This window comes from Micromonospora sp. NPDC049891 (assembly GCF_040660295.1).
Taxonomy (GTDB): Bacteria; Actinomycetota; Actinomycetes; order Mycobacteriales; family Micromonosporaceae; genus Micromonospora.
Genome location: NZ_JBFAML010000001.1, coordinates 281,137 through 392,412, shown reverse-complemented (window position 1 = coordinate 392,412; position 111,276 = coordinate 281,137). Strand labels below are relative to the sequence as shown.

The 111,276-nt window shown below is 71.5% G+C and carries 114 protein-coding genes, 1 tRNA gene, 2 pseudogenes and 1 riboswitch (1 of these 118 only partly in view); of the genes and pseudogenes, 55 read left to right on the top strand and 62 right to left on the bottom strand.

Annotated elements, in window-relative coordinates; translation table 11 throughout:
• On the bottom strand, positions 1–377 hold the beginning of the coding sequence (locus AB0I71_RS02005; RefSeq protein ID WP_357581361.1) for a diguanylate cyclase. 1,921 nt of this gene lie to the left of the window's left edge; 377 of the gene's 2,298 nt are visible here — the first part of the coding sequence; it begins with the start codon at positions 375–377; its stop codon lies beyond the left edge, outside the window.
• Between the two features lie 91 nt (positions 378–468).
• On the opposite strand from AB0I71_RS02005, the gene AB0I71_RS02000 reads away from it, so the two are divergent.
• Both AB0I71_RS02000 and AB0I71_RS01995 read left to right on the top strand, forming a co-directional pair.
• Entirely contained in the window at positions 469–1,125 is a 657-nt protein-coding gene (locus AB0I71_RS02000) for a 5-formyltetrahydrofolate cyclo-ligase (protein WP_357581360.1), read from the top strand.
• Positions 1,082–1,327 (top strand): annotated as a pseudogene (locus AB0I71_RS01995) (FmdB family zinc ribbon protein); the annotation flags it as partial. The gene AB0I71_RS02000 and the pseudogene AB0I71_RS01995, both read left to right, overlap by 44 nt.
• 14 nt (positions 1,328–1,341) lie before the next feature.
• Here the strand turns inward: AB0I71_RS01995 and AB0I71_RS01990 are convergent.
• Together AB0I71_RS01990 and AB0I71_RS01985 are read right to left on the bottom strand one after the other, a co-directional pair.
• Positions 1,342–1,554 (bottom strand): hypothetical protein, encoded by a 213-nt coding sequence (locus tag AB0I71_RS01990; RefSeq protein ID WP_357581627.1) that lies wholly within the window; start codon positions 1,552–1,554, stop codon positions 1,342–1,344.
• Positions 1,555–1,721: 167 nt separating this feature from the next.
• Complete coding sequence (locus AB0I71_RS01985; protein ID WP_357581359.1) at positions 1,722–1,895, bottom strand: hypothetical protein; 174 nt, start codon at positions 1,893–1,895, stop codon at positions 1,722–1,724.
• 638 nt (positions 1,896–2,533) lie between these two features.
• Between AB0I71_RS01985 and AB0I71_RS01980 the strand changes: the two genes are divergently transcribed.
• Complete coding sequence (locus AB0I71_RS01980; RefSeq protein WP_357581358.1) at positions 2,534–2,698, top strand: hypothetical protein; 165 nt, start codon at positions 2,534–2,536, stop codon at positions 2,696–2,698.
• A 63-nt stretch (positions 2,699–2,761) separates the two neighbouring features.
• Here AB0I71_RS01980 and AB0I71_RS01975 read toward each other — a convergent pair whose 3' ends face one another.
• On the bottom strand, positions 2,762–3,247 hold the full coding sequence (locus tag AB0I71_RS01975) for a DUF2231 domain-containing protein (protein ID WP_357581615.1): 486 nt from the start codon (positions 3,245–3,247) through the stop codon (positions 2,762–2,764).
• 126 nt (positions 3,248–3,373) lie between these two features.
• On the opposite strand from AB0I71_RS01975, the gene AB0I71_RS01970 reads away from it, so the two are divergent.
• Positions 3,374–4,249 carry an oxygenase MpaB family protein gene (locus tag AB0I71_RS01970; RefSeq protein ID WP_357581357.1) on the top strand — a complete coding sequence of 292 codons (876 nt, stop codon included), beginning with the start codon at positions 3,374–3,376 and terminating at the stop codon, positions 4,247–4,249.
• 62 nt (positions 4,250–4,311) lie between these two features.
• On the opposite strand, the gene AB0I71_RS01965 is transcribed toward AB0I71_RS01970, so the two are convergent.
• The 11 genes from AB0I71_RS01965 to AB0I71_RS01915 form a co-directional block, all read right to left on the bottom strand.
• Positions 4,312–5,247: a PD-(D/E)XK nuclease family protein gene (locus tag AB0I71_RS01965; protein WP_357581356.1), complete on the bottom strand. Its 936-nt coding sequence runs from the start codon at positions 5,245–5,247 to the stop codon at positions 4,312–4,314.
• Positions 5,248–5,290: 43 nt separating this feature from the next.
• Positions 5,291–5,905 (bottom strand): MarC family protein, encoded by a 615-nt coding sequence (locus AB0I71_RS01960; protein ID WP_357581355.1) that lies wholly within the window; start codon positions 5,903–5,905, stop codon positions 5,291–5,293.
• 40 nt (positions 5,906–5,945) lie between these two features.
• Positions 5,946–6,806 carry a PHP domain-containing protein gene (locus AB0I71_RS01955; protein WP_357581354.1) on the bottom strand — a complete coding sequence of 287 codons (861 nt, stop codon included), beginning with the start codon at positions 6,804–6,806 and terminating at the stop codon, positions 5,946–5,948.
• Positions 6,807–6,830: 24 nt separating this feature from the next.
• Positions 6,831–8,030 carry a hypothetical protein gene (locus tag AB0I71_RS01950; RefSeq protein WP_357581353.1) on the bottom strand — a complete coding sequence of 400 codons (1,200 nt, stop codon included), beginning with the start codon at positions 8,028–8,030 and terminating at the stop codon, positions 6,831–6,833.
• Between the two features lie 56 nt (positions 8,031–8,086).
• On the bottom strand, positions 8,087–8,950 hold the full coding sequence (locus AB0I71_RS01945; protein WP_357581352.1) for a SigE family RNA polymerase sigma factor: 864 nt from the start codon (positions 8,948–8,950) through the stop codon (positions 8,087–8,089).
• Between the two features lie 100 nt (positions 8,951–9,050).
• Positions 9,051–9,926, bottom strand: coding sequence for a PH domain-containing protein (locus tag AB0I71_RS01940; RefSeq protein WP_357581351.1), 876 nt, complete (start codon positions 9,924–9,926; stop codon positions 9,051–9,053).
• A gap of 6 nt (positions 9,927–9,932) precedes the next feature.
• Positions 9,933–10,091 carry a hypothetical protein gene (locus AB0I71_RS01935; protein ID WP_007455302.1) on the bottom strand — a complete coding sequence of 53 codons (159 nt, stop codon included), beginning with the start codon at positions 10,089–10,091 and terminating at the stop codon, positions 9,933–9,935.
• Between the two features lie 116 nt (positions 10,092–10,207).
• Positions 10,208–10,891, bottom strand: a complete 684-nt coding sequence (locus tag AB0I71_RS01930; RefSeq protein WP_357581350.1) for a TFIIB-type zinc ribbon-containing protein — start codon at positions 10,889–10,891, stop codon at positions 10,208–10,210.
• 215 nt (positions 10,892–11,106) lie between these two features.
• A complete protein-coding gene (locus AB0I71_RS01925) occupies positions 11,107–11,730 on the bottom strand; it encodes an RNA methyltransferase (RefSeq protein WP_357581349.1) in 624 nt (207 codons plus the stop codon).
• 80 nt (positions 11,731–11,810) lie between these two features.
• Positions 11,811–12,278, bottom strand: a complete 468-nt coding sequence (locus tag AB0I71_RS01920; RefSeq protein ID WP_357581348.1) for a hypothetical protein — start codon at positions 12,276–12,278, stop codon at positions 11,811–11,813.
• A 149-nt stretch (positions 12,279–12,427) separates the two neighbouring features.
• On the bottom strand, positions 12,428–12,943 hold the full coding sequence (locus AB0I71_RS01915) for a MaoC family dehydratase (protein ID WP_357581347.1): 516 nt from the start codon (positions 12,941–12,943) through the stop codon (positions 12,428–12,430).
• A 609-nt stretch (positions 12,944–13,552) separates the two neighbouring features.
• On the opposite strand from AB0I71_RS01915, the gene trxA reads away from it, so the two are divergent.
• From trxA to AB0I71_RS01900, 3 genes are all read left to right on the top strand, one after another.
• Positions 13,553–13,915: a thioredoxin gene (gene trxA / locus AB0I71_RS01910; protein ID WP_357581346.1), complete on the top strand. Its 363-nt coding sequence runs from the start codon at positions 13,553–13,555 to the stop codon at positions 13,913–13,915.
• A 146-nt stretch (positions 13,916–14,061) separates the two neighbouring features.
• Complete coding sequence (locus tag AB0I71_RS01905) at positions 14,062–14,502, top strand: hypothetical protein (RefSeq protein WP_357581345.1); 441 nt, start codon at positions 14,062–14,064, stop codon at positions 14,500–14,502.
• Positions 14,499–15,404, top strand: a complete 906-nt coding sequence (locus AB0I71_RS01900) for an MFS transporter permease (RefSeq protein WP_357581344.1) — start codon at positions 14,499–14,501, stop codon at positions 15,402–15,404. The genes AB0I71_RS01905 and AB0I71_RS01900 overlap by 4 nt, the downstream gene beginning before the upstream one ends.
• Before the next feature lie 58 nt (positions 15,405–15,462).
• Here AB0I71_RS01900 and AB0I71_RS01895 read toward each other — a convergent pair whose 3' ends face one another.
• Positions 15,463–15,861, bottom strand: coding sequence for a DUF393 domain-containing protein (locus tag AB0I71_RS01895; protein ID WP_357581343.1), 399 nt, complete (start codon positions 15,859–15,861; stop codon positions 15,463–15,465).
• Here AB0I71_RS01895 and AB0I71_RS01890 point away from each other — a divergent pair.
• From AB0I71_RS01890 to AB0I71_RS01880, 3 genes are all read left to right on the top strand, one after another.
• Positions 15,860–18,013 carry an intein-containing Rv2578c family radical SAM protein gene (locus AB0I71_RS01890; RefSeq protein ID WP_357581342.1) on the top strand — a complete coding sequence of 718 codons (2,154 nt, stop codon included), beginning with the start codon at positions 15,860–15,862 and terminating at the stop codon, positions 18,011–18,013. The genes AB0I71_RS01895 and AB0I71_RS01890 overlap by 2 nt on opposite strands.
• Positions 18,014–18,113: 100 nt before the next feature.
• The gene (locus AB0I71_RS01885) at positions 18,114–18,521 is read left to right on the top strand and encodes a CoA-binding protein (protein WP_357581341.1); all 408 of its coding nucleotides are present in this window, start codon (positions 18,114–18,116) and stop codon (positions 18,519–18,521) included.
• 42 nt (positions 18,522–18,563) lie between these two features.
• Positions 18,564–19,097 carry a DinB family protein gene (locus AB0I71_RS01880; RefSeq protein ID WP_357581340.1) on the top strand — a complete coding sequence of 178 codons (534 nt, stop codon included), beginning with the start codon at positions 18,564–18,566 and terminating at the stop codon, positions 19,095–19,097.
• A 48-nt stretch (positions 19,098–19,145) separates the two neighbouring features.
• Here AB0I71_RS01880 and AB0I71_RS01875 read toward each other — a convergent pair whose 3' ends face one another.
• Positions 19,146–20,342, bottom strand: coding sequence for an acyl-CoA dehydrogenase family protein (locus AB0I71_RS01875; protein ID WP_357581339.1), 1,197 nt, complete (start codon positions 20,340–20,342; stop codon positions 19,146–19,148).
• Positions 20,343–20,548: 206 nt separating this feature from the next.
• On the opposite strand from AB0I71_RS01875, the gene AB0I71_RS01870 reads away from it, so the two are divergent.
• Positions 20,549–21,037: a DUF4190 domain-containing protein gene (locus AB0I71_RS01870; RefSeq protein WP_357581338.1), complete on the top strand. Its 489-nt coding sequence runs from the start codon at positions 20,549–20,551 to the stop codon at positions 21,035–21,037.
• A gap of 34 nt (positions 21,038–21,071) precedes the next feature.
• On the opposite strand, the gene AB0I71_RS01865 is transcribed toward AB0I71_RS01870, so the two are convergent.
• Complete coding sequence (locus AB0I71_RS01865) at positions 21,072–21,977, bottom strand: SDR family NAD(P)-dependent oxidoreductase (protein ID WP_357581337.1); 906 nt, start codon at positions 21,975–21,977, stop codon at positions 21,072–21,074.
• Between the two features lie 122 nt (positions 21,978–22,099).
• On the opposite strand from AB0I71_RS01865, the gene AB0I71_RS01860 reads away from it, so the two are divergent.
• The gene (locus AB0I71_RS01860) at positions 22,100–22,645 is read left to right on the top strand and encodes a DUF4190 domain-containing protein (RefSeq protein WP_357581336.1); all 546 of its coding nucleotides are present in this window, start codon (positions 22,100–22,102) and stop codon (positions 22,643–22,645) included.
• 51 nt (positions 22,646–22,696) lie between these two features.
• On the opposite strand, the gene AB0I71_RS01855 is transcribed toward AB0I71_RS01860, so the two are convergent.
• Positions 22,697–23,653 (bottom strand): CoA ester lyase, encoded by a 957-nt coding sequence (locus AB0I71_RS01855; protein ID WP_357581335.1) that lies wholly within the window; start codon positions 23,651–23,653, stop codon positions 22,697–22,699.
• A gap of 110 nt (positions 23,654–23,763) precedes the next feature.
• On the opposite strand from AB0I71_RS01855, the gene AB0I71_RS01850 reads away from it, so the two are divergent.
• Both AB0I71_RS01850 and AB0I71_RS01845 read left to right on the top strand, forming a co-directional pair.
• On the top strand, positions 23,764–24,588 hold the full coding sequence (locus AB0I71_RS01850; RefSeq protein ID WP_357581614.1) for an SDR family NAD(P)-dependent oxidoreductase: 825 nt from the start codon (positions 23,764–23,766) through the stop codon (positions 24,586–24,588).
• A gap of 62 nt (positions 24,589–24,650) precedes the next feature.
• The gene (locus AB0I71_RS01845) at positions 24,651–25,370 is read left to right on the top strand and encodes a GNAT family N-acetyltransferase (protein WP_357581334.1); all 720 of its coding nucleotides are present in this window, start codon (positions 24,651–24,653) and stop codon (positions 25,368–25,370) included.
• 15 nt (positions 25,371–25,385) lie between these two features.
• Here the strand turns inward: AB0I71_RS01845 and AB0I71_RS01840 are convergent, their stop codons facing one another.
• The gene (locus tag AB0I71_RS01840) at positions 25,386–26,312 is read right to left on the bottom strand and encodes a DMT family transporter (RefSeq protein WP_357581613.1); all 927 of its coding nucleotides are present in this window, start codon (positions 26,310–26,312) and stop codon (positions 25,386–25,388) included.
• 142 nt (positions 26,313–26,454) lie between these two features.
• On the opposite strand from AB0I71_RS01840, the gene AB0I71_RS01835 reads away from it, so the two are divergent.
• Complete coding sequence (locus AB0I71_RS01835; RefSeq protein ID WP_357581333.1) at positions 26,455–27,165, top strand: HAD family hydrolase; 711 nt, start codon at positions 26,455–26,457, stop codon at positions 27,163–27,165.
• 48 nt (positions 27,166–27,213) lie between these two features.
• On the opposite strand, the gene AB0I71_RS01830 is transcribed toward AB0I71_RS01835, so the two are convergent.
• Both AB0I71_RS01830 and AB0I71_RS01825 read right to left on the bottom strand, forming a co-directional pair.
• Positions 27,214–27,738 (bottom strand): hypothetical protein, encoded by a 525-nt coding sequence (locus AB0I71_RS01830; protein WP_357581332.1) that lies wholly within the window; start codon positions 27,736–27,738, stop codon positions 27,214–27,216.
• Positions 27,739–27,760: 22 nt separating this feature from the next.
• On the bottom strand, positions 27,761–28,630 hold the full coding sequence (locus AB0I71_RS01825) for a PhzF family phenazine biosynthesis protein (protein WP_357581331.1): 870 nt from the start codon (positions 28,628–28,630) through the stop codon (positions 27,761–27,763).
• A 108-nt stretch (positions 28,631–28,738) separates the two neighbouring features.
• Between AB0I71_RS01825 and AB0I71_RS01820 the strand changes: the two genes are divergently transcribed.
• The 3 genes from AB0I71_RS01820 (at position 28,739) to AB0I71_RS01810 (ending at position 31,873) form a co-directional block, all read left to right on the top strand.
• On the top strand, positions 28,739–30,037 hold the full coding sequence (locus AB0I71_RS01820) for a CBS domain-containing protein (protein WP_357581330.1): 1,299 nt from the start codon (positions 28,739–28,741) through the stop codon (positions 30,035–30,037).
• Positions 30,030–30,659 (top strand): DUF1003 domain-containing protein, encoded by a 630-nt coding sequence (locus tag AB0I71_RS01815; RefSeq protein ID WP_357581329.1) that lies wholly within the window; start codon positions 30,030–30,032, stop codon positions 30,657–30,659. The genes AB0I71_RS01820 and AB0I71_RS01815 overlap by 8 nt, the downstream gene beginning before the upstream one ends.
• A gap of 65 nt (positions 30,660–30,724) precedes the next feature.
• The gene (locus AB0I71_RS01810; RefSeq protein ID WP_357581328.1) at positions 30,725–31,873 is read left to right on the top strand and encodes an Mrp/NBP35 family ATP-binding protein; all 1,149 of its coding nucleotides are present in this window, start codon (positions 30,725–30,727) and stop codon (positions 31,871–31,873) included.
• A 127-nt stretch (positions 31,874–32,000) separates the two neighbouring features.
• Here the strand turns inward: AB0I71_RS01810 and AB0I71_RS01805 are convergent, their stop codons facing one another.
• Both AB0I71_RS01805 and AB0I71_RS01800 read right to left on the bottom strand, forming a co-directional pair.
• On the bottom strand, positions 32,001–32,420 hold the full coding sequence (locus AB0I71_RS01805) for a preprotein translocase subunit TatB (RefSeq protein ID WP_357581327.1): 420 nt from the start codon (positions 32,418–32,420) through the stop codon (positions 32,001–32,003).
• A 75-nt stretch (positions 32,421–32,495) separates the two neighbouring features.
• Complete coding sequence (locus AB0I71_RS01800) at positions 32,496–33,815, bottom strand: trypsin-like peptidase domain-containing protein (RefSeq protein ID WP_357581326.1); 1,320 nt, start codon at positions 33,813–33,815, stop codon at positions 32,496–32,498.
• 194 nt (positions 33,816–34,009) lie between these two features.
• Here AB0I71_RS01800 and AB0I71_RS01795 point away from each other — a divergent pair, with 194 nt between their 5' ends.
• Positions 34,010–34,684, top strand: coding sequence for an O-methyltransferase (locus tag AB0I71_RS01795; protein ID WP_357581325.1), 675 nt, complete (start codon positions 34,010–34,012; stop codon positions 34,682–34,684).
• Between the two features lie 106 nt (positions 34,685–34,790).
• Here AB0I71_RS01795 and AB0I71_RS01790 read toward each other — a convergent pair whose 3' ends face one another.
• On the bottom strand, positions 34,791–36,257 hold the full coding sequence (locus tag AB0I71_RS01790) for a leucyl aminopeptidase family protein (RefSeq protein ID WP_357581324.1): 1,467 nt from the start codon (positions 36,255–36,257) through the stop codon (positions 34,791–34,793).
• Positions 36,258–36,405: 148 nt separating this feature from the next.
• A complete protein-coding gene (locus AB0I71_RS01785) occupies positions 36,406–36,573 on the bottom strand; it encodes a DUF3117 domain-containing protein (protein WP_203990634.1) in 168 nt (55 codons plus the stop codon).
• A gap of 190 nt (positions 36,574–36,763) precedes the next feature.
• Here AB0I71_RS01785 and AB0I71_RS01780 point away from each other — a divergent pair, with 190 nt between their 5' ends.
• Together AB0I71_RS01780 and AB0I71_RS01775 are read left to right on the top strand one after the other, a co-directional pair.
• Complete coding sequence (locus AB0I71_RS01780) at positions 36,764–37,588, top strand: PaaX family transcriptional regulator C-terminal domain-containing protein (RefSeq protein ID WP_357581323.1); 825 nt, start codon at positions 36,764–36,766, stop codon at positions 37,586–37,588.
• Positions 37,585–38,376: an enoyl-CoA hydratase-related protein gene (locus AB0I71_RS01775; RefSeq protein ID WP_357581322.1), complete on the top strand. Its 792-nt coding sequence runs from the start codon at positions 37,585–37,587 to the stop codon at positions 38,374–38,376. The genes AB0I71_RS01780 and AB0I71_RS01775 overlap by 4 nt, the downstream gene beginning before the upstream one ends.
• 60 nt (positions 38,377–38,436) lie before the next feature.
• Here the strand turns inward: AB0I71_RS01775 and AB0I71_RS01770 are convergent, their stop codons facing one another.
• Genes AB0I71_RS01770 through AB0I71_RS01755 form a run of 4 tightly spaced genes read right to left on the bottom strand, consistent with a single transcriptional unit; the run spans position 38,437 to position 40,906 of the window.
• Positions 38,437–39,060, bottom strand: coding sequence for a hypothetical protein (locus AB0I71_RS01770; protein ID WP_357581321.1), 624 nt, complete (start codon positions 39,058–39,060; stop codon positions 38,437–38,439).
• 4 nt (positions 39,061–39,064) lie between these two features.
• Positions 39,065–39,655, bottom strand: a complete 591-nt coding sequence (locus AB0I71_RS01765; RefSeq protein WP_357581320.1) for a DNA-3-methyladenine glycosylase I — start codon at positions 39,653–39,655, stop codon at positions 39,065–39,067.
• Positions 39,656–39,707: 52 nt separating this feature from the next.
• On the bottom strand, positions 39,708–40,205 hold the full coding sequence (locus AB0I71_RS01760) for an SRPBCC family protein (RefSeq protein WP_357581319.1): 498 nt from the start codon (positions 40,203–40,205) through the stop codon (positions 39,708–39,710).
• Positions 40,202–40,906, bottom strand: coding sequence for a DivIVA domain-containing protein (locus AB0I71_RS01755; RefSeq protein ID WP_357581318.1), 705 nt, complete (start codon positions 40,904–40,906; stop codon positions 40,202–40,204). The genes AB0I71_RS01760 and AB0I71_RS01755 overlap by 4 nt, the downstream gene beginning before the upstream one ends.
• Before the next feature lie 220 nt (positions 40,907–41,126).
• On the opposite strand from AB0I71_RS01755, the gene folP reads away from it, so the two are divergent.
• A complete protein-coding gene (gene folP / locus AB0I71_RS01750) occupies positions 41,127–41,996 on the top strand; it encodes a dihydropteroate synthase (RefSeq protein WP_357581612.1) in 870 nt (289 codons plus the stop codon).
• Positions 41,997–42,018: 22 nt separating this feature from the next.
• Here the strand turns inward: folP and AB0I71_RS01745 are convergent, their stop codons facing one another.
• A complete protein-coding gene (locus AB0I71_RS01745; RefSeq protein ID WP_093408387.1) occupies positions 42,019–42,396 on the bottom strand; it encodes an NADH-quinone oxidoreductase subunit A in 378 nt (125 codons plus the stop codon).
• A 123-nt stretch (positions 42,397–42,519) separates the two neighbouring features.
• Here AB0I71_RS01745 and AB0I71_RS01740 point away from each other — a divergent pair, with 123 nt between their 5' ends.
• The 3 genes from AB0I71_RS01740 to AB0I71_RS01730 all read left to right on the top strand — a co-directional run bounded on the left by AB0I71_RS01740 (position 42,520) and on the right by AB0I71_RS01730 (position 47,132).
• On the top strand, positions 42,520–43,998 hold the full coding sequence (locus tag AB0I71_RS01740) for a hypothetical protein (RefSeq protein WP_357581317.1): 1,479 nt from the start codon (positions 42,520–42,522) through the stop codon (positions 43,996–43,998).
• 256 nt (positions 43,999–44,254) lie between these two features.
• The gene (locus AB0I71_RS01735) at positions 44,255–46,102 is read left to right on the top strand and encodes a 2-oxoacid:acceptor oxidoreductase subunit alpha (RefSeq protein ID WP_357581316.1); all 1,848 of its coding nucleotides are present in this window, start codon (positions 44,255–44,257) and stop codon (positions 46,100–46,102) included.
• Positions 46,095–47,132: a 2-oxoacid:ferredoxin oxidoreductase subunit beta gene (locus tag AB0I71_RS01730; protein ID WP_357581315.1), complete on the top strand. Its 1,038-nt coding sequence runs from the start codon at positions 46,095–46,097 to the stop codon at positions 47,130–47,132. Before AB0I71_RS01735 ends, AB0I71_RS01730 begins: the two co-directional genes overlap by 8 nt.
• Positions 47,133–47,220: 88 nt before the next feature.
• Here the strand turns inward: AB0I71_RS01730 and AB0I71_RS01725 are convergent, their stop codons facing one another.
• Positions 47,221–48,234, bottom strand: a complete 1,014-nt coding sequence (locus tag AB0I71_RS01725) for a potassium channel family protein (RefSeq protein ID WP_357581314.1) — start codon at positions 48,232–48,234, stop codon at positions 47,221–47,223.
• Between the two features lie 161 nt (positions 48,235–48,395).
• Here AB0I71_RS01725 and AB0I71_RS01720 point away from each other — a divergent pair, with 161 nt between their 5' ends.
• Complete coding sequence (locus AB0I71_RS01720) at positions 48,396–49,091, top strand: helix-turn-helix transcriptional regulator (protein ID WP_357581313.1); 696 nt, start codon at positions 48,396–48,398, stop codon at positions 49,089–49,091.
• Positions 49,092–49,214: 123 nt separating this feature from the next.
• Positions 49,215–49,802 carry an ATP-dependent Clp protease proteolytic subunit gene (locus AB0I71_RS01715; protein ID WP_357581312.1) on the top strand — a complete coding sequence of 196 codons (588 nt, stop codon included), beginning with the start codon at positions 49,215–49,217 and terminating at the stop codon, positions 49,800–49,802.
• Between the two features lie 35 nt (positions 49,803–49,837).
• Here AB0I71_RS01715 and AB0I71_RS01710 read toward each other — a convergent pair whose 3' ends face one another.
• Positions 49,838–50,200, bottom strand: coding sequence for a helix-turn-helix domain-containing protein (locus AB0I71_RS01710; protein WP_357581311.1), 363 nt, complete (start codon positions 50,198–50,200; stop codon positions 49,838–49,840).
• Positions 50,201–50,322: 122 nt separating this feature from the next.
• Between AB0I71_RS01710 and AB0I71_RS01705 the strand changes: the two genes are divergently transcribed.
• Positions 50,323–51,171 carry an SDR family oxidoreductase gene (locus AB0I71_RS01705; RefSeq protein ID WP_357581310.1) on the top strand — a complete coding sequence of 283 codons (849 nt, stop codon included), beginning with the start codon at positions 50,323–50,325 and terminating at the stop codon, positions 51,169–51,171.
• A 66-nt stretch (positions 51,172–51,237) separates the two neighbouring features.
• On the opposite strand, the gene AB0I71_RS01700 is transcribed toward AB0I71_RS01705, so the two are convergent.
• The 7 genes from AB0I71_RS01700 to AB0I71_RS01670 all read right to left on the bottom strand — a co-directional run bounded on the left by AB0I71_RS01700 (position 51,238) and on the right by AB0I71_RS01670 (position 56,069).
• Positions 51,238–51,828, bottom strand: a complete 591-nt coding sequence (locus AB0I71_RS01700) for a hypothetical protein (protein WP_357581309.1) — start codon at positions 51,826–51,828, stop codon at positions 51,238–51,240.
• Complete coding sequence (locus AB0I71_RS01695; RefSeq protein WP_357581308.1) at positions 51,825–53,159, bottom strand: hypothetical protein; 1,335 nt, start codon at positions 53,157–53,159, stop codon at positions 51,825–51,827. Before AB0I71_RS01695 ends, AB0I71_RS01700 begins: the two co-directional genes overlap by 4 nt.
• Positions 53,156–53,956 (bottom strand): ABC transporter ATP-binding protein, encoded by an 801-nt coding sequence (locus tag AB0I71_RS01690; RefSeq protein WP_357581611.1) that lies wholly within the window; start codon positions 53,954–53,956, stop codon positions 53,156–53,158. Before AB0I71_RS01690 ends, AB0I71_RS01695 begins: the two co-directional genes overlap by 4 nt.
• Before the next feature lie 142 nt (positions 53,957–54,098).
• Positions 54,099–54,905 (bottom strand): hypothetical protein, encoded by an 807-nt coding sequence (locus tag AB0I71_RS01685; protein WP_357581307.1) that lies wholly within the window; start codon positions 54,903–54,905, stop codon positions 54,099–54,101.
• On the bottom strand, positions 54,902–55,459 hold the full coding sequence (locus AB0I71_RS01680; RefSeq protein WP_357581306.1) for a sigma-70 family RNA polymerase sigma factor: 558 nt from the start codon (positions 55,457–55,459) through the stop codon (positions 54,902–54,904). Before AB0I71_RS01680 ends, AB0I71_RS01685 begins: the two co-directional genes overlap by 4 nt.
• Before the next feature lie 91 nt (positions 55,460–55,550).
• Positions 55,551–55,949 carry an NUDIX domain-containing protein gene (locus AB0I71_RS01675; RefSeq protein WP_357581305.1) on the bottom strand — a complete coding sequence of 133 codons (399 nt, stop codon included), beginning with the start codon at positions 55,947–55,949 and terminating at the stop codon, positions 55,551–55,553.
• 47 nt (positions 55,950–55,996) lie between these two features.
• A tRNA-Arg gene (locus AB0I71_RS01670) sits at positions 55,997–56,069 on the bottom strand.
• 264 nt (positions 56,070–56,333) lie between these two features.
• Here AB0I71_RS01670 and AB0I71_RS01665 point away from each other — a divergent pair.
• A complete protein-coding gene (locus AB0I71_RS01665) occupies positions 56,334–57,950 on the top strand; it encodes a GDSL-type esterase/lipase family protein (RefSeq protein ID WP_357581304.1) in 1,617 nt (538 codons plus the stop codon).
• A 336-nt stretch (positions 57,951–58,286) separates the two neighbouring features.
• Positions 58,287–59,576: a GAF domain-containing protein gene (locus AB0I71_RS01660; protein ID WP_357581303.1), complete on the top strand. Its 1,290-nt coding sequence runs from the start codon at positions 58,287–58,289 to the stop codon at positions 59,574–59,576.
• Here the strand turns inward: AB0I71_RS01660 and AB0I71_RS01655 are convergent.
• Positions 59,564–59,944, bottom strand: a pseudogene (locus tag AB0I71_RS01655) (hypothetical protein); the annotation flags it as partial. The gene AB0I71_RS01660 and the pseudogene AB0I71_RS01655 sit on opposite strands and share 13 nt — an antisense overlap.
• 166 nt (positions 59,945–60,110) lie before the next feature.
• Here AB0I71_RS01655 and AB0I71_RS01650 point away from each other — a divergent pair.
• Positions 60,111–60,527: a hypothetical protein gene (locus tag AB0I71_RS01650; protein ID WP_357581302.1), complete on the top strand. Its 417-nt coding sequence runs from the start codon at positions 60,111–60,113 to the stop codon at positions 60,525–60,527.
• 9 nt (positions 60,528–60,536) lie between these two features.
• Positions 60,537–61,580: a polyprenyl synthetase family protein gene (locus AB0I71_RS01645; RefSeq protein ID WP_357581301.1), complete on the top strand. Its 1,044-nt coding sequence runs from the start codon at positions 60,537–60,539 to the stop codon at positions 61,578–61,580.
• Between the two features lie 69 nt (positions 61,581–61,649).
• On the opposite strand, the gene AB0I71_RS01640 is transcribed toward AB0I71_RS01645, so the two are convergent.
• Positions 61,650–62,705, bottom strand: a complete 1,056-nt coding sequence (locus AB0I71_RS01640) for a LacI family DNA-binding transcriptional regulator (protein WP_357581300.1) — start codon at positions 62,703–62,705, stop codon at positions 61,650–61,652.
• Between the two features lie 519 nt (positions 62,706–63,224).
• Between AB0I71_RS01640 and AB0I71_RS01635 the strand changes: the two genes are divergently transcribed.
• The gene (locus AB0I71_RS01635; RefSeq protein ID WP_357581299.1) at positions 63,225–65,330 is read left to right on the top strand and encodes a cellulase family glycosylhydrolase; all 2,106 of its coding nucleotides are present in this window, start codon (positions 63,225–63,227) and stop codon (positions 65,328–65,330) included.
• A 111-nt stretch (positions 65,331–65,441) separates the two neighbouring features.
• Here AB0I71_RS01635 and AB0I71_RS01630 read toward each other — a convergent pair whose 3' ends face one another.
• From AB0I71_RS01630 to AB0I71_RS01620, 3 genes are read right to left on the bottom strand one after another with little or no spacing between them, the layout of a single operon-like run.
• Positions 65,442–66,647 (bottom strand): ABC transporter substrate-binding protein, encoded by a 1,206-nt coding sequence (locus tag AB0I71_RS01630; RefSeq protein WP_357581298.1) that lies wholly within the window; start codon positions 66,645–66,647, stop codon positions 65,442–65,444.
• Positions 66,644–67,048: a roadblock/LC7 domain-containing protein gene (locus AB0I71_RS01625; protein ID WP_357581297.1), complete on the bottom strand. Its 405-nt coding sequence runs from the start codon at positions 67,046–67,048 to the stop codon at positions 66,644–66,646. The genes AB0I71_RS01630 and AB0I71_RS01625 overlap by 4 nt, the downstream gene beginning before the upstream one ends.
• Before the next feature lie 39 nt (positions 67,049–67,087).
• On the bottom strand, positions 67,088–69,592 hold the full coding sequence (locus AB0I71_RS01620) for a nitrate- and nitrite sensing domain-containing protein (RefSeq protein ID WP_357581296.1): 2,505 nt from the start codon (positions 69,590–69,592) through the stop codon (positions 67,088–67,090).
• A 331-nt stretch (positions 69,593–69,923) separates the two neighbouring features.
• On the opposite strand from AB0I71_RS01620, the gene AB0I71_RS01615 reads away from it, so the two are divergent.
• Both AB0I71_RS01615 and AB0I71_RS01610 read left to right on the top strand, forming a co-directional pair.
• Entirely contained in the window at positions 69,924–71,975 is a 2,052-nt protein-coding gene (locus AB0I71_RS01615) for a copper-translocating P-type ATPase (protein WP_357581295.1), read from the top strand.
• Between the two features lie 63 nt (positions 71,976–72,038).
• Entirely contained in the window at positions 72,039–72,470 is a 432-nt protein-coding gene (locus AB0I71_RS01610) for a DUF2000 domain-containing protein (protein ID WP_357581294.1), read from the top strand.
• Here the strand turns inward: AB0I71_RS01610 and AB0I71_RS01605 are convergent.
• The gene (locus tag AB0I71_RS01605; RefSeq protein WP_357581293.1) at positions 72,445–73,266 is read right to left on the bottom strand and encodes an AraC family transcriptional regulator; all 822 of its coding nucleotides are present in this window, start codon (positions 73,264–73,266) and stop codon (positions 72,445–72,447) included. The two genes, AB0I71_RS01610 and AB0I71_RS01605, sit on opposite strands and share 26 nt — an antisense overlap.
• A 116-nt stretch (positions 73,267–73,382) precedes the next feature.
• Entirely contained in the window at positions 73,383–73,766 is a 384-nt protein-coding gene (locus AB0I71_RS01600) for a hypothetical protein (protein WP_357581292.1), read from the bottom strand.
• A 135-nt stretch (positions 73,767–73,901) separates the two neighbouring features.
• Between AB0I71_RS01600 and AB0I71_RS01595 the strand changes: the two genes are divergently transcribed.
• The 3 genes from AB0I71_RS01595 to AB0I71_RS01585 are packed head-to-tail and all read left to right on the top strand — an operon-like array spanning position 73,902 to position 76,377.
• Entirely contained in the window at positions 73,902–74,492 is a 591-nt protein-coding gene (locus AB0I71_RS01595; protein WP_357581291.1) for a copper chaperone PCu(A)C, read from the top strand.
• A 17-nt stretch (positions 74,493–74,509) separates the two neighbouring features.
• Entirely contained in the window at positions 74,510–75,709 is a 1,200-nt protein-coding gene (locus AB0I71_RS01590; RefSeq protein WP_357581610.1) for a Dyp-type peroxidase, read from the top strand.
• A gap of 17 nt (positions 75,710–75,726) precedes the next feature.
• Complete coding sequence (locus AB0I71_RS01585; protein ID WP_357581290.1) at positions 75,727–76,377, top strand: copper resistance CopC family protein; 651 nt, start codon at positions 75,727–75,729, stop codon at positions 76,375–76,377.
• 97 nt (positions 76,378–76,474) lie between these two features.
• On the opposite strand, the gene AB0I71_RS01580 is transcribed toward AB0I71_RS01585, so the two are convergent.
• The 4 genes from AB0I71_RS01580 to AB0I71_RS01565 form a co-directional block, all read right to left on the bottom strand.
• A complete protein-coding gene (locus AB0I71_RS01580) occupies positions 76,475–77,575 on the bottom strand; it encodes an L-dopachrome tautomerase-related protein (RefSeq protein WP_357581289.1) in 1,101 nt (366 codons plus the stop codon).
• Between the two features lie 95 nt (positions 77,576–77,670).
• Complete coding sequence (locus tag AB0I71_RS01575; RefSeq protein ID WP_357581609.1) at positions 77,671–79,551, bottom strand: ABC transporter ATP-binding protein; 1,881 nt, start codon at positions 79,549–79,551, stop codon at positions 77,671–77,673.
• 270 nt (positions 79,552–79,821) lie between these two features.
• A complete protein-coding gene (locus AB0I71_RS01570) occupies positions 79,822–80,826 on the bottom strand; it encodes a glycosyltransferase (RefSeq protein ID WP_357581288.1) in 1,005 nt (334 codons plus the stop codon).
• A 23-nt stretch (positions 80,827–80,849) separates the two neighbouring features.
• Positions 80,850–81,185 carry a YnfA family protein gene (locus AB0I71_RS01565; protein ID WP_357581287.1) on the bottom strand — a complete coding sequence of 112 codons (336 nt, stop codon included), beginning with the start codon at positions 81,183–81,185 and terminating at the stop codon, positions 80,850–80,852.
• 190 nt (positions 81,186–81,375) lie between these two features.
• Between AB0I71_RS01565 and crcB (AB0I71_RS01560) the strand changes: the two genes are divergently transcribed.
• The 3 genes from crcB (AB0I71_RS01560) to mgtE all read left to right on the top strand — a co-directional run bounded on the left by crcB (AB0I71_RS01560) (position 81,376) and on the right by mgtE (position 83,655).
• The gene (crcB, locus tag AB0I71_RS01560) at positions 81,376–81,852 is read left to right on the top strand and encodes a fluoride efflux transporter CrcB (RefSeq protein WP_357581286.1); all 477 of its coding nucleotides are present in this window, start codon (positions 81,376–81,378) and stop codon (positions 81,850–81,852) included.
• The gene (gene crcB, locus AB0I71_RS01555; RefSeq protein ID WP_099847781.1) at positions 81,849–82,223 is read left to right on the top strand and encodes a fluoride efflux transporter CrcB; all 375 of its coding nucleotides are present in this window, start codon (positions 81,849–81,851) and stop codon (positions 82,221–82,223) included. The genes crcB (AB0I71_RS01560) and crcB (AB0I71_RS01555) overlap by 4 nt, the downstream gene beginning before the upstream one ends.
• A gap of 103 nt (positions 82,224–82,326) precedes the next feature.
• On the top strand, positions 82,327–83,655 hold the full coding sequence (gene mgtE, locus AB0I71_RS01550; protein ID WP_357581285.1) for a magnesium transporter: 1,329 nt from the start codon (positions 82,327–82,329) through the stop codon (positions 83,653–83,655).
• A 33-nt stretch (positions 83,656–83,688) separates the two neighbouring features.
• On the opposite strand, the gene AB0I71_RS01545 is transcribed toward mgtE, so the two are convergent.
• The gene (locus AB0I71_RS01545) at positions 83,689–86,340 is read right to left on the bottom strand and encodes an HAD-IC family P-type ATPase (protein WP_357581608.1); all 2,652 of its coding nucleotides are present in this window, start codon (positions 86,338–86,340) and stop codon (positions 83,689–83,691) included.
• Between the two features lie 247 nt (positions 86,341–86,587).
• Positions 86,588–87,343, bottom strand: a complete 756-nt coding sequence (locus AB0I71_RS01540; protein WP_357581284.1) for an ion channel — start codon at positions 87,341–87,343, stop codon at positions 86,588–86,590.
• A 309-nt stretch (positions 87,344–87,652) separates the two neighbouring features.
• On the opposite strand from AB0I71_RS01540, the gene AB0I71_RS01535 reads away from it, so the two are divergent.
• From AB0I71_RS01535 to AB0I71_RS01520, 4 genes are all read left to right on the top strand, one after another.
• Positions 87,653–89,263, top strand: a complete 1,611-nt coding sequence (locus AB0I71_RS01535; RefSeq protein ID WP_357581283.1) for a potassium/proton antiporter — start codon at positions 87,653–87,655, stop codon at positions 89,261–89,263.
• Positions 89,264–89,379: 116 nt separating this feature from the next.
• On the top strand, positions 89,380–90,420 hold the full coding sequence (locus AB0I71_RS01530) for a cation transporter (protein ID WP_357581282.1): 1,041 nt from the start codon (positions 89,380–89,382) through the stop codon (positions 90,418–90,420).
• 64 nt (positions 90,421–90,484) lie between these two features.
• Positions 90,485–91,420, top strand: coding sequence for an ABC transporter ATP-binding protein (locus tag AB0I71_RS01525; RefSeq protein ID WP_357581281.1), 936 nt, complete (start codon positions 90,485–90,487; stop codon positions 91,418–91,420).
• On the top strand, positions 91,417–93,030 hold the full coding sequence (locus AB0I71_RS01520; RefSeq protein WP_357581280.1) for a hypothetical protein: 1,614 nt from the start codon (positions 91,417–91,419) through the stop codon (positions 93,028–93,030). The genes AB0I71_RS01525 and AB0I71_RS01520 overlap by 4 nt, the downstream gene beginning before the upstream one ends.
• Before the next feature lies 1 nt (position 93,031).
• Here the strand turns inward: AB0I71_RS01520 and AB0I71_RS01515 are convergent, their stop codons facing one another.
• The 3 genes from AB0I71_RS01515 to AB0I71_RS01505 are packed head-to-tail and all read right to left on the bottom strand — an operon-like array spanning position 93,032 to position 95,775.
• Positions 93,032–94,144, bottom strand: coding sequence for an FUSC family protein (locus AB0I71_RS01515; protein ID WP_357581279.1), 1,113 nt, complete (start codon positions 94,142–94,144; stop codon positions 93,032–93,034).
• A 51-nt stretch (positions 94,145–94,195) separates the two neighbouring features.
• Complete coding sequence (locus AB0I71_RS01510; RefSeq protein ID WP_357581278.1) at positions 94,196–94,561, bottom strand: sensory rhodopsin transducer; 366 nt, start codon at positions 94,559–94,561, stop codon at positions 94,196–94,198.
• Entirely contained in the window at positions 94,561–95,775 is a 1,215-nt protein-coding gene (locus AB0I71_RS01505; RefSeq protein WP_357581277.1) for a D-arabinono-1,4-lactone oxidase, read from the bottom strand. The genes AB0I71_RS01510 and AB0I71_RS01505 overlap by 1 nt, the downstream gene beginning before the upstream one ends.
• Before the next feature lie 120 nt (positions 95,776–95,895).
• Here AB0I71_RS01505 and AB0I71_RS01500 point away from each other — a divergent pair, with 120 nt between their 5' ends.
• The 4 genes from AB0I71_RS01500 to AB0I71_RS01485 all read left to right on the top strand — a co-directional run bounded on the left by AB0I71_RS01500 (position 95,896) and on the right by AB0I71_RS01485 (position 100,194).
• Complete coding sequence (locus tag AB0I71_RS01500) at positions 95,896–96,522, top strand: universal stress protein (RefSeq protein ID WP_357581276.1); 627 nt, start codon at positions 95,896–95,898, stop codon at positions 96,520–96,522.
• Position 96,523: 1 nt separating this feature from the next.
• Entirely contained in the window at positions 96,524–97,480 is a 957-nt protein-coding gene (locus tag AB0I71_RS01495; protein WP_357581275.1) for a TIGR03885 family FMN-dependent LLM class oxidoreductase, read from the top strand.
• Entirely contained in the window at positions 97,477–99,276 is a 1,800-nt protein-coding gene (locus tag AB0I71_RS01490) for a glycoside hydrolase family 15 protein (protein WP_357581274.1), read from the top strand. Before AB0I71_RS01495 ends, AB0I71_RS01490 begins: the two co-directional genes overlap by 4 nt.
• Before the next feature lie 69 nt (positions 99,277–99,345).
• A complete protein-coding gene (locus AB0I71_RS01485; RefSeq protein ID WP_357581273.1) occupies positions 99,346–100,194 on the top strand; it encodes a zf-HC2 domain-containing protein in 849 nt (282 codons plus the stop codon).
• 17 nt (positions 100,195–100,211) lie between these two features.
• On the opposite strand, the gene AB0I71_RS01480 is transcribed toward AB0I71_RS01485, so the two are convergent.
• Positions 100,212–100,787 (bottom strand): sigma-70 family RNA polymerase sigma factor, encoded by a 576-nt coding sequence (locus tag AB0I71_RS01480; RefSeq protein ID WP_357581272.1) that lies wholly within the window; start codon positions 100,785–100,787, stop codon positions 100,212–100,214.
• 138 nt (positions 100,788–100,925) lie between these two features.
• Here AB0I71_RS01480 and AB0I71_RS01475 point away from each other — a divergent pair, with 138 nt between their 5' ends.
• Both AB0I71_RS01475 and AB0I71_RS01470 read left to right on the top strand, forming a co-directional pair.
• Positions 100,926–101,750: an MEDS domain-containing protein gene (locus AB0I71_RS01475; RefSeq protein WP_357581271.1), complete on the top strand. Its 825-nt coding sequence runs from the start codon at positions 100,926–100,928 to the stop codon at positions 101,748–101,750.
• Positions 101,747–102,706: an anti-sigma factor RsbA family regulatory protein gene (locus tag AB0I71_RS01470; RefSeq protein ID WP_357581270.1), complete on the top strand. Its 960-nt coding sequence runs from the start codon at positions 101,747–101,749 to the stop codon at positions 102,704–102,706. Before AB0I71_RS01475 ends, AB0I71_RS01470 begins: the two co-directional genes overlap by 4 nt.
• A gap of 62 nt (positions 102,707–102,768) precedes the next feature.
• Here the strand turns inward: AB0I71_RS01470 and AB0I71_RS01465 are convergent, their stop codons facing one another.
• The 4 genes from AB0I71_RS01465 to AB0I71_RS01450 all read right to left on the bottom strand — a co-directional run bounded on the left by AB0I71_RS01465 (position 102,769) and on the right by AB0I71_RS01450 (position 106,495).
• Positions 102,769–102,942, bottom strand: a complete 174-nt coding sequence (locus tag AB0I71_RS01465; protein WP_357581269.1) for a CsbD family protein — start codon at positions 102,940–102,942, stop codon at positions 102,769–102,771.
• A gap of 71 nt (positions 102,943–103,013) precedes the next feature.
• Positions 103,014–105,266 carry a heavy metal translocating P-type ATPase gene (locus AB0I71_RS01460; protein WP_357581268.1) on the bottom strand — a complete coding sequence of 751 codons (2,253 nt, stop codon included), beginning with the start codon at positions 105,264–105,266 and terminating at the stop codon, positions 103,014–103,016.
• Between the two features lie 11 nt (positions 105,267–105,277).
• Entirely contained in the window at positions 105,278–106,252 is a 975-nt protein-coding gene (locus tag AB0I71_RS01455; protein ID WP_357581267.1) for a hypothetical protein, read from the bottom strand.
• 33 nt (positions 106,253–106,285) lie between these two features.
• The gene (locus AB0I71_RS01450; RefSeq protein ID WP_357581266.1) at positions 106,286–106,495 is read right to left on the bottom strand and encodes a copper ion binding protein; all 210 of its coding nucleotides are present in this window, start codon (positions 106,493–106,495) and stop codon (positions 106,286–106,288) included.
• A 114-nt stretch (positions 106,496–106,609) separates the two neighbouring features.
• Here AB0I71_RS01450 and AB0I71_RS01445 point away from each other — a divergent pair, with 114 nt between their 5' ends.
• The 3 genes from AB0I71_RS01445 (at position 106,610) to AB0I71_RS01435 (ending at position 109,846) form a co-directional block, all read left to right on the top strand.
• Entirely contained in the window at positions 106,610–106,906 is a 297-nt protein-coding gene (locus AB0I71_RS01445; protein ID WP_093408543.1) for a metal-sensitive transcriptional regulator, read from the top strand.
• Between the two features lie 275 nt (positions 106,907–107,181).
• Positions 107,182–108,528 carry a YibE/F family protein gene (locus tag AB0I71_RS01440; protein ID WP_357581265.1) on the top strand — a complete coding sequence of 449 codons (1,347 nt, stop codon included), beginning with the start codon at positions 107,182–107,184 and terminating at the stop codon, positions 108,526–108,528.
• A 166-nt stretch (positions 108,529–108,694) separates the two neighbouring features.
• Positions 108,695–108,826, top strand: a riboswitch (cyclic di-AMP (ydaO/yuaA leader).
• A 3-nt stretch (positions 108,827–108,829) separates the two neighbouring features.
• Positions 108,830–109,846, top strand: coding sequence for a hypothetical protein (locus tag AB0I71_RS01435; protein ID WP_357581264.1), 1,017 nt, complete (start codon positions 108,830–108,832; stop codon positions 109,844–109,846).
• A gap of 124 nt (positions 109,847–109,970) precedes the next feature.
• On the opposite strand, the gene AB0I71_RS01430 is transcribed toward AB0I71_RS01435, so the two are convergent.
• Positions 109,971–110,669, bottom strand: coding sequence for a carbonic anhydrase (locus tag AB0I71_RS01430; protein WP_357581263.1), 699 nt, complete (start codon positions 110,667–110,669; stop codon positions 109,971–109,973).
• A 199-nt stretch (positions 110,670–110,868) separates the two neighbouring features.
• On the opposite strand from AB0I71_RS01430, the gene AB0I71_RS01425 reads away from it, so the two are divergent.
• Positions 110,869–111,204 (top strand): MarR family winged helix-turn-helix transcriptional regulator, encoded by a 336-nt coding sequence (locus AB0I71_RS01425; RefSeq protein ID WP_357581262.1) that lies wholly within the window; start codon positions 110,869–110,871, stop codon positions 111,202–111,204.
• Positions 111,205–111,276: the final 72 nt, after the last annotated feature.

Here is a 111,276-nt window from a genome sequence, read left to right as displayed (position 1 = left end):
AGGGCGCTCACCGGTCCGCCGGGCGGCTCCGGCGTCGCGCAGTCCCGCCAGGGCGCCGGTGGCGGGTCCGGCGTGGCGTAGCTGACCCGACCGGTCACGTCGGTGACGAGCACCGCGGTGGCCAGGCCCCGGCTGACCACCTGCGCGGCGGTGCCGGCATGGTCAGCGGTGACGGCCACCGCGTCGGCGGCGGCGCGCAGTTGCTGGCAGAGGGCGTCGATCGAGGTACGTACGGCCGTGGCGGCCACCGCCAACCGCTCGGTGGCGCGGCTGCGGTCGACCGCCGCCACGGTGGCGGCGACGAAGACGGCACCGAGCAGGACCGGGCCGAACGCCACCGCCAGGAAGGCTGCGGTCAACCGCCCGCGTAGCGTCAACGCTTCCCCTTCCCCCCGGAAGTTGCGTGACCGTTGCCTGCGATGCTGACACAGAGCGACGGCGAGGCAAGCGTTGCGTGAGGAGTGTTGCGTGCCGGAATTTGCTGAAGGAGCGGAAGTGGCGCATGGCGCGAAGCAGGCCACCCGGGTCGGGCTGCTCGCCCGCCGCCGCGCCCGCACCGAAGCTGAGCGCGCGGCCGCCGCGGCACGCGTCCAGGCCGAGTTGACCTCCCTGGTACGCCGGCTGCGGCCCGCCCGGGTCGCGGCGTACGCCCCGGTCGGCGGGGAGCCGGGTGGCCCGGACCTGCCGGCGGTGCTCGCCGACGCGCTGCCTCCCGGCGCGGACCTGCTGCTGCCGGTGCTCCGCGACGACCTCGACCTGGACTGGGCCGCCTGGGACGGGCCGCAGGCGATGATCGCCGCCGGGCGGGGCATCCGCCAGCCGGCCGGGCCCCGGCTGGGCGTCACCGCGGTCGCCGCCGCCGACCTGGTGGTGGTGCCGGCCCTGGCGGTGGACCATCGGGGCGTCCGCCTGGGTCGCGGCGGCGGGTCGTACGATCGGGCCCTGGCGCGGGTGCCGGCGACGGTCCTCACGGTGGTGCCGCTGTACGACGGTGAGCTGCTGGACGAGTTGCCCGCCGAGCCGCACGACCAGCCGGTACGCGCGGTGGTCACCCCGGCCCTCGGCCTGGTGACCCTCTCGGGTGTCGTGCCCCACACTTCCGCTGGACGAACCGGGGGGCGATGACGCACCATTGGCACTCGAATACGTCGAGTGCCAACCGGCCGTGTCAGATCCGGAGGAGAACGTGCCCACGTACCAGTACGCCTGCACCGCGTGCGGTCACCAGCTCGAGGCGGTGCAGTCCTTCTCTGACGAGCCGCTGACCGACTGCCCGGCGTGCGAGGGACGACTGCGAAAGCTGTTCAACTCGGTAGGCATCGTCTTCAAGGGCTCGGGCTTCTACCGCACCGACTCCCGCTCCTCCGGCTCGGACACCACGTCGAACGGCGCCAGCGGCAAGTCGGAGTCCTCGTCCTCCAGCTCAACCGGGTCGAACTCCTCGTCGACCAGTTCCACCTCGTCCGGTGGTTCCGCCTCGGCCGGCTCCGGCAACGGGTCGTCCGGGGGATCGTCGGGCGGGTCCTCCGGCGGCACGAGCAAGGCACCGGCCACGGCCAGCCCCTCCTGACCGATCGCCCGTGCTGGGGCCACCGGGCCCCGGCACGGCGGGCGCCCAGTCCCGGCGGGGTGGGCGCTCAGTCCCGGCACGGCGGGCGCTCGGTCCCCGTGGGATGGGCGTTCAGTCCGGTGCGGCGGGCGTTCGGCGATGGGGTGGGCGTTCAGTCCCAGTGCGGCGGGCGTTCGGCGAGCAGCCAGTCGTCGTTGCCGCCGGCCCGCTCGCCCCACCCGTTGTCGGTGTCGTCGGCGGTCTGCTCCGGCAGCACCACGAAGTCGTCGGTCAGCTCGACCGCGCGATCGTCATCGCCCCGGCCATCGGGTTCGCGAGTGCTCACGACCGGCAAGACTAACGCAGCTGCGGCGCACTCAATCTCCGAGCAACTTCGGGGACAGTGCTGGGTCTTGTTCGCGAAAGGCAGCACTGTCCCCGAAGTTGTCCGGATCATGACCGGTCCGGGCGCGGCCTGACGGTGCGGTGGTGGGGTGGTTGGTAGCGTCGGACGGCGTGACGATCCCCCGACCCGGTCCGGACCCAGACGATCCGTGGCGCCGGCCCGACTCCGGCGACGGGTCCCCCTCCGGCCCTCCGGCGGAGCGCACCTCGGCACCGGTCGACGCCAGTCAGCCCGCGTCCCCAGACCCGTCCGTATCCAGCACGGCCACCGACACCACCGGGTCCACCGACGCCCCCGACCCTGCCAACCCCACAGGCACCACCGACCCGCTCCACACCCCGGCCCCGAGCGCAGCCTCAGGCCCAAGCGGCGGCCCAGACCCCAGCAGCGGACCAGGCCCGACCGGCGGCCCGGGTCCAAGCAGCCACCCAGGCGCAGGCAGCGGCCCAGGCCCAAGCGGCGGCTTTGGCCCGACCGGCGGACCTGGCTGGATCGCCGGGAACGTCGCGTCAGGCGGGGCGGGCAGCTACAGCGGGCCGCCACCCACCACCGCTCCGCCGCCCGGTTGGCGGCCTCCGGTGCACCTGCAACCGGCACCGCCCCGTCAACTGCCGGCCCAGGACATGATCGCCTTGGACGCGCAGGAACAGCGAGCACAGCGGATCACCTGGGCCGTCGGCGCGATCGCCGGAGCCGTCCTGGTGGTGCTTACCTGTCTGCTCTGCACTCGGCTGCTGTTCTGAGACGGCACCCGAGCCCAGCCGGGCAGCGGCCGTGCACGGACTGACGCAGCGGCCGTGGCCGGCTCACTCGTAAGTGTTGCCCCAGACCATCTCGGCACCTGAGTGACCGCTGAGCCAGACGTAGACGAGGGCGGCGACGCCCAGCCCCAGCACCACGACCGACAACACCGGAGGTACCCAGCCGGGCAGCTTCGGCACCCGGGGGTGGTTGCTGGTGGCGACCAGCAGCAGGATCACCACCAGGCCGAGCGCCAACGTGACGCGGAACAGCACCTCGCCGTGCGCCGCGTGCTCGCTGATCTTGTCAAGGATCTCGCCGGAGAACCCCCGAGCGATCTGCCGGGCCTCCAGCGCCTCGCCGGACCTCGTAGCGACCCATGCGGTGATCGGCGCGACCACCGCCAGGCCGGCCACCGCCCAGTCCAGCCGGGCGCGGAACCGGGGCAGCACGATGTACGCGAGGGCGAGCAGCACCAGCAGCGGCACGAGGACGACGACCGCGTGCACGACCAACACGTGTAGGGGCAGGCCCAGCGCCTTCTCGAACATCGGCACCTCCGAAGGTGATCGTGGATGTCAGCGTACGGGCCCATGCTTGATCCGCCCAACGCCCTGCTGCTCCACACGCATCCCTGACTGCCCGGGTTCAGTCGGCGGGCGTGGCACCCTTGACTTGTGGATACCGTCGACGTCGGCCTGTTCGGTCCCGGTTCGGTCACCTGGAAGCTGCACCAGGAGCCCATCCTGTTCGTCGCCGGCCTGCGTTCGCTCTACCTGCAGGCGCTGCATCCGCGGGCGATGGCCGGAGTGGCGCAGAACAGCAACTACCGTCAGGACGCCTGGGGGCGTCTGATCCGCACCGCCGACTACGTGGGCACCACCGTCTACGGCACCACCGAGGAGGCGGAGCGGGCCGGGCGGCGGCTACGTCGGCTGCACGCCCGGATGACTGCTGTCGACCCGGCCACCGGCGAGCGGTTCCGGATCGACGAGCCGGACCTGCTTCGCTGGGTGCACGTCACCGAGGTGGAATCGTTCCTCGACACCGCACGGCGGGCCGGCGTACCGCTGGATGCCGACGAGGTGGACAGCTACTACACCGAGCAGCGGCGTACCGCCGCCCTCGTCGGACTGGCTCCGGAGACAGTTCCCGGCACCGCCGCCGAGGTGGCCGACTACTACCAGCGGATCCGACCTGAGCTGCGGATGACCCGCGAGGCCGCCGAGACCGCCCTGTTCCTGACCGCCCCACCCCTGCCGTGGAAACTCAGCCTGCCGGCCCGGATCGGGCTGAACCTCGGCCCGCCCCGGTGGGCGTACCTGGGCATCGCCGGTACCGCGTTGGCCCTGCTGCCGCCGTGGGCGCGGCGGCTCTACGGCGGACTCGGCCTGCCGACCACCGCGCTGTCGGCCGATGTGACGGTACGCGCGCTGCGGCTCGCCCTCACCGCCCTGCCCCGTGAGTGGCGGGAAAGCCCCATGCAGCGCGCCGCCAAGGAACGCGCGGCCCAGCTCACCGCCGCCTCCGGCACCGCCGCCGGTGATCGGTGACGCACCACTGGCGCACCGGCGGGGGCAGCACCGACTGACGGCCTGAGGCCGACCCGTCCGGGTCAGTCCTGCTCTGCGGATGGCTCGGCGAAGCGTTCCACGGCAGCCCACGGCTCCTTGCCCGGTGTCGCGGAGCCCGCCGGGCAGCCGCGTCGGTAGTCGCACCAGGCGCAGCGCGGGCCGGGGGCGGTCGGGAAGGCGTCGTCCGGATCAGCACCCTCGGCGACCGACCGTTCGGCGGCCATGATGTCGCGGGCGGTCTCCTCCGCGCGGGTCACCTGCCGCGCCAGCGACTCGACACTGTGCTCGTGCGCGGCGACGGTGCCGCTCGGCAGGTGGTGCAGCTCGACCCGGCGGCACGGCCGGCGGAACACCCGCTCGGCCGCGTACGCGTAGAGCGCCAACGCCTGCGAACCGCGCGCGTCGTCGCCGTCGAGCCCGCTGCGGCCGGTCTTGTAGTCGACGATGACCAGCTCGGGGCCTTGCGGGCCGGGCCGCGCGTCGATCCGGTCGGCACGGCCGTTGAAGGCCAGCACCCCGGTCTTCACCGCGACCACCCGTTCGACCCCGACCGGCTCGTCGGCCGGATCCAGCCCGCCCACGTACGCCTCCAGCCAGCCGAGCGCCCGCCGGTAGGCCTCGCGTTCCTGCTCGTCGTCGCGGTAGCCCTCACGGACCCAGGTGCCCTTGAGCAGGGTGGGCAGCACCTCCGGGCGACGTCGGTCGGCGGGCAGCGCATACCAGTTCTTCAGAGCGGTGTGCACGCTGGCACCGAGCGAGTTGTGCGCCCAGGGTGGGCCCTTCGGCGGCGCCGGACGGTCGACGTAGGAGTAGCGGTAGCGCCGTGGACAGTCGGCGTACGTGCCGAGTCGGCTCGGTGTGCAGACGAACAGCCGCTCCGGCATGCCCTCGAAGCCGAGCTGCTCGGGCTGCGCGTCACGGGGCCGGGGCGGGCGGCCTCCGGCGGCGGGTCGTCCGGCTGGGGAGGCTCGTCGCACCACCTGATCCTGCCATCCACCCCCGACAGAACGGGCAGGCCGGTCAGCCGGCGCCGTTGTACTGGGCCACGAACGCCGCGATCGCATCCGCGATGAGCTGTACGGCGATCGCCGCCAACAGCAGGCCGGCGATCCGGGTGAGCACCTCGATCCCGCCCGGACGCAGGACCTTCACGATGCCGCCGGAGAACCGCAGCACGATCCAGACGGTGAGCATCACCGCGACGATGGCGGCGGCTATCGCGGAGAAGTCGGCCGGCCCGTCGGCCCGCTGCACGAAGAGCATGGTCGCCACGATCGCGCCGGGCCCAGCCAGCAGCGGCGTGCCCAGCGGCACCAGGGCGATGTTGGCGGTGGCCTGTTTGGTCGGGTCGTCGGTCTTGCCGGTGAGCAGTTCCAGTGCGACCAGGATCAGCAGCAGCCCACCGGCCGCCTGCAACGCCGGCAGGTCTACGTGCAGGTAGGCGAGCAGGGTCTGACCCGCCACCGCGAAGATCACGATGACGCCCAGCGCCAGCGCGACGGCCTGCCAGGCGGCCCGGTTACGCTCCCGCGCGGACAGCGGGCCGGTCAACGCCAGGAAGATCGGCATCATGCCGGGCGGGTCGACGATCACCAGGAGGGTCACGAAGACCTCGCCGAAGAGCTTGAGATCCACCCGGTCACCGTAGTCGTGGCCAGCGGCGTCGAAACCCAGGTCAGCCCGAAGCGACAGCGGTCACCCCGGAGGCGGCGGCGACGATCCCTTCGTACGCGTCGACGCTTGTGGTGAAGGCACCCAGCTGCACCGTCTTGTGGCTGCCGTGGAAGTCCGACGAGCCGGTCACCAGCAGGCCCAGCTCGGCGGCGAGACCGCGTACGTGGGCCCGCTCGGCGGGCGAATGGTCCTCGTGGTCGGCCTCCAGGCCGACCAGCCCCGCCGCGGCCAGCTCGGCGATCAGCTCGTCCGGCACGATCCGGCCGCGTCGACTGGCCCGGGGATGAGCGAACACCGCCACGCCGCCGGCCGCCCGGATCAGCCGTACGGCCCGAAACACGTCGATGTCCTCCTTGGGCAGCCGGTACCGCTCCCCCAGCCAGTCCGGCCCGAAGGCCTCGCTGGTGGTGGCGACCAGACCGGCGCGGATGAGCGCCTGGGCGATGTGCGGCCGGCCCACCGTCCCGCCGCCGGCCTGGGCCAGGATCTGTGGCCAGTTCACGTCGATGCCGTCGGCCCGGAGCAGGTCCACAATCCGTTCTCCCCGAGCCAACCGCGCTGCCCGCACCCGGGTCAGCTCGGCGACCAGTGCCGGGTGCTCCGGATCGAAGAGGTACGCCAGCAGGTGCAGCGGCACCGGGGGCTGCTCGCCGTCCCAGCGGCAGGAGAGTTCCGCGCCACGGACCAGTCGCAGCCCGGGCGGCAGGGCACGCAGCGCCGGCCCCCAACCGTCGGTGGTGTCGTGGTCCGTGATCGCCACGACGTCCAGTCCCGCCGCTGCGGCGGCGCGGACCAGCTCGGCCGGGTCGAGAGTGCCGTCGCTGGCCGTGGAATGCGTGTGCAGGTCGATCCGGACGGTCATCGCCCGTCGTCACCGGGTGCCGGGTCAGCCACCGCTCACCACCACCGGCTGCTCACCGGCGGGGAGGCCGGGCAGGGCGGTAGGGGCGGCGGGACGGCCCGCGGCCACCTGGTCGACGGCCACCCGCACCAGGCCGCCGGTGGCATCGGCGTAGTAGGCCGTGTCGGGCGAATTCCAGACCACCGTGCCGGTCATCGCCGGTCCGGCCGGGAGCCCGGTGAACGTGTCGAGCTTCGCCAGGTCCACCAGCAGCGCCGAGTCCTCACCCGCCGCCCGCCCGTTGACCAGCAGCCAGCGCCCGTCCGGTGACACCGCGCCCCGGCCGTCGCCGGGCAACTCCGGCCCGCATTCCGGCCCGGTTGGTGCGAGATCCCGGGCCGGGTCGAGCAACGTCAGGCAGGCGGGGAGCCCGGTACCCGGGGTGATCCCACCGACCAGGCGTCCGTCGGGCAGCGCACCGAAGATGTGCGTACTGGCCCGGTCAGCACCCCGGTCCACCGGGCCGGGCCGCAGCGACCACAGCACATGCCCGGGGCGGCCGGGCGCCAGTCTGACCAGTACGGCACCGTTGACGAACCGCAGCGGCACCGCCTCGGCCGGTGCCTCGGCCCGCACGGTGGAGGCGAGTTCACCGTTGACGATCCCGGCGGCGGCCAGCACGGTGCCCTGTTTCCAGGCGACCTGCCGGCCGTCTCCGTCCAGAACGATCTCGTCGGCACCGGCCAGCAGCACCTGCGCGGTGCCGTCCGCGGCGACCGCCCACAGGAAGCGCCCGGCCAGGGTCGGTTCCCCGACGGCCAACCAGCCACGGCCGTCGGTGAGTCGGTGTGCCCGCTCCACGTCGCCGGTGCCGAGCAGCGGCACCCGTCGGCCCTGCGCGGTGGCGATCGCGCCGTCCATCAGCAGGTCGACCTCGGCGAGCGGGGTCGCGGTGTCCGGCCCGGGTGGCGGGATGGTGCGCTCGACCAGCGGCGGCCGATCCGGGTCGCCGATCACCACGGTGCCGCCCGTCGGTGGCCGGTCGTCGCGCAGGTGCAGACTGCCCGCACTGACCGCCACGATCAACACCACGGCCAGGCCCATCCCCGCCGCCGCGCGGCGGCGTTGAATTCGGTTGGCTCGGCGGATCGCCGCACCGGCCGGGTCAGCGGCGACCGCACGCGGTACGGCCGCCCGCCGGGACAACATCTCCCGTAGGGCACCTTCCAGCTCGTTGGGTGGCACGTCCAATGAACGATCCGGGAACCGGCTCTGGTTGTCATGAGCTGGTGGTTTCCGGTTCACCGTCGCTCTCCGACCAGCGCGGCGCCCGGCTGCGCCGCCGACCCGGGCGCCGTCGCCGGGTCGTCACGTCCGCCGGTCCCCGCCGGGGTGGGCGCGCCGAGCGAGGAGACCGCGTCGCGGGAGGCCGTCGCACCGCCGGGACCGGCTCCACGGGCCGGGACGATCCCGCCGGTGGGAGTTGCCTCCTGCCGGCGCTGGGCTGCCCTGCCCGACCGGTCGCTGCCCTCCGGTTGAGAACGTCCGCTCCCGCTCCGGCTCGCCGACTGATCGACCCGCTCCACCTGCCCGGTCGGTTGTGCGGCCGGCGCCGACCTTCCGGTCGTCTGCTCGGCCGGCTCCGACCTACCGACGCGCAGGCCGAAGGTGTCCTCCGCGCCGATCCGTCGGCGCAGCGTGGCCAGAGCCCGGGAGGTCTGACTCTTCACGGTGCCGGGCGAGATCTCGAGCACGGCGGCGGTCTGCGCCTCCGACATGTCCTCGTAGAAGCGCAGCACCAGCACCGCGCGCTGCCGGGCGGGCAGTGCGCGCAGGTGTCGCCAGAGCACGTCCCGGTCCAACTGGCGTTCGATCTCGTCGACAGCTGCATGTTCGGGCAGCACCTCGGTCGGACGCTCGCCGTGCCAGCGACGCCGCCACCAGCTCGTCGAAGTGTTGACCATGACGCGTCGCGCGTAGGGCTCGATCGCCTCGATCCCGCCCAGCCGCTTCCACGCCAGGTACGTCTTGGTCAGCGCGGTCTGGAGAAGATCCTCCGCCGTGCCCCAGTCCCCGGTGAGCAGGTACGCGGTCCGCAGCAGCGCGCCGGAGCGGGCCGCGACGAAGTCGCGGAACTCCTCTTCCAGCGGATTGCTGCTGGCCACACGCCACCTCCGTGCCTGCTCCTGCCGCAGCCTGCCACAGCGTGAGTAGCGGGTCGAGGACGAAAGGTGCGCAACATCTCCGATGTTCGGTCAAAAAGTTTCAGGCCCCGTCGTCGGCCTTGGCCTCGTCCTGCTCCTTGCCCAACCGCGCCTCGACCGCCTGCGGCTCGTACATCTCCTCAACGACGCGTAGATAGAGCTCGTTGGGGTTGGGCAGGTTCTTGACCTCGCGTAGCGCCTGCTCCTGGCCGGCGGACTCCAGCACGAAGGTGCCGTAGTTGAGCGCCCGGCCCGCCGGCGTCTGTTCGTACTTCATATCGGTCACCCGGACCAGGGGCATCATCGCCACCCGCCGGGTGATGATCCCGTTGACCACCATGACCCGCTTGTTGGTCAGGATGAACCGGTCGTACCACCAGTCGGCGACCCGCCACGCCACCCAGCCCATCACCGCGAACCAGAGCAGCACCGCGATCGTGGTGAGCGCGCCGACGTCCTGACCGGCGAGGAAGCCGGAGAGGTAGCCGAGCACGAAGGTGGCGGCGACGCCGACGATGATCGGGGTGACGAGGTGGACCCAGTGCCGCTTCCACTCGCCCCGGTACCGCTCGGTCGGGAACAGATACCGGGCGACCAGCGAGCTGGGTTCGTCCTCCAGCGGCAGCACCCGGCGAGGGGTGGCACCGCTGGCATCTGCCCGCAGGCCGGCCAGCTCCTCCTCGGAGATCTCCGGGGGCAGGTAACCGGCCTCCGGATCACGCACCCAGGCCCGACCCGACCGGCCTTCGCCGGCGTACCCCGGACCGTCGCCGTAGCCGGCGTCGTCGGAGAAGGACGGACCGTCGGAGAGGCGAGCGCCGGAGCCGTAGCCCGGCCCATCGTCGGGATCGATTCGAGGGATCGGCTCTGTGTCGCGTTCCCGGCGGGCCCGGTCGGGATCGTCGGGATCGAAGGGTGGGCCGGAGGGGCTTCCCATCGGAGGCTAGGCGACCAGTGAGGTGAAGAAGTCGCCGAAGCCCTGGGCGATGTCCATGATGCCGCCACCCAACGACTTGAACACATCCGCCGCAGAATTTGGCCGGTAGGCGACGAAGAAGATCAAGAATGCGATTCCGGCCCAGGTGAGGACCTTCTTGACCATGGCGGGCCATCCTCTCGCGCGGCGCCGGGTCCCATTACCGCAGCGGCACCCAGAGTATCAGCGTGGTGTCTTACCGTGAATATCTGCGTCCGTTCTCCGACATTCCGGGAGACTTGTCAAGCCTTCCCGTGCAGATACGGAGATGGGGCGCCGTACACGAGCTCGGGTGGCGTCCACTCGACCAGGTCGTGCAGCAGCACGTCCTCCGCGAGCAGATGCCCCGCACTCGCCGGCCAGGCTATCGCATAGAGCCACATTCCCCGAGCCTCGCCGGCGTACGCGCTTCGATCCGGTAGCGAGTTCACCAGCCACAGTGGAGTAGGGTGACCGGCCACCCTGATCCCGGCGCGTCCGACATGGCCGGGATGCCCCGGACCCGGGTCGGTCAGCGCCTCGGCCAGCTCCGGTCCGGCGTCCGGGCCAGGCACCCCGGCGTATCGCGTCCCCAGGCCCACGCCGGGCTCCTCGGCCACGAAGACCAGGTCCGCCGGCCCACCGCCCAACGGCGCGGGGCCTGCGCAGGCGACCGCCGTGGCGCGTACCCCGAGCCGATCGTCACCGGCCCACGCCACGCCGGTCGTGGTCCAACCCGGAGGCAGCGGCCACGGGCACCACAGCGGAACCGCAGGTTGCTGCGGCTGTGCGGTGGCCTGGATGTGACCGACCACGCTTGCCACGATCTCTGCGCCGATGTGCTCGGGCACGTGCAGGGGGGCGACCGGGCCGCAGTCGGGGCAGCGGGATTCCGCGTGCATGAGGTCCGGCGGCCGGACCGACCCACCGCATCTGGGACAACTCACCGCAACCGTCACCACTCCACCGTCACCCCGTGGCCGTCCCCCGTCAAGCCGAGCCGCCTCATTCACCCACCCGTCTTCCCGCAACCCCCGACCAGCCCCGGGCCGATCATGAGGTTGCCGCACGTCCGCCCGGGCGTGTCGCGGCGACAACTTCATGATCAACGGAGGTCCGTCGAGGTGGGGCGCGGGGCCGGGTGGGGCGGGGCGGGGTGGGTTCAGGTGGGGGGTGGGGCGGCGTGGGTGCGGATCCATGCGTGCATGGCGATTCCGCTCGCCACCCCCGCGTTGATCGAGCGGGTCGAGCCGTACTGGGCGATGGAGAAGATCTGGTCGCACGCGGAATGCGCCGCCTCGGACAGCCCTGGACCCTCCTGACCGAACAGCAGGACACACCGCTGCGGCAGCGTGGCGGTCTCCAGCGGCCGACAGCCGGGCAGGTTGTCGATTCCGACAAGCGGCAGGTCGTTCTCCGCCGCCCAGGCGACCAACTGGTCGATCGTCTCGTGATGGCGTACGTGCTGGTAGCGGTCGGTCACCATGGCGCCACGCCGGTTCCAGCGCCGCCGGCCCACGATGTGCACCTCGGCCGCGAGGAACGCGTTGGCGTTGCGGACCACCGTGCCGATGTTGAGATCGTGCTGCCAGTTCTCGATCGCCACGTGGAAGCCGTGCCGCCGCCGGTCCAGGTCGGCGACGATCTCCTCGCGCCGCCAGTAGCGATAGCGGTCGACCACGTTGCGCCGATCCCCGGCAGTGAGCAGCTCCGGGTCGTAGCGGGGATCATCCGGCAGGTCCCCGGGCCAGGGCCCCACGCCGACTTCGAGCTGCTCACCGGTCACGGTCACGCAGGTTACGCTCCGCCGCCCGTCACCCGGCTACCCGCCACCACGTCCGGCGACGACGGGGGAGAGCGCGGCGGTCAGCACAGGGCGAGCGCGTCACCGAGCCGGTCGAGGAGACGGCGGTCGACGGGCGCCAGCACGCCGCCGGGCACTGTCGAGGAGGCGGTACGACAGACACGGGCGGCCACCGACTGCACCCACTGCCGGTAGGCCGCCGAGTCGGCGGGGTCGGCATGGCGATCGAGTACCCGCACCACGGCCCGGCAGGCGGCGAGCACGTCCACCAGGTCGGTGAGCTGGGCAGCGGGCGGGGATGCGCCGTCGTGCCGGGCGTAGATCGCGGCCACCACCGCCCGGACCAGATCACTGTCGAAGGCTCGCCCGGCCGCCACCGCGTCCAACCCGGCCAGGCCCGCCGCCACGCTGCGGTGCGGACGCCCCGGACCGGGCTGGGCAGCCGCCACGATCACCCGCCCGGGCAGACTCGTGAGCAGGTCCCACTCCGTGGCGGAATAGGCGGTGGCGGTGGTGATTCGCTCGCTCATGGCGGGACCTCCGGCGCCAGCATATGCGCCCGGACCCGGGACCGAACCCCTCCGGTGGGAACCCGCCACGGCGCGCCGCCGTGACCCCGCCGGCTGCGGCCGACCGGGGCGCGGCGAGCCCGCCCGGTGGCGGGGAAGGGCGTACGCGGTCAGCGGGGTTCGGGGAAGCTGGGCCGTTCAGGGTCGACGCCGTCGGGTACCGCTGCCGCCGCGTACTCCCGCTTGGGGACCATCACCTTGCGCCGGAATACGCAGACCAGCGTGCCGTCCTGGTTGTAGCCGCGGGTCTCCACCGCGACCACCCCCCGATCCGGCTTGGAGCCGGACTCCCGCTTGTCCAGCACCGTGGTTTCGCCGTAGATCGTGTCCCCGTGGAAGGTGGGTGCGACGTGCCGCAGCGACTCGATCTCCAGGTTCGCGATGGCCTTGCCGCTGACGTCCGGCACCGACATGCCGAGCAGGAGCGAGTAGATGTAGTTGCCGACCACGACGTTGCGCTTGAACTGACTTGCCGTCTCGGCGTAGTGCGCGTCCATGTGCAGCGGATGGTGGTTCATGGTGAGCAGGCAGAACAGGTGGTCGTCGTACTCGGTGACCGTCTTGCCCGGCCAGTGCCGGTAGACCGCGCCGACCTCGAACTCCTCGTAGTAGCGGCCGAACTGCATCCTGGTCCCCTTCGACGGAGGCGACGGAGTTCGGCACAGCATGCCTTATCGAGGGTTAAGGCGAGTCGCGGGGCGCGGCGGGCGTCGAAATGTCACACCACCCAGCGCCGCGAGGTCTGTCGATCAGCAGGTGAGCGGCGATCGGGTGCGGTGCCGGCGGCTGTCGACCGAGGCCGGACGCAATGAGCGGCGGGGCCCTCCCCGGCACCCGCCGCCCACGCTCTGATGCTTCAAGATTCTGCCGTACACCCGTCCGGTCGCACAGAGACCGAGGTCACATTTATCTTTTTGTTACATTACTCTAAGTGACTGATCATCGGTCAAAAGGCGATCTCTGCAGGTCGAGTCACTGCTAGTCAGAGCCAAAGTTACTGTGTCGTACCCGGTCAGGGCGTTGATCTCGCTGGAAACGCTCCCATCACGGGCCGTCACGCAAATGCGACATGCATGTGCGATCTGCGGACACCCCCAAAGACCGACCGCGATCGATGCGGACAAAGGCCCCACCCGGACTGCGACCAGGGTTACGGTGGCACCACGGCGGGAATGCGATGGGGTACGCCCGAGTTCCACCAGACGTAGCTGTTCCGCGTGATCGGAGAAACTCACATGGCAACCGTCGAGCTGACCACGGCTAACTTCGACCAGGTGACCGAGGCAAGCGGCATCGTGTTGGTTGACTTCTGGGCCGACTGGTGCGGTCCCTGCAAGCGGTTCGCTCCGGTCTACGAGCGATCGTCCGAGAAGCATGCGGACATCACCTTCGGCAAGGTGGACACGGAGGCGCAGCAGGAACTCGCCGCCAAGTTCGACATCCGGTCCATCCCGACCATCATGGCGATCCGCGACGGCGTGATCGTCTTCGCTCAGCCGGGTGCGCTGCCGGAGTCGGCCCTGGAGAACCTCATCGAGCAGGTTCAGGCGCTCGACATGGAAGACGTGCGTAAGAAGCTCGCCGAACACAAGCACTGACCTCACCCAGACACGATGGCCGGGCCCGATGCGGGCCCGGCCATCGACGTCCGCACTGCCACCGGGGCGCCGGCCCGTCACAGCTGGGACACGGCAGGCCGAGCCGGCCACTCCGACGAGCGCCGGTGCCGTATCTTCGGCACGCGATGGATGCGTTGACGAGCCGCGGCCGCACGGTCCGGGTGGCGGTGACGGCACTCGGCCTCGCCGTCCTGCTCACCGGCACGATCTGGGGCGCGGACGACCACTTCCCGTTCGGTCCCTTCCGGATGTACTCCACCTCCGATCCGGCCGACGCGGACGCCCCGGACACCCGGGTGGAAGGGGTCGATCTCAGCGGCAACCTCGTCGACCTGGGCGAGGCTGCGACAGGCATCCGCCGGGCCGAGATCGAAGGCCAGCAGAGCCGGTACGTCGACGACCCCAGCCGGCTACGCGAGGTCGCCGAAGCGTACGGCCGACGCCATCCCGACGCACCCGAGCTGGCCGAGGTCCGGATCGTGATCCGGTGGCACGACATCACCGACCGTCGGCCGACCGGCCGCTGGGTCGACGAGACAGTGGTCAGCTGGCAGGTCACCCGATGAGTCGCTGGCTCACCGAAGCGGTCCCCCGCGGTCGCGTCGCCGCGTTCCGCACGCTCGTCTACCTCTTCGTCGCCGCCGACCTGGTCGTCTTCACCCCGTGGGTACGCGACCGCGTCGACGTACCCGGCAACCTCTACCAACCGCTGTTCATCGGGCGCGTGCTGCCGCTGCCCACCCCCACCGCGACGCTGGTGAGCGTTATCTTCTGGGCCCTGCTGGTGCTGGCCCTGCTCGCCGCGACCGGACGGGCTCCCCGGCTGCTCGGCTGGACGGTCTTCGCGCTCTACCTGGAGTGGATGATCATCGCGATGAGCTACGGCAAGGTGGACCACGACCGGTTCGCCCTGCTCGTCGCGCTGGCCGTGCTGCCTACCGCGGGCCGGGCCCGGCACGGTGACCTGACCCGGACGGAAGCCGGCGGCTGGGCGCTGCGGGTCACCCAGATCTCGGTGATCTGCACATACTTTCTGGCCGCCTGGGCGAAGTTCCGCTTCGGCGGCCTGGACTGGGCGACCGGCTCGGTGCTCGCCAAAGCGATCATCCGACGCGGCACCGACCTGGCCGACCTGATCGCGCAGGTGCCCCATCTGCTGCTCGTCGCCCAGTTCGGCATCCTCGCCTTCGAACTGCTCAGCCCCCTGGTCTTCGTGCTGCCCGAACGCTGGCGGCTTGCCATGGTCGGCTTCTTCTACTCGTTCCACCTGGTGACGATCTCGACCATCACCATCTCGTTCGCACCGCACCTGGTCGCCATGACCAGCTTCCTGCCGCTGGAGAAGGTCCGCCCGGTGATCGCGCTGCGGCGGCTACTGGCCCGCAGGTCCACGATCGACAAGCGAAGGCTCAACCCGGACCCACTGCCGGCCGACACCCCGCCGGTGCCGGACCCGGCAGCGCCCTGACCGGCCCACGATCCCGTACGCCGTACGACCCGGAGCGGGCAGGCGTCCGGGCGAGGTGTCAGCCGGCGGAGGGGCCGTAGAGGCGGTCCCGGGTCTCCTGGGGCAGCGAGCAGGCGGCCGTACCGCCCGGCATCCGATGCCGGTTGCGGGCCACCCAGCGGTACGCGGGCCAGGCGACGGCGCGTACCGGCGGGATCCGTAGCCCGGCTCCGGCGATCCGCCACCCACGGCCGCTGCTGGCGAGCAGCGCGGCGATGGCGTCCGGGCCCGCGGCCCGGCTGCCGTCGGCGCCGACCCACTGCACCGCCTCCTCGCACTCCGCCTCGGTCAGGCCGAGCTGGTCGAGGTCGGCGAACTGCCAGGGAATCACGCGGGCACCGGTCGGGATGCGACGCTCGATGAACTCCGCGCAGCTCGTGCAGAAGGCGCAGTCCCCGTCGTAGACGAAGGTCGACATGCCTTCATCCTCCCCCTACGCCGGTCGGCCCACACGCGGGTGTCCGGCGAGTCACTTGCACGCCACTAGGACATGTGTTCGAATACTGGCCATGCGCTGGGAGAACCTGACCGCTCCCCCGGTCGAGGGAATTCCCGGACGGGCAGCGCCAGCGACGCCACCCCTGCCGCTGGCGCTGCCCGAGGCGGTCGTCCGCACCTTCGACACCCCCGACTTCGCCGGCATGACCTTCTACGAGATACACGCCAAGTCGATCCTCAACAAGGTCCCGGGCACCTCTCGCGTCCCGTTCGAGTGGACCGTCAACCCGTACCGGGGATGCAGTCACGCATGTTCGTACTGCCTGTCTGGGGACACTCCGGTCCTGATGGCCGACGGAGGCGTCAGGGCGTTACGCGATCTGGAGGTGGGCGACCGCATCTACGGGACAGAACGGCGGGGTGCTTACCGCCGCTACGTGGTAACCACCGTTCTGGCCAAGTGGTCGACGATGAAGCCGGCCTACCGGCTCACGCTCGAAGACGGCACGACATTTGTCGCGAGCGGTGACCATCGCTTCCTCACCGAACGGGGTTGGAAGCACGTCACGGCCGCCATGCACGGCGACGGCCAGCGCCCCTACCTGACCACGAACAACCGCCTGATCGGCACAGGGCGATTCGCAACCGGACCGAAGGAGAACGACGCCTACCGAAAGGGCTATCTCAGCGGCATGATTCGCGGCGACGGCAACCTCGGCACCTACGTCTACCCGTACGGCGTCGTGCACAGGTTCCGGCTCGCGCTGGCCGACGAGGAGGCGCTGCACCGCACCCAGCACTATCTGCGGGCGTTCGGAGTGGAGACGACACGGTTCTCCTCCACACCGGCCAGTTCGAATCGCCGGCCGATGGAAGCCATCCGCTCCTCCAGGAAGGCCGACGTCAACGCCGTCCGGACGCTCATCACGTGGCCCACGCAACCCGACGACGACTGGTACCGAGGTTTCCTCGCTGGCATTTTCGACGCTGAAGGAAGTTGCAGCCAGGGAGTCCTGCGGATCTCCAGTGCCGACGATGCCGTCCTGACCCGGACAGCGGACGCGTTACGTCACTTCGGCCTCTCCGCCACCCGCGAGGATCTTGGGCGGGCCAACCGGGTCCGCACCCTGCGGGTGACAGGTGGCCTCGCGGAACGGCTGCGCTTCTTCCACCTGACCGACCCCGCCATCACCCGCAAACGTTCGATCGAGGGGGCTGCGGTGAAGTGCCGGGCCAGACTGCGGGTCACCGAGATCGAATCTCTCGGGTTGGAGCTTCCGCTGTGGGACATCACCACGGGCACCGGTGACTTCATCGCCGACGGGGTGGTGAGCCACAACTGCTTCGCCCGCAACACCCACACCTACCTCGACTTCGACGCGGGGGCGGACTTCGACAGCCGGGTGGTCGTCAAGGTCAACGCGGGTGAGCTGCTGCGCCGTGAGCTGGCCGCGCCGCGCTGGCGCGGTGCGCACGTGGCGATGGGCACCAACGTCGACTGCTACCAGCGGGCCGAAGGGCGTTACCGGCTCATGCCGCCGATCATCGAGGCGCTACGCGACTTCGCCAACCCGTTCTCGATTCTGACCAAGGGCACGCTGATCCAGCGTGACCTGCCGCTGCTGCGGCAGGCGGCCGAGGTCGCCCGGGTGGGCGTCTCCTTCTCGGTCGGCTTCCTCGACGAGCAACTGTGGCGCTCGGTCGAGGCGGGCACACCGAGCCCGCGCCGCAGGCTCGACGCGGTACGCCGGTTCGCAGACGCCGGCTTCGAGGTGGGCGTACTGATGGCGCCGATCCTGCCCGGCCTCTCCGACTCGGACGAGTCCATCGAGGCCACCGTGGCGGCGATCGCCGCCGCGGGTGCCGCCAGCGTGACGCCGCTTGCGCTGCACCTGCGCCCCGGCGCCCGCGAGTGGTACGCCCGGTGGCTCGGGCGGGAACACCCGCAGCTGGTTCCGCGCTACCGGGAGCTGTTCCGGGCGGGCGCGTACGCGCCGCAGTCCTACCAGCGGGAGCTGACCGCCCGGGTCCGCATCGCCGCCCGCCGTCACGGCCTGGTCCGGTCCGAGGCCGGCGAGCACCGCAACGCGCCACAGCCCGCACCCGCACCGGAGCAGCTGAGCCTGCTCTGAACGGCGGCGGGTGAGGCTGAGCCCACCGCAGCAGCCACCGGCGAGTCCTACGGAAGGTCGATCAGGGGCGGCCTGACGGCGACCCGGCTACAGTCGTCGGATGCGTTCCGCCAAGCAGATCCTCGCCGACGCCGGCGTGATCGCCGTCGTGGGCGCGTCCCGCGATCCGTTCAAGGCTGCCCACCGGGTACCGCTGGAGATGCAGCGGCACGGCTGGCGCATCATCCCGGTCAACCCGACCGCCGACGAACTCTTCGGCGAGCCGGTGTACCGGTCCCTGGCAGACATCCCGCACCCGGTCGACCTGGTCGACGTGTTCCGGCCGGCCGACGACGCCGTGGAGGTGGTCCGGCAGGCGGTGGCGATCGGTGCCCCGGCGGTGTGGTTGCAGCTCGGCATCGTCTCGCCGCAGGCCCGGCGGATCGCCGAGGAAGCCGGCATCGACTACGTGGAGGACCGCTGCCTGATCGTGGAGCGAGCCGCCGCCGGGCTGACCCGCCGGAGCTGAATACCGGTCGACCCGGGCGGCGGTCAGCGGCATCCTGTGCGGATGCCCACGTCGTGCCAGAGCCTCCTCCGGTGGCAGTTCGACCTCACCTGGTCGCTGTTCGAGTACCACCTCGATCGCCTGGAGCCGGCGGATTTCCGGTGGCAGCCGGCCGAGCACCGGTGGACCATGCACCGCGATCCCGAGGGCCTGTGGAAACCGGACTGGGCGGACGCCGAACCCGATCCGGTCCCGGTGCCCACGATCGCCTGGCTGACCTGGCATCTCGGCTGGTGGTGGACTTCGGCGACCGACCACCTGAGCGGACGCCCGGTGCCGGCGCGGGAGGATGTCGACTGGCCCGGGCCGGGCGCGGAGACCGTGTCGTGGCTGCGGGACCTGCGTACCCGGTGGCTGGTGGTGCTCGACGACCTCACCGACGGCGATCTTGAGGCCGCTGCCACGTTCCCGTGGCCGGCGGAGAGCGGGCACACCGTCCGGCACCTGGTGGCGTGGGTCAACGCCGAGCTGATGAAGAACGTGGCCGAGATCGGCCAACTCCGGCTGTTGCGGGCGGCGCAGGCCGCCTCGGCGTGACCCACGTCAGCAGGGACCCTGATCGCGCGAGGCCGCCTTCCGTACCGCTCAGAGCTTGTACTCGCGGAGCAGACCCCGGGAGATGATCGTCTTCTGGATCTCGGAGGTGCCCTCGCCGATGAGCAGGAACGGGGCCTCCCGCATCAGCCGCTCGATCTCGTACTCCTTCGAGTAGCCGTAGCCTCCGTGGATGCGGAACGCCTCCTGGACGACCTCGGCGCAGTACTCCGAGGCGAGCAGTTTCGCCATCCCCGCCTCGACGTCGTTGCGCTGGCCGGCGTCCTTGAGTCGGGCCGCGTTGACCATCAGGGCGTGCGCCGCCTCGATCTTCGTACCCATCTCGGCCAGCTTGAAGGCGATGGCCTGGTGCTTCGCGAGCGGCTGGCCGAAGGTCCGGCGCTGCTGGGCGTACCCGACGGCCAGCTCGAAGGCCCGGATGGAGATGCCGCAGGCACGGGCGGCCACATTGACCCGGCCGACCTCGATGCCGTCCATCATCTGGTAGAAGCCCCGGCCGACCTGGTCGGCTCCGCCGAGGACGGCGCTGTCGGGGACGGTGACACCGTCGAGCACCATCTCGGTGGTCTCGACGCCCTTGTAGCCCATCTTGTCGATCTTGCCGGGGATGGTCAGGCCCGGGGCGGTCTCGCCGAAGCCGGGTTCCTTCTCCAGCAGGAAGGTGCTCATGTTGCCGTAGACCGAGTCGGCACCGGTCTCGGTCCGGACCAGGGTGGCCACCACCGACGAGTACGCGCCGTTCGTCAGCCACATCTTCTGGCCGTTGATGACGAAGCGGTCGCCGTCACGGACGGCCTTCGACTTGATCGCCGAGACGTCGGAGCCGCACTCCGGTTCCGACATCGAGAAGGCACCGCGCACCTCGCCGGTGGCCATCCTCGGCAGCAGCCGGGCCTGCTGTTCGGCGGAGCCGTGCTGGGAGATCAGATACGCCACGATGAAGTGCGTGTTGACGATGCCGGAGATCGACATCCAGCCCCGGGAGAGTTCCTCCACCACCAGCGCGTAGGTCAGCAGGGACTCGCCGAGACCGCCGTGCTCCTCGGCGATGGTGAGCCCGAACAGGCCCATCTCCTTCATCCCGTCGAGGATGTCGGCCGGGTACTCGTCGGCGTGCTCCAGGCGCTGCGCGTGCGGGATGATCTCCTTGTCCGCGAACTCCCGGACGGTCTCCAGGATCGACCGCTGCTCGTCGGTCAGGCCGGGCGTCTGGGCGAGTCGAGCCATCTCAGCCTCCGGGGAATCGGCGCCTTACTCATTGGTAACTAAACGCTCGATCAGTATCGGTCGCCCGGGCCGGAGCGGCCAAGGTGACCAGTCCACACAACCGCTGTGAAAAGGTTCACCGCTGCGGGTAGCGTCCCGCAATGAGGGCCTCCCCACCAGGGCGGACGCCCGAACGGGGACCGTACGGCGGGACGGAGGAGGAGAGCGTGGGCCACCCACCGGAGCCGGACCAGCCACCGTCGCCCTACGAGCCACCACCGGGCAGCCAGCAGCCGCAGTACGGCCAACCGTACGGACAGCAGCCGGGCGAACAGCAGCACGGACAGCCGGCGTACGGGCAGCCGTCGTACGAGCATCCGGGCCAGCCGCCGCACGGCCAGCAGTGGGGCCAGCAACCGCCGTACGCCCCCCAGGTGCCCTACGGGCAGTACGGACCGCCGGGCGGCCAGGGCGGCGGACGCGGTACGAACGTACTGGCCATCCTGTCGCTGGTCTTCGCCTTCGTCTTCGCCCCCGCCGGCATCGCCCTCGGACACCTGGCCAAGCGGCAGCTGCGCACCAGCGGCGAGGACGGTGAGCAGCTCGCCAACTGGGGCCTGATCCTCAGCTACATCTTCACCGGCCTGTTCCTGCTGGCCTGCTGCGGCTGGCTGGCGCTGGCGATCTGGGCCGGCTCCGACGGCACCAGAACCTAGAGCCGCCGGCCGGCCGGGGACCTCGAAAGGCCACTCAGCGGAACTGGGCCTCCCGGACGCTGTTGCCGCCGTCGACCACGAGCATCTGCCCGGTGATGTACGACGCGGCGGGCGAGCAGAGGAACGTGATCGCCGCGGCGACCTCGTCCGGCGTGCCGGGGCGCCCCACCGGCGTACCCAGCCCCTGCTTGATCTCGGCCATTGTCGACGCCGCGGTGTAGATGGTGCCCGGGGCCACCGCGTTGACCGTCACCCCGTCGGCGATCATCTCCATGGCCAGCGCCCTGGTCAGGCCCACCACGCCAGCCTTGGCCGCCGCGTACGCCGCCTCGGTGGGCAGGGCGTTGACCGGACCGGCGGTGGCGGAGAGGTTGACGATCCGGCCCCAACCGCGTTCGGCCATGCCGCCGATGAAGGCTCGGCTGCACAGGAAGGCGGTGGTCAGGTTCCGGTCGATCTCACCCCGCCACTCGTCGTAGCTGAGCTGCGCGACCGGGCGCAGCACCTCCGGGCTGGCCCGGCTGGCCAGACCGGCGTTGTTGACCAGCACCTCGACGTCGCCGAGCTGCTCGGCGACGGCATCGGCAAGCGCGCCCACCTCCGACTCGTCGGTGAGGTCGGCGACGAAACCAATCACCCCGAGTTCGCCGGCCCGTTCGTGGATGCGCCGGGTGGTCGACACGATCGCCACCCGGGCTCCCAGGTCGGAGAGTCGGCGCGCGGTGGCGTACCCGATGCCGTCCGGGCTGCCCGCCCCCGTCACCAGCGCCACCTTGCCGTCCAACCGCATCGTCACCGGCTCCGGCAGCGGCGCCGGCGCGTCCTGTTCGCCGGACTCCGATGCCGCGGCGGAACGTGGGCGTCGAGCCATGCCCGGCCGGCTCACGTCCCGTCTCGGTCTGTTGCCGGAACGGTCCGCCGCACGCGCGTCAATCCCCATGCGGAGATCCTGCCCTTTACCGCCGCTGTCGGGCAACGCGCGCCCGGTGCCGGGCGCGTCGCGGGCTGCGCGGCGGTGACTACCCTGACTGCGCCACAACATCGCGACGGAAGAGAAGCCCGATGACGCAACCCCCGCCGGCGGGCGGCTGGCCCGATCCCGCATCGACCGGCCAGCCGTCCGGCCCGCCCGCCGACCCGACCATGTCACTCAACCCGCAACCACCGATCCCACCGCAGCCGGCCGGTTACGACCCGTACCAGCCGTCTGCCGACCCGTACGCCGGCATGAAGTCGGACCCGGCCGCCGCGCCGTACCCGCCCGTCGGTTATCCGCCGGCCCAGCCTTCCGGCTACCCGCCGGCCCCACCCGGCTACGGCTATCCCCCGCCCGGGTACGGCTACCCGCAGCAGAAGACGAACTCCATGGCGATCGTCGCCCTGGTCCTCTCCCTGATCGGGGTCGGCTCGTGCATCACCGCCCCGATCGGCGCCATCATGGGTCACGTGGCCATGGGCCAGATCCGGGAGACCGGCGAGAGCGGCGAGGGGATGGCCAAGGCCGCCATCATCGTCGGCTGGATCCTCACCGGCCTGCTCGCGTTGGTGATCATCGGTTACGCCGTAGCGATCGTCTTCGCCGTCGCGAACTCGTCGTCCAGCAACTGACCTGCGCCGCCCGCCCCGGTCGAGGTCGGGGCGGGCGCGCGAAGGCGGTAGCTACCCGGCCGGCGGGGTGAACGTCGAGGTACGCGTCATCCCGGCCGCCCGGCCCTTTGCGGCGATCACCAGCGCCATCTTGCGGGACGCCTCGTCGATCATCTCGTCGCCGAGCATGACCGCGCCCAGCCGGCCACCCGCCTCCGAGGTGTAGTGCTCATACGCGTCGAGGATCAGTTCGGCGTGGTCGTAGTCGGCCTGGGCCGGCGAATAGACCTCGTTCGCGGCATCGATCTGCCCCGGGTGCAGTACCCACTTGCCGTCGAAACCGAGCGCCGCCGACCGCTTCGCCACCTCACGGAACGCGTCGGTGTCCCGGATCTGCAGGAACGGGCCGTCGATGGCCTGTTTGTCGTGCGTCCGGGCGGCCATCAGGATGCGCATCAGGATGTAGTGGTACGGGTCGCCCGGGTAGTCGGGGATGAGCGCGCCGACCACAAGTGATTTCATGTTGATCGAGGCCATGAAGTCGGCCGGGCCGAAGATGATCGTCTCGACGCGTGGCGAGGCGGCGGCGATGGCGTCGACGTTCACCAGGCCGGCGGCGTTCTCGATCTGCGCCTCGATGCCGATCCGGCCCACCTCCAGGCCGAGGGTCTTCTCCAGCTGGGTGAGGGTCAGGTCCAGCCACTGCACCTGCGCCGCGTTCTGCACCTTCGGCAGCATCACACAGTCGAGGTTGGCCCCGGCGCCCTCCACCACGTCGATGACGTCCCGGTAGGTCCACGGGGTGGTGAGGTCGTTGACCCGGACCACCCGGGTCTTGCCGGCCCAGTCGCCCTCGTTGAGCGCGGCCACGATGTTCTTGCGGGCGTCCGGCTTGGCCAGTGGGGCGACCGCGTCCTCCAGGTCGAGGAAGACCTGGTCGGCCGGGAGGCCCTGGGCCTTGCCGAGCATCTTGACGCTCGATCCGGGCACGGCCAGGCAGGACCGGCGGGGACGCCCAACAACGGCCATGGACGGCGCTCCTTCCGGGGTACGGCCGGTCCGCCGCCCCTGACTTAACGATCCCAAAGGTGTTTGTGACGTCACGGTAACCTCGTCCCGTGACCGGGGTGAATGGACCTGTGGAAGATGTCACTGACCGCCGACTGGTCGTGATCACCGGAGCGAGTTCGGGCATCGGGTTGGCCGCCGCCACCAACCTGGCCTGCCGGGGAGACCGGGTCGTCCTGGTCGGCCGGGATCCGGCTCGACTGCGGGCCGCCGCCGAAGAGGTACGCGAGGCATCCGGGGAGCGACCCGAGGTGTTCCGCGCCGACTTCGCCGTCCTCGACGACGTCCGGCAGATGGCCGAGCGGCTGCGCGCCGCGTACGACCGGATCGACGTGCTGGCCAACAACGCCGGTGCGATCGTGCTCCAGCCGGTCACCACCGTCGACGGTTTCGAGCTGTCCATCCAGGCCAACCACCTGGCGCCCTTCCTGCTCGCCAACCTGCTGGCCGACCGGGTGAGTCGAATGGTGGTGACCGCCTCCGGCGCGCACCGCAGCGGCAGGCTCGATCCGGACGACCTCAACGCGCCACTGCGCCGCTACCGTCCGCTGTCCGCGTACGGCACCAGCAAGCAGGCGAACATCCTGTTCACCGCCGAGGCGGCTCGGAGGTGGCCGCAGGTCGAGTCGTACTGCTTCCATCCCGGGGTGGTGCGGACCCGCTTCGGCAACGACAGCCGGATCGTCGCCCTGGGCATGCGTCTGTTGCCGTTCCGCAGTCCGGTCAAGGGGGCGCAGACGCTCGTGTGGCTCGCCAACCAGGACCGGTCCCGGTTGCGGGACGGTGGTTACTACTTCGACTGCCGGCCACGCCGCCCGTGGCCGAAGGCGGCCGACCCGCGACTCGCGGCACGACTCTGGGCGGCCAGCGCCGCCGCTGTCGGCGTCCCGGGCTGACGGCTCGTCCGGCGGTACAACCGGGTCGCCGCCGTCGGGAAAACCTTGCGATACTCCGCGCCATGACGGTCACGGACGGCACCAGCCTGCGGGTGCTCGGCAAGGACGAGGAACTGGCCACCCGGCTGGACGCGGAGTTGACCGCCTTCAACCAGCAGGCCACCGGCGCCGCCGACGAGGCGGAGCTGTCCGTCCGGGTCACCGACGCGGACGGTGAGCTCGTGGCCGGGTTGACCGGGTGGAGCTGGGACACCTGCGCCGGGATCAACATGGTCTGGGTGCGTGCGGACCGCCGCGGCGAAGGCTGGGGTGGCCGGTTGCTGGCGGCGGCCGAGCACGAGGCCCGACGACGCGGCTGCACCGAGATCTCGGTCGCCTCGTTCTCGTTCCAGGCCCCGGGCTTCTACCGCCGGCACGGCTACCTCGACACCGGCCGGCGGGAGGGCATCCCGGGCGGCCACGTCGACCACCAGTTCTGGAAGTCCCTTGTCACCGACCCGGAGGCAGCGGTGCGCCTGGTCGCGCTCGTGGAGCTGCCCGACGACGCGGTCGAGGCCGGGCAACGGTACGAGGACACGGTGCTCGCCCTGCTGCCACGGCACGGTGGCCGGCTGGAACGGCGGCTGCGTACCGGTGACGGGTGCTCCGAGGTGCACGTCATCAGGTTCGACACGCGGGCCGGTTACGAGGCGTTCCTGGCCGATCCGGAGCGGACCGCGCTGCGCGCGAGGCTGGGTGAGGCCGCACCCCGGACCCGGGTGCTCGAGGCGCACGAGGTGTGACCGGCCGGGCCGGCGTCAGTCGCGGACCGGTGCCGCGTCCGCCGGCACCGCGGTGCTGACCCGTGCCGTACGCCGGGCCGTGCGGGCGCTGGACAACACCACCACGGCGACGCCGACCAGCAGCAACGACAGGCCGGGCAGGGTCACCGGGTCGGGTAGCTGACCCAACCACGCCCAGCCGATGAGCGCCGCACCGGGTGCCTCCAGCAGGATCAGCACGCTCACAGTGGTGGCGGAGACCCGCCGCAGGGCGTAACTGAACATCGAGTGGCCGAGCAGTTGCGCCCCGCCGACCAGGGCGAGCACGGCCAACCAGGTACCGGTGTCGAAGCCGCTCAGCGGCACCCCGCCGACCAGGCAGACCACCAGCAGGATCAGCCCGCAGACGCCGTAGCAGATGGTGGTGTAGGTGGCGTTGCTGACGGTGACCCGGGCACGCTCCCCCAGCGCCGTGTACACCGCCGCGAACAGGCCACCGGCCAGCGCCAGCAGGTCCCCGGTGAAGGCCTCGCCGGAGACCGTGAAGTCGGCCCCGGTCGCCAGCACCGCCCCGGCCACCGCCACCCCGATGCCGGCCCAGACGCCCGCTGGTAGCCGGCGGCCCTGGGCCCGGGCGATCAGCCCCTGCCAGACCGGCTGGGTGGCCACCAGCGCCGTCGCCGCGGCCACCGAGGTGAGCTTCGCGCTCGGCATCCAGGTGGCGAAGTGCGCCGCCAGCGCCACCCCGGACAGGACGCAGAACATGCCCTCGCGGCGGCCGACGCCGGTGGTCAGGGAGCGGAACTCGGACCGTCGGCGGGTCAGCGCGAACGGACTCAGCACGGCGACCGCCAGCACGTTGCGCCAGAACGCCACCGCCAGGGCCGGCGCGGCGGCGAAGGCGATAAGCGGCGCGGACGACGAGACGGCGAAGACGGCCACGGCCAGGGCCGCGCCGGTCATCAGGTCGAGCGGCGGACGGTGCGGTTCGGGTGCCACGGGGTGCAATCTTCACACGCCGCACGGGCGCCACTTTCCGTCAGCGTTCGGTTACGATCATGCGCGTCCTCACCGGGGCTACTCCCATCCGCCCGGAGGCATTCCCATGCCCAGGTTCCGAGCGGTGCTGTTCGACTTCTTCGGCACGTTGACCCGTCCGGTCCAGCGTGGCAAGGGTCACCTCGACACCGCCGAACTGCTCGGCTGCCCGCCGGACACCTTCCTGGAGGTGCTCGACCGCAGCTTCTACGAACGTGCCAGCGGACGCTTCGGCAGCGTCGAGGCCACCCTGCGCTGGGTGTGCGAACAGGCCGGCGTACACCCTCCGGCGGAGGCGCTGCGAGCGGCCGCCGCTGCCCGGCACCAGGCCGTACGCGCGGACACCCGGTTGCGGGACGAGGCCGTGCCGACCCTGCGGGCGCTGCGGCGACGGGGGGTACGGACCGGGGTGATCAGTGACTGCACCCACGAGCTGCCGACGTTCCTGCCGGAGCTGGCGATCGCCCCACTGCTCGACGTCCGGGTGTTCTCCGTCCAGGTGGGGCGGTGCAAGCCGGACGCGACCCTCTACCTGGCCGCCTGCGAACGGCTGGGCCTGTCACCCCGGGACTGTCTCTACGTGGGTGACGGCGGCAGCCAGGAACTGACGGGTGCGCATCGCGCCGGCCTGAGCGCGGCCCGGCTGGCCTCACCCGACCTCGCCGACCATCTGGTGTTCAACCTCGACGCCGACTGGGCCGGCCGGACACTGGGTTCTCTCGGTGAGGTGATCGACCTGGTCGACGAGGCCCCCAGCCCGGTCGGCGCGCCGTCGTGACCACGCCCGCACCCCCACCGGCCGACGTCACCCCCGGACGGCGGCGGGTCAGCGGCGTCGGACGCGGTGCAGCCGGAACGGCCGGCGGGTGGCCCGGACGGCCGGCGTCGGCCGGGGCGTCTCGGCCAACGAGCCGGTCGGCAGTTCGGCACCGTGCGCCGGCTCGCCGGCCGGCGCGAGCCGCACCAGGGCACAACCGTCGGCGGCCCAGCGGGCGACGAGTTCGGTGGTCGCTCCGGGCGCGTTCAGTCGCTTCGCCCCCACCAACGGGGCGAGCGTGTCCCACTGCTCGGTGCCGGGTGCCACCCGGCTGACCCGCGCCGGCCAGGTGACGATCCGGCCACCGTGGTCGCCGCGCAGCGTCACCTGGGCCTCGTCGGCCTCGGCCAACCCCGGCGCGGACTGCTCGCCGGGGCCGCTGACCACGAACAGCGCCGCTTCCAGGGGCACGCACCACAGGGCCAGCGGCGGACCGCCGGCCACCGCGACCCAGGCCACCGAGGCCTTCTTCATCGCCTCGTCCACCAGGGGGTGGTTCTCGCGCTCGTCGGTCACCGCGGCATCCTCTCGCATCCGGGCCGGTCCGCGTCGGCGGTCAGCCGACGAACGGCGGGACGAGGATCTCCCCCCGCGCCACCGGCATCACCTGACCTGCGACGCTCGTGCCCACGGCCACGCCACCGGCTGCGGTCACGGTGCAGGCCAGCGAGGACGGTCGTCCCATCTCGACGCCCTGCTGGACGGTGTACGACGATCGTCCCTCGCCGGGCAGCAGGCCGCTGGCGACCAGCCACACCCCGAGACCGAGCGCGGCCGACCCGGTCGCCGGATCCTCGGGTACACCGAGACCGGGGACGAAGACCCGGGCGCGCGCGGTTTGCGTGGCGGCGTTCCAGGAGAAGACGCTGACATGCTCGATGCCGTACCGCCCGGCCGCCACCGGGTTCACCTGGGCTCGGGCGAGAGCGTCGGGGCGTACCGGCAGGAATGGGAACTCCAGGCCGCAGCCGGCGACCCGGGGCGCCGGACCCAGATGGTCATCCGCGCCGAGCCCGACCATCTCCAGCAGCGGCTCCGGCTCCAGCTCGGGTCCGAGGGTGGGACTGCCGCCGGTCAGGGTGGCGGCACCGTCGCTCACCTCGATCGGCAGCACGCCGGCACCGCACTCCTGGGTGACCTGCCCCACCCGGAACAGGCCCCGACGCGCGGCGGTGACCGCAGCGCCGACGCTGGGATGACCGGCGAACGGCAGTTCGTCGACCGGCGTGAAGATCCGCGCCCGGTAGGTGGCACCGGCCTGGGTGGCGGGCAGCACGAAGACCGTCTCCGAGAGGTTGAACTCGCGCGCCAGAGCCTGCATCTGGTCGGTCGCCAGCCCTTCGGCGCCGAAGACCACCGCGAGCGGATTCCCGGCGTACGGACGGTCGGTGAAGACGTCCACGATCTCGTAGGCCAAGGTCGACATGTTGATAGACACTAGGCCCTCAGGGCGGGTGTCGGGGTCACTGCCCGGCCGTGCCGGCCCTGGGCCATGGCGGACCGGGGCACCGACCTACCCCCTAGGCTGGTGCCCGTGAGCACGCCGACCCGGGTCTACATCGCCCGCCTCGCCGGAGTCGCCGTCTTCGACCCCAACGGCGACCAGGTGGGCCGGGTACGCGACGCGGTGGCCCGGCTGCGGGTGAGCCAACGGCCGCCCGAGGTCGTGGGCCTGGTCGCCGAGATGCCGATGCGCCGACGGATCTTCCTCTCCATCAACCGGATCACCTCGATCGACGCCGACGCCATCGTGCTGGGCAGCGGCACGTTGAACCTGCGCCGGTTCGAGAAGCGCCCGAACGAGCTGCTCGTCCTCCAGGAACTGCTGGACCGGCGGGTGCAGGTCGCCCCGGAGGGCCGGGCCGCGTCGGTGGTCGACGTGGCGATGGAGTGCAGTCGTGGTGGCGAGTGGTCGCTGGCCCGGGTGGCGGTCCGCGAACAGACCGGCCGGCTGGCTCGCCGGGGCCATCTGCACCAGGTCGAGTGGAATCAGGTACGCGGGCTCAGTGGCGTGGCGGAAACCCGGGGCACCGCCAACCTGCTGGCCGTGCTTGAGGACATGCGACCGGCCGACCTGGCCAACGCGCTACAGGACCTGCCCGACGCCCGGCGCAACGAGGTGGCGGCGGCCCTGGACGACGAGCGGCTCGCCGACGTGCTCAGCGAGCTGCCCGAGCACGACCAGGTGGAGATCCTCGCGGCGCTGGACCGCGAGCGGGCCGCCGACATCCTGGAGGAGATGGACCCGGACGACGCCGCCGACCTGCTCGGCGAGCTGTCACCGCCCGAACAGGACGTGCTGCTCGACCTGATGGAGCCGGACGAGGCGGATTCGGTGCGGCAGCTGCTGAAGTACACGCCGGGTACGGCGGGCAGCGTGATGACCTCCGAACCGGTCATCCTGCCCCCGGACGCGACAGTGGCGGAGGCCCTCGCGCGAATCCGGGAGCCCCAGCTCTCCCCGGCAGTGGCCGCGCAGGTGTTCGTCGTCCGGGCGCCGATGGCCACGCCCACCGGCCGCTACCTGGGCATGGTGCACTTTCAGCGGCTGCTCCGCGAACCCCCGGCCGATCTGCTCGGCGGCGTGGTGGTCAACGACATCGATCCACTGCGCCCGACCACCCCGCTGCCGGAGATCACCCGTCGGATGGCCACCTACGACCTGGTGGCCATGCCGGTGATCGACCGGAACAACCGGCTGGTGGGCGCCGTGACCGTCGACGACGTGCTGGATCACTCACTGCCCCGGGACTGGCGGGACCGGGACGCGCTGACGAGCGGCCACCAGAACGGGGCGCCCCCGGCCTCGACGACGGACGGTGACCATGACTGAGCAACGACGCGCGGAGCGGCTGGACCTGCCGCGGGAACCCCGGGGGTTGAAGCTGCCCCGGGTGGACCAGGAGACGTTCGGACGCTGGGCCGAGGGCATCGCGCGCGGCATGGGCACGGCGAACTTCATCGTCTACATGACGCTTGTCATCACCGCCTGGTTCCTCTGGAACACCATCGCCCCGGCGGGGCTGCGCTTCGACCCGTACACCTTCACGTTCCTCACCCTGATGCTCTCCATCCAGGCGTCGTACGCGGCGCCGCTGATCCTGCTGGCGCAGAACCGGCAGGCCGACCGCGACCGGGTGGGGATGGAGGAGGACCGACGCCGGGCGACCATGCAGAAGGCCGACACGGAGTACCTGGCCCGGGAGATCGCCGCGCTGCGGATCGCGCTGGGCGAGGTGGCCACCCGGGACTTCGTCCGCTCCGAGCTGACCCGGCTCGCCGAGGAGCTGGACGAGGCGGCGCAGCGGCGACAGCGGCTGGAGCGCCGGCACCGGGACGGCCCGGCCGGCCGGGCCGGTGGTGACGGGCTGGACGAGCCCCGCGACGAGGTGGACGGCGACCAGCCGGGTGACGGTCATCACGACACCGCGGGCTCCCGCCGCCCGGAGAGCTGATCGACTCGCTCACACCGCTGTGACCGACACCGGTGGCGGCACCTCGCCGACGTAGCATTGCGGGCATGTCAGCTCCCGTCAGCACCGTCAACGACGCCGTCATGGCCGCCCTGGCCACCGTCAACGACCCGGAGATCCGCCGGCCGATCACCGAACTCGGCATGGTGCGCTCCGCCGAGGTCGGCGAGGACGGTGTGGTCCGGGTCGAGTTGCTGCTGACCGTGGCCGGTTGCCCGCTGAAGGACAAGCTGCGCTCGGACATCACCGCGGCCGTGGGCGCGGTGAGCGGGGTCAGCCGCGTCGAGATCGAGTTCGGTGTGATGAGCACCGAGCAGCGCCAGGAGCTCCAGGCGAAGCTGCGCGGTGGCGGGGCGACCCAGGAGCCGGTGATCCCGTTCGCCCAGCCCGGCTCCCGCACCCGGGTGTACGCGGTGGCCAGCGGCAAGGGCGGCGTCGGCAAGTCCAGCGTGACAGTCAACCTGGCCGCGGCGCTGGCCGCCCGGGGCCTGTCCGTCGGCGTGGTGGACGCGGACATCTACGGGCACTCGGTGCCTCGGATGCTCGGTGCGGACGGCCTACCCACCCGGGTCGAAGACATGATCATGCCGCCCCAGTCGCACGGGGTGAAGGTCATCTCGATCGGGATGTTCACCGCCGGCAACGCGGCAGTGGTCTGGCGCGGCCCGATGCTGCACCGCGCGTTGCAGCAGTTCCTCGCCGACGTCTACTGGGGCGATCTCGACGTCCTCCTGCTCGACCTGCCCCCGGGCACCGGCGACGTGGCGATCTCTCTCGCCCAGCTGCTGCCGAACGCCGAGATCCTGGTGGTCACCACCCCCCAGGCCGCCGCGGCCGAGGTGGCCGAGCGGGCCGGTGCGATCGCCCTGCAGACCCACCAGCGGGTGGTCGGCGTGATCGAGAACATGTCGTGGCTGGAACTGCCCGACGGCTCCCGGATGGAGATCTTCGGAGCCGGCGGTGGTCAGACGGTGGCGGACTCGCTGACGCAGACCATCGGCGCGCAGGTGCCGCTGCTGGGCCAGGTGCCGCTGGACACCCGGGTCCGGGAGGCGGGCGACGAGGGCAACCCGATCGTGCTCGCCGAGCCGGACTCCCCGGCGGCGAAGGCGCTGGGCCAGGTGGCCGACCGGCTGGCGCTGCGCCGCGAGTCACTGCTCGGCAAGCCGCTGGGCCTCAAGCCGTCCGGGCGCTGACACCGCGCGGTAGACCTCGTCCGGCCCGAACCGGCCCTTCGCTGGGAGGATGCCGTTCGGGTCGGCCCCGGTTGAGACGGCGGCTCGCGGCCCGACCCGGTCGTTCGCTTCCAGGGCCGGTGGGGTGTCAGGTGACGTCGTCGTAGCTGACCGCGCGGGGGGCCGGGGCCGGGCCTGAGGTGCTCGCCGGGGCCGGGTTCGACCGGCGCGGGTCCGCCGCGTTCGCGACGTCCTTGAGTTCGTCGTGCACGCCTGTGACGTCCGCTCGGAGGCCGTCGTAGACGCCCTGAAGCGGTTTCCGGATCGCCTGCTCGTCCTCCTCGCTGAGCAGGTGCTTGCGGATGAACGCCTTGGGGTGCAGGTCCTCCAACTGGATGTCGGTGCCCAACTCCTTGCTCAGGTCGGTGGTGGCGCTGCGGGCCATGTTGCGGAGGTTGCGCACCATCCGCAGCCCGTCACTGATCACCACCGGCAGCCGGTCGCCGAAGATCAGCAGCGCCAGCAGCAGCAGCGCGCCAACCTCCCACACGTTCAGGTTCTCGAACACCCTCGGTCCCCCTTTCCCCCGGCTACCGCAGCCAGAGTACGCACGTCGGTGCCGCTGCCAGAAGAGGGTGCGAGGTCACTTCGCGTCCGCGGCGAGGGTGACCGAGGCGTTCTGCCGGCTCGAACCCCGGCGGTACTCGACGGTCACCACCGATCCGGGCGCGTACTTGCGGACCAGGGCGATCAGGTCGGTCGGCTCGGTCATCGGGCGGCCGTTGAGCTTCAGGATCACGTCACCGGCGCGCAGTCCCGCACCGGCGGCCGGCCCGGACGGCTCGACCGTGGCGAGGCGTACCCCGGCGCCGTTGGTCCCCGAGCCGGGCCCGCCGACCTGGGCGCCGATCACCGTACGGCGGGCCTTCCCGGTGCCGATGATGTCCTGGGTGATCCGCTTCGCCTGGTTGATCGGGATGGCGAAGGCGAGGCCGATGTTGCCGGCCTCCTGCCCCTCGGCGACCAGAGACTTGATCGTGGAGTTGACCCCGATGACCCGGCCCGCCGCATCGACAAGCGGGCCACCCGAGTTGCCGTGGTTGACCGCGGCGTCGGTCTGGATCGCGGCGTAGTAACGCGTCGGACCGCCCGGCTCGCCGGCGTGCATCGTCCGGTCCAAGGCGCTGACGATGCCCGCGGTCACCGTGTTCGCCAGCGACAGCGGGGAACCGATCGCCAGCACCGGGTCGCCCACGGCCAGGGCGTCGGAGTCACCGAACTCGACCGGACGCAGCCCGGTGCGGGAGACCTTGATCACGGCGATGTCGGACTCCGCGTCCTGCCCCACCACCGTCGCGGAGGCCGAACTGCCGTCGTTGAAGATGACCGAGGCCTTTCCGGTGCCGCCGGCCACCACGTGATCGTTGGTGATCACATGCCCGTCGGCGCTGGCGATGAAGCCCGAACCCTCGCTGGTGCCACCCAGGCCGGCGACCCGGACGGTGACCACGCTGGGCAGTACGCGTTCGGCGACACCGGCCAGCGACTCCGGCGGCCGTTGGGCGAGGGTGGGCGCCGCATTGGGGACCGCACCGAGCACCGCACCGCCGGCACCACCACGGATCGCGAACGCGTAGCCGAGCGCACCACCGAGCGCGCCGGCGAGCAGGGCGGTCACCAGCGGAATGAGCAGGAGCTGCTGGAGTCTCGGCCGGCCGGCCGCGTCGGGGTCGGTGACCGGTTCCGGCTCGCTGCCGGCCACCGGGGCGGCGGGCAGCACCACAGCCGCCGGTGCGTACGGATCCCGCCACGGATCGGCGAGCGCGTCGGACCACCACGGCGACGCCGGATGGCCGCCGTCCTGTGGTGTCGCGGGCACACCGGCTGGCGGATGCCCGGCCGCCGGCTGCCCGGCCGGTGCTCCGCCCACGCCGGGCTGGCGCCAGTCCCAGCCGTCGGTCACTCGGTGCCTCCCACTCCCGTCCCCCGGTATCCACGCGTCCACGTCCGGCGCGCCGGGCGCGGTCGACGGGATACCGCTTCCAGGATTGCACGGATGCGCCGCGCGGGGTCAGCGGTTGTCACTGCGGGTGGATGCCCCGCTGCGCTCGGAGCGGGCCGCCTTTAGAGTCACAGTGCCCAACCGCCCTGCGCATCATGCTCGTCGCCCGGAGGTGCCCCATCGCCACGGTCGCCGGTTCCGGCAGTTCGACGAACCCGGCCCTGCAGTTCGCCGAGTCGTACGTCACCGAGGACCTCGTCCTGCGGACCGCGCGCAGCCTCGCCCACGAGGTCGGCCTCGCCGCGGTCACCCCGGGCGCGGGTGCCGCGTTGCGCCTGCTCGCCGCCGCCGGCAATGCCCGCGCGGTGGTCGAGATCGGCACCGGCACCGGCGTCAGCGGCGTGTGGCTGCTGCGCGGCATGCGGGCCGACGGGGTACTCACCACCATCGACGTCGAGGTGGAGCATCAGCGGATCGCCCGGCGCATCTTCGTCGAAGCCGGCTTCGTGTCCGGCCGGACCCGGATCATCACCGGCCGGGCGCTGGACGTGCTGCCCCGGCTCGCCGACGGCGCGTACGACCTGGTCTTCGTCGACGCCGAGGTGACCGGCTTCACCGCCTGCGTGGACGCCGCGCTGCGGCTGCTGCGGCCGGGCGGCGTGCTGGTGCTCAACGGTGCGCTGGCCGGCGGCCGGATCGGCGACCCGGCCGCCCGCGACCCGGAGACGGTGACGGTTCGCGAGACGGTGAAGGCCATCCGCGAGTCGGAGCACTGGATCCCGGCACTGCTGCCGGTCGGCCACGGGCTGCTGGCCGCGGTGCGCTGCTGAGCCGACCCACCCGCGGTCCGGCCGGCTGACAGCCGTACCGGCGGGCGGGCCGGCCGAGGACCGTACCGGCGGGCCGGCCGACCAGGGTCCGCACGACCCGGGACGCTCAGTCCAGCGCCGCCAACCAGCGGAGCAGCCCGCGTACGCCCCAGCCGGTCGCGCCCCGGGTCAGCTCGGCGTCGTCGCGTTCGCACCACGAGGGTGCGGACATGTCGATGTGCAGCCAACGGTCCCGCAGTTCGCCGGTGAACTCCCGCAGGTAGAGAGCGGCCAGCACGGAGCCGCCGCCCTGCGTCGGCGCGCTGTGCAGGTCGGCCAGGTCGCTACCGAGGTGCTCGACGTAGTCGCTGGGCAGCGGCATCCGCCAGGCCGACTCGCCGGCCGCCCTGATCGCCGCCAGCAGATCCTCGGCGAGCTGGTCGTTGTCGCTGTAGAGGGCGCCGGTTCGGGTGCCCAGCGCCACCGCGTTGGCGCCGGTCAGGGTGGCCAGGTCGACAAGCAGGTCGGGCTTGAGTTCCTGCACCGCGTACGCCAGCGCGTCGGCGAGCACCAGCCGGCCCTCGGCGTCGGAGTTCGTCGTCTCGCTGGTCAGCCCGCCGTAGTGCCGGACGATGTCGCCGGGACGGAACGCGGCCCCGCTGACCATGTTCTCGGCCAGCGGCGCGAGCGTGGTCACCCGCACCGGCAGCCGCAGCGCCGCGGCTCCGAGGGTGGCCGCCACGACGGCGGCGGCACCGGCCATGTCCTTGCGCATCAGCTTCATCGCCGGCACGGGCTTGATCGAGATGCCGCCGGTGTCGAAGGTGATGCCCTTGCCCACCAGGACCACGTGGGTGCGGGCGTCCGAGGGATGCCAGTCCAGTTCCACCAGGCGCGGGCCGCTTGCCGATCCCCCGCCGACGGCGAGGATGCCGCCGAAACCCTCGGCGGTCAGTTGCTCCGGCTCGCGGACCCGCAACGTCAGCCCGGGCAGGTCGGCCACGGCCTCGGCGACCTGCCCGGCGAACCACTGCGGGTTCTTGACCGAGGAGGGCATGTTCGTGAGGTCCCGGGCCAGTCGGGTCATCCGGGCGGTGGTTCGCGCCACCGTGACGGCCTGCTCGTACGCCTCAGGGTCGGTGACCGCCAGGTCCACGGCGGTGAGCGCGGGGGCGTCGGCGTCCGCACCCAGCCGGAACCGGTACGACCCGAGCAGCAGCCCTTCGACCAGACCTCGCACCGCCTCCGGTGCCGCTCCTGCCGACAGGGCGAGTGTGACATGAGTCTCATCTTTGACCGCGCGGACCAGCGCCGCGCCAGCCGCCCGCCAGGCCGCCTCGTCCGCCGCACCGACCCCGAGCAGCAGCAGTCGCCGGGGAGTTCCGCCGGGCCGCAGCTGCGTGTGCACGTCGCCGGCCCGGCCCTTGAACCGCGCCACCGGGATCAGGGCGGCCACCTCGTCGGCGACCCCGTCGGGCGGGGTCACTCCGGTCGGGACCGGCTCGGCCGGTGCGTTGTCGGCGGCACCGGGCCGCACGGGCAGGACCAGGGTGTCGAGCCGCTCCGGCTCGGCGGTCAGACGGATGGCGAGCACGCGGAGCCGTACCTCCTGGAGACGGACGCGCGGTGGATCGGCCGCGCGAGGGTGTGACGGCTCTGAGCCACCGGTGATACCGGTGGCTCAGAGCCAGGGACCAGACGACCGTCCGCGGCGGCGAGCGTCGCCGACGAACCGGCCTCACTCAGCCGACGGCCGCCTTCAGCGCGTCACCGAGAGCAGTCGCCTCGTCGGGAGTCATCTCGACGACGAGCCGGCCACCGCCCTCCAGCGGGACCCGCATGACGATGCCCCGGCCCTCCTTGGTGACTTCCAGCGGACCGTCGCCCGTCCGCGGCTTCATCGCCGCCATGTTGTCTCCCCTCAGACCTACACCAGGGTCGGTGGGTTGCCCCACAGCCACTTCGCCATGACCACCCGCAACTTGCACGTGGGTGTCGACCGACGATTTTCCCTGATGAACACCGCCGGACCCAAACCGAAGCAGCATTGATGTAACAGCATCTAGCTTATCCTTAGATGGCCTGTCACAATGTGCGGTCATGCAGGCACGGTCGGCACTCTTCGACCTGTACGGCGACCACCTCCGACCGCGGGGTGGGCGCGCACCCGTTGCCGCGCTGGTCAAGCTGCTGGCACCGCTCGGGATCGCGCCACCCGCCGTACGTACGGCGGTTTCCCGCATGGTCCGCCAGGGCTGGCTGGAACCGATCAGATTGACGTCCGGCCCGGGATATTCGATCACACCGAAGGCGGCCCGCCGACTGGACGAGGCCGCCTCCCGGATCTACCGCACCGGTCGGGTCACCTGGGACGGCCGCTTCGACCTGCTGGTGCTGGACGCGCCAAGCGCGCGGCGGGACCGCCAGCGACTCGCCGCCAACCTGCGCTACCTCGGCTACGGCACGCTTGACGAGCAGACCTGGGTGGCCACCCGGCCGGCCGAGGACGTCGACCTGCTGCTCAGCGAGGCGGGCGTACGCTTCGAGCGGTTCAGCGCCGCGCACGCCGCCGGCACGCCGGGCTCGATGGGCCTGGTCCGCCGGGCCTGGGACCTGGCCGAGATCGGCCGGGCGTACGAGCAGTTCGTCGCCGAGCAGCGGACGCTGCTGACCGGCGTCACGGCCCGCAGCGGTGACGAGGAGGCGTACGCGGCCCGGTTCCGGTTGGTGCACGCGTGGCGTACGTTCCTCTTCCGGGACCCGCAGCTGCCACCGGCGCTGCTGCCCGAACGCTGGCCCGGCATCGCCGCGGCCAGCTTCTTCGACCGCCACGCGGCCCGGCTCCGGCCGGCCGCCGACCGGTACGTCGAGCAGTGCCTCGACGGTGGACACCGGATAGCCCGACAGAAGGGTCGCCAGACGTGACCGAGCCGCTGCTCGTCGACCGCACCGACGCGGTCGTCACCCTCACCCTGAACCGCCCGAAGGCGATGAACTCGCTCGACGTGGCGCTCAAGGAGGCGCTGCGGGACACCCTCGCCGAGCTGGAGACCGACCGTGGCTGCCGGGCGGTGGTGCTGGCCGGAGCCGGCGGGTCGTTCTGTGCCGGTCAGGATCTGCGCGAGCACGTGAACACCCTCCAGGCGGGCGACGGCAAGCCGCTGGACACGGTCCGGGCGCACTACAACCCGATCGCCGCCCGGCTGGCCAGCCTGCCGAAGCCGGTGGTGGCCGCGGTCCGGGGCATGGCCGCCGGGGCGGGCGCCTCGCTGGCCTTCCTGGCCGACATCCGCATCGGTGGCCCGTCCACCAGCTTCCTGATGGCGTTCGCCAAGGTCGGGCTGGCCGCCGACACCGGCGCCTCGTGGACGCTGCCCCGGCTCGTCGGCCACGCCAAGGCCGTCGAGCTGCTGATGCTGGCCGAGCCGGTACGCGCCGAGGAGGCCTGCCGGTTGGGCCTGCTCAACCGGATGATGGACGACGACGAGCAGGTGCTGCCCACCGCGCAGGAACTGGCCGCCCGGCTCGCCGCCGGACCGACAGTGGCCTACGGGGCGATCAAGCGTCAGCTCTCCGTCGCCGACGCCGGCACCCTGGCCGACGCGCTGGCCGCCGAGGCGCAGGCGCAGGCCATCTGCGGCGCGACAGCGGACCACAGCGCCGCCACCATGGCCTTCGTCAACAAGCAGCAGCCGGTCTTCGAGGGCCGCTGAGTCGTCGCGGGAGGATCAGGGGTCTACCGTCGCCGGCCCGCCGCCGGCCGCCCGGGTCGGTCAGTCGTCCTCTTCCGGGTCCTGGTTCGCCTCCGCGCCCAGCACGAACGCCTGCATGGCCAGTTCGTCGCCGGAGGGTGAGACGAAGGCGGGCAGCTCCCGGGGGCCGAGTTCCTGCACGTACGCCCAGAACAGCCGGACCGCCTCGGCCGGCGAGTCGGCCTCGATCGGCAGGTCCAGGCTGACCAGCCAGGTGCGGCGCTGCGGTGCCGGGCCGAGCCGGTCGACCAGCTCACGGAACGTCGCCGCGTCGAGCGCGGTGACCGGCCCGCTGAGGACCAGCGCGTCGGCCGGCACCGGCTCGTCGAAGGCTCGCCGGGTGTACGTGACGACAAGCGCGTCGGGTGCCTGGTCGGACTGCGGGTCGTCCGGATCCTCCGGACGTCGGGTGGCCGGGCCGGCGACCCGGCCCACCGCCACCAGCCGCGGCGGCTCGTCGGTGAGCACCGCGACCTGGTCACCGAGGCGGGGCAGGGTGGTCTCGTCCAGCCCGGTCAGTTCGAGTGTGTCGTGGTGGACGAGCCGCTCGGCGTCGTACCGTCCGGCGGGCAGGAGCACGGCCCAGGTGCCCGTGCCGTCCGCCTGGCTCGCCCCGTTCACCCGGTGTGCGGTGTCGGTCGTCATGCCCTCATCCCATCACGCCCGTCGTGGATGTCACGACGTGGCAGCCCGCAAGGTGGTCGTCGACCATCCCGGTCGCCTGCATCAGCGCGTACGCCGTGGTCGGCCCGACGAACCGGAAGCCGCGCTTCTTGAGCGCCTTGGCCATCGCCGTGGAGGCGTCGGTGAGGGCGGGCACGGCGGCCGCGGCGCCCGGTCGGTCCCGACCGGGCGGCGGGGCGAAGGACCAGAGCAGCGCCGACAGTCCCTCGGGCAGTTGCTGCGCGGCGCGGGCGTTCGCGATCGCAGCTTCGATCTTGGCTCGGTTACGGACGATGCCGGCGTCGCCGAGCAACCTGGCCACGTCCGCTTCGCCGTAGCCGGCCACCGTGTCGATCCGGAACCCGGCGAAGGCCGCCCGGAAGGCCTCCCGCTTGCGCAGAATGGTCAGCCAGGACAACCCGGACTGGAACGCCTCAAGCGTCATCCGCTCGTAGAGCGCGTCGTCACCGTGCAGCGGTCGGCCCCACTCCGTGTCGTGGTAGACCGCATAGTCGGGGGTGCTGGCTCCCCACCCGCACCGGGCCAGCCCGTCGGCCCCGATCACCAGTTCAGTCACGGCGTCAAGGCTAGTGCGGTGCCCGACAGCCCGGTGCCGCCCCGCGCGCCGGTCAGGGCAGGCGGCCCTGCTCGACCTGGCGGGCGAAGCGTCGCAGTGCCTGGGTGAGGCTGAACTTGGAGCCGGGCCAGAGCACCGGCCAGGCCACCCGTCCGGCCGGGCCGCCCGGCAGGTGGAACCACTCGTGCCAGACCACCTGGCTGCGCCCGCTCTCCAGCGGGGTGCAGCGCAGCACCCCGGGGCCGCGCAGCAGCGTGCCGCAGTGCACCACGCCGATCTCGTACGGCGCGTCCACCCGGACCACCCGCATCTTGTCCCGCAGCACCGCCGGCCCGAGCGAGGTGACCGCCTCGACGAGGCTCCCCTCGCCGCCGTCGCCCTCCACCACCCGGACGGTGGTGAACGGAATCCACTCGGACTGCCGCTCCCAGGCCAGCAGAGCGGCGAAGACCTTCTCAGCCGGCGCGTTGACGATCACCGTGGCGGTGACCTCGCCGGCACCGGGTTGGGCCGCCTCGCGAAGATCGTCAGCGCCGTCCGAGCCGCTCACGCCGACTCCGACCGGACCACCGAACCGCGCGACCCGGATCCCGGTGCCGCACTGTCGGTCGACTCCTCGCCGGTGACGGGGTCGGCGGCGGTGGGGGTTGCGGCCGCGTCGGTCGGCTCACCGCCAGGCACCGGCTGCTCGGCGGCCGGCCGGACATCGCGGTCGGCCGGCTCCGTCGCCGCTGCCGCCGCGGACTCCGACTCCGCCGCTGGTGCCGCGTCGGCTTCCGGCCCCGGACCGGGCACACCGTCGGCCCCGACCGCCGCCGGGGTCACCGAAAGCTCGATCGTCGATCCTTCGACCACCGGGGCGTCCCAGGGGGAGGTCCCCGCCTCGATCGGGTTGGCCGCCTGCTCACGGGCCCGTCGGAGCGCGTCGGCGTCGGCAGTTCGTCCGTCCCGCAGCGCCGTCACCTCTGCCTCCAGCACACCGATCAGCTCGGCCTTGTAGCCGATGTCGTACGCCGCCCGGCGCATCGCCTGATCAACCTGGGTCATCCGGTACCCACGCAGCGCGGTGTCGAAGCGCACCTCACCCACGTCCGACTCGCGCAGCGGACGATCGCCGGGCAGCGGCACCGCCCGTCCGTCCGCCTCGACCGGGGCCAGGCCGGGATCCCGACCGGTGACCAGCACCGTCACGCCGAACACGACCGCCGCGACGGTGACCGCCACGACCAGCAGGAGCAGAAGCTGACCCATGCACTGATCGTGGCACGCCGAGAGGAACGGGGCGACCCCACCCGGCGCGGCGTACCGGACAAGGCGCTGGTGCGGCGGCCGGAAACGTTCACCGGGCCGCGCCGGGCCCAGGCGACGGTCCGGCGACGTTCCCGGCCACCGCACCGGACCGGTGACCGGATAGCGTCAGCGTGGCGGCGGCGTGATCGCCCCGACGGCGTACGGCGATGTGGGAGGTGGCGTGGCCGGGGTGCTGCGGCTCGGGGCTCGGCGGTTCGGTCCCGACGACCTGGTGGTGATGGCGATCGTCAACCGCACCCCGGACTCGTTCTTCGACCGGGGTGCGACCTTCCAGGCCGACAGTGCGCTGCGGGCGGTGGAACGGGCGGTGGACGAGGGTGCGGACATCGTCGACATCGGCGGGGTCAAGGCCGGGCCGGGCGCCGAGGTCGACGTCGCCGAGGAGATCCGTCGCACGGTGGGCACCATCGCCGCCGTACGGGCCGCCTTCCCGGAGGTCGTCATCTCGATCGACACCTGGCGCGCCGAGGTCGCGGTGGAGGCCGTGGCGGCCGGCGCGGATCTGCTCAACGACACCTGGTCAGGGGCGGACCCGGCGCTGGCCAGGGTGGCGGCGCGGACCGGGGTCGGGCTGGTCTGCTCGCACGCGGGCGGCCTCAGCCCGCGCACCAGGCCGCACCGCGCGGCCTTCGCCGACGTGGTGGCGGACGTGGTCACGACGGTGACCGGGCTCGCCGAGCGCGCGGTGTCCCTGGGCGTACGTCCCGACGGGATCCTCATCGACCCGGCACACGACTTCGGCAAGAACACCCGCCATTCCCTGGAGATCACCCGCCGGCTGGGCGAACTGGCCGCGACCGGCTGGCCGGTGCTGGTGGCCCTGTCGAACAAGGACTTCATCGGCGAGACGCTGGACCTGCCGGTCGCCGAGCGGCTGGAGGGAACGCTCGCCGCGACGGCGGTCTCCGCCTGGTTGGGTGCCCGGGTCTTCCGCGCCCATCAGGTCCGCCCCACCCGCCGGCTGCTGGACATGGTCGCGGCCGTCCGGGGAGATCGCCCACCCACGCTCAGCCGTCGCGGCCTCGCCTGAGCCGTGGGCGGTCCAGTGAAGGTCAGGTCCAGCGGAGGATGTTGCGCCGCCAGGCGTAGAGCAGGCCGAGCGCGAGGACACCCACGAAGATCGCCATCTCCACCACGGTGACCATCCCGAACCCGGGCCGATCGAAGACCACCGCCCAGGGGAACAGGAACACCGCCTCGACCGCGAACAGCACGTAGAGGTAGGCGTAGACGTAGTAGCGGATCTGCATCTGCGCCCAGTCGCCACCCACCGGGTCGAGGCCGCACTCGTAGCTGGCGCGCTTGCCGGGCGGATCGGCCGGGCGGGCGGGGCGCAGCACCCGGTTGGCGGTGAACGCGACGACGAGGAAGAGCACGCCAGCGAGCAGCAGCAGCCCGAGCGTCGCGTACGAGCCCAGGTAACCGGTCACGGTCGGTCAGCCTACCGTCCCGGGCCGGACCCCCGCCGGGTCGCGAAGTTCTTTTCACCTGGGACTAGTGTCCCAGGGCAACTTATGCCCACCATGGGGACCACCACCAGCACCGGAGGATCAATGGGCCGCCTGCCCGGACGACGCGCCTGGCGTCGTACCTTCGCGTCCGCCTGCGCCCTCGGCCTGCTGGTGGCTGCCGGAGCCGCCGTTGCGCCGGGGGCGGTGGCGGCCGCACCGACGGCGAATCGGGCCGCCGAGCCGGGGCCGTACAGTCCGCCGGCCGAGCCGACCGGTGAGCCCGAGCCCACGTCGCCCCCGCCCACGGTGGAGCCGCCGGTCGAGCCGAGTGCACCGGCGTCACCGTCGACGACGCCCACCCCGGGTGCCACCACCGGCGGACCGGTCCCGAGCAGCGGTCCGCCGGCCGCGACAGTCGCACCGCCCCGGCCCACGTACTCGCCGCCCTCCCGGCCGCCCGCGCCCACGATCGCGCCGCCCGTCGCAGCCGGAGTGAAGGTCACCACCGGCGACGTCACCCTGCCGGTCGGTTACTGGAACGCCGCCAGCACCGTGGCGTCCCTGAGCGTGACCGTCACCAACACCGGCACCGCGAGCGCCGGTGTCCGGCTCGCCTACACCCTGCCGGCCGGGCTCACCGACGCCGGCACGGACGGCTGCGCCACCGCCGGGAACCGGGAGTACCGCTGCGGGCAGTGGACCACGGCGCCCGGCGCGCAGTTCAGCACCCGGCTGCGGATCCGGGTCGACGGCGACGCCTGGCGCAGGATGCCGCTGGCCGGCTCGGTACGGGTGACGGCCAGCGGCGCGACCGGCACCGCCGAGGACGACGAGGGCTTCGCCGTGCTCTTCCCGCCGGGCCCACCGGCACCCGGGATCACCATGTCGGCCGACGAGGTCGCCTTCGACGCCGAGGGTGCCAGCGAGGGCCTTCTCGTCCGGCTCGGCAACACCGGTCGGGCCGACGCCACCGGCCGGGTCGACGTGCTGCTGCCCGCCGGGGTCACGGTGGCCGCGCCGCCGTCCGGCTGCGTCGCCGTGGCGGCGACGCGGACCCGCTGCGACCTCGGGACGGTCCGGCCGGGGCGTACCGAGGAAGTGAGGTTGCCGGTGACGGCGACCCCACCGGCGCTGCGCACCGCGCCGCTGTCCGGGGCGGTGATCGGCCGGCTCGACCCGCGCCACGGTGCCGACCGGCGCATGCAGCTCAGCTTCCGGATCACCGCGGCGTCACCGGAGCTGCCCGTGGTGGCGCCGCCCGCGCCGGTGACGTCGCCGAGCCTGCGCCCGGCCGGGGCGGCGCCCGGTGACACCGAGGGGCTGACGTCGCGCCAGCGCACGGCGGTGTTGCTGATCACGGTGTCGGTGCTGTTGCTGCTCCTCACCGTCGGGCTGGTCGTGGCGAGGATGCGTCGCCGGGCAACCGCGCCGGGGACCGGGGGCGGGAAGCTGACAGCTACGGCACTCGGGACCGGCGCGGAGGGCCCGGCCGGCGGTGCGCCGGGATCCGACAGTGGGATCTGGTTCAAAGCCCGACGGCCGGCCCGGACCAATGACCGACCTGGCTGGGACGTGCGGTGATATGGATTACGGCGGCCCCGGCGAAACACCGCAAGTGACCACATAAACCCTCACGTTTCGATCCCAGTCGGCGGACCTCCGGGCAGGGCAGGCCCCCGATCCGACGTAGGCTCTCGGTGAGGGAAGACAGGCGGGCCGGACGTTCACGGACGGCCGGTGCAGCGGCGCGTCAAGGAGGTCTCGTGGCCGGGCAAGGCGAGGTCACCATCCAGTTCAGCCGGCCGCGCCACGGCGCGCGACGAAGCGAGGTGCGGCCGTGAGCAAGCAGATCCGCCAGCTGGAACGGGTGGTCATCCGGTTCGCCGGCGACTCCGGCGACGGCATGCAGCTGACCGGGGACCGGTTCACCTCCGAGACCGCGCAACTGGGCAACGACATCTCCACGCTGCCCAACTTCCCCGCCGAGATCCGGGCTCCCGCCGGCACCCTGCCGGGCGTGTCGAGCTTCCAGGTGCACTTCGCCGACTACGACATCCTCACCCCGGGCGACGCGCCGAACGTGCTCGTCGCGATGAACCCGGCGGCGCTCAAGGCGAACCTCGCCGACCTGCCCCGGGGCGCTGACATCATCGTCAACACCGACGAGTTCACCAGGCGCAACCTGGCCAAGGTCGGCTACGCGAGCAGCCCGCTCGACGACGACACGCTCGCCGGGTACGCGGTGCACCCGGTCGCGCTGACCTCGATGACGATCGGCGCGCTCGCCGAGCTGGACGTGTCCAAGAAGGACGCCGAGCGGGCCAAGAACATGTTCGCCCTCGGCCTGCTCAGCTGGATGTACTCCCGGCCGTACGAGTCGACGCTGCGGTTCCTGGAGCGCAAGTTCGCCAAGCGGCCGGAGCTGGTCGCGGCGAACGTCGCAGCGTTCAAGGCCGGTTGGAACTTCGGCGAGACCACCGAGGACTTCGCCGTCCGCTACGAGGTGAAGCCGGCAAAGATGCCGCCGGGGACCTACCGCAACATCACCGGCAACGCCGCGCTGTCGCTCGGACTCGTCGCCGCGGGGGTCCGCTCCGGCCTCCCGGTCTTCCTCGGCGCGTACCCGATCACGCCGGCCTCGGACATCCTGCACGAGCTGAGCAAGCACAAGCGGTTCGGTGTCACCACCATGCAGGCCGAGGACGAGATCGCCGCGATCGGTGCGGCGCTCGGTGCCTCGTACGGCGGCGCGCTGGGCGTGACCACCACAAGTGGTCCCGGCGTGGCGCTCAAGGGCGAGACGATCTCCCTGGCGGTGGCGCTGGAGCTGCCGCTGGTGATCGTCGACGTGCAGCGGGCCGGGCCGTCGACAGGCATGCCGACCAAGACCGAGCAGGCCGACCTGAACATGGCGCTGTTCGGCCGGCACGGCGAGGCGCCGGTGGCGGTGATCGCCCCCAAGTCCCCGTCCGACTGCTTCCACGCGGCACTGGAGGCGGCGCGGATCGCACTGACCTACCGCACCCCGGTGATCCTGCTGTCGGACAACTACGTCGCCAACGGCTCCGAGCCGTGGCTGCTGCCCGAGGTGGATTCCCTGCCCGACCTGCGGGTCGAGTTCGCCACCGCGCCCAACGGCGAGGACGGTACGACCTTCCTGCCGTACCTGCGCGATCCGCAGACGCTGGCCCGGCCGTGGGCCGTGCCGGGCACCCCGGGTCTGGAACACCGCATCGGCGGGCTGGAGAAGGCCGACAAGACCGGTGACATCTCGTACGACCCGGCGAACCACGACTACATGGTGCGCACCCGGGCGGCCCGGATCGAGACGATCCCGGTGCCGGATGTGGAGGTGGAGGACCCGGACGGCGACGCCCGGGTGCTGGTGCTCGGGTGGGGCTCCACGTACGGCCCGATCGGTGCCGCCTGCCGCGCCCTGCGTCACCGCGGCCTGCCGGTCGCGCAGGCGCACCTGCGGCACCTGGCCCCGATGCCGGCGAACCTCGGTGCGGTGCTGCGCTCCTACGACCGGGTGGTCATCCCCGAGATGAACCTCGGCCAGCTCGCGCACGTGATCCGGGGTCGCTACCTGGTCGACGCCATCGGCTACAACCAGGTCCGCGGCCTGCCGTTCACCGCCGCCGAGCTGGAGACGATGCTGGAAGAGGTCCTGAAGAATGTCTGAGCCCGTCGCCCTCAAGCTCACCGCCAAGGACTTCAAGTCCGACCAGGAGGTGCGCTGGTGCCCCGGCTGCGGCGACTACGCGATCCTCGCCGCCGTCCAGCAGTTCATGCCGGAGCTGAACATCCCCCGGGAGAACATCGTCTTCGTCTCCGGGATCGGCTGCTCGTCGCGCTTCCCGTACTACATGAACACCTACGGGATGCACTCGATCCACGGGCGGGCCCCGGCGATCGCCACCGGCCTGTCGGTCTCCCGGCCGGACCTGTCGGTGTGGGTGGTCACCGGTGACGGCGACGCTCTCTCCATCGGCGGCAACCACCTGATCCACGCGCTGCGCCGCAACGTCAACCTCAAGATCCTGCTGTTCAACAACCGGATCTACGGCCTGACCAAGGGGCAGTACTCGCCCACCTCCGAGGTCGGCAAGATCACGAAGTCGACGCCTGTCGGCTCAGCCGACGCGCCGTTCAACCCGCTGTCGCTCGCGCTCGGCGCGGAGGCCACCTTCGTCGGCCGGACCATCGACTCCGACCGCAAGCACCTGCAATCGGTGCTGCGCGCCGCCGCCGAACACGAGGGCTCGGCCTTCGTGGAGATCTACCAGAACTGCAACATCTTCAACGACGGGGCGTTCGAGCAGCTCAAGGAGCCGGGCACCCGTGACGACTATCTGATCCGGCTGGAGCACGGCCAGCCGATCACCTTCGGCAAGGACGGGCAGTTCTGCGTCGTACACCCGCCCGGTGGGTTCGGCCTGGAGGTACGCGAGACCACGTCGACCCCGGCGGAGGAGATCGTCGTGCACGACGCCACGGTCGCCGACCCGGCGTACGCGTTCGCACTGTCCCGGCTGCCCGGCTTCGATCTGCGGAACACCCCGATCGGCGTGTTCCGCTCGGTGCGGCGGCCGTCGTACGACAGCGTGGTGCAGGGGCAGTTGGCCGAGGCCCGGGCCACCGTCAGCGAGACCCCGGAGCAGCAGTTGGCCGGGCTGCTGGGCAGCGGCGACACCTGGACCATCGTCGGCTGACCCGTGCCGTGACCGTCACGACGACCGGGCCGTTCCCGCGCGGGGCGGCCCGGTCGGCCGTGCCGGCTCTGCGGTCGCTGGCAGGCGCTCAGGGCAGCGTGTTCGCGGTGGGACGGTCATCGCGTACGTGCACCAGCATGTCGCCGGTCTCGATGACCGCACCGGCCCGGTCCGCCAGGGTGACCACCTTGCCCCGCCGGACCAGCGCGATGACCAACGTGTCGAGTTCGCGGGGCGACCTGCCCACCTCGCTGCGTTCCGCGGAACGCATGGCCAGCGCCATGCCCTGGCCCGGGGTGAGCAGATCCTCCACCACGTCGATGAGCGGTGGCGCCGACGTCGACAGCCCCAGCAACCGGCCGGCGGTCGCCGAGGAGACGATCACGTGGTGTGCGCCGCTCTGCTTGAGCAGCGGGGCGTTCTCCGCCTCCCGCGCCGCGGCGATGATCCGGACCTGACCGGCGGTGAGCTGACGTACGGTCAACGCCACCAGCACCGACGCGTCGTCACTGTCGGTCGCGATGATCACCGCCTTGGCGGTCCGTACGTGGGCCTGGTTGAGCACGGAGGATCGGGTGGCCGAACCCTCGATCGCGACCAGCCCGTTCGAGGTGGCCTGACGCAACGCCGGGCCGGCCCGCTCCACCACCACGATCCGGGACTTGTCCAGCCCGTTCTCCATCAGCGCCGAGATCGCGCTACGCCCCTTGGTGCCGTAGCCGCAGATGATGACGTGGTCCTTCACTTTTCTCTCCCACCGGTGCAGGCGACGGCCGGTCCGGTACTGCTCGGTCAGGACCTCAAGGGTGGTGCCGACCAGGATGATCAGGAACAGCACCCGGGCCGGGGTGATGAACAGGACGTTTACCAGCCGGGCTTCCTGGGTCACCGGCACGATGTCGCCGTAGCCGGTGGTCGAGAGCGAGACCACCGCGTAGTAGAAGCAGTCCAGCAGCGTCAGGCCGTCGTCGTTGTTGTCGCGGTACTGCTCCCGTTCGAGGTAGACCACCGCCACCACGGCGAGGACCAGCCCGATGGCGGCGGCCAGCCGGATGCTAAGCGCGCTGAGCGGACCTCGCCGCTGCGCGGGAAAGTGGATCACCTGGGGACCCGCCCCACCTCGGTCGCCTGCACGTGCACAACATAGCCGCTGATCCGGGAACGGCACGGCGGGGTGGCGTTCAATGGACACGGTACGGCGAGCGGGGCGTCGGACGGGCATGATGGGACGGTCAGCGCAGGAGCGGCGAGAGTGAGGCCCGCATGTCGTTGCTGAGACGGGTGATCGGTGCGGTACTACGCCGCGAGCGCCAGCACCAGGGCCGTACGCTGCGGGAAGTCGCCCGGGCCGCCGGGGTCTCCGTGCCGTACCTGTCCGAGGTGGAGCGTGGGCGCAAGGAGGCTTCCTCCGAGGTCCTCGCGGCGATCTGCCGGGCGCTCGGCCTGCACCTCTCGGATCTGCTGGAGGAGGTTCGAGACGAGCTTCGGCGGGTCGAGCGTCGGCTGCCCGCCGGCGGCCCGGCCGGTCGTGTCCCGGCCACCCGGCCCGGCGACCCGACGGCCGCGCCGGCTGGCCGCGGTACGGACGGATCCGCCCAGCCCGTCGCCCGCCTCAACACCGTCGGGTTCGGCTTCGGCTCGGACCTGACCGCAGGGCTGGGCGGTAACGACCCCTACGGGGCCTGGACCCGCTCGGGCGGGCAGTTCGGCACCGCCGGCACCGCCGGCGGCGGGCTGAGCGGCAGTGCAGTGATCGGCGGCGGGCTGATCGGCGGGATCAGGGTCCTCGCCTTCGCCGACCCGATCGGCCCGGTCCACCTCGTCGCCCGAGGGCCGCTGCTCCGTCGCAGGTCGCCCGGTCGTTCACCCGTCGGCCCGCTGCACCGGCCCGGGGCACGGAGGCGAGCCGTCCGACGGACGGCCGCCGTTCGGGTCACCGTCGGCAGTCACCGAGGGTGAGGGTTCTGCCGTGGGCGGATCTGCCCGGGGCAGAACGGCTGGTTAGGGACCGCAACCATCCCGCAGGCTCAAGGAGCCGGTTCCCGGGCGCTCCACGTCGCCCCCGGCGGGTGGAGGTTGATCATGATTACGATGCTCGACGACGGCCAGCGGACCTTCGGCGATCAGGTGTTCGAACGGCTGCTGCGGGAGCGGATCGTCTTCCTCGGCAGCGAGGTGGACGACGAGATCGCCAATCGGATCTGCGCCCAGATCCTGCTGCTCGCCGCCGAGGATCCGGAACGGGACATCACCCTCTACATCAACTCGCCCGGCGGCTCGGTGAGCGCCGGCATGGCTGTCTACGACACGATGCGCTTCGTGCGTAACGACGTGGCGACCCTGGCCCTGGGGCTCGCCGGTTCGATGGGCCAGTTCCTCCTCTGCGCCGGCACGGCCGGCAAGCGGTACGCGCTGCCGCACACCCGGATCCTGATGCACCAGCCCTCCGGCGGCATGGGCGGCACCGCCGCCGACATCACCATCCAGGCCGAGAACATGCTGCACGTGAAGCGGACGATGCAGGAGTTGATCGCCCAGCACAGCGGGCGGACCCTGGACGAGATCCAGCAGGACTGGGACCGGGACCGCTGGTTCACCGCCGAGGAGGCCCGTGACTACGGCCTGATCGACCAGGTGGTGACCGCCGCCACCCAACTGCCTGCGACCTGACCCCGCGCCGGCGCCACCCGGCCGTACGGGCGTCGTCACCCTGGCGTACGGGCGTCGTAGCGGGCGCGGGCGGCTTCCACCTCGGCGAGGTGATCGGTGGCCCACGCCTCCAGACCGGCGAGCAGGGTCAGCAGGCTACGACCCAGGTCGGTCAGCTCGTAGTCGACCCTGGGTGGCACCGTGGCCTGCACGCTCCGGGTGACCAGTCCGTCGCGCTCCAGCGCCCGCACGGTCTGGGTGAGCATCTTCTGACTCACCCCGTCGATCCGTCCGGCCAGCTCACCGTACCGCCGGGGGCCGTCGGCGAGGGTGAGCACCACAAGCACGCTCCAGCGGTCGCCGATGCGGTCGAGCACCTGCCGGCTACCGCAGTTGCGGTCGTACAGATTCGGCTTCATTCCCAATACTCTCCATCAGTAAGTCAGGCACCTCAAGGTGCCTACTCTCCAACAGGAAGCATTGGTCCGATGTTCCGGTTGACCCCGACGTCAGACAGTTTTCCCTGGAGGGAGCACCACCCATGTCCATCGTCGTCACCGGCGCCACCGGGCACCTCGGTCAGCTCATCGTCACGTCACTGCTGAAACGGGGCGTACCGGCCACCGAGATCGTGGCGCTCGGCCGGAACCCAGACCGGCTGGCCGAGCTGAGCGGGCGAGGCGTCACCGTCCGCCAAGCCGACTACGACGACCCCGGCTCGCTGCGGGCGGCCTTCGCCGGCGCGGAGAAACTGATGTTCGTCTCCGGCAGCGAGGTGGGCCGGCGGGTGACCCAGCACCGCAACGTGGTCACCGCCGCCAGGCAGGGCGGGGTCGGCCTGGTCGTCTACACCAGCATCGCGAAGGCCGACACCTCCAGCCTCGTCCTCGCCACCGAGCACCGGCTCACCGAGCAGGAGATCATCGCATCCGGGTTGCCGTACACGTTCCTGCGCAACAGCTGGTACCTGGAGAACTACCTGCCGCAGCTGCCCGCGTACCTGGAACACGGGGTGGTCGGCGCGGCGGGTGACGGGCGCATCAGCGCCGCCACCCGCGCGGACTTCGCGGACGCCGCCGCCGAGGTGCTGACCGGCGACGGCCACACCAACCAGGTGTACGAGTTGGGCGGCGACGCCTTCACCCTGGCCGAACTCGCCGCCGAGGTGGCGAAGCAGAGCGGACACGAGGTCACCTACACCGACCTGCCGGTGGCCACGTACGTCGAGGTCCTGGTCGGCGCCGGCCTCCCCGAGGAGTACGCGAAGGTGCTGGCCGACGGCGACCGGGGTGCCGCCGCGGGCGACCTGCACGTCGAGAGCGACGACCTGGCCAAGCTGATCGGCCGTCCACCGGTCACCCTCGCCGAGGCGATCCGCGCCGCGCTCTGACGACCGACATCGCCCGCCGCCCCGAACCCAGACGGGGCGGCGGGCCCAACACCGCGGTCACCGGAGCTACTCGGCGGCCTCGCGGCGGGCCGGACCGGCGATCGAGTAGGCGACCAACCCGCCGAGGGCGAGCACCGCGGCCGTCAGCATGGCGGCATCGCTGTCGGCCGGCTGTCCCTGCCAGGTCGCCGACGCACCCCAGGCACCCCCCTGCGGGTACATGGTCGCGACGGTGGTCCAGCCCAGCGGCAGGAACCACGATCTGGCGGCGCCGGCGACCGTCGCGCACAGGGCGGTCAGCCCCAGCAGGCCGGCGGCGTCGCGGGCCACCAGCGAGGCCGGCCCGAACCGCGCCCCGGTGTACAGGGTGGCGAACAGGACCGCGAGGACGACCACCAGGCCGGCGAGCAGGTGCACCGCCCGCCGCCAGGGCCAACGCATCGACGCGGTCCGGTCCAGGTTCTCGTCGGGGCCGGCGAGGGTGGGCGACAGGACCGCGACCATCAGCACGACAGTCATGACGACCACCATCGCCGTGACGTCCCGCTCCTTGGCGAAGGCCAGGCACAGCCCCCACACGACAGCCGCGCCGCCGACCGCCGCGGTCAGGGCCAGCGGCACGCGCCGCGAGCGCAGGTACAGCATCGTCGCGGTCACCGGGCACTTCCGGACAGGATGCCTGTGACGTCGACGCAGGACCGGAGGGCGTCGCGGACCGCAGTGACGCGGGCCAGCGCCTCGTCCTCGGGCAGCTCACGCAGACCCTGCCAGAGCGCGACCGCCGCAGCGTTGATCTCGGGATCCTCTTCGATCATGCCCGGAATCACGCCCACGTCCGACTGTGGCTCGCGGCCCAGGAGCCAGTGGGCCGCCGCCCGTTCGACCACCTCGTCGCGGTTCTGGCACCGCCCGTCGTAGCCGACACCCAGCCCTCGGACAACCTCGGGAACCACGGCGGCCGGGTGGGCGAGCCCGCCATTCTTGTCGATCCGTACCGGGATCCGGACGACCCCGTTCTCGGGCGAGCTGACCTCGTCCCTCATGAACGTGCGGGTGTCCTCGTGCACGGCGCTCGGCGCGTCCGGCAGCTTCGCCAACGCCGTCAGGCCCTCCCGGGCGAGCGGGGTCAGCGCTTCGAGCACGTTGGCATTGACCCGGCTGACGCACACCGTCGGAGTGTCGTCGGTGCAGACCAGCTCCCGCGCCACCGGGTCGACAGGCCAGTTGAGCACCTCCTTGTCCCGCGGTACGACAGCAGTCGCCACGACGAGCCCGAGCACCACCGGCACCAGCGCCACCGTACGGGCACGCCAGTCACCGGCGACGAACAGCAGCAGGCCGGTGACAGCGAGCGCGGCCATCGAGATCGCGAGCGCACCGCTTACCCGGTTGTCGATCGTCTGGTACGCGTGGAACGGAACCGCGCCGTGGACCGGGGAAATCGCCGCAGCCAACCAGTCCGGAAGCCGGATGACACTGAGGAAGACCAGCAGGACGCCGGCCACCGCCAGCGCCGGGGCGGTCACCAGGGCGGGGAGCATGCGCCCGATGCCCAGCCCGAGCCACGCCGCGCTGATCAGGGACAACGCGCCGACACCTGTGACGACGGCGAAGTTCAGCAGGGGCAGGTGCTGTGCGGTGGAGACGATCCAGCCAATGCCCGCCACGGTCACCAGCAGGTAGGCGACCGCGAGGGTGAGGGCCAGCGCACCGAGGACCGGCAGCATCCGCTGCGCGCGCGGCCGGGCGGTGGTGGTGAACAGCTCACCCACCTTCGCCCGGTGTTCCCGGCGGCCCTGCCAGGCCCCGGCGGCCAGGGCCAACGGCCACAACAGGAGCAGGTACTCCCGGATGGCGATGGCCAGCGCCATCCAGCCACTCGACCACCTGCCGGTTGCGGCATAGAGCGCGCCGACCCCGACCAGCACCGTGATCAGTCCGGCACCGAGCGCGGCGGAACGGCGCAGTTCGATCCCGAGGATGTTCATCGGGCGGCCTCCGCGCGGTGCCGGCGGAGGACGGCGGAGTAGCCGCGTTCGGCCGGGCTGTCGCCGGCGTCGCCCTTGTCACCCTGCCTGGTCAGGCCCTCGGGGGTGCCCTGCCACACCAGGCGACCCTCGTTGAGCACGATCACGTCGGTGCAGGCCGCCACCACATCCTCCACCAGGTGGGTGGAGACCAGCACGCAACTGTCGGTGCCGAGGTCACGCAGCAGCTCGCGGAAGTCGAGTCGCTGTTCCGGGTCGAGGCCGACGGTCGGTTCGTCGAGCAGCAGGAGCTGCGGATCGTTGACGATGGCCTGCGCGATCCCGGCCCGGCGCAGCATGCCACCGGAAAGCGTCTTCAGTCTGGCGTCGGCCTTGGCGGTCAGCCCGACCCGGTCGATGGACCGCTGCACGGCCGCCGCGACACCTGCCTTCGGCATCTCCTTGAGCCAGGCCATGTACCCGACGAACTCGCGGACCGTGAACCGCGGGTAGAAACCGAAGTGCTGCGGCAGGTAACCGAGGGTTCGACGGACCGATCGCAGGTCGGACCGGCCGTCGACGGAGCGCCCGAGCAGCGTCAGCCGCCCGCCAGCAGGCGTCAGGACCGTCGCCAGGGCCCGCATCAGCGTGGTCTTCCCGGCACCGTTCGGGCCGAGCAGGCCATGCACCCCGGAGGGCAGGGCCAGGTCCAGCCCGTCCACGGCCAGGTGGCGCCCCGCCCGGACCCGTAGACCCTCCGCGTGGACCGCCCAGGGATGGATGGTCACCGCCGTCTCGGCCGCACTCACGGCACGCATCATCATCGTCTCCTTCGTGATCGCCAGCGCAACAGGTGCGCCGTCTCGTTCGCAGGCCGGAGTTGCCAGGTCGTGGTGAGTTGCCTGGTGGTGACGGCAGCTGCCGGATGGTGGGGGTTGCCCAGTCGTGGCCCGGGGGTTCCTAGTCGTGGTGGGAAAGTCGACGGAATCCGTCGACCCGCAACAGGGCCATGCCGGTCAGCAGCACCGTGGCCAGCGCCCAGATGCCGGCGCTGTCGGCGGCCAGGACGACCGGAAGCCGAGCAGCGGCCACACTCGGGGCGATCACGACGAGCGTCCAGATCGCGATCAGTCCGATCGCGGCCCGGCGTACGCCGACGACCGTCCCCAGCAGCAGCGTGGCGGCGGTGAAGGCCAGGCACGGCAGCAGCATCAGAGCGAGTGACACCCCGGTGCGGGCACCCGCCACGGCGAGCGCGGGAATGACGAAGGCCAGCACCGCCGCGGTACGCCGTAGCAGCGTCGTCAGACCGGCGGCAGGAGTGGCGGCGATCAGTTCCCAGGCCGGATCGGCACGTCGGTGCCAGGCGACTGCCACGCCGGGCAACGGGGCCAGCGGTGCGACAAGCAGCACCAGCGAGGGCCGCCCGGCCCACAGTTCACCGAGCAACGCCGCGGAGGCGAGCACCGTGGCGGTCATCGCCAGCCACGGCAACAGCGTGCCGACGAACCAGCGGTGGCGCAGCACCGACCATGGCCGGCTACGGCCGGCGGGAACCGGCATGGCGGCGATTTCCCGGTCCAGGTTCATCGCGACCCGTTCGACAAGGGTCCGGGTGTCGACAGTGGTGGCACCGGCCAGCCGGGCACGACAGTCGCCGCAGTCCTCAAGGTGCACCTCGATCGCCCAGACGCTGGGCTCGTCGAGGCCGGGGTCTCCGGCGGCGTACCGCTCGATCTGGGACATCGTGGGATGTGTGGTCGTCATGACAGGGCCTCCCGCAGGGCGATCCGGGCGCGGCGGACACGGGACTTGACGGTGTTCTCCGGTACGCCAAGCAACACCGACGCTTCCCGCATGGAAAGCCCGTCGAGCACCGTCGCCCGCAGGGCGGCCCGCACCTCGGGCGGCAGGACCAGCAGGGCCTGCTCCAACTCCTGGCCGACCCGGGCGGCCATCACCTCGTCCTCGGCCGCCGGGGCCGTGTCCGGCATGAGCTGCACCTGCGGCACCCGGGCCCGGCGCGCCCGGCGACGGAACGCGTCGACCAGGCGATGGGCGGCGATTGTCCACAACCAACCCACGGCGCTCCCCTGCGCCCCGCCGCCGCGCGCCGCCGGGACACCTGCGAAACTGCCCGCAGCCCGCCAGACCGTCAGGTACGTGTCCTGTAGCACCTCGGCGACCATGTCCGGGTCGGCGCACCGACGGCGCAGGCGCACCTCCAGCCAGGGCGCCGTACGCCGGTAGAGCTCGTCGAACGCGCGCCGATCGCCACGGGCCACCCGGCGTACGAGTTCACCCTCGTCAGCTGCGTCCATGCCTGTTCTCACACCCGGTAAGACGACGGGCCCACCCGCAACGGGTCCCGGCGCGGTGTGATCGCCGTCACTCCGTCGGCCGGTCGACGCCTCAGCGCATCCGCGCCGTCTCGTGCAGGTGATCGAAGATGAGCTGATCGACCGGGGAGACCCGATGACGGTCGGCATACGTGAGCCAGACCATCTCCTCGATCTCGTTGCTGGGCCGCAGTACACCTCGGTAGCCAGCGGTGTAACAGATCATGCGGATCATCGTCCCATCAGGGTGACCGTGGGCTTGAGCGTGAAAGATCCCTACGTGCTCGACGGAGTCGGGCGAGATCGTCACGCTGAGTTCTTCCTGAATCTCGCGGACGAGCGTCTCGACGTCGCCTTCGCCGGGCTCTCGCTTCCCGCCCGGGATGTAGTAGACGTCCCTGCCGCGCGACCGGGAACTGAGGATCGCGCCGTCCTCAAGATGGATCCAGGCAACCTTGTCGATAACCGTCACGCTCGGCCCCCCTGAGGCCCTGCCCACGTCGCACGAATGAGCACAGGTGCCCCCGGCAGGATTCGAACCTGCGACACACGGTTTAGGAAACCGATGCTCTATCCCCTGAGCTACGAGGGCGCGAGGGGACAGTCTAGCGACCTGGGGTTCGCCTGGGGTGGCAGGGCGTGGCTACCGTTGACCTTCGTTCCCCCGCGTTGCCGGAAACCCTGTTCCCGCAGCCCATGACCACCGCCGATCACATCAACCCCGATGTTGATCGACGAGGACTGATTCTCCGCGCTTCTTTGCGTAATTTCACGGATCTGCGCGCACCTGTCGACTGCCTAGCATCCATCTCACCGTTTGTCACGTGGCGATCACGCCATGCTAGGAGGTTGGGCAGTGACATCACGTAGAGCGCTGTCACCGGGACGCTGGACGCGATTACTCGCCGTGGGTGCGGTCATCGGTGGGCTACTCGTCAGCGCACAACCCGCACTGGCCGCAACGCCGACCGTCGATGGCGGCGCTGCGGCTTTGTCGGCGGCGCCGGGCGGGGGTTGGCAGCCCGATATCCAGACGCCCGACCCGGTGACCCTTCCCGGCACCACCAAGAAGATCACCCCGTTCGCGAAGCCGCTGAGCCCTCAACAACCCGAGGCGCTGCCGGGCGCCACGAAGGGGCCAGGCGCCACGCTCAAGGCGGACAGCGCGGCCCGCGCGGCAGTCCGCAAGGCCGACCTGCCGACCTTCCGTGGGGCAGCGCCGCAGGCCGACCCCGACGACCCGCCGACCGGGCTGTACTGCACCGAGGCGATCACCCGGAACAGCTCCGTCAGCGGCGCACCCAATCAGACCAACTACGCGGCGAACCTCTCCTACCTGGCGGAGTTCGGCTGCAACTTCTGGCTCAACGCGGCCTACATCGCCACCGGGGTGATCGACCGTGGCCGCTTCGACGGTCAGTTCCTCTACACCACGGCACCCCGCTCGTACGGGCAGACCTACTACGGCGCGACCTCGGGTGGCGTCAGCATCCCCGGCGAACTCTTCGACGGCGGACGCAACGTGGAGATCGCCTTCGAGCTCTATCTGTTGGCGCCGGCCGGGGTCTACTGGGGTGGCTGCTTCCCCATACCGGGGCTGCGCTACCTGCTGTGCGAGGGCCTCGGCACCAACCTGCTGCACATCGTGCTGGGCACCGGGTCGTTCGGGACCGGGCTGCAGCCCCCGGTGATCCGGCATGTCGCACTTGGTGACTCCTACTCCTCGGGCACCGGCGCGCCACCGTACTCCGACGAACTGTGCCGGCGGGCACCCGCGACCTACTCCAACCTGATCACGGGAACAGTCCTGTCCGGACTGCCGGTGGACCGGCCGACCCTGGCGGCGTGTCACGGCGGGAAGATCATCGACCTGTACGTGGGTCAGCATCCCGGCGTGCCACCTCAACTGGACGCGATACAGCCACACACCCGGCTCGTCACGCTGACCATCGGCGGCAACGACCTCGACTTCTCGCTCAAGCTCACCGGCTGCTACCTGGGCGCCGACTGTGCCGCAGCCGGACCGTTGGTCACCCAGCAGAAGCTCGATCAGGTCCAGGTCCAGCTCACGGCCCTGTACCGACAGATCAGGGCGGAGATGCACCCCAGCGGGAAGCTCATGGTGCTCAGCTACCCGGCCGTCGTGCCCAACCCGGACGACCCAGCAGACCCACCGCCGGCCCAGGACCGCTGCCCGGACCTGGGCAGCAACCTCGTCGAAAGCGAACGGAGAGCCATCTACGACGCGACCGCCCAGACCGACCGGATGATCCGGGACGCCGTGCTGGCCACCGGTGACTCCCGCGTCGTCTACGTCAACGGCCTGGACCTGTTCCGCGGCCACCGGCTCTGCAGCACCAACGGCGTGTGGGCCAACGGCCTCACCTCGCCGTTGAGCGACTCGTTCCACCCCAACGCCCCGGGCTACCAGGCGATGGCGACCCGGCTGGCCCAGGTCCTCCCCCCGTTCTGACGCCTCCGCCTGTCCGTCGGGCGCCCGTGGTCCGCCACGGGCGCCCGACACCGGCATCGGTGCGTCGCCTCGAAGGGAGCATCAGCCGGCTGCCTGCGCAGCCCGCAATTCCAACGCCGAAGACCCGCGATGTCCGTACGGCGGGCCCCGGCGCGGATTCCGCGAGCCGGGTCACCTGCCGGCTCGCGGTCCCCGGTGCGCTGGCCGCATCGCTGCCGGCTGCACCGGCTGCCGGTAGGCTGCGTCGGCGGCATCAGGCGGTTCGCTGCGCCTGCTGCCGGTTCCACCCGGCGCACCACCGATCGTTCAGCACAGGCAGAGGAGAGACGGACCACCATGACGGCGGTACCAGGTGACCTGCCCACTGCTGCGGATCCGACGGGCACCGGTCAGGCAGCGGAGGATCTGCGGACGCTGTTCGGCCAGTCCATCGCCGTCTTCGCATCGCTTGTGGGGCCGGACCACCTGGTGGAGACGGCGAACCCGGCATTCTTCGCCGCCATCGGTGAGCAGCGGGCGCGCACCGGCGTACCGCTCGTCGAGGTGATGCCCGAGCTGGCGGCTCAGGGCTTCATCGCCCTGCTGGACCGGGTCTACCGGACAGGTGAGCCCTACACCGGCCGGGACGCGCGCATCATGCTGGGCACCGAGCCGCACGCGCGGGAGGCGTACTTCGACTTCACCTACGAGCCGCGCCGGGACGCCGACGGCACGGTGATCGGCATCCGCGTGATCGGCGTGGAGACCACCCAGGTCAAGCAGGCTCAACGGCTGATGGCCGAGCACCGTGCCATGCTGGAGCAGATCGCCCGCCAGGCACCGCTGACCGAGGTACTCGACGGGATGGCGCGCTGCATCGAGAATCTCGCCCCGCAGGAGATGCTCGTCTCCGTGCTGCTCGCCGACCCCGACGGTAAGCACCTGCGCCACGGTGCCGCCCCCAGCCTGCCGGACTTCTACAACCAGGCCATCGACGGGATCGCCACCGGCGAGGGCGTGGGATCCTGCGGCACCGCCGCCCACCGGCGGGAATCGGTGATTGTCACCGACATCGCCGCCGATCCGTTCTGGGCCGACTTCCGCGACCTGGCCGGGCGGGCCGGACTGGCCGCCTGCTGGTCCACGCCGATCCTGGCCCGCGACGGCAGCCTGCTGGGCACCTTCGCCATGTACCACCGCACCCCACGCGTTCCCCAGGACACTGACCTGGCCCTCGCCCGGGTCTTCGCCGGCACTGCGGCACTGGCCATCGAGCGTCACCACATCGAGCAGGCGAAACTCGCCGCCGAGGCACAGGCCAGAGCAGCCCATGACGAACTCGCCAAGGCGGTACGCGCGGAGCGGGAACTGCGCGCCGAAGCTGAGCAGCGCGCCGCCGCCGCTGCGGAACTCAATGCCCAGATGCGTGCCGCCGCAGCCGCGCAGGCCGCCACGCCGCACCCGGAGACCTGCCAGCTCGGCGGCACCCAGGCGTGCACCGCACCGGCCGAGATCAAGATCGCCGACTCGTGGGGCGACTCGGCGTGGGGCTGTCCCGGCCATGTCGAGGAAGCCATCCTCAACGTACGGGCGGTCTTCATCGCCAGCGAGGAACTCGGCGGCCTGGCCGCCTACCTCAACCGCTGACCGCCGTTCCGCAACCCCTCGTCGTCAACCCCTCGTCGTCGAAGGGCCTTGACCTCGACGTCGCCGACCCTGCCCGCGCGGTAGCGGCTCTTGAGGTCGTCGACCTCGGCCCGGTCGGGGTTGAAGATGTCGTGGTACTGGAACACGGGGTTGCCCTCCACGGTGCCGGGCACGTCCGCGCGAATCCGGTCCGGGTCGGTGTACATACCCATGACCTTGCGGCGGACCTCGGCCGAACTGTCGGACAGGGCGATGGCGTTGCCGAGGCTCTTGCTCATCTTCGCCCGGCCGTCGGTGCTGACCAGGGTGGGTGTCCCGGCGCTTACCAGTTCCGGCACGGGGAAGACGTCGTCGTACAGGTGGTGCCGTACTGTCAGCGCTGCGGCCGGACCATACACCTACCGTAGTTGCCGGGGACGGTTCACGTTGTCCCTCCGGCAGGTCGGTGGTGCTGGCAACCGATCACGGACACTCTGAGTCACCATCTAGACACATCCCTATCCAGTGGTGCGGGAGGAGCCCAACACTTCTCCCATGGAGAGCAGTGGGCGTGAGCGCAGCGACGAGCGTTTCGAGAAGGTGGCCGAGGAGACCTCCGAGACCGTGACCCATGCGGCGAGCGTGCTGGAGGAGGAACTCGCGGCGGGCATTGCCAGCGCGCGACGGCTTGAGGAGAAGCTGAGCGCCGACCGCAGGGTGGATCCGGAGGCGTTCGACGAGCTGGTGACGCGGGTCCGCACCGACGGACACGCACTCATCGACACTGTCGTCGCGCAGTTGAAGACCTCGGATGACCGGCGTGGTGAGGTCATCCGCCGGTACACGTCAGACGCGCACGAGGCCCTCGACGGCGTGCTCAACCTCGCGCGGCTGGTACCGGACGTGGCGAACGGGCTTGTCGACCGGCTCGCGGCGGAGGCCAGGCAGAAGTCCGCTCCGTCGGACAAGTAGCTGGGTGACATGTCCACCACCGGCGTGGCTCGTGGCCATGTCACGCACATGCTGGAGCGCTATCGAGCCCTTGCGATCGACGCGCTTCTTGCTGACGTGCCGTCGGGCGGACCGCATTACCTCTACGACCTGGTGACCGAGTATCCGCGACGCTGGGGCAAAGGGCTGCGTGCCGCGCTCTGCCTGGCGGCCTGCCAGGCCTTCGGCGGCACGCCGTCGGTCGGGCTCAACGCCGCGGTGACCGTGGAACTGTTCCACAACGCGTTTCTCATTCATGACGACATCCAGGACGAGAGCGAGCAGCGGCGCGGAGCGCAGACCCTGCACGGCGAGTACGGGGTCGGTGTCGCCCTCAACGTGGGGAACATGACGAACCTGCTCGCGTTGCAGCGGCTCGCGGCCAACCGCAGGGCCCTCGGCTCGGGCATCGCGTGGCGCTTGTTCGACGAGACCCAACTCATGCTGCGTCACTCGTTGGAGGGGCAGGCCATCGAGGTCGGCTGGATCCGCGACAACGTGTGCGACCTCGACGCGGACGACTACTACCGGATGTGTCTGAAGAAAACCTCCTGGTACACCTGCATCTACCCGTGCCGTACCGGCATCCTCGTCGCCACCGGTCAGCATGACGCTGTCGACGTCCTCGACCGCTACGGCTGGTACCTGGGTGCCGCCTTCCAGATCCAGGACGACGCGCTCAACCTCGTCGGGGACTTTGCCAGGTACGGCAAGGAGATCGCGGGAGACCTCTGGGAGGGCAAGCGAACGCTGATACTCATCGACTTCCTACGGCGCTGCACCGCGGACGAACGCGACCGGACTGTCGCGTTCCTCAGCCGGTCGAGGGCGCAGCGCACAGCCACAGAGGTGCGTTGGCTGCACGGGCGGCTGCTCGCCTACGACTGCGTCGAGTCCGCCCGCCGCAGCGCCCGCGAACTCGCCGCCGCCGCGTGGCGGGAAGGACAGCAGGCGCTGGGCCCGGCGGCAGCCGAGACCGAGGACGGCAGGTTCCTGCTCGGCCTGCCCGAGTACGTGGTGGAACGCAGCCGGTAGCGATCGGCAGGCCGGCCCGGGTCATCCCGCCGATGTCCCCGCCGAACCGGATTCGACAGGTGGCTTCGCTCACCGTTCGGGCGATGCCGTGCTTCGCCGAACGGTGAGGGTGGTGCCCAACTCCAGGCCCGCCTGCGGTGCCCGCTCTCCGCGACCGAGCGCGAGCGCCAACTCGGTGGCGGTGACGGCCATCTCGACGAGCGGCTGGTGGACTGTCGTCAGCGGCGGATCGACAAGGGCCGCCACCGGCAGATCGTCGAAGCCCACCACGCTCAGGTCGGTCGGGATCCGCAGTCCCAACCGCCCTGCCGCCTGATAGACCCCGAACGCCTGCAGGTCATTCGCCGCGAAGATCGCCGACGGACGGTCGGTACGGGTCAGCAGGTCGAGCGCGGCTGCCTCACCGCCTTGCCGGGTCAGTTCCGCACGGATGATCAGATCCGGCTGTACGGTCAGGCCTGCGCTTTCACACGCGGAGCGGTAACCGTCGAGTCGGGCTCGGCAGCACAGGACCCGTTCGGGCGCGGCGATCATCGCGACGCGTCGGTGCCCCAGCCCGATCAGATGACGGGCAGCGGACCGACCGCCTGCCCAGTTCGTCGCACCGACGAAGGGAACGTCGTCCGGCAGCTCGACTGTGGGGTCGAAGACCACGAACGGGATGCCTCGGGCGCGCAGCTGATCACGCTGCTCCTCATCCAACTGAGCCACCGTCACGAGGCAGTTCGGGCGGCGGGAAACCGTGTCGTCGATCCAGTACCGGATCGCGTTACGTTGCGGACCGAACTCCGTGAGGATTACCCCTACACCTTGCTGCCGGGCGACCCGCTGCACGCCACGGATGATCTGCACGCCCCACATGTCCTCGATTTCGTCGAAGACGAGTTCCACCATGTTGGACCGAGCGGCCGACGACGACCTTCGGTAGCCGTACTGGGTGATCGCTGCCTCGACGCGGGCCCGGGTCTCTGCCGCCACCCCGGAGCGACCATTTATGACCTTGGAGACGGTCGGCACCGAAACGCCAGCCGACTCGGCGATAGCGGCGATGGTCACCGGCCGCGTCGGATCACCGAGCTGCGGCGGCAGGTCGACGAACTGATCGCTCGAATCGGCGCGCGTCAACCTAGCCACCTTTCCACCGATCCCTCGTGGCCGCGAGGCCCGCGTCGGCCAGCACCGGTCGGGCCGATGGTCGCTACATCGCTCAGGGCGCAAGGATAACCGTTCGGTCCGGTACCCGGCCGACACTGCGGGACGCCACCGGCGTACGGGCCGCAGACACGAGCCTCGGGGGCCTTGGCCGTGGCGACCAGTTCCTTTCATTGACCCCGATCGAAGAAAGTTGTAACGTCTCGCCAGGAAACTTTCTAGACCTTGAGGTCGAAAGTTTCCATGCGGGAGTCCTACAGCTCGTCGCGGAGGCCAGGGCAGCATCCGCGTACCCCTCATCTTGGTTTGCGCGTGGCCGGGCAGGCACCGCGGCGCGTCATCGCGTCATCGCCGCGCAACCCCCGTCGTGACGGACGCGGAGGCCAACGTCTTCGTTCGCCGTGCCCGGTGCCGGCAGTCCGTCCGACGGACCTCACGAACCGGCGAACGGCCGGTCCACGACACGGGCGCCACTATGGCGAGGAGTTGCTGATGAGTTCGCAGAACCCAAGGAGAACCGCCGGACGCGCCGGCCTGATCGCCGGTGGGGTGGCCGCGCTTCTGGTCGCCGGAACGATAGTGACCGGCAACGCCCAGGCGGCGGCCGGCTGCCGGGTGACGTACGCGGTGTCGTCCCAATGGCCCGGCGGCTTCACCGCGAACGTGAACGTGACAAACCTCGGCGACCCGATCAACGGCTGGAACCTGGCCTGGACGTTCCCGTCCGGCCAGCGGGTCACCCAGGCCTGGAACGCGACAGTCACCTCGTCCGGCAACCAGGTGACCGCGACGAACATGAGCTACAACGCCACCATCGGCACGAACTCCACGGTTTCCTTCGGTTTCAACGGATCCTGGACAGGCACCAACACCGCACCTAGCTCCTTCACGTTGAACGGTGTCGCATGCACCGGAAACGTGGGCCCCACGACGACGCCGACGCCGAGCGTCTCCCCTACCGTGTCGCCGACCGCGTCACCGTCGGTCTCGCCGACGGCGACCCCGCCCGGTGACCGGATGGAGATGGTGGCGGCGATGCAGCCCGGCTGGAACCTGGGTAACACCCTGGACGCCATCCCCGACGAGACCGCATGGGGCAACCCACTGACCACCCGGGAGATGCTGCGCCACATCCGGTCGCAGGGGTACCGGAGCATTCGACTCCCGATCACCTGGAGCAACCACCACGGCCCAGCACCGGACTACACAATCGACCCGACCTGGCTGAACCGAGTCCGCGAGATCGTCGACTGGTCCCTGGCGGAAGACCTGTACGTGATGATCAATCTGCATCATGACTCGTGGCAGTGGATCAACACCTATCCCACCGACCGCGCGGGCGTGATGAACCGGTACAAGGCGTTGTGGAGCCAGCTTGCCACCACGTTCCGCAATCACTCGGCGAAGCTGGTGTTCGAGAGCATCAACGAGCCGCAGTTCGCCGGCACCTCCTCCGACGCCGAGAGCGACCGGGTGCTGCACGAGCTGAACCTGGAGTTCGTCCGCCTGGTACGCCAGTCCGGCGGGAACAACGCCACCCGGCTGCTGGTGCTGCCCACCCTGCACACAAGCGGGGAGCAGGCTCGGATGGACGCGTTGCTGGCCACGTTCGACGAACTCGACGACCCCCACCTCGTCGCGACCATCCACTTTTACGGCTGGTGGCCGTTCAGCGTCAACATCGCCGGTGGTACGCGCTACGACAGCAACGTCGAACAGGACATCATCGGCACGTTCGACCGGGCGTACAACACCTTCGTGTCCCGGGACATCCCCGTGATCATCGGCGAGTGGGCCCTGCTCAGCTACGACTACACCCGCCCCGGCATCATCCAACGGGGCGAGCTGCTGAAGTTCTTCGAAGCCGTCGGCTACCACGCCCGCACCCGAAAGCTCACCACCATGCTGTGGGACGCGGGATCGTTCCTGCACCGGCCCGAGCTGCGTTGGCGGGACCAGGGCATCTACGAAATGATGAGGGCGAGCCTGACGACCCGCTCGGCCACCGCGTCCTCGGACCAGATCTACGTACCCCGCACCGGTGGCATCACCAGCAGGTCGCTCACCCTCAACCTCAACGGCACCTCGTTCCGGAGCCTCTGGCACGGCAGCACCCAGCTGACGAGCGGTGCCGACTACACCATTTCCGGCAGCACACTCACGCTGACTCAGGCGGCCGTCACCCGGTTGGTCGGCAACCGGGCCACCGGCCTCAACGCCACAATTGAGGCTCGCTTCTCCCAGGGCGTGCCGTGGCGGATCAGCGTCATCAGTTACGACCCACCCACTCAGGCCACCGCCACCGGCACGACCAGCGGATTCACCATTCCCACCCAGTTCCGCGGTGACCAACTCGCGACCATGGAGGCCAAGTACGCCGACGGCAGCCCCGCCGGACCGGCCAACTGGACCCCGTACAAGGAGTTCTGGAGCAGTTTCCGCCCCGACTACAGCGCCAACACCATCCTGCTGACGCCCGAGTTCTTCGCCGAGGTCAACGACGGCCCCGTCACGCTCACCTTCCATTTCTGGAGCGGCACACAGATCACCTACCGGCTCACGAAGTCCGGCAGCTCGGTCACCGGCAGCCCGGCCTGACCGTCATGCGGCGTGGCCGGTGCGGGATTCCGCACCGGCCACGGACCGGGGGTCGACCGGCGGATCGGCCTCGGCGACAACCGGCTGCCGACCGGCAGATGCCGACCGAGGTCAGCCGCCGAGCGTGGCCAGTTCCGAGACGACGACGTTCGTCAGCGCCCGGCCGTCCCGACGGACCTGGCGCAGGTACCACTTCTGGATCGGCGCGTGGGTGGCCTTCGCGAACTGCCAGGGCCCACGTGGACTGTTGAGCTGGCCGAGGCCGGCGATCGCGGCGTTGATCTGTTCCGGGCTGGGGTTCGTGCCCGCTGCGGCGATCGCCCGGTCCAGCACGGCTGCCGCGTCGTACGACGCCATCACGATCGAGGTGGGTACCCGGCCCGGGTAGGCCGCGTTCCAGGCGGCGACGAATTCCCGGTTGGCCGCGTTGTCGAGGTCGGGCGAGTAGTTCAGGCCGTTGTAGATGCCCTCGGCCGCGTCGCCCTGCTCGACCAGGCTCGCCGGCTCGGTCACGAAGCCCGCCGCGTAGAGCGGCAGGTCGGCGACGTCGGATTCGGCGAACTGCTTGACGAACGTGATGGCGTTCTGCGCGTCGAAGAAGCAGTAGACCGCGTCGGCACCGGACTCGGCGATCTCGTCCAGGTACGGCCCGAAGTCCTCGGTGACCGGGAACGGGCTGAAGACGGCCTCGCCGCCGGGGTTGGCCAACCGACCACCGAGCTCGGTGAACGTCTCGACGAATCCACGCAACTCGTCGCGTCCGCTCTGGAAGTCCGGCCCGATGGCGTAGACCCGGCCCTGCCCCACCTCCTGCTTGACGAAGGGTGCCATGGCCACACCGGGCTCGACGGAGATCAGGTTGGTGTGCCAGACGTACGTCACGTCGGTGAGCGCGGGCCTGCCCAGCGCGCCGACCAGCGGCACCTTGTGCTGATTGATGAGCGGGAGGATGGCGGCGACGCTACCGCCGTTGATGATGCCGGTGATCGCCGAGACCCGATCCTGCTCCAGCAGTTTCGTGGCGGACTCGACAGTCACGTCGCGTTCGTATCCCTCGTCGGCGACGATCAGCTCGGCCGGGTGGCCGCCCAGCTGCCCACCGCGCATGTCCAGGTACAGCTGGAAACCGTCGCGCAGCTCGGAGCCCGGGGCCTCTAGCGAGCCGGACAGCGCGGTGATCATCCCGATCCGGATGGTCTGGCGCTCCGGCTCCGACCCGCTGTCACAGGCGGCGGTGACGGCGACCAGAACGCCGGTCAGCAGGGCCGCGACGAGCCGGCGGGCGGGCGGTGCGGCGCGTCGGGCGCTGGCGTTCACAGCATCCCCAGCAACTGGGAACGCACCGCCGGGGTCAGCACCTCACCCATCCGGTTCGCCAGGTCGGTCATCTCGTACGAGACCTGGCCCACGTCGCACACCGGGGAGGCGAGCACGAGCAGCGAAGCGCCGTCACTGAACGACATGCAGAACATGAAGCCGCCGTCCATCTGGGTCACGTTCGAGATCACCGTTCCCGCCTCGAAGAACCGGGCGGCGCCCACGAGCAGGGCGATCAGCCCACTGCCGGTCGCGGCGAGCTGATCCGCCCGGTCGCGAGGCAGGCCGTGATTGTGTGCCAGGACCAGCCCGTCGGTGGAGATGGCGAGGGCATGACTGACCTCAGGAGTACGGCTCACGAAGTTCTGCAACAGCCAGCTCAGGTCGTTCGGGCTTGTCACGACGTCGCTCCAGATCGGGGAGGGGTTGGGCAATGAGCGTCAGAAGGAGTTGGGGGCCCGGCGTCCGGCGACGCCCTTGGCGTAGGCCGACATGGCTGCCGCCACGGTTGCCGGATCCAGCTTCCGCCGCGGGTCCGCGACCGGTTGCTGCGCCTCGGGGACGAGGTGCGGCTGTGGCACCCGGCGGGGCAACCCGACCTGGGTGGACAGTGATGTCGTGGCGGTCGCCCATTTCTCGCCGGCATCGGCCGGCCAGATGACGGCCACCGAGTCGCCGTCGAGGGCGGTCTTGAACCAGCCGTTCACCGTCGGCCCGACCGGCGATCCCAACGTGCCCGGCTGAGGCTGGGCAGCCGGCTGGAACAGGGGTGCGGGCACTGGACGCGGAGCGACCGGGCTGGGCGGCGCCGGAGCGCTCGCTCGTACGGCACCGGCGGTTCCGACGCCGACCGGGACCCGCCCGGCGTTCGGCATGGGGCTGCCCGAGCCGGCCACGGGGACGTCGGCGCGGGGCGGGGAGGTCATGGCCGGGCGCCTGCCGGCGGCGGAGGGCCGGGCCCGAGTCAGCTCGGGCTCCGTCGGCTGCGGCTGCTGAACCGGACGGCGCACGACGATAGGTGCCGGCAGCGTGATCTCGGCAACCGTGCCGCCCGTCGGTCCGGGGCGCAGCTCGACCTTCACCGCGTGCCGGGCGGCGAGCCGGGCGACCACTGTGAGACCCATGGCCCGCACGCCTGACACGTCGACCGACGACGGGTTGGCGAGCGCCGCGTTCAGTTGCTCGCACCGCTGCCTGGAGAGCCCGACCCCCTGGTCCACCACCTGCACGATGGCCCGGTCGGAGAGTGCGTGCCCGGTGACCAGCACCTCGGCTTCCGGCGGGGAGTATCCGGTCGCGTTGTCCAGCAGTTCGGCGACCAGGTGCACGATCTCGTCGACCGCCGCGCCGGCGATCGACAGTTCCTTGTCCACAGTGCCGATCCGGACCCGGGTGTAGTGCTCGATCTGGGACAGCGCGGCCTGGATCACGTGGTCGAGCGGGACCGGCTCCTGACGTACCCGGGAGATGCCGGAACCACCGAGCACCAGCAGGCTCTGGTTGATCCGCGCCATCCGGGTCGCGAGGTGGTCCAGTTGGTAGAGCTGCTGGAGGCGCTCCGGGTCGGCCTCGTCCCGCTCCACCTCGTCGACCTGGGCCAGCATCGCGTCCACCAGCCGCTGCTCACGTCGGGACAGGTGGACGAAGATCTCCGCGATGTTGGCCCGCATGACCGCCTGTTCACCGGCGATCCGGACCGCCTCCCGGTGCAGCGCCCGGGTGGCGGTGGCCACCTCGGCGATCTCGTCGGAACCGGTGATCCGGAACTCCGACACCGAACGGTCCGCCACCTCGTTGGGCTGCACGCTGCCGGGTGGGGCCGCACTGAGTTCCCGGACGACGGCCGGCAGTCGGTCGTACGCCACCTTTGTCACCGTGTTGCGCAGGGACCGCAACCGGCGGGTGATCCGCCGGGCAACCACACCTGTGAGTACGGCGGTGAGCGCCAGGACCAGGAAGATGCCGGCGCCCTGGAGCAGCGCGTTACGCAGCAGTTGCCCACGCTCGGTCGACACCCGGTCGGCCACGGCGGCGTCCACGTCGCTCTGGATCCGGAACATCTGGCTGACCCAGCCGTCGGTGGCCTCGACCCAGGCGTTCCCGTCGACGGTGAGCCGACCACCGGGAAGGGTCCGGCCCACCTGGTCCTGAAGCCGTTGGGCCGCGACGACCTGTGCGTCGGTGCCGATCTGCTCCCAACTGGCCGCCCACCCCGGTTCGGCGAGGGCCAGGAAGGCGTTCGTGGCCTCGGCGTACCGGGCCTGGGCGCCGACGATCTCCTGCTGTCCGGCCGGGGTCAGCTCGCCCCCGGCGAGGCTGCGCAGCACGATGACCTGGAGCTGACCGATCGCCTCGCCCGCCTCGGACACCGCCACCGCGGCCCGTACGTCGTCGGCGATCCGCGTCGAGGTGTCGGTCGCCACGGACGCGCGGAAGGCGAGCAGGTCCGCGACGAGGATGCGGTAGCTGAAGGCGATTGCGGACAGGGTGGCGCGAGGGCTTGAGCGGACCTGCTCGCGTACCGTGCCCAGCGCCGTCAGACCGGCGTCGACCCGTTGCAGGGCGGAGTTTCCGGTCGAGACGTCGGCCCTGCGTCGTTGGAACTCGACGATCTCAGCGTCGGTGCGTGCTACCTGGTCGTCGAAGGCGGCGCTGGCGGCCTGGCTCTGGGTGGTCACCTCGACCGCGGCGATCACCCGTTCGGCCTGTAGGGCGCGGGCGAGCGCGCCGGCCTGGGTGGACAGTGTGACGACGTCGTACACGGTGCCCGCGTTGAGCACCTGCCGGACCGTGCCCTCAAGGGCGAGGCCGGCGAATCCCACGACGGCGATCAGTGGTACGGCGACCAGCAGCCGTAGCAGGCGGACGATGCTGCCCCGGGCCAGCCATCCCCGGCGCGCTTCGGCATGGGTACGCACTGCGGCTGCCGCTGTAGCACGTGTCACCGGCGTACTCCGCCCCTTTGCCTCATCGACGTTGATCTCAGCAGGAACCGGCGCTCGCGCCGGCCACACGGTGGAGTGTGGGCGTGCCTGCCCACGTCAGAGCGCATTCCTACCACGATGTATCGGTTCACCTCTAGATCCCTGCGCGCCCGCCGAAGGGTTGACTGACGTCTCGGACATGAACCGGAAACACGTCAGCGAAACTTGTTCGACCGATCGTTGTGGACGAATAGAGGAAAAGGCGAGGTCTGATCGGTCGCGATCTTGTTATAAGACGCACATCGCCCCGCTCATACCCCCATGGGGTATGGTGATGCCGGGAGGCGATGACATGTCCCACGGCGACACGCAGCACCACACGAAGCAGCACGGGCACGGCGGGCACGACAAGCACGCCGGACACGACCCGGCGGCGTTCCGCCGCAAGTTCTGGCTCAGCCTGGCGCTGACCGTGCCGATCGTGGCCACCAGTCACATGGTGATGGACTGGCTCGGCTACGAACTGGACTTCCCCGGGATCGGCCTGGTGGGGCCGGTGCTCGGCACTGTGGTCTTCGGGTACGGCGGCTGGCCTTTTCTCCAGGGCGCGGTGCGCGAGATCCGGGACCGGGCACCGGGGATGATGCTGTTGATCGCGATGGCGATCTCGGTTGCCTATGTGGCATCGCTCGCCACCTCGTTCGGTGCCTTCGACCTGGACTTCTGGTGGGAACTTGCCGCGCTGGTGACGATCATGCTGCTCGGGCACTGGCAGGAGATGAAGGCGATCGGCCAGGCCCAGGGCGCCCTGTCGGCACTTGCGGCCCTGCTGCCCGACGACGCCGAACGGCTCGACCCGGACGGGCAGCCGCAACGGGTGGCGGTGACCGAGCTGGGTGTCGGCGACGTGGTCCTGATCCGGCCGGGTTCCCGCGTCCCGGCGGACGGAACCGTGGTCGACGGCCACGCCGAGATGGACGAGTCGATGATCACGGGTGAGTCGCGGCCGGTGTCGCGCTCGGCCGGTGACCGGGTGGTGGCTGGCACGGTGGCCACCGACGCAGCGCTGCGGGTCCGGATCGAGGCCGTCGGCGACGACACCGCGCTTGCCGGCATTCAGCGGCTGGTGGGCGAGGCCCAGCAGTCCAGCGGCCGGGCTCAGGTGCTGGCCGACCGGTTCGCCGCCTGGCTGTTCTACATCGCCACCGCGACCGCCGTGCTGACCCTGGCGGTCTGGTCCCTGCTGGGAAATGTGGACGAGGCGGTCGTGCGGACGGTGACGGTGCTGGTCATCGCCTGCCCGCACGCGCTCGGCCTGGCTATTCCGCTGGTCATCGCACTGTCCACGGCGGTTGCCGCCAAGGCCGGCATCCTGGTCAAGGACCGGCTCGCCCTGGAACGGATGCGCACCGTGGACACGGTGCTGTTCGACAAGACCGGCACGCTGACCCGGGGCGAGCACGTGCTCACCGATGTCGCCGCCACCACCGGCACGACCGGAGACGACGTACTCGCCATCGCTGCGGCCGTGGAGGCGGACAGCGAGCATCCCCTCGCCCGGGCGATCGTTGCGGCCGCCGCCGAGCGGACGGACCAGCGGGTGGCGGCCGGATTCCACTCGCTCACCGGCCGCGGCGTACGCGCCGAGGTGGACGGGGTGAGCTACGCGGTAGGCGGCCCGGCGTTGCTGCGGGAGTTCGACGTCACGGTCCCGGACGATCTCGACCAGCACCGGCAGGACTGGTCGCGGCGGGGCGCGGCGGTGCTCTACCTGCTGCGGCTGGGCGACGGTCGGGCCGTCGTCCTCGGCGCACTCGCGTTGGCCGACCAGGTTCGGCCGGAGGCCCGGCAGGCCCTCGCCGACCTACGTGGGCAGGGCATCCGCAAGATCGTAATGATCACCGGGGACGCGCGTCCGGTCGCCGAGGCGGTCGCCGCCGACCTCGGATTCCGCTCCGGTGAGGACGAGGTCTTCGCCGAGGTGCTGCCGGCGGAGAAGGACGACACCGTGACGGAGTTGCAGCGGCGAGGGCTGCGGGTGGCCATGGTGGGCGACGGAGTCAACGACGCGCCCGCCCTGGCCCGCGCGAACGTGGGAATCGCGATCGGCGCCGGCACCGACGTGGCCATCGAGTCCGCCGGGGTGGTGCTCGCTTCGTCCGACCCGCGCGGCGTGAGCGGCGTGATCCGATTGTCTCGGGCCGCGTACCGGAAAATGCTCCAGAACCTGGCCTGGGCCGCCGGCTACAACGTGGTCGCGCTGCCGCTCGCCGCCGGGGCCCTGGCCTGGGCCGGCGTGGCGCTGAGCCCGGCGGTCGCCGCCGTGCTGATGTCGGCCTCCACAATCGTGGTCGCGCTCAACGCCCAACTGCTGCGCCGCGTCGAACTACGCCCACCAGACTGAGCACCCGGCGCAGGGCAATTTCGTACAAGACCCGGGCGGGGCTCCGGACCCAGACTCGGCAGCATGGAAACCGTCACCGAGCCCGTACGCTTCGACACCAAGATCGCAGTGCTGCTCCGCGACGACCTGCCGACCTGGCAGCGGCTCAACATGACCGCGTTCCTGGTCAGCGGGATCGGTCAGGTTGCACCCGAGGTGATCGGCGAGCCGTACGCCGACGCGGACGACACGCCCTACCTGCCCATGTTCCGGCAGCCCGTGCTGGTGTTCGCCGGCGCGAAGGAGACAGTGACCGCCGCCCATCAGCGCGCCGTCACCCGCGGGTTGCCGCTGGCCGTCTTCACCTCGGACCTGTTCCGGACCGGCAACGACCGGGACAACCGGGCGGCGGTCCGCGCCGTCAGCCGCGACCACCTCGACCTCACCGGCCTGGCCGTGTACGGGCCGAAGAACGCAGTGGACAAGATCCTCAAGGGGGCCCGGATGCACCCCTGACCCGGCCCTGGCGGGTGTACTGGCCGGGATTGAAGCCGAGGATCCGTTTGAAGTGCCGGCTCAGGTGTGACTGGTCGTGGAAGCCCGCGGAGGCGGCCGCCTCCCGGGCCGGTACGCCCTCGCGCAGCAGCCGTCGGGCGAGATCCACCCGCCGGGAGATCAGATACTGGTGCGGGCCGATGCCGAAAGCCGCGGAGAAGGCCCGCACCAGATGGGTCGGGTGGGCGTACAGCAGACCGGCGGCCTCCGCCAGGGTCACTCCCACCACGAAACGCTCGTCGAGCAGGTCCCGAAGGCGCTGCGCGAGTCGTGGGTCCCGCAACGGCGTGACCGCGGGCGTACGGCGGGCCAGTCGCGCCCGCAACCGCTCGACGACGACGGCGAGATGCACCTCGGCGGCGAACTCGTCACCCGGCCCGGTCAACCGGGCGTGCAGCAGATCGATCCGCCGCCGCAGGGGTTCGTCGTCGAAGGTCGGCCGGTCCACGGCCCGACCGGCCAGACGTTCGTCGAGCTGCCCGGGGGCGAGGTAGAGGACCCGCTTACGGAACCCCTGCGAGGTGACCGGGGAGCCGTTGTGTGCCACGTTCGGCGGCAACAGCGTGACGACCCGCCGGAACGCGCCGTGCTCGTGGCGGTCCAGGTCGTACCGGACAACTCCCTCGTCGACCACGAGCAGCGCCCAGCTGTCGTGGGTGTGCATCGGGTAGGCGTGGTCGGTGAACCTGGCGTGCAGCACCTCGGTGATCCCGCTGACCGAGGGGGACCAGACCCGTACCTGCTGTCGCCCGGACACGGCCGAACTGTAACCGCTCCGCCCGGCCGAGCGGGGGCCCACAGCACGTCGGTGGCCATGTCCGGCCCGGCTTCCGGCAGGCCGTCGCCCAGCTCGGTCGTCCCGTTCCCCCGCCGTCAGAAGAACGGGGGAACGGTACGGTCCGTGAAGAGCAGGAAGCAGGCGAACGGCAGCAGTTGGACGACGACCGTGGCCACCGCGCCGACGAGCCTGGCCCCACTCCGGGTGGGGAACCCGGCCCGCCGGGCCTGTCGCCGGTTGAACAGCACGGAGCAGACGACCAGGACGGTGGCGGCGAGAGCGATCAGGACCGCGACCCCGATCGCGCCGTCCCGTCCGTACAACGGGACGACGTCGTTCCAGATCCTTGCGCGGGCGTAGAAGACGAGGCCGTCCACCGCACCCAGCGGAAAGATCCAGAAGTACCCGATGAGCGCGTTACCGACCAGCCAGGTGAGGGCCACTCTGAACTGGCTGGGGTGGCCCGCCACGGTCGTCACCTCGTCGTCGCTCCCCTCAGTTATGGACCATCTTTCGTCAGCTCGAAGTTAGTGACCAGGGCAACTGCGGCGGGCGGAACTTCCGGGCGGCCTGGGCCGACAAACCTCATGACATCGATCTTCGAGGGGAACGTCATGCCCAGCGTCCTGCCCCGCCGGTTCCTGCGCCCGGCGGTCCTGTTCACCGGGGCCGTACTCATCGTGTCCCTGGCCGCCTGCGGGTCGTCCGGGAAAACGTCGGCAACCCCCACGCCGTCCGCCACGGCCTCCGCCGAAGCCGTCGCCGAGGCCGGTGTGCTGGGCGTACGCGATCCATGGGTGAAGGCCGCCGACGAGGGGATGACCGCGGCCTTCGCCACGCTCGTCAATGACGGCGACACCGACATCACGATCACCGGTGCCGCCACCGAGGTGTCGCCGATGGAGCTGCACGAGATGGCCATGGCGGACGGGAAGATGGTCATGCGGGCCAAGCAGGGCGGCGTGGTGATCAAGGCACGGAGCGAGTACAAGCTGGAGCCGGGCGGCGACCACCTGATGTTGATGGACCTCGCCCGGCCGGTGCGGGCCGGTGACGAGCTGACCTTCACCCTCACCTTCGCCGACGGTCGGAGCCAGACGTTCAGCGCGGTGGCCAAGCCGTTCACCGGGGCACAGGAGAGCTACGCGCCCGGACACGGCGAGCCGATGCCGTCGATGTCGGCGAGCCACAGCCCGGCGCCGTGACGCCGATCAGCCGGCCGGTGAGCCGGCGTGGCCTGCTCACCGGGGGCGCACTGGCCGCCGGTGGCGCACTGGCCGGTGCCGCCGCGGTGGCCACCACCCGCGCCGAGCCGGCGGTGCGCCAGCCGGAACGAACGCCGGTGGCGACCGTCGGCGATGCGGTCGAACCGTTCCACGGCGTACGGCAGGCGGGGATCGTCGACGAGCCCCAGGCGCATGCCGCATTCGTCGCCTTCACCCTGCGCCCGGGCACCGACCGGGCCGCCCTCGGGCGGCTGCTGCGGCTGCTCTCCGACGATGCTGCCCGGCTCACCCAGGGCCGACCCGCGCTCGCCGACACCGAACCCGAGTTGGGGTTGCTGCCGGCCCGGCTCACCGTCACCTTCGGCTTCGGCCCGGGCCTGTTCGCCGCCGCCGGTCTCGACGCCCGTCGCCCGCCCTCGGTGGTCGATCTGCCCCCGTTCCCGATCGATCGGCTGCAACGCCGTTGGTCCGGCGGGGATCTGCTGGTGCAGATCTGCGCCGACGACCCGATCACCGTCGCACACACGCAGCGGGTCCTGGTCAAGGACAGTCGGCCCTTCGCCACCGTGCGCTGGGTGCAGCAGGGTTTCCGGCGGGCCGCCGGCGCCGAGCCGGGCCGGACCCAACGCAACCTCTTCGGCCAGCTCGACGGCACCGCAAACCCGAAGCCGGGTACGCCTGTGGAGACGGCGGTCTGGATCGCTGACGGCCCCGACTGGCTGCGCGACGGCACCACGCTCGTGGTGCGGCGGATCAGCATGAACCTGGAGACCTGGGACCTGCTCGGTCGCACCGACCGGGAGTTGGCGGTCGGTCGGCGGCTGGACAGCGGTGCACCGCTCACCGGCACGCTCGAACACGACGAGCCCGACTTCGCCGCCCTCGGCCCGGACGGGCTGACGGTCATCCCGGACTTCTCCCACCTCACCCGGGCGCACGTCACCGACGACCGGTTCCGGATCCTGCGCCGCCCCTACAACTACGACGGGGTGCCCGCCGCCGACGGCACCGCGGACAGTGGGCTGATCTTCGCGGCGTACCAGGCCGACATCGCCACCCAGTTCCTACCCATTCAACGGCGGCTCGCCGAGCGGGATCTGCTCAACGAGTGGACCACCCCGATCGGCTCCGCCGTCTTCGCCGTCCCACCCGGTTGCCCGGAGGGTGGTTGGGTCGGCCAGCAACTGCTCGACTGAGGAGGAGAATGACCGCCATGTCCCGCCACCTTCGCCGGCCGTCCACCGCTGCCGTCCTCGCCGCCGCACTGACCGCCGCCGCACTGACCGTCGCCGCCCTGCTCATCGGGCCGGTCCAGCCGGCGTACGCCCACAACGTGCTGCGCAAGGCCTCGCCCGCCCAGGACGCCGAACTCAAAAAGGCACCCACCAGGATCACCTTGGAGTTCATGCAGAAGCTGAACCCGTCGTTCACCACCATCACGCTCAGCGATGCGGACAAGCAGCAGGTGACCGTCGGTGAGCCGGAGGTGAGCGGCACCAAGGGCACCGTCAGCATCGACCCGACGCTGGCCAACGGCGTCTACACGGTGGCGTACCGGGTGGTCTCCGCCGACGGGCACCCGGTACAGGGGTCGTACACCTTCACCGTGGCCGATCCGACGGCCACCGCCGAGCCGAGCCCCAGCCCTTCGGCGAGCGAGCCGGCGCCGGAATCGTCGGCGCCCCCGAGCGTCGAACCGAGCGCCACCGCAGTGGCCGCCAGCCCGGCCGCGAGCGGCTCCTCCGACGGCCCCGGCACGACGGCGCTGCTGGCCGGCGGCGGGGTGGTGCTGGTCCTGGTGGCCGCCGCGGCGGTGTTCCTGCTGCGCCGCCGGTCCACCGCCGAAGGCGGCCCGACGCGGTGAGCGCCTGCCGGGGCGGCCCGACGCGGTGAGCGTCTGCCAGGGTGGCCTCGGCGGCGCGGGTTGCGGAGGAGACAGCAGGCCGGGGAGACCGGCGGTCTCAGCGCAGCAGCACCGGTCCGGCGTCGATCCGGGTGCGGAACAGCGCGTACGGCTTGCGGCGCAGGTCCCTGCCCTGCTGGAAACCGGCCTGCCGGTGCAACTGGTTCGCGGTGACGTAGAGGTGCCCGTCCACCGCCACCGACAGGGTGTCCGGCCAGAGCAGCCGGGGGTCGTGGACGACCGTCTCGTACTCGCCGTCCGGACGCCGCCGCAGCACCGCGTTGTGCTCGTACGAGGTGAGGTAGATCCGCCCGGCGTCATCGGTCTCCAGGCCGTCGGAGCCGGTGCCCTTGTCGCCCTCGTGGACCACCGTCGCGGCGACCTCGTCCGCGCTGACGGAGATGTCGGCGAGCGCGTCGGTGGCGACGCTGTACCACTGGCGCGAGGCCAACGGGCAGTAGTGGAGCCGGGAACCGTCGGCGGAGATGGCGATCCCGTCCGCGCCGATCGTCACCGGATCCGGCGGCCCGTCGTCCGGCCGTTGCAGGAACGGTCGTCCCTCCACGACGGGCCGGAAGCGGGACAGTGGCTCCGCCTTTGTCGACGGGTGATCGTGCAGCCGTCGCCAGGAGGCACCGGTGGCCAGGTCAACCACGATGATCCCGTTCGGCCCGGTGATCGCCGAGTCGGTGATGTACGCGAGCCCCGCGTCACCGCGCCGCAGGTCGAAGCGCACGTCGTTGAGGTACGTGGTGGGCAGCGCCACGTCCGGCGGGAAGGTGATCACCTGGGTCACGCTGTCGCTGTCCAGGTCGACCCGGACCAGTTTGGGGCCGCCCGGCCGGGTCGGTTGGAACATCGGGCTGCCGGTGTCGAGGGCCCAGAGCCGGTCGGCGGGGTCGACCACGATGCTCTGCACCGAGACGAACGCGTCCTGGTCGTCGGCGCCACCTGGCCGGTTCCACAGCTCGTCCGGGTACGGCACCTCGGCGCCGTCGCGCAGCTCGACCACGGTGGCGGGCACCTCGTCGCCCCAGCGGGGAAAGCTGACGAAGATCCGGCCGGTGTGCGAGACGCTGACGCCTGTCGGCATCGGCCCGGTGAAGGCGTGGACCAGTTCCAGCTCGCCGACGGGCTCGTCGGACACGGGCTCACTCATGCGCTGCTCCTGCCGTCAGGCCAGCCCCGTTCCCGTCGTCCGAGCCCGCAAACGTGGCAGCGCTGCTTCTCGGCCAGACGCGCGTGGAGGTCGGGTCAGCCGGCGGCCGGGTGCGGGTGCTGCCGGGGGACGGGCGGACCGTCGGTGTCCGCGTACCCGGCGGCCTGGAGGGCGAACAGCTCGGCGTAGCGGCCACCGGCGGCGACAAGCTCGTCGTGGGTGCCCTCCTCGATCAGACGCCCGTGATGCAGCACGAAGATCCGGTCGGCGTGCCGGACGTTGGCCAGCCGGTGGGTGATCAGGATTGTGGTGGCCCGGCCCCGTCGGTCGCGAATGGCCTGGAACAACGCGTCCTCCGCACGCGGATCGAGTGCTGAGGACGGCTCGTCCATCATCAGCAGTTCGGCGTCGCGAAGAAAGCCGCGGGCCGCGGTTATCCGCTGCCACTGCCCGCCGGAGAGATCCTGACCCTTGGCGAAGGTACGGTCGAGCAGCGTCTCGTACCCGTGCGGCAGTTCGCGGATCATCTCGTCGGCGACCGCGCGGGTGGCGGCGGCCTCGATCCGGTCCTGGCGGGCCTCGGCGTCGATGTCCCCGATGGCGATGTTCGTGGCGGCGGTGAACGGCCACTTGTGGTACTCCTGGGTGACCACGGCGATGCGACCACGCAACTCGTCGCGGTCCAGTTCGGACAGTGGCCGCCCGTTCCAGCGGACCACCCCGTCGCTGGGCGTACGCAGGGCGGCGATCATCGCGGCCAGGCTGCTCTTGCCGGACCCGTTCTCTCCGACGAAGGCCACGGTCTGTCCCGCCTCGACGGTCAACGTCACGTGATCGACCGCCGGGATGTCGCGATCCGGGTAACGCAGGCTCACCGCATCCACGGTCAGCACCCGCAGCCGGTCGGGGGCCGCCGCCACCACCTGCTCGGGCAGATAGGTCGCGGCGCGGGTCATGAATCCCGTGTAGTCGCGGAAGTGCTGGCCCTCGGTGTAGACGCGGTCCATCTGGAAGGTGACCACGGCCAGCGAACGCTGCGCCGCCTGCACCGCGATCACACAGGTGGCCGCCGCCGCGAGCGGGATCTGCCCGTCGATGAGCAGCAGTCCGAGCAGCACGTAGACCACGCCGGTGGCGACGCCGCCGATCATCGAGCCCACCGTGACGGTCGTGGTCACCCGCCGCGCCAGGGCCAGCTCGATGTCGGTCTCCACGGCCATCACCCGGTCGTACTGGTCCAGCAGGAACCGGCGCAGCCCGTACGAGCGCAGTTCCGGCGCCGACGCCCGTTCGGCCATCAGCCGGTGCAGCAACCACATCCGGCGCCGCCGGACCGACCCGGCGATGTACGTCTGGTACCGCAGGTGCCCCGCCCGCAGCGACGCCCACGCGTTCGGCACGGTCGCGACAAGCAACGCCGGCAGCAACAGCGGATGGATCACCACGACGGCCACGGTCACCGCGGCCACCCCTACCAGCCCGGCGAGCAGGTTCATCGAGGCGGGCACCAGGTCGACAGCTGAATCGGTGCCCCGGGAGGCGCGTTCCATGTCGTCGGCGAACGCGTCCGCGTCGAAGGCCTCCAGCCGCACGGCCGTGGTCACCTCGAACAGCCCACGCTCCACCTCCCGGCTCACCCTCGGCGTCAGCCCGTTGAGGGCGTAGCCGGTGGCGATCGTCATCCCCGAACGCACCGCCGTCGCAGCGGCCAGCACCGCGAGCGCCGGCAGCGCCGCCACCACCTTCTCCCCGGTCGGTCCACCGGCGAACAACTCCACAAGCACCCGCTGGGTCGCGAGCAGACCGAACGCCGACATCACGCCGGCACCGACCGTCGCCACCGCGACCACAGAGGTACGCAGCCGGTCAGCCCGCCAACTGATCCGCAGGGCCGCCCAGATCAGCCTGGGCAGTTCGGCGAAGACGGCGAGCAGACCGGCCTGGGTCCGCGCCCGCATACCCGTTTCCCACCACATGGCCCGCATCTCGGGGAGCACCGACTCCCCGCCGGACGACCCGGCCTGCTGTGCCCGGTCACGACGCCGGGTCGACGTGGCGGCCATGGGGGTACCTCCTGGGGCTCGGCGACACCTGGCCGTCGCCGCCGCCGGACGGCGGCACCGCCGAAGCGGACACCGCCGAGATAGCCGAAGGCGACCGACCAGCTACTTATAGTCACCGTCGATGCGGCAGTGGTCCAGCCCTGTCGGCGCGCCGAACCGCCCGGCACCGGAACAGCGTCCCGATCACCGTCCCCCGGCGTACTCCGGCAGTCGGCGGGCCACCTGCTCGGGCGAGGGCATGCGGGCGATCTCCCTGGCCAGCGTCCACGCCGCATCCCGATGGTCGCTGCGGCCGGGTAGCAGCCGGCGGGCGTACGCCGTGATGGCGTCGACGCTCACCTCATCCGGGGTCAGCCGCAGACCGGCGCCCGCGACGCAGAGCGCCTCGGCGTTCGCGAACTGGTCCGCGCCCTGCGGCAGGACCAGTTGCGGTACGCCGGCGGCGAGCGCCCCGAGCGTCGTGCCACTGCCGCCGTGATGCACCACCACGTCCACGTACCGCAGCAGATCAGCCTGCGGAACCCACGGGCGGACCACGACGTTCCCCGGCACCTCGCCGAGTTCCTCCACCGGCACCCGGCCGGTGGCGACCACCACCCGGGCGGGGAGAACGGCCAGGCCGGCAACGGCTGCGGCGAGCAGGTCCCGGGTGGCGAAGGCGGTACCGAAGGTCAGGTAGACCAACGGGAGCCCGGTGTCGACGAGACCGGACAGCGGCGCCGGCTCGGCGTACGGGACGGGACGCAACTCGATGCGGTCCGCCGAGTCGAGGAACGTCCGGTCCTGGAGAGAGGGCGGACAGATGTCGAGGTGCGGCCGGCCGGAGGCGGCGGCGACCCGAGTGGGCGCTTCCAGTCCGATGCCGTCCGGAAACATCCGGCCGAAGCCGTGCCAGATGCCGGGAATGCCCGCTCGGGCGGCTGCTGTCGCCGCGCCGGGCACCCCCCAACCGTGTACCACCAGGTCCGGCGCGAGCCGGTCCAGTTCCGGCGCCAGGTCCTCGGCGTACATCTCGTAGCAGGTGTCCGCGGGACGCAACGGTCGCAGTCCGTTCGCCGCCAACGGGGCGTGTACGGCCTCACCGGCCGCGAAGTACACCTCGTGCCCGGCGTCGCGAACCGCCCTGGCCAGGGGAATCAACGGGTAGGTGTGACCGACCGAGGCCAGGCTCGCGAACAGAACGCGCATCGCGTCACCGTAGTGGCAGGTGATCAGGCGCCACGCGGGGCGTACATGATCACGGCGACGCCGAGCAGGCAGATCCCGGCACCTGTGATGTCCCACCGGTCCGGGCGGAAGCCGTCGAAGATCATGCCCCAGGCGAGCGAACCGGCGACGAAAACGCCGCCGTACGCGGCCAGGATGCGGCCGAAGTTCGGGTCGGGCTGGAAGGTGGCGACGAAGCCGTACGCGCCGAGGGCGAGCACCCCGGCGGCGACGAACCACAGCCCTCGGTGCTCCCGCCAGCCCTGCCACACCAGCCAGGCCCCGCCGATCTCGGCGACCGCGGCCAGGGCGAAGAGCAGGACGGAACGCAGCACGGTCACCGCCGCACCCTACCGTCACCGGGTGGCCACACCCCGGGTTGCGTCGAGCGAGCGGCGTTATCCTCTGCACAGGGCACCCACCGGAGGTGCCCGTGGCGGTGGGGCCCGCCACCCCGCCGGTGCGGGACAACCGCGGCGCCCGCCGCCAACGGTCCCTGCCAGGGCAGACGCGTACTGGTAGGGGGTGACCATGGGGCCACAGCGACCACCCGTCGATCCGGATGTCGATCTCAGCGTCCCGCGTCAACGGGCGGAACTGCGAGGCGGGACCGCCAGCCTGCTCGCCACGATCGCCGCCGGGGGCATGACCGGTGCGGTGGTGCGCCACGGGTTGGCTGTGGCCTTTCCGCACCCACCCCGCGGCTTTCCCTGGGCCACCTTCGCCGTCAACGTCTCAGGCTGTCTGCTCATCGGGGTGCTGATGGTGCTGATCACCGAGGCGTGGACCGCGCCGCGACTGGTCCGGCCCTTCCTCGGCGTCGGCGTGCTCGGCGGCTACACGACCTTCTCCACGTACGCCGTCGAAGTGCAGCAGGCGGTGGCCGCCGGCGCGGTGCGGACCGCCCTGCTGTATCTCGCCGGCACCCTCGTCGCCGCCCTCGCCGCCGTCTGGTCGGGCGTGACCCTGACCCGGCTGGCGACCGGCGTGGGCCGGAGCGCCGGATGACAGTCATCCTGGTGGCGCTCGGCGCCGCCCTCGGCGCACCGCTGCGCTACCTGGTCGACCGGGCGGTGCAGGCACACCACGACTCCGTCTTCCCCTGGGGCACCTTCACGGTGAACGTGGTCGGCTCACTCGTCCTCGGCGTCCTGATCGGCGGCGCCGCCGTGGGCGCGGTTCCCGGTTCCCTGGTCGCCCTGCTCGGCGTCGGCCTGTGCGGTGCGCTGACCACCTACTCGACCTTCGGCTACGAGACGATCCGGCTCTTCGAGGACGGCGCCCGTTTCCACGCGCTTGTCAACGCGGGCGTCAGCGTCGTCGCCGCGCTGGGTGCCGCGTTCCTCGGGGTCACCCTCGCCGAAGCGCTGTGGGCCTGACCTCAACGGGTTCGCCCAGGGGGCACGGCGGGTAGGTTCGGATCATCCAGCCGGCCGTGATCCGGTTCCCGACGACGACGGCGCCGCCGGTGGAGGTGATCGGATGACCGCGACGTTGCAGCAGCTCGTCGAGCGCAACGACCTGGAGCTGATCCGCCGGTGGCTCGACGACCACCCGCCGCACGAGATCGCCGACGCGCTCGCCCGACTGGACGGCGTGGCCGCCGGGGTGCCGTTCCGGCTGCTGGACAAGGACCGCGCGCTTGCCGTCTTCGAGGAGCTGGAACCGGTCGACCAGCAGAGCATCCTGATGGGCCTGCGCGATCTGACGTTCCACGACCTGGTCGAGGGGATGGACCCTGACGACCGGGCGCGGATGCTCACCGAGGCACCGGCAAAGGTCGCCAAGCGGGTGCTGGCCGGGCTGTCCCCGCACGAACGGCAGATGACCGCCGAGCTGCTGGGCTACCCGGCGGGATCGGTCGGGCAGATCATGACACCGGAGACGGTCGCGCTGCCCCGGCAGCTCACCGCCGCCGAGGCCCTTGAGGTGGTACGCCAGAAGGGGGCCGCCGCAGAGACGGTGTACGTGCTGCCGGTGGTGGACACGGGCCGTTGCCTGGTCGGCGTGGTGGAGCTGCGCGACCTGGTGCTCAGTCCCGCCGACGCGGAGGTGGCCGAACTGGTCGACGCCGACGTGCCACGGGTACGCGCCACGGACGTGGCCGAGCACGCCGCGCGGCTGATGCGGGAGACCAACACGCTGGCGCTGCCGGTGGTCGACAGCGAGGACCGGCTCGTGGGTCTGCTCACCATCGACGACGCCGTCGAGATCATCGAGGCCGCGGACACCGAGGACGTGGCCCGTCAGGCCGGTACCGCGCCGTGGCCCGGTCACTACATGGCGGTGAGTGTGTGGCGGCTGGCCCGCTCCCGGGCGCCCTGGCTGCTGCTGCTCATCATCGCCTCGGTACTCACCGTAAACGTCCTGCAGGTCTTCGAGACCACCCTGGCGCAGGTCACCGCACTGGCCCTGTTCATCCCGCTGCTCGTGGGAACCGGGGGTAACGCCGGGGCACAGGCCACCACCTCCGCCGTACGCGCCCTCGCCCTCGGCGAGCTGCGCGGCTCGGACCTGCCGGCGGTCATCTGGCGCGAGTCCCGGGTCGGTCTGCTGCTCGGGACGATGCTCGCGCTTGTCGGTCTGGTGGTCGGCGCGGTGGTCGTCGGCGGGCAGATCGCCCTCGTCGTCGGGATCTCCCTGGTGGTGATCTGCGCCTGGGCCGCCACCGTCGGTGCCACCATGCCGCTGCTGGCCAAACGGCTGCGCATCGACCCGGCCGTGGTGTCGGCACCGATGGTGACCACCCTGGTCGACGCCACCGGCCTGATCATCTACTTCGCCGTCGCGCACGCCGTCCTCTCGCTGTGACCGGGGCTCGTCGGCGTGCCCGGCCGGGGCCGCTCAGCCGAGGTCGCGGCGCAGCCGCTTGTCGACGGCGACCACGACGGCGGAGGCCGCTCCAACGGCCAGGATGCGCAACCACACGTCGGGCCCGATCGGCGCGGTGCCGAAGATCGCGTTCATCGGTGGCAGGTATGTGATGGCGAGCTGGCAGAGCGCCTGCGCGGCGACGCCGAGCAACAGCAGGCGGTTGGTGAAGAAGCCGATCCGCCAGGCCGAGCGGGTCAACGACCGGCAGCTGAACAGGTAGAACGTCTCGACCACGACGAAGACGTTCAGTGCGGCGGTACGTGCCTGGGCGACGTCAGCGCCGTTCGCGTACTCCCACCGGAACACCCACCAGGCGCCGGCCACCAGCAACGCGGCCACCAACAGGATCCGCACCACCAGAGCACGGGTCAGCAAGGGCCGGGCCGGGTCACGGGGCGGCCTTCGCATGATGCCGCGCTCCTTCGGCTCGAAGGCGAGCATCAGCCCGAGCAGGACGGCGGTGGTCATGTTGATCCAGAGGATCTGGGTGGGCAGCAGCGGCAGGGTGGCACCCAGCACGATGGCGACAAGCACCACCAGCCCTTCGCCGAGGTTCGTCGGCAGCGTCCAGACGATGAACTTGGTGATGTTGTCGAAGACCCCGCGACCCTCCTCCACCGCCGCCTCGATGGTGGCGAAGTCGTCGTCGGTGAGGACCATGTCGGCAGCTTCCTTCGCCACCTCGGTGCCGGAGCGGGCCATGGCGATGCCGATGTTCGCCTGCCGCAACGCGGGCGCGTCGTTGACCCCGTCGCCGGTCACCGCGACCACGTGGCCGCGTTGCTGGAGCGTCTCGACCAGCCGGAGTTTCTGTTCCGGGGAGACCCGGGCGAAGACGGTGGCCCGATCGACCGCCTCGGCGAACCCCTCGGCGGGCAACTCTTCGAGATCCGTGCCGGTGACCACCCGGTCCGGCCGTTCCGCGTCGAGCAGCCCGAGCTGACCAGCGATGGCACCGGCCGTCGCCGCATGATCCCCCGTGATCATCTTGACGTCGATACCCGCCGTGTGGCACGCCCGGACCGCCGGGGCGGCGGCGCTGCGGGGTGGGTCGAGCATCGCCTGCAACCCGGTGAGGACCAGGGTGCCGGGCAGCGCGACCTCGTCGAACCCGTCGTCCGGGCCGTCCGGTGGCCGTACGGCGGTGGCGAGCACCCGCAGCCCGCGACCGGCCAGTTCCTCGGCCGCCCGCAACGCGGCGTCGGCGCGGAGCGGGCGGATCTCCCCGTCGGCGCCCATCTCGCCCCGACACATCGACACGATCCGCTCGACGCCGCCTTTGGCCAGGATCACCGTCCGGCTCGTGGCCCGCTCGTCGTGCAACGTCGCCATGTACTGCCGCTTCGAGTCGAACGGGATGGTGTCCCGGCGCGGATAGTCGGCCGACAGCCGGCCGTGGTCGATCCCCACCTTGGCCGCGACCACCTGCATGGCGCCCTCGGTCGGGTCGCCGGCCAGCAGCCACTCGCCGTCCTGCTCGCGTACCCGCGCGTCGTTGCACCCGGCGCCGGCCAGCAGGGTCCAGCGCAACGCCTCACCGCCCCGGCCGTCGTCGCGGACCTCCCCTTCCGGCCGGTAGCCGGAGCCGGTCACCTCGAACCCGGCGTCGGGGGTCCACACCGCCCGCACGGTCATCTGGTTCTCGGTGAGCGTCCCGGTCTTGTCGGAGCAGACGACAGTCGTGCTGCCCAACGTCTCGATCGCCGGCAGACGACGGATCACCGCCCGCCGCCGGGCCATCCGGGTCACCCCGATGGCCAGGGTGATCGTGACCGCCGCCGGCAGCCCTTCGGGTATCGCACCGACGGCGAGCGCCACGGCCGCGGTGAACGTCTCGACCGCGTCCTGGCCACGGAGCAGGCCGACCGCGAAGGTCACCGCCGCCAGCACCAGGATGATCACGGTCAGCACCTTGCTGAATCGGGCCAGCTTGCGGGTCAGCGGCGTGGCCAGCGCCTCCGCCGCGCCGACCAGACGGTGGATCTGCCCGAGTTCCGTCTCGGCTCCGGTGGCCACCGCGATGCCGGCACCGCCGCCCGCCGCGATCAGCGTGCCCGACCAGACCATGTTGCGCCGGTCGGCGACCGGCGTGCCCACCGGCAGCTCCGCCTCCAACTTGTCCACCGGGACCGACTCACCCGTCAGCGCCGACTCGTCGACCCGCAGCTCGGCCAGCCGGACCAGGCGCAGGTCCACCGGCACCTTGTCGCCCGCCTCCAGCACCACCAGGTCACCGGGGACCAGGTCATCGGAGGAGATCGCCCGCAGCTCACCGTCGCGAATCACGCGCGCCTCGGTCCGCACCATCGAACGCAGACTGTCCAGCGCCGCCTCGGCTCGCGACTCCTGGGCGTACCCGATCGCGGCGTTGATCAGCACCACCGCGAAGATGACTGCGGAGTCGACGTACTCCCCGAGAACAGCGGTGACCACGCCGGCCGCGATCAGCACGTAGATGAGCGGGTTGTGGAACTGCCGGAGGATCCGACGCAGCAGGCCGCCACCACCGGCGGCGGGCAGCACGTTCGGGCCGTAGCGGGCCAGCCGCCGGGCGGCCTCCGCGTCGCTCAGACCGCGCTGCGGATCCGTCTCCAGCAGCAGCACCACCTCGTGGGCCGACATGCCGTGGTGTTCGTCGGACCGCGACGTCCCAGCCGACTGTTCGAGCGTCACCGTCACCCCGCCGACGATCAGAGAACCGGACCCGCGCCGCCGGCCCGGGTTCGCCGCCTCAGCCCCGGCGGCCGGCCGGACGCCGCGCCCACCATCTTCCGGGACGAACTCCGTCCAGCAGGCCGGAACGCCTGATCACGCCCCGGCTAGGCGGTGATCCGGTGAGACGTTTTGGACACCGCACAGGTGTCGACGATCAGGTGGCGGTCTGTTCGGCCGGATCGGGGTCGAGACGCCGGCGCAGGGCTGCGATCTCGGCGCGCAGGGCCGCCACGTCGTCGCTGGTGGCAGCCGCCGGCCGGTCGGCGGCTGCCGAGACCCGCTCGACGATCCAGGTTGCCAGCGAACCTGTGACGAAACCGATAAGGCCGATCCCACCGATCATCAGGCCGAGTGCGACGAATCGTCCCGTGGCGGTCACCGGGTAGTAGTCGCCGTAACCGACGGTGGTGATGGTGACCGTCGACCACCACAACGCGTCATCGAAGGAGGTGATGGTAGCGTCCGGCGCGAGTCGTTCGGCGTCCAGCACGGCCAGCGCGGATACCAGCACCAGCAACGCCGTGGTGGCGGCGACGTAGGCTGCCAGCCGGCCACGGGCCCACGACTCGGTGCGGCGGTTGATGGTCAGCACCACCATGACCAGGCGTACGGCGCGCAGTGGGCGCAGCATCGGAAGCGTCAGCACGACCAGGTCGAACAGGTGCTCCCGGAGGAACCTCCGGCGGTCGGTGGCCAGCCACAGCCGCACGATGATGTCGGCCCAGAACAGCAACCAGACGACGATCGTCGTGGCGACGCACGCGGCCCGCCACCCCGGGCTCAGGTCCGGATTGAGAATCGGTATCGCGTACACCGCAAGGAACACGACGGACAGCACGGTGAGCGGCGCGGCGCTGACCCGCTCCCATGACTCAAGTCGATCGGTCCGCTGGGCTGTTCCGCCGCTCATGAGCCGGCTCCCGTCTCCTCTGTCGACCCGTGACCGGGCCATGATCGCGCAGCCGGGCCACCGCTCCCCGGTGGGCGCTCGGCAGATCGTCCCGGGCAGCAATTCACCGTCACGCTGAGCATTCGGCGGCTGCCCGCCCGGTAACGTGAGCGGGGGGACACACCGCGGCACGCGTCGCCACCCGGCCGGCAGAGCCGGGCGGTGACGGCTGTGCGGCCCGTGGGGGCGGGTGCCGGCGTTGTACCCGAACCGGGCGCGAGCGTTGAGGGAGCGAAGCATGGGTCGACGGCGGCTGGGACGGATTCCGGGATGACCCTGCAACAGGTCTATCTGCTGATGATCGCTGCGGCGGCGACCGTGCTGGTCAGCATCACCGCCGCGCGGGTCGCCACCCGGGTCGGCGTACCGATGCTGCTGGCGTACCTCGGCATCGGGCTGCTGCTCGGCGAGAGCGGACTCGGCCTGCGCTTCGACGATGCCGCGCTGGCGCAGGCCCTGGGCACGGCGGCGCTCGCGGTGATCCTGGTCGAGGGGGGCCTGACCACCCGGTTCTCCGACATCCGACCGGTGCTGACGCCGGCGACCGCGCTCGCCACCGCCGGCGTGCTGATCAGCGTCGGGGTCACCGCCCTCGGTGCCCACCTGCTGCTCGACGTCTCGTGGCAGTTGGCCCTGCTGCTGGGCGCGGTGGTGTCCTCCACCGACGCGGCGGCGGTCTTCTCGGTGCTGCGCACCCTGCCGTTGCCCCGACGGCTGGCCGGGCTGGTGGAGGCCGAGTCGGGGCTGAACGACGCGCCCACGGTCATCCTGGTGCTCGCCTTCAGCGCCACCGGGCTCACCGCGACAAGCCCGCTGGAACTGCTGGTCCAGATGATCTACCAGCTCGGCGTCGGTGGGGCGGTCGGCGTCGCGATCGGCACCGCCGGAGTGTGGTTCCTGCGCCGGCTCACCCTGCCCGCCTCGGGCCTCTATCCGATCGCCACCTTCTCCTGCGGCATCTTCGCCTTCGCCGCCGCCGGGCTCGCCCAGGCCAGCGGCTTCCTCGCCGCGTACCTTGCCGCGTTGATCCTGGGCAACGCCCGGCTGGCCCACCGCCGGGCCACCGTGTCGGTGGCCGAGGGCCTCGGCTGGATCGCGCAGATCGGCCTGTTCGTGATGCTCGGCCTGCTGGCGAATCCGAGCGAACTGCCCGCCGCGATCCTGCCCGCCCTCACCGTCGGTCTGGTGCTGCTGCTGCTCGCCCGGCCGTTGTCGGTGCTGGTCACCCTGTTGCCGTTCCAGATTCCACTCCGCGAACAGGTGCTGCTGTCCTGGGCCGGGCTGCGTGGTGCCGTGCCCATCGTGCTGGCCACCATCCCCGTCGTGGCCGGGGTCGGTGGCAGCGAGCAGTTGTTCAACATCGTGTTCGTGCTGGTCGTGGCCTTCACTCTGGTCCAGGCGCCGACCTTGCCGTGGCTGGCCAAACGCCTGCGGCTCAGCTCGACCGGGATCGGCCCGGACCTCCAGGTCGAGTCCGCGCCGCTGGATGCCATCGACGCGGACCTGCTGCACCTCACCGTCGAGCCCGACTCCCGGATGCACGGCGTGCACATCCGCGAGCTGCGGCTGCCTCCGCCGGCCGCGATCACCCTCGTGGTCCGCGACGGCACCGCCTTCGTACCCGAGCCGGACACCCGGCTACGTCACGGTGATCAGTTGCTCGTGGTCACCACGCCACACGTCCGGGACCGTACGGAACGCCGGCTGCGCGCCGTCGCCCGAGCCGGCCGGCTGGCCCACTGGCGGGGCGAGACCGGCGACCCGGAACAGCCGGCCGCGATCCGGCCGCACCCGGACACCCCGACGGCCCTGCCGCGAGCGACACCACCCGCCGACACCGGTGAGGAATCCCCACCCGTCCTCGTCCAGTCGGCGGGTTGAGCAGCGCGGCGAGCGGGCCGGTGAGCGGGGCCGGTTCCGCACCGCGGTCGTGACGCGTCGGTCAACCTGTCGGCACCCGACGGGTTCGGACCCGGCTTTGCGGGAATGCCCGGCCGGTGGCGGACATCCTGACGCCTCCGTGGCCGCTGAGCTGGAGCATCGGCCTGTTCCTGCTCGCCGGGACGGTCACCGTGCTCGGCAGCGTCCGGCTGGTCGCGCTGGGCGACACCCTCGCCGACCGAACGGGCTGGGGTGAGGCACTGTTCGGGGCGGTCTTCTTCGGGCTGGCCACCTCGCTGTCCGGGATCGTGATGACGGCGGTCACGGCGGCCGGCGCTCAGCCCCAGCTCGGTTACGGAAACGCGGTTGGCGGCATCGCCGCGCAGACCACAGCGGTGGCCGTGGCCGACGCCTTCCATCGGCGGGCCAACCTGGAACACGCGGCGGCGTCGCTGTCGAACCTGCTCTTCGGTGCGCTGCTCATCGCGCTGCTGTCGCTCGCCCTGCTGGGCAGCTTCGCACCGGGTGCCACCGTGGCCGGCCTGCATCCCGTCTCGTACGCGCTTGTCGGCTGCTACCTCGGCGGCCTGCACCTGATCCGCCGGGCCGGTGCCAGCCCACCCTGGCAGGCCGTCGCCACCACCGAGACACTGCCGGACGTCCCCCACGAGCACGGCGACCTGGACCGTCGACGCGCCGCCTGGTTGTGGCGCCGGTTCGCCCTCGTCGGCCTGCTCGTCGCCGCCGGCGGGTGGGTCATCGCGCTCGCCGCCGAGAGCCTCCTCCTGGTCACCGGCCTCAGCGCGGGTTTCGTCGGTGCGAGCCTGATGGGCGCGGTCAACGCGCTGCCGGAGACGGTGACCGCCGTGGCCGCCGTCCGGCGTGGTGCGCCCACCCTGGCGATCGCCGCCGTCCTCGGTGGCAACAGTCTGGACGCGCTCAACCTCGTCATCGGCGACATCGCCTACCGGGGCGGGTCGATCTATCACGCCGCCGGTACGCAGGAACTCTTCGTCACCGCCACCGCGCTGTTCATGACCGCGGCCCTGCTCGGTGGTCTCCTGGTCCGGCAGGCGTGCGGGTGGGGGCGCCTCGGTTTCGAGGGGATCGTGCTGCTCGGCACGTACGCGGTGATGACCGCCGTGCTGGTCACCTGAGCGTCCGGCACCGCCCCAACGGCTACTTCCCGCTGTTGCCGGCCATCGCTAGGGTGAGCCTGGTGTGCCGGGAAGCCTGGTCGGCGGTCGTGTCCCCAACTTTCCGGAGGCTGCCGTGCACCCCGCCATCCGCACCGACCACCTGACCAAGCGGTACGGTCCCCTGCTCGCCCTCGACGACCTCGACCTGACCGTCACCGCCGGTGAGGTGTTCGGTTTTCTCGGCCCCAACGGTGCCGGCAAGTCCACCACCATCCGGCTGCTGCTCGGTCTGGCCCGGCCGACCGCCGGCCAGGCGTGGATCTTCGGAACCCCCGCCGCCGATGTGGCCACAGCACACCAGCGGATCGCGTACGTTCCGGCAGATGTGACGCTCTGGCCGCAGCTGACCGGCGCGGAGATCCTGGAGCTGCTCGGCGCGACCGGGCCGGGCGTCGACGTCGCCTACCGCGACGAACTGGTGGCGCGGTTCGCGCTCGACCTGTCGAAGCCGGGTCGGGCCTACTCGACCGGTAACCGGCAGAAGGTGGCACTTGTCGCCGCCTTCGCCACCCGGGCACCGCTGCTCGTCCTCGACGAGCCGACCGCCGGCCTGGACCCGCTGATGGAGCGCGAGTTCCGCCGCGCCGTGGTCGAGGCCAGCGACGCCGGCAGCACGGTGTTCCTCTCCTCCCACCAGCTGGCCGAGGTGGAGGCCGTCTGCGACCGGGTGGGCATCCTGCGCGCCGGGCGCCTCGTCGACGTCGCCACCATCACCGAGCTGCGTCGACTGCACCGCACCGAGGTGCTGGTGCGGTTCGCCGGCCCGGCGCCGGAGCTGACCGGCGTCGAGGGAATCGACGGCGTTCAGGTCGACGGCGCCGCCCTGCGGTTCGCCCTCACCGGTCCACCCGGTCCGGCGCTGCGGGCGCTCGCGGCGGCCGACGTCACCACCCTGACCATGCGCGAGCCGACGTTGGAAGAGATCTTCCTCGACTACTACGGGGAGAGCGGCCGGTGAGCACCACCGGATCAGTTGACGGCGGCACCGCCGGGGCCGCCGTCACCCGGCTCGCCCTGCGCCAGGTCCGCCGGGGCGCGCTCGGCATGTCCGGGTTGGCGGCCGGCACCACAGCCATCGTGGTCGCCGGGTACGAGGCCACTGCCGGCACCGCGCTCGACGCTGCCGCGCTGGCCGCCCTCGCCGAGAACCCGGCGGTCCGTACTCTCTTCGGCGAACCGTTCGCGCTGGACACCCCGGGTGGTTTCACCGTCTGGCGGACCGGCACCGTACTTGCCGTCCTGCTCTCGGTGTGGGGGGTGCTCGCCACGGCCCGGATCACCCGGGGCGAGGAGGAGAGCGGCCGGTGGGACCTCCTGCTGGCCGGCCGGTTGGCGGTGCCGGCAGTGCTCGGCCGGCACCTCGCCGTCCTGTGTGTCGCCGTGGTGAGCGCCGGGGCCGCGACAGGTGTCGTGCTCGTCGCTGCCGGTACGCCACCGGCCGGGGCGGTGCGGTACTCCGGCGGCCTCGCGCTCGTCGCGCTCTTCGCCGTGTCGACAGCGCTGTTGAGCGCGCAGGTGATGCCGACCCGTGCCGGTGCGAGTGGACTGGCCCTGGCCGTGCTCGGCGTCGGGCTGCTGGCCCGGATGGTCGGCGACGGCGTCGCCGCGCTGGGCTGGCTGCGCTGGCTGTCGCCGTACGGCCTGCTCGCCCTCACCCGCCCGTACCACGAGGATCGGCTGCTGCCGCTGCTCGTGCTCGCCGGTGCGGCGGTCGTGCCCGGTGCGGCGGCGCTGGTGCTGGCCCGGCGACGGGACGTGCGGGCCGGGCTGGTCGCCGCACCGACCGGTCGTCAGCCCCGAAGGTGGCTGCTCGGCACGGTCGAGGAATTCGCGGTACGCCGGATGTTGCGCCCGCTGGCCGGCTGGTCCGCCGGCATCGGCGCGTACTTCCTGCTCATCGGTCTGCTGGCGTCGTCGATGACCCGCTTCCTGTCGGACAACCCGCGCTTCGCCGAGTTGGCCGGGCAGGCCGGCTTCACCGAGCTGGGCAGCGTACGCGGCTACACCTCGTCCCTGTTCGTCCTGCTCGCTGTGCCGGTCGGAATCTTCGTCGTGGTCCGGCTCGCCGAGTTCGTGGCCGCCGAGACGGACGGCCGGTTGACGTCGCTGTACGCGCAGCCGGTCAGCCGCAGCCGGCTGCTGACCGCCGAGACGCTTGCCACCCTCGCCGGGGTGGCCGCACTCCTCACCGTGGCGGCCATGGCGACCTGGCTCGGCACCTATCTGGTGAACGCCCCGCTGCCGCTGCCCGCCGCCCTGGCCGGCACCTGGAACGTGCTGCCGGTGGTGCTGCTCTGCCTCGGCGCCGGGCTGCTCGCGCTCGGTTGGCTGCCCCGGGCCACCGCTGCCGTCGGTGCGTCACCCGCGGTCGGCGGCTTCCTGCTCCAGGTGCTCGCCGACAGCGCCGACCTACCCGGATGGGTGTCCGTGATCTCACCGTTCACCCATCTGGCGGCCGTTCCGGCCGAGTCACCCGGCTGGACCGCGTCGCTGGTCATGGTCGGGATCGCGGTCGTCGCCGCCGCTCTCGGACGCTTCGGCCACCGGCGCCGCGACCTGCTGGGGTGAGTCAGTGGCCGGCGGCGGCCCGCCGGACCAGCCGGCGGGCCTCGTCGCCGGGCACGCCGGTGGCCCGCAGCATGTCGTTGGCGATGGTCCGGAGCTGGGACACGACGATGGTGCCGGAGAAGCCGATCTCCTGCCGGCACGCCGTACCGGCATCGTGGACGGCCCGCAGCACCCGCTCCCGGGTCCGCACCGGCTCCCGCGTCGACAGAAACTCCTCGTGCATCAGGCGGACGCTCTGACCGATTTGTTCGACGGCGGTGGACAGGCTGGCCGGCACCGGCTCCTGGTCGCGCAACGCCGTACCGATCCGACGGACCAGCGTCCGGCTGTTGCGGAACGCCCGGTCCAGGTGCTCGGCCCCGGCGCCGTACGCGGCCAGCGCCCGGCGTCGCCGCCACCGCAGGGGCGAGTACCGGACCACCTCCTCGGCCGCGGTCACCACATCACCGACCTGCCGTAGCTGCCCCTCGGCGGACCGCATCTCGTCCAGCACCTCCGTCGCCTGACGCGCGTCCCGGCGGGCCAGCGCCGCCGCGGCCGACGTCAGCTGCCGGGCGAAGATGTCAAGTGCCGGCCCGGCGACCCGGCGCACGCTGCGGGTCGGGTTCATCGGGGCGAGCACCAGCACCACCAGCAGCCCGGTCGCGCCGCCGACCAGGGCGTTGACCGTCCGGGGCAGGACGACGTCCGGCGTGGTGGGGGTGAGAGTGGCGATCAGCGCCGCCGCACCGCCGGCCTGGGTCACCAGGGCACCGGTGCCCCGCACCGCCACCGCGACGAGCAGAGCGCCGAACACGATCACGAACGTCTGCCAGGCGCCGGTGCCGATGGTGTCGACGAGCAGGTCGCCGATCAGCACACCGACGATCACGCCGACGATCAGTTCGACGGCACGGCGGGCCCGCCGCCCGATCGCGGTGGCGATGACACCCACCGCGGCGATCGGTGCGAAGGTCGGGTCCGGGTTGCCGAGCACCTGTTCGGCGACCAACCAGGCCAGCGACGCCGCCAGGCCACCCTGGACGGCCAGCAGCAGATGCTGTCGCAGCCGGCCGTAGCTGCTCCAGCCGGCGGCCGAGACTCGTCCCCGGAGCCCTGCCACCGAGTTCGGCATGGGCCCGAGATACCCGGTGTGAGCCGCCTCAAGCTGCGGTGGTGTCCCGCACTATCCGACGGGGTGGGCCATCGTGCCGGTGAGGGCCACAGTGCCCGGCAACCGGGTGTCCTGCCGCAGGAACTGCACCACCACCGGCACCGGCGAGCCGAGCACGCAGCCGTACGGGCGGTCGAGGCGGACCGCCTCCGGATCGATCAGGTCGTTGACCCGTACGTGCCGGATCCGTCGGGCACCGACGGCGAACCGGTACGGCCCGACCGGTTCGGCGTCCTCGTAGTAGAAGGTGAGCGTCACCTCCGCCTCGGAATCGGTGGTGTTCAGCACGCACAGCATGTCGAAACTGGTGAACTCCGGCTCACCGCCGCTGCCGCCGAACGGGACGTGCCCTCCCGGCACCGCCCACACCTGCGCCATCACGCCTCCTCCAGCAGCCGGGCCAGGTCGGGGGTGAGGAACACCCCGTCCGGGTCGAGGCGGCGGCGCGCCGCCTGAAAGTCGTCCCATCGGGGAAAGAGCGGGCGCAGGTCGCTGGCCGTCAGCCAGTGCTTCTTGCCCCAGTGCGGCCGTCCGCCGTACTGCCGGAAGACAGCCTCCATGTCCCGGAAGTACTCCTCGTACGGCAACGAGGCGTTCTGCAGGCAGGCGATGGTGGTGGTCGGGCGACCGTACGCGTTGCTGAGCCAGATGTCGTCGGCGGCGATGCTGCGCACCAGCACCCGCCAGCCCACGGTGCGCCGGTGCCGGGTGAGGATCCGTCGACGCACCTCCGCGAAGCAGGCCGGGAACGCCTCCGACGGGAGCATGTATTCGATCTCCTCGAAGCGCAGCTCCCGGTTCCGCGGGATGGTGCGGTGGGTCGGCCCGACCTCCAGATCCCTGGGCTCGTGCCACCCGCCCGGTCCGGACATCCGGTTCGCCCCCGGCGGCGGTCCGGGTGCGTCGTCCGCCCGGTTCATGGTGCGGATCTGGGTCAGGTCGCTGCGCGGGTACCAGTAGAAATCCATGTTGCGGTTGGTGTGCTGCAACTCGGCCAGATGATCGAGGGTCCACTCGATTGGCGCACACCAGGCCCGCCGGCGCAGGTCGTAGCGAGGCTCCAGCTCAAGGGTGAGCTGGGTGACCACACCCAGCACACCGAGGGAGAGGCGGGCGGCGGGCAGCAGGTCGCTGTTGCTGGTCGCGGAGACGTCCAGCACCTCGCCGGTGCCCGTCACCAGCCGCACCTCCGACACCTGCGTGGACAGGTTGCCGAAGCCGAGGCCGGTGCCGTGGGTACCGGTGGCGGTGGCACCCGCGATGGACTGGTAGTCCACGTCGCCCAGGTTCTCCATCGCCAGCCCGGCGTCGTAGAGGCCCTCGCCCAGCTCTTTGAGTCGGCTCCCGCCCTGGACCGTGGCCCGGTCGCCGGCCTTGTCGATCACGCCGGCCATCCGGTGCAGGCTGACCAGGGTGCCGTCGGTACGTACCAGCGGGCTCGACGAGTGGCCCGAGCCGACCGGTCGCAGCGTGGTGCCCGACTCGCGAGCCCTTGACACTAGTTCCCGCACCTCGTGTTCGTTTCCTGGCTCCGCGTAGCCGGACGGGGTGAAGGTGAGACTGCCGGACCAGTTCACGAACGGACCGGACACCCTGCAACCTCCTCGTGACGGACGAACCGTGCGCTTACCCCCGGGCTGGAGGGGTAGTCATAGGCATGGCCGAACCCGTCATTTCCGCGTTGAGGACCACACCCGACGGCGGGGTACGCCGTGTCTGAGTGGTGGTACGTGCTACTGGTGGCAGTGCTGTGGCTGGCCGTCGGTCTCGGCACGGCGGCGGTCTTCGTCACCCGTGGCGGGCACCGCAGCCTGCTCTGGTATCTGGTGGGTGCGCTGCTCGGGCCGCTGTTCGTGCCGATCGCCGTCGAGCGGGGCCGGGCCCGTCCGCAGCTGGTGGACGTACGCCACCGGCCGTCCGAGCCGGTCGGCACCGGGCTGCGCGTGCTGGTCGGGGTGGACGGCTCCGCGCACTCGGATCGGGCGCTGCGGGCCATCGCCCGCACCCTCACCGGAAGCACGAGTGAACTCGTCCTGGTCACCGTGACCAGTCCCGACCTGTCCGACGCCGAGTCCCGACGGGAACACGAGCGGGCCCGCCGCATGGTCGACGAACGGGCCGCCGGGCTGCCCGAAGGGCTGCCCCGGCCCACCACCGCGATCGTCACCGGTCACCCCGTCGACGCGTTGCTGGCGGTCGCCGACGACCGGGACGTGGACCTGCTGGTGGTCGGTCGGCACGGACACGGGATCGGCGACCGCCTGTTGGGCAGCGTCGCCGAGGGCCTCACCCAGCGGTCGGCGCGGGCCGTCCTGCTCGGCAGCCTGCCGGGCCGTTGACATGCCGAGGTACGGCTTCCACGCCTCCCACGAGCAGTTCCGGCCGAGCGAGCTGCTGCGGCTGGTCGCCCTGGCCCGGGACGCCGGATTCGACCGGGCGATGTGTTCCGACCACTTCGCGCCGTTCGGCCCGGAGCAGGGCGAGTCGGGCTTCGCCTGGTCCTGGCTGGGCGCGGCGCTGGCCGGCACCGAGCTGCCGCTCGGTGTGGTGAACGCGCCCGGACAGCGCTACCACCCGGCGGTCGTGGCGCAGGCCGCCGCGACCTTGTCGGAGATGTTCCCCGGCCGCTTCTGGCTCGCCCTCGGCAGTGGGCAGGCGCTGAACGAGCACATCACCGGTGAACGCTGGCCGAGCAAGACGGAACGCAACGCCCGCCTCCGCGAGTGTGTCGAGGTGATCCGGGCGCTCTTCGCCGGTGAGTGTGTCAGCCACCGCGGGCTGGTCACCGTGGACCGGGCGGTGCTGTGGACCCGGCCGGCGGAACCGCCGCCGCTGTACGGCGCGGCCGTCACCCCGGCCACCGCCGGTTGGGCGGCCGCCTGGGCCGACGGCCTGATCACCATCAACCAACCCCTGCCGAAGGTACGTGAGGTGATCGGGGCCTACCGGGACGCCGGTGGCGGTGGCCCGGTGCTGCTCCAGGTGCACGTGTCCTGGGCGGACGACGAGGACGCCGCTCTGCGGCAGGCGCACACGCAGTGGCGCACCGCGATCCTCGGCAGCGACGCCGGCTGGGACCTCGCCATGCCGGACGACCTGGCGGAGGCCACCGCCTACGTACGTCCCGAGGACATGCGCGAGCACGTGCTGGTCGCCGCCGATCCCGGCCGCCACGTCCAGTGGCTGCGCGAGTACGCCGAGCTGGGCGTCGACGAGTTCTACCTGCACCACGTCGGGCGGGACCAGGCCGCCTTCCTCGACCACTTCGGCACCAACGTCCTTCCGGAGCTGCGATGACCTATCCCCCGATCGACTCGTACGCCTTCCTCTCCGACACCCACACCGCCGCGCTCGTCGCTGCCGACGGAGCTGTCGAATGGCTCTGCGTGCCCCACTTCGCCGGCGACGCCGTGCTGGCCCGGCTGCTGGACCGCCGCACCGGCGGCGCCCTCGACCTCACGGTGGCCGGTTGCGCCGAGCCGAGCAGGCGTTACCTGCCGGGCACCCTGGTGCTGGAGAGCCGGTACACCACTCCCGACGGCACCGCGCTCGTCCACGATTTCCTCGCGGTCGCGCCCGGCGACGACGAACAGCCGCTGCGCGCGAACAAGCTGCTGGTACGACGGGTCACGGTTGAGCAGGGCACGGTCCGGCTGGACATCGGGGTGCGACCCCGGATCGGGTACGGCGCCAGGGAGGTGACCTGGGACGCGGTTGACGGACGTTGGCGGGCCGCCGACACTCCGCTTCGCGTCGACTGCGACCTGCCCGGCGAGGTGGCCGACGGCACCCTGCGGTTCACCGCGGAGCTGTCCGCCGGCCAGACCACCGCACTGCTGCTCGGCTACGGCGACGACCCGGCCGAGCCCGGTGACCCGGACGAACTGTTGCGACGCACCTGCCGGACCTGGGAGACGTGGTCGGCGCGCAGCGACTACACCGGTTTCGGTGCCGACGCCGTCCGGCACAGCGCCCTGGTGCTGCGCGGACTCTCCTTCGACGAGACGGGTGCGCTGATCGCCGCCCCCACCACCAGCCTGCCCGAGGAGATCGGCGGGGTACGCAACTGGGACTACCGCTATGCCTGGCACCGGGACGCGGCCCTGCTGCTGCTCGCGCTCTTCCGGCTCGGCCACGCCGAGGAGGGCCGGCGGTACCTGCACTTCCTGATCTCGATCTGCTCGGACGAGCTGCTCACCCCGCTGGTGAGCATCCACGGCACCACCGCCGAGGAACGGGAGTTGCCGCACCTGGAGGGGTACGCCGGGTCGCAGCCGGTGCGGATCGGCAACGAGGCCGCCGAACAGGTGCAGTTCGACACGTACGGGCACATTCTTGACGCCGCGTTGGCGTACCACCAGCTCACCGGCGAGCTGACCGAGGATCAGTGGGCACTGCTGCACCGGCACGTCGACGTGATGGCCGACCGGTGGCACGAGCCCGACCACGGCATCTGGGAGGTACGCGGACCACGCCGGCACTACGTCAACGCGAAGGTGATGACCTGGGTGTGCCTGGACCGGGGCATCCGCCTGGCGGAATTGCTCGGCGACCGGTCGGCGGACGTCGAGCGTTGGCGAACGGCCCGCGACGCGGTGCACGCCGAGGTCCTGGAACGCGGCTTCGACCCGCAGGTGGGCAGCTTCGTGATGGAGTACGGCTCCACCGAGCTGGACGCCTCCCTGCTGCGTATCCCACTTGTCGGGTTCCTGCCCGGTGACGACCCCCGGATGCTGGCCACCATCGACCGGTTGCGCACGGAGCTGGAGATCGGTCCTGCCCTGCTGCGTCGCTACAACACCGACGACGGCCTGCCCGGTGAGGAGGGCGCGTTCCTGCTCTGCTCCTTCGAGCTGGTCTCGGCGCTGGTGCTGGCCGGCCGGCGGGACGAGGCCCACGAGGTCTTCGCTCAGCTACTCGGGTACGCCGGCCCGCTCGGCCTGTACTCCGAACAGCTCGCCGCCGACGGCACCGCGCTTGGCAACTACCCGCAGGCGTTCACCCATCTCGCGCTCATCGAGGCGGCACTGAACCTCGACGGCGCGGGCGACCGGGAGGCACTGCACGCCTGGGCCGGTCGGGGTGGCTCCTGACCTCGGCGTCGACCGGTTCCGCCGGTCCCGGGCGGGAACCATGCCGGCCCGGGGAGCGACTATGGGTACATGCGGTGTGAGCAGTGGCGGGAAATCCTGTCGGCACAGTTGGACGGTGAGGTCACGGCGGACGAGCAGCGTCGGGTCGGAGTACACCTGGACACCTGCACCGGCTGCCGGGCCTGGCTCGACTCGGCGGCGAGGGTGACCCGCCGGGCGCGTACCCAGGTGGTCACCTCGCTGCCGGACCTGACCGAGACGATCCTCGCCGCGGCCCCGCCGCCGCGCCGGCACTGGCGCACGCTCGTCGCCACGGCGGTCCCGCGGCGCTGGTGGCCGACGACCACCGGGCGGCCTGCCCTGGTCAACGGGCTGCGCGCCGCGCTGGGTCTGCTCGGCGCCGTGCAGTTGGTGCTCGGGTTGGCGCAGATCGGCCGGGCCGAGGTCGCCGAGCACCTCCACTCCACCGGTCAGCACCTGTGGCACGAGTCCGCTGCCTGGAACGTCGCGGTGGGTGCCGGCTTCCTCTTCGTCGCGTTGCGCCGCACCTCGCCGTCGGGGCTGCTGCCGATGCTCGGCGCCTTCGTGGTCACCCTGGTGCTGCTGTCGGTCAACGACCTCGTCGCCTCGCAGGTCGCGGTGGAACGGCTGGTGAGCCACGCGTTTCTGGTGGTCGGCTACCTGATCACCGTGCTGCTGGCGCGAAGCTCCCGACAGCCCGGCGACCCGAGCGACCGGCACCAGCCGGAACGGTCCCGCTGGCGGCTGCGCCTCGACGAGGTCGATGAGCCCGCCCCGCTGCGGCTGCTGCCGCCGTACTCGGCCCAGGCCCACGGCACCGCCGCGCACGCCCACCACGGCCCCGTCCGGGCCGGTCGCGGTGCCGACCGGCACCGCGACCGGCGGCGGGTCGCCTGACGACGCCGGGGAACACCTCAGCCGGCGGCGCCGGGCCGGTCGGTCGGGTGTTCCGCCGACCGGATCGCGGCGACCAGGTCCTCGCGGGCCCGGGCCACCCGGGACCGGATGGTGCCGACCGGTACGTCACACACCTGCGCGGCCTCGGCGTACGACAGGCCGAGCAGCTGGGTGGCCACGAACGCCTCCCGGCGCTCGGGTGCGAGACCGTCGAGCAGGCCACGGAGCACCACCTGCTCGTCCACCCCGGCCCGCACTCCGGCCGGTGTGCTCTCCGCGGCGGCCTGCCAGTCGCCGAGGTTCGCGCTCCGTGGCCGGCAGGTGGCGGCACGTACCTGGTCCACCGCGACCCGGCGGGCGATGGCGAGCAGCCAGGTCCGTGCCGTGGAGCGGCCGGCGAACGACGGTAGCGCCCGCCAGGCCCGCAGATACGTCTCCTGGACCAGGTCGTCGACCTCCCGCACCCCCGGCAGGTGGGTCAGGAACCGGCGTACGTCGTGCTGGGTGCCCCGCACGAACGCCGCCGCGGCGGCTTGGTCGCCCCGGCCCGCGGCGATCGCGTACCCGCTGATGTCGTCGGTCACGGCTGTCATCGCCGTATTGGTCGGCCGTACCCGCCGGTTGGTTCCCGCACGGGTAGACAATCGAAGGACCTGCGTATCGGGCCGGCCGCGAATGACGCCGTAGACTGCACTGATGGGGCACCTGTGGTGAGCGAGCGGAGTGCCGTAGTGACTGAGCAGCCACCGCGGTACTGGCACCTGTGCTGGGCGTACGACGATCCGGCCGGGTTCATGACGCATGCCGTGGAGTTCCTGCGCGCCGGGCTGGCGGCCGGTGAGCGGGTCTGGCTCGTCGTCTCCGGCCCCGCCGAGCCGGTCCGGGACCACCTGCTCGGTGTCCGGGACTTCGCCGACGCGCTGCTGACGGGCGCCGCTCAGGTCCGCTCCCTGGACGGCGCGTACACAAGCATGGCGGTGATCGATCCGGCGAGCCAGGTGGCGGCCTACCGCAGGGCCAGCCGGGACGCGGTGGCCGACGGGTACACCGGCCTGCGGGTGGCGGCCGACGCCACCGAACTGGTCCGCACGGCCGCCCAACGCGCCGCGTTCGCCCGTTACGAGCAGCGGGTGAACGAGATGATGCGGACCGAGGCGTTCCGGGCCATGTGCGCGTACGACCGCTCGCAGCTCGGCGAAGCGGCGGTCGCCGAGCTGGCCTGCCTGCACCCCGAGCACAACCTCGGCCACCTGCTGTTCCGGTTGTACGCCGTACCGCCGCGTCAGGGGCAGGCCGCCCTCGCCGGGGAGCTCGACCCGTCCAACCACGACCTGTTCCGCACCGCGCTGGACCGCGCGGATCTGCAACCTGTCGACCACGAGCTGGTGCTGGACGCCGACGGGCTCCGCTTCCTCGACCACCGGGCGCTCATCCATCTCAGCGAGTACGCCCGGGACCGGCACGCGACAGTCGTGCTGCGGGCCGCCCGCTCCGGGGTGGCCCGGCTCGCCAACCTGCTGGATCTACCCGCCCTGCGGGTGGAGGTGGCCCGGTGAGGACTGGTCCGGCCGCCGGGCGCACCGGCTACTTCCACGAGGCTGTCTGTTACGGCTCGGACGAGGAACTGCTCGCCGTCGTGGTGCCGTTCCTGGTCGGTGGCGCCGAGGCCGACGAGCCCACCTTCGTGGCGCTCGGTGAGCGCACCGGCAACCTGGTCCGCGCCGCGCTGCCCGCCGACACGAAGGTCGAGTTCCTGTCGGGCGGCGACGTCTACGGCCGGCCCACCGCCGCCATTCGGATGTACCGCCAGCTCCTCGCCGATCTGGTCGCCGACGGCGCCACCCAGATCCGGATCATCGGCGAGGTGCCGGCGGTCGGTCTCGGCCCCACCTGGGACTGGTGGGCCCGGTACGAGTCGGCGATAAACCGCGCGTACGACGACTGGCCGTTGTGGAGCATGTGCGCGTACGACACCCGGACCACCGCACCGGGGGTGCTGGCGGACGTCGCCGCCACCCATCCGTGCTTCGCCGCACCCGACGGGCGGCACGTGCCGAGTGCCGACTACGTCGCACCGGAGACCTTCCTGCGCCAGGTACGCCCGATGCCCCCCGACCCGATCCAGCTGATCCCGCCCCTTGTCGATCTGCTCGGCCCGACCGCGGCGCAGGCCCGTGCGGCGGTGCACCAGGCCGGCCAGGGAGGGCTACGGGATGACGAGTTCGACGACTTCGTCGTCGCTGTCAGCGAGATCGTCACAAACGGGCTGCGGCACGGCAGTCCCCCGGTCCGGTTCCGGCTGTGGGCGGGTGCGGAGCGCATGGTGGCCACCGTCAGTGACGCCGGCACCGGCCCGGAGGATCCGTACGCCGGGTTGCTGCCGTCGGTGAACGGGGCGCCGGGCGGGCTGGGCCTGTGGATCACCCACCAGTCGTGCAACCACGTCACCTTCCACCGGGGCGCCGACGGTTTCACCCTGCGGCTCACCGCCGGCCGACCGCTGGGCGCCTGAGCACCCGCACACGAACCGCCGGGCCGGCGTGAGCCGACCCGGCGGTCGCGTCGCGTACGGAACTACTTGCGGAAGGCGTCCTTGATCTTCTCGCCGGCCTGCTTGAGGTTGGCGCTGGCCTGGTCGCCACGGCCCTCAGCCTCCAGGCGCTCGTCGTCGGTGGCCCGACCCACGCCTTCCTTGATCTTGCCGCCGGTGTTCTCGGTGGTGTTGTTGAACTTGTCCTCGACGCCCATGTCAGCCTCCCGGGGTTCGTGTCGCTACGGGTAGTCAGGTACCCAGCCGGGCTGCGGCCAACCGGAAAAGTTCAAGAAACCGGGCGGAACCGACGCAGTCGGAGACTGTTGGCCACCACGAACACCGACGAGAACGCCATCGCCGCGCCGGCGATCATCGGGTTCAGCAGCCCGGCAGCCGCCAGCGGCAGGGCCGCCACGTTGTAGGCGAAGGCCCAGAACAGGTTGCCCTTGATGGTGCCGAGCGTGCTGCGGGCCAGCCGGATCGCGTCGACCGCGGCCAGCAGGTCGTCCCGGACGAGAGTCAGGTCGGACGCCTCGATCGCCACATCGGTGCCGGTGCCCATCGCCAGGCCGAGGTCCGCCCGGGCCAGCGCGGCGGCGTCGTTGACCCCGTCGCCCACCATCGCCACCACCCGGCCCTCCCCCTGCAACCGGGCGACCACCTCGACCTTCTCCGTCGGCAACACCTCCGCGATCACCTCGTCGACACCCACCTCGGCGGCCACCGCCCGGGCGACTGTGGCGTTGTCCCCGGTGAGCAGCACCGGCTTCAGGCCGAGCGCGCGCAGCCGCCGTACCGCCTCCCGGCTGGTCGGCTTCACCTGGTCGGCCACGGCGAGCAGGCCACGGGCCTGACCGTCCCAGCCGACCAGCACGGCTGTGCGCCCCGCCGCCTCCGCGTCGGTCACGGCCCGGGTGATGTCGTCGGGTACGACCAGACCCCGCTCGCGCAGCAGCCGGGCCCGACCGAGCAGCACCTGCCGGCCGTCCACGGTGCCGGTGACGCCGAGCCCTGCCACGTTGGCGAAGCCCGTGACCGGCGGCAGCGTGCCGACCTCGACGGCACCGGCCACCACCGCCCGGGCCACCGGGTGCTCCGAGCCGCTCTCCAAGGCGGCGGCCAGCCGCAGCACCTCGTCACGCCGCTCACCCTCGGCAGGGGTCACCGCGAGCAGGCTCATCCGTCCGGTGGTCACGGTGCCGGTCTTGTCGAGCACCACGGTGTCCACCCGCCTGGTGGACTCCAGTGCCTCGGGCCCCTTGATCAGGACACCGAGTTGCGCGCCACGGCCGGTGCCGACCAGCAGCGCGGTCGGGGTGGCCAGGCCGAGGGCACACGGGCAGGCGATGATCAGCACCGCCACGGCGGCGGTGAACGCCGCGGCCGGTCCGGCACCGGTACCCAGCCACCAGCCCAACGTGCCGGCGGCCAGGGCGATCACGATCGGTACGAAGACCCCGGAGATGCGGTCGGCGAGCCGCTGCGCGGCGGCCTTGCCGCTCTGCGCCTGCTCGACGAGCCGGGCCATCTGGGCGAGCTGGGTGTCGGCACCCACCCGGGTCGCGGTGACCACCAGCCGGCCGCCCGCGTTGACGCAACCGCCGATCACGGTGTCGCCCGTCCCCACCTCGACCGGCACCGACTCCCCGGTGACCAGGCTGGCGTCGACCGCCGAGGAGCCCTCCTCCACGGTTCCGTCGGTGGCGATCTTCTCGCCGGGTCGCACCACGAAGCGGTCCCCGACCGCGAGCTGGTCGACCGGGATCCGGGTCTCCACCCCGTCCCGCAGTACGGATACGTCCCGGGCGCCCAGTTCCAGCAGGGCCCGCAGGGCCGCTCCGGCGGTCCGCTTCGCCCGCGCCTCGAAGTAGCGGCCGGCGAGGATGAAGGTGGTCACCCCGGCGGCCGCCTCCAGATAGATGTTGCCGGCGCCGTCGGTGCGGCCGATGTCGAAGCTGAACGGATGGGTCATTCCCGGGGTGCCGGCGGTGCCGAGGAACAGTGCCCACACCGACCACCCCAGGGCGGCCAGGGTGCCAAGCGACACCAGGGTGTCCATGGTCGCGGCACCGTGGCGCAGGTTGACAAGCGCGGCCCGGTGGAAGGGCAGCCCGCCGTAGGCCACCACCGGGGCGGCCAGGGTCAGTGACAGCCACTGCCAGTAGGTGAACTGCCAGGCCGGCACCATGGCCAGCGCGATCACCGGCACGCTCAGCGCCACCGACACCCACAACCGGGTACGCAGGGCGGGCAGCGGGTCCGGTGGTTCGGCGCCCGCCGCCGGTGCGGCCGGGGTGGGCGGTGGCGGCAGGGTGGCCCGGTAACCGGTCTTCTCGACGGTGGCGACGAGGTCGTCCGCGGTGACCGGGGCGGCGTAGGAGACTGTCGCCTTCTCGGTGGCGTAGTTGACGGTGGCCTGCACGCCGTCCATCCGGTTGAGCTTCTTCTCGATCCGGGCGGCGCAGGACGCGCAGGTCATCCCGCCGATGGCCAGCTCGATCAGGTGCGGTGCGGCGGTCAGGGGTCGGCTCGTGGTCATGGCTGGTCCCGTCAGTCGTGCCCGTGCCCGGGGGTGCCGTGCCCGTCCTCGGGCTCGGCGGTGGCGTGCTCGTCAGCCGGCCCGGCGGTGCCGCCCGGCTCACCGACATGCACCGTGAACTCGGCGGTACGCACCACGCCCCGGTGGCGGAAGTCGAGGTAGAGCCGGTACGCGCCGGCCGAGGGGAACTCGGTGGCGAAGCTCACCTGCGGTCCGGGGGCGGTGCGCCCGTCTCCCGGGACACCCTCGGGGTGCACGTGCAGGTAGGCCAGGTCACCGCGGCGTAGCGCCACCAGGTGACCGTACGCGCCGAGGTACGGCTCCAGATCGGTGACCGGCGCGCCGTCGCGGCTGACGGTGAGCGTCAGCGTCGCGGTGCGCCCGGGCTGCGGGTCACCGGCGAGGGTGACTGTGTAACCGTCGACGGTGGCGCTGCTCGCCGGGGCGGGCAGCGGTCGCTCGGCAAGCGTGCCGGGGACTGTCACGTCGACGCCGAGCGTCAAGGGGTCGCCGCCGCTCGGGGTGAAGTCGGCGAAGGCCCGCCACACCCCGGGAGAGCCCAGCGGCGAGGCGATCCGCCAGGTGCCGTCCTCCGACAGCTCCGGATGTACGTGCCGGAAGCCGGAGAGGTCGCGGCGGGCGACGATGAGGTGCATCCGTTCGTCGTGGCTGACGTCGTACCCGGTCACCGGCCGGCCGTCGGGGCCAATGATCCGGAACGCGAACTCACCGGTCGGCGCGCCGACCGGTGACAGGGTGTAGCCACGGTCGGAGACGAGCAGGCCGCCGGGCAGCTGCCCGGCCGCCCCCTCGTCGTGTCCGGCGTCGTTCCCGTCGCGGACGTCACCGCCATGGCCGGCGCCCTCGCTGTCGTGACCGGTGGTGACCACGTTCACCGGGCCGGTCAGCTGTCCCACCCCGTACGCCGCGCCGAAGACCGCCGCAAGGCCGAGTGCGAAACCGCTCAGCTTCGTCGCCGTGTTCATGGTTCACCCCTCGGTTTCCGTCCGCCGGCCGGCTCAGGCGCCGGCCAGCTCGTATCCGGCCTCGTCCACGGCGGCACGCACCGCGTCGTCGGACAGTGGCTGGTCGCTGGTGACGGTGACCCGGCCGGCGGCCAGGTCCACCTGGACGTCCTTGACGCCCTCGATCGCACCGATCTCGGTGCTGACCGCGCTGACGCAGTGCCCGCAGGTCATGCCCTGTACCTGGTACGTCGTGCTGACCATGGAACTCTCCTCCCACTCCTCGGGGCGGGCCGAACACCCACCCCGAATACCCACAGGGGGTATCCGGCACGACGACCGTACCATACCCCCCAGGGGTAGGTTATCCTTGTCGGCATGAGCACACCCGCGCCGATCCGTGGCTACACCGCCAGCAAGGACCAGCTCCTCGCCCGCCTGCGCCGGGTGGAGGGCCAGGTGCGCGGCATCGAGAAGATGGTCGACGAGGACCGCTACTGCATCGACGTGCTGACTCAGATCTCCGCCATCCAGGCCGCCCTGGACAAGGTCGCCCTCGGCCTGCTCGACGGGCACGCCCGGCACTGCATGCACGAAGGCGCCGCCGAGGGGCGCGCCGACGAGATGGCGACCGAGATGATGGCCGCCGTCGGCCGCCTCATGAAGCGCGGCTGACCCGACCCGCCGACGCACCCTCGCGACAGGCGTCGGCAGGTCCGGCTGGTTACCATTCGCACACGATGGCCAGCCGAAATCCGTGCCTCGCGGCCCGAGGTCGTTGCCAGGCGCACGCCCGCGCGGCCGTCGCGAGCCGGCCCGTACCTCACGTTCCGCAGCCACCCCGCCACGTTCAGGCCATTCAGGCTGCCCTTCTACACGGTCGTCAGGCGGCACTGAACCGTCTCGCCCATCGACACGTACTCAGCCCTGAAATCGTTGGGAGACACTGAATGGGCGCCGACCACACCCGTTCCGCTCCGCCCACCCCACCAGGGGTGCGGCGGATCCTCGTCGTGACGGTGGTCCCCCTGTTCCTCGCCACCCTGGTCGCCGCCATCGTGCTCTGGCCCCGGGACGCCCCGCGCCCCGAGGCCGCCGACGACGCCCCCCGCTACCACGGCACGGTCACCCGGGTGGTCAGCGAGCCCTGCCCGCCCAACCCGGTGGTGCCCGAGGGCACCCCGACGGCCGCGGACGGCCCCTGCGGCACGGTCACCGTCCGGGTGCAGACCGGGCCGGACGCCGGGCAGGAGGTGCAGACACCCATCCCGGCCGGGCCGGGGGCACCCCGGGTCGATGTCGACGACGACATCATCCTGGTCTCGCTGATCGACCCGGAGGATCCCTCGATCAGCAACTACAACATCGCCGAGCACCAGCGCGGCAAGCCGCTGGTGTGGCTGGCCGTGCTCTTCGCCGCCGCCATCGTCGCCTTCGGGCGGTTGCGGGGCCTGGCCGCTCTGGGCGGCCTGGCCGCCAGCTTCGCCATCCTGCTGACCTTCGTGCTGCCCGGCATCAGCGCCGGCCAGCCGCCGCTCGTGGTCGCCATCGTCGGCGCCTCGTTGATCATGTTCGTGGTGCTGTACCTGACCCACGGCATATCCGCACAGACCTCGGTGGCCGTGCTCGGCACGCTCGCCAGTCTGGTGCTCACCGGGCTGCTCGGGTTGGCCGCGACCGGGGCCACCCATCTGACCGGGTTCGGCAGCGAGGACGCCACCACCCTGTCCATGTTCCGCGCCGACGTCGACCTGCACGGACTGCTGCTGGCCGGCATCATCATCGGCTCGCTCGGCGTGCTCGACGACGTCACTGTCACCCAGGCCGCCGCCGTCACCGAGCTTCGCCACGCCAACCCGAACTTCTCCCGCCGGGAGCTGTACCGCTCGGCCACCCGGGTCGGGCGGGCACACATCGCCTCGGTGGTCAACACCATCGTGCTGGCGTACGCCGGCGCCTCGCTGCCGCTGCTGCTCCTGCTGACCGTGGACTCCCGCGCGCTGGGTCAGATCGTGACCAGCGAGTTCCTCACCACGGAGATCGTCCGAAGCGTGGTCGCCACGCTCGGTCTGATCGCCGCGGTACCACTGACCACCGCGCTGGCCGCGCTGGTCACCACCGCAGGGCGCGGCGACGCCGGCGCCCCCACCGGTGACCCCACCCCCGTGGTTCCCCGGCCGGCGACGGACCGGGCCGAGGCGCTCCGCGCCCTCAGCACCCCACCCACCCGAAACACATCCCCCGCCACCCCCTCGGGGTGGCCCGACCCGGACAGGAGCACGGACACCACATGGTGACACTCCTCAACGTGACCGCCCCTGCCGATGCGGCTCGAAACCGTGTCGCTGGTCACTCAACGCGATTACGAAATGACGCATCTCGTCGGGTTCGGGGCGTAGAAGCACAGATGGACTGTCGGGTAACCTCACTGCCGGTCACCGCCGAAGGCGCGCAGCGGCGCCTGCGGTGCCACCGCCCAATCGCCGCCAGGCGAGCCGGGGACCCAGGTACGTGGGGTGAATCCGCGAAAGCGGTAGGGGCCACTTCCGTCCCGAACCCGTCAGCTAACCCGGTCGGCGGTCGATGGAAGGGAAAACAGTGACGGCACCCCTACGCCGCTGGTTGACACCCGTGGTGGCCGTGTTCGCCGCGTTCGCCGTGTTCGCCGGTCCGATGCCGGCGATGGCCGCGCCGAACGACCCCAAGCCAGCGGAGCACGATGACGACCCGCCGATGCTCAACGATCTGATCGAGGCGACGAACCGGGACTACTCCAAGGCCAAGGCGAAGCTGGAGAAGTCCAAGAAGCGGCAGCTCCAACGGGCGGTTGAGGTCCGCGCCGCGCAGGCCGACCTGGACGCGCTCTCCCCGCAGGTCGCCCAGATCGCCACCCAGTCGTACCGGACGGGTCGGGTCGGCGCGATCGCGATGTTGTTGCAGAGCAGTGCACCGGACTCGTTCATCGACCGGGCCTCGGCACTGGACGAGCTGAACCTGGTGAACGGCAAGAAGCTGGGCGAGGTCAACGCGATCAAGCGCCGCGCCGAGCAGGCCAAGCTCGCGCTCGACGCCGAGGTGCGCGAGCAGAAGAAGCTGACGAACGACATGGCGCGCAAGAAGAGTGAGGCGGAGAAGTCGCTCCGGCTGGTCGGCGGTGTCGGCCTCACCGGCGGACTTGTGGACGCCACCTCTCCAGTGGCCCGGATCGGCCCGAACCGGGCCTCGGACGGCGGCTGGAAGCCGGAGTCGTGCAGCCAGAACGACCCCACCACGTCGGGCTGCATCACGCCGCGGACGCTGCACATGTACAAGGAGGTCAAGCGGGCCGGGTTCAACCGGTTCGTCGGCTGCTTCCGCCCGGGCGACAAGTTCGAGCACCCCAAGGGCCGGGCCTGTGACTGGTCGTTGCAGAACAGCGGCTTCAGCCCGTGGCACAACAACGACACCCGGATCTACGGCAACAACCTGGCGGCCTTCCTGGTCCGCAACGCCGACCGGCTGGGCGTCTACTACGTGATCTGGAACCGGCAGATCTGGTTCGCGGCGACGGAACGCTGGAGTTCCTACAGCGGCCCGTCCAACCACACGGACCACGTCCACGTGTCACTGCTCTGATCGCCCGACACGACGCACCGAGGGCCGTCCCGCCAGCTGGCGGGACGGCCCTCGTCGTCAGGCGGGGCGGTCGGTCGGAGGTGCGGTGGCGGTGTTCAGGCGACGGCCGCCACGCGGTCGCGGATCAGGGCGCGGTCACCATCGCGCCGGCCAGTTCGGCGGGTTCCGCGGCCACCGCCCGTACCTCACCGGCGGCCAGCCGGTACGACATTCCGACCACCGCGCAACGCCCGGCACCCACTTCCGCCGCGAGGGTCGCGGAGGAGGCCAGCATCGTCTCGACGGTCCGCGCGATGTGGATGTCCACGATCCCGTCCAGCTCGTGTACCCCGGCGTCCTGCGCCCGCCGCAGGCTCGGCACCACGGCGTCGACCACGGCGCCCAGGTGTCCCGGTGGCGTGGTCGCGGTGGCCAGTGCGTCGCGGGCCGCCTGGACGGCACCGCACGAGTCGTGCCCGAGCACCACCACCAGCGGCGTACGCAGCACGGCCACGGCGTACTCCACGCTACCCAGCACCTCCGGCCCGACGGTGTGCCCGGCGGTGCGGACCACGAAGAGGTCACCGAGCCCGCGATCGAAAATGATCTCGGCGGCGAGCCGGGAGTCGGAGCAGCCGACGATCACCGCGAAGGGATGCTGTTCCGCCGCGACGGCGGCCCGCCGCCCGGCGTTCTGGTTGGGATGCCGCAGCGTGTCCGTGACGAACCGTCGGTTGCCGGCGAGCAGTTCGGCAAGGGCCCGCTGAGGGGCGCCGGGAAGGTCCGCGGTCAGGTACTCGCGTTCCGGTCCGGGCTGGGGACCGAGCGTTCCGGGTCGACTCATCCGGCTGCACCTCTTCTCTTGAGGAATGCCTGGTCATCCCGGCCGGCGCTGGTCACGGGCTGCCATCACCGTCACACGCGACATAACGCACGTCAAGCTATACGTGATATGTATTTCATGCATCAGTGGACGCTTGCGCCCGGCCGAACCGAACGCCGGCGACAGCGCGACCCGGGGCACCCGAACGGCAGGTCATACGATGGCGGACATGGCGAGCACTGACGGACGGGAAAACGCACGGAACTGGACTTTCCTGACAAACCACGCGCATGTTCTGCTCGCCATCGCCCGTAACCCCACCGCCCGGCTGCGCGACGTCGCGACCGAGGTCGGCGTCACCGAACGCGCCGCCCAGGCGATCGTCGCCGATCTTGAGGCCGGTGGGTACCTGCACCGCACCCGGGTGGGCCGGCGCAACGAGTACACCCTCAACCCGGCCGGGCGGTTCCGCCACCCGGCGGAGGCCGACCACCAGGTCGGTGACCTGCTGGCCCTCTTCACCAAGGAGCAGGTGACCGACACCGCCGACCGGTGAGCCGGGCAGCCGTCCTGATCGGACGACGTGGCGCGCTTCACCCACCCCGTACGATCGCGGCGCTGCGATCAC

Bases quoted from the DNA above. Each gene is read 5' to 3' on its own strand.
- AB0I71_RS01485 (WP_357581273.1), top strand. From the start codon at position 99,346: ATGCGGTGTGAGCAGTGGCGGGAAATCCTGTCGGCACAGTTGGACGGT.
- AB0I71_RS01825 (WP_357581331.1), bottom strand. From the start codon at position 28,630: ATGTCGACCTTGGCCTACGAGATCGTGGACGTCTTCACCGACCGTCCG.
- AB0I71_RS01810 (WP_357581328.1), top strand. From the start codon at position 30,725: ATGTCAGCTCCCGTCAGCACCGTCAACGACGCCGTCATGGCCGCCCTG.
- AB0I71_RS01900 (WP_357581344.1), top strand. From the start codon at position 14,499: ATGAGTCGCTGGCTCACCGAAGCGGTCCCCCGCGGTCGCGTCGCCGCG.
- AB0I71_RS01610 (WP_357581294.1), top strand. From the start codon at position 72,039: ATGGAAACCGTCACCGAGCCCGTACGCTTCGACACCAAGATCGCAGTG.
- AB0I71_RS01885 (WP_357581341.1), top strand. From the start codon at position 18,114: ATGCGTTCCGCCAAGCAGATCCTCGCCGACGCCGGCGTGATCGCCGTC.
- AB0I71_RS01875 (WP_357581339.1), bottom strand. From the start codon at position 20,342: ATGGCTCGACTCGCCCAGACGCCCGGCCTGACCGACGAGCAGCGGTCG.
- AB0I71_RS01645 (WP_357581301.1), top strand. From the start codon at position 60,537: ATGTCCACCACCGGCGTGGCTCGTGGCCATGTCACGCACATGCTGGAG.
- AB0I71_RS01740 (WP_357581317.1), top strand. From the start codon at position 42,520: ATGGGCCGCCTGCCCGGACGACGCGCCTGGCGTCGTACCTTCGCGTCC.
- AB0I71_RS01480 (WP_357581272.1), bottom strand. From the start codon at position 100,787: ATGACAGCCGTGACCGACGACATCAGCGGGTACGCGATCGCCGCGGGC.
- AB0I71_RS01795 (WP_357581325.1), top strand. From the start codon at position 34,010: ATGCTCGTCGCCCGGAGGTGCCCCATCGCCACGGTCGCCGGTTCCGGC.
- AB0I71_RS01450 (WP_357581266.1), bottom strand. From the start codon at position 106,495: ATGGTCAGCACGACGTACCAGGTACAGGGCATGACCTGCGGGCACTGC.
- AB0I71_RS01940 (WP_357581351.1), bottom strand. From the start codon at position 9,926: ATGGGAAGCCCCTCCGGCCCACCCTTCGATCCCGACGATCCCGACCGG.
- AB0I71_RS01830 (WP_357581332.1), bottom strand. From the start codon at position 27,738: ATGCGAGAGGATGCCGCGGTGACCGACGAGCGCGAGAACCACCCCCTG.
- AB0I71_RS01935 (WP_007455302.1), bottom strand. From the start codon at position 10,091: ATGGTCAAGAAGGTCCTCACCTGGGCCGGAATCGCATTCTTGATCTTC.
- AB0I71_RS01540 (WP_357581284.1), bottom strand. From the start codon at position 87,343: ATGAGCGGCGGAACAGCCCAGCGGACCGATCGACTTGAGTCATGGGAG.
- AB0I71_RS01460 (WP_357581268.1), bottom strand. From the start codon at position 105,266: ATGACCACGAGCCGACCCCTGACCGCCGCACCGCACCTGATCGAGCTG.
- AB0I71_RS01535 (WP_357581283.1), top strand. From the start codon at position 87,653: ATGACCCTGCAACAGGTCTATCTGCTGATGATCGCTGCGGCGGCGACC.
- AB0I71_RS01815 (WP_357581329.1), top strand. From the start codon at position 30,030: ATGACTGAGCAACGACGCGCGGAGCGGCTGGACCTGCCGCGGGAACCC.
- AB0I71_RS01660 (WP_357581303.1), top strand. From the start codon at position 58,287: ATGACGGCGGTACCAGGTGACCTGCCCACTGCTGCGGATCCGACGGGC.
- AB0I71_RS01455 (WP_357581267.1), bottom strand. From the start codon at position 106,252: ATGAACACGGCGACGAAGCTGAGCGGTTTCGCACTCGGCCTTGCGGCG.
- AB0I71_RS01680 (WP_357581306.1), bottom strand. From the start codon at position 55,459: ATGGACGCAGCTGACGAGGGTGAACTCGTACGCCGGGTGGCCCGTGGC.
- AB0I71_RS01840 (WP_357581613.1), bottom strand. From the start codon at position 26,312: ATGACCGGCGCGGCCCTGGCCGTGGCCGTCTTCGCCGTCTCGTCGTCC.
- AB0I71_RS01585 (WP_357581290.1), top strand. From the start codon at position 75,727: ATGTCCCGCCACCTTCGCCGGCCGTCCACCGCTGCCGTCCTCGCCGCC.
- AB0I71_RS01955 (WP_357581354.1), bottom strand. From the start codon at position 6,806: ATGACCGTCCGGATCGACCTGCACACGCATTCCACGGCCAGCGACGGC.
- AB0I71_RS01440 (WP_357581265.1), top strand. From the start codon at position 107,182: ATGGGCGCCGACCACACCCGTTCCGCTCCGCCCACCCCACCAGGGGTG.
- AB0I71_RS01545 (WP_357581608.1), bottom strand. From the start codon at position 86,340: ATGTCGGCCCACGAGGTGGTGCTGCTGCTGGAGACGGATCCGCAGCGC.
- AB0I71_RS01860 (WP_357581336.1), top strand. From the start codon at position 22,100: ATGACGCAACCCCCGCCGGCGGGCGGCTGGCCCGATCCCGCATCGACC.
- AB0I71_RS01685 (WP_357581307.1), bottom strand. From the start codon at position 54,905: ATGACGACCACACATCCCACGATGTCCCAGATCGAGCGGTACGCCGCC.
- AB0I71_RS01915 (WP_357581347.1), bottom strand. From the start codon at position 12,943: ATGCAGTTCGGCCGCTACTACGAGGAGTTCGAGGTCGGCGCGGTCTAC.
- AB0I71_RS01905 (WP_357581345.1), top strand. From the start codon at position 14,062: ATGGATGCGTTGACGAGCCGCGGCCGCACGGTCCGGGTGGCGGTGACG.
- AB0I71_RS01515 (WP_357581279.1), bottom strand. From the start codon at position 94,144: ATGCCGAACTCGGTGGCAGGGCTCCGGGGACGAGTCTCGGCCGCCGGC.
- AB0I71_RS01880 (WP_357581340.1), top strand. From the start codon at position 18,564: ATGCCCACGTCGTGCCAGAGCCTCCTCCGGTGGCAGTTCGACCTCACC.
- AB0I71_RS01770 (WP_357581321.1), bottom strand. From the start codon at position 39,060: ATGACGACCGACACCGCACACCGGGTGAACGGGGCGAGCCAGGCGGAC.
- AB0I71_RS01635 (WP_357581299.1), top strand. From the start codon at position 63,225: ATGAGTTCGCAGAACCCAAGGAGAACCGCCGGACGCGCCGGCCTGATC.
- AB0I71_RS01575 (WP_357581609.1), bottom strand. From the start codon at position 79,551: ATGTGGTGGGAAACGGGTATGCGGGCGCGGACCCAGGCCGGTCTGCTC.
- AB0I71_RS01445 (WP_093408543.1), top strand. From the start codon at position 106,610: ATGAGCACACCCGCGCCGATCCGTGGCTACACCGCCAGCAAGGACCAG.
- AB0I71_RS01615 (WP_357581295.1), top strand. From the start codon at position 69,924: ATGTCCCACGGCGACACGCAGCACCACACGAAGCAGCACGGGCACGGC.
- AB0I71_RS01975 (WP_357581615.1), bottom strand. From the start codon at position 3,247: ATGTTCGAGAAGGCGCTGGGCCTGCCCCTACACGTGTTGGTCGTGCAC.
- AB0I71_RS01490 (WP_357581274.1), top strand. From the start codon at position 97,477: ATGACCTATCCCCCGATCGACTCGTACGCCTTCCTCTCCGACACCCAC.
- trxA (WP_357581346.1), top strand. From the start codon at position 13,553: ATGGCAACCGTCGAGCTGACCACGGCTAACTTCGACCAGGTGACCGAG.
- AB0I71_RS01755 (WP_357581318.1), bottom strand. From the start codon at position 40,906: ATGGGTCAGCTTCTGCTCCTGCTGGTCGTGGCGGTCACCGTCGCGGCG.
- AB0I71_RS01430 (WP_357581263.1), bottom strand. From the start codon at position 110,669: ATGAGTCGACCCGGAACGCTCGGTCCCCAGCCCGGACCGGAACGCGAG.
- AB0I71_RS01510 (WP_357581278.1), bottom strand. From the start codon at position 94,561: ATGGCGCAGGTGTGGGCGGTGCCGGGAGGGCACGTCCCGTTCGGCGGC.
- AB0I71_RS01715 (WP_357581312.1), top strand. From the start codon at position 49,215: ATGATTACGATGCTCGACGACGGCCAGCGGACCTTCGGCGATCAGGTG.
- crcB (WP_099847781.1), top strand. From the start codon at position 81,849: ATGACAGTCATCCTGGTGGCGCTCGGCGCCGCCCTCGGCGCACCGCTG.
- AB0I71_RS01865 (WP_357581337.1), bottom strand. From the start codon at position 21,977: ATGGGGATTGACGCGCGTGCGGCGGACCGTTCCGGCAACAGACCGAGA.
- AB0I71_RS01580 (WP_357581289.1), bottom strand. From the start codon at position 77,575: ATGAGTGAGCCCGTGTCCGACGAGCCCGTCGGCGAGCTGGAACTGGTC.
- mgtE (WP_357581285.1), top strand. From the start codon at position 82,327: ATGACCGCGACGTTGCAGCAGCTCGTCGAGCGCAACGACCTGGAGCTG.
- AB0I71_RS01650 (WP_357581302.1), top strand. From the start codon at position 60,111: ATGGAGAGCAGTGGGCGTGAGCGCAGCGACGAGCGTTTCGAGAAGGTG.
- crcB (WP_357581286.1), top strand. From the start codon at position 81,376: ATGGGGCCACAGCGACCACCCGTCGATCCGGATGTCGATCTCAGCGTC.
- AB0I71_RS01495 (WP_357581275.1), top strand. From the start codon at position 96,524: ATGCCGAGGTACGGCTTCCACGCCTCCCACGAGCAGTTCCGGCCGAGC.
- AB0I71_RS01855 (WP_357581335.1), bottom strand. From the start codon at position 23,653: ATGGCCGTTGTTGGGCGTCCCCGCCGGTCCTGCCTGGCCGTGCCCGGA.
- AB0I71_RS01465 (WP_357581269.1), bottom strand. From the start codon at position 102,942: ATGGGCGTCGAGGACAAGTTCAACAACACCACCGAGAACACCGGCGGC.
- AB0I71_RS01890 (WP_357581342.1), top strand. From the start codon at position 15,860: ATGCCTTCATCCTCCCCCTACGCCGGTCGGCCCACACGCGGGTGTCCG.
- AB0I71_RS01570 (WP_357581288.1), bottom strand. From the start codon at position 80,826: ATGCGCGTTCTGTTCGCGAGCCTGGCCTCGGTCGGTCACACCTACCCG.
- AB0I71_RS01835 (WP_357581333.1), top strand. From the start codon at position 26,455: ATGCCCAGGTTCCGAGCGGTGCTGTTCGACTTCTTCGGCACGTTGACC.
- AB0I71_RS01785 (WP_203990634.1), bottom strand. From the start codon at position 36,573: ATGGCGGCGATGAAGCCGCGGACGGGCGACGGTCCGCTGGAAGTCACC.
- AB0I71_RS01710 (WP_357581311.1), bottom strand. From the start codon at position 50,200: ATGAAGCCGAATCTGTACGACCGCAACTGCGGTAGCCGGCAGGTGCTC.
- AB0I71_RS01895 (WP_357581343.1), bottom strand. From the start codon at position 15,861: ATGTCGACCTTCGTCTACGACGGGGACTGCGCCTTCTGCACGAGCTGC.
- AB0I71_RS01705 (WP_357581310.1), top strand. From the start codon at position 50,323: ATGTCCATCGTCGTCACCGGCGCCACCGGGCACCTCGGTCAGCTCATC.
- AB0I71_RS01845 (WP_357581334.1), top strand. From the start codon at position 24,651: ATGACGGTCACGGACGGCACCAGCCTGCGGGTGCTCGGCAAGGACGAG.
- AB0I71_RS01425 (WP_357581262.1), top strand. From the start codon at position 110,869: ATGGCGGACATGGCGAGCACTGACGGACGGGAAAACGCACGGAACTGG.
- AB0I71_RS01920 (WP_357581348.1), bottom strand. From the start codon at position 12,278: ATGAGCGAGCGAATCACCACCGCCACCGCCTATTCCGCCACGGAGTGG.
- AB0I71_RS01695 (WP_357581308.1), bottom strand. From the start codon at position 53,159: ATGAACATCCTCGGGATCGAACTGCGCCGTTCCGCCGCGCTCGGTGCC.
- AB0I71_RS01720 (WP_357581313.1), top strand. From the start codon at position 48,396: ATGTCGTTGCTGAGACGGGTGATCGGTGCGGTACTACGCCGCGAGCGC.
- AB0I71_RS01780 (WP_357581323.1), top strand. From the start codon at position 36,764: ATGCAGGCACGGTCGGCACTCTTCGACCTGTACGGCGACCACCTCCGA.
- AB0I71_RS01595 (WP_357581291.1), top strand. From the start codon at position 73,902: ATGCCCAGCGTCCTGCCCCGCCGGTTCCTGCGCCCGGCGGTCCTGTTC.
- AB0I71_RS01690 (WP_357581611.1), bottom strand. From the start codon at position 53,956: ATGCGTGCCGTGAGTGCGGCCGAGACGGCGGTGACCATCCATCCCTGG.
- AB0I71_RS01730 (WP_357581315.1), top strand. From the start codon at position 46,095: ATGTCTGAGCCCGTCGCCCTCAAGCTCACCGCCAAGGACTTCAAGTCC.